General features: G+C 58.1%; 93 protein-coding genes (1 of these 93 running past the window's edge). 41 read left to right on the top strand and 52 right to left on the bottom strand.

What is annotated here, in order from left to right; translation table 11 throughout:
• On the bottom strand, positions 1-49 hold the beginning of the coding sequence (locus AD948_RS14110) for an MFS transporter (protein ID WP_061472451.1). 1,346 nt of this gene lie to the left of the window's left edge; only the first 49 of its 1,395 coding nucleotides appear in the window; it begins with the start codon at positions 47-49; the stop codon falls past the left edge of the window.
• Between the two features lie 111 nt (positions 50-160).
• Here AD948_RS14110 and AD948_RS14105 point away from each other — a divergent pair, with 111 nt between their 5' ends.
• From AD948_RS14105 to AD948_RS14095, 3 genes are all read left to right on the top strand, one after another.
• Positions 161-466 carry a CsbD family protein gene (locus AD948_RS14105; protein ID WP_006558982.1) on the top strand — a complete coding sequence of 102 codons (306 nt, stop codon included), beginning with the start codon at positions 161-163 and terminating at the stop codon, positions 464-466.
• A 110-nt stretch (positions 467-576) separates the two neighbouring features.
• Positions 577-1,221, top strand: a complete 645-nt coding sequence (locus tag AD948_RS14100; protein ID WP_176373059.1) for a ribonuclease HII — start codon at positions 577-579, stop codon at positions 1,219-1,221.
• Positions 1,218-2,351, top strand: coding sequence for a site-specific DNA-methyltransferase (locus tag AD948_RS14095; RefSeq protein WP_006558984.1), 1,134 nt, complete (start codon positions 1,218-1,220; stop codon positions 2,349-2,351). Before AD948_RS14100 ends, AD948_RS14095 begins: the two co-directional genes overlap by 4 nt.
• A 93-nt stretch (positions 2,352-2,444) precedes the next feature.
• Here AD948_RS14095 and AD948_RS14090 read toward each other — a convergent pair whose 3' ends face one another.
• The 5 genes from AD948_RS14090 to AD948_RS14070 form a co-directional block, all read right to left on the bottom strand.
• Positions 2,445-3,050, bottom strand: a complete 606-nt coding sequence (locus tag AD948_RS14090; RefSeq protein ID WP_061472450.1) for a hypothetical protein — start codon at positions 3,048-3,050, stop codon at positions 2,445-2,447.
• A 69-nt stretch (positions 3,051-3,119) separates the two neighbouring features.
• The gene (locus tag AD948_RS14085; protein WP_061472449.1) at positions 3,120-5,312 is read right to left on the bottom strand and encodes a hypothetical protein; all 2,193 of its coding nucleotides are present in this window, start codon (positions 5,310-5,312) and stop codon (positions 3,120-3,122) included.
• A 6-nt stretch (positions 5,313-5,318) separates the two neighbouring features.
• On the bottom strand, positions 5,319-8,264 hold the full coding sequence (locus AD948_RS14080; protein ID WP_061472448.1) for a DUF4159 domain-containing protein: 2,946 nt from the start codon (positions 8,262-8,264) through the stop codon (positions 5,319-5,321).
• The gene (locus AD948_RS14075) at positions 8,261-9,322 is read right to left on the bottom strand and encodes a DUF58 domain-containing protein (protein WP_061472447.1); all 1,062 of its coding nucleotides are present in this window, start codon (positions 9,320-9,322) and stop codon (positions 8,261-8,263) included. Before AD948_RS14075 ends, AD948_RS14080 begins: the two co-directional genes overlap by 4 nt.
• A gap of 4 nt (positions 9,323-9,326) precedes the next feature.
• A complete protein-coding gene (locus tag AD948_RS14070; protein WP_061472446.1) occupies positions 9,327-10,340 on the bottom strand; it encodes an AAA family ATPase in 1,014 nt (337 codons plus the stop codon).
• 188 nt (positions 10,341-10,528) lie between these two features.
• On the opposite strand from AD948_RS14070, the gene AD948_RS14065 reads away from it, so the two are divergent.
• The 5 genes from AD948_RS14065 (at position 10,529) to AD948_RS14045 (ending at position 17,429) form a co-directional block, all read left to right on the top strand.
• Positions 10,529-11,041, top strand: coding sequence for a DUF1285 domain-containing protein (locus AD948_RS14065; RefSeq protein ID WP_227004961.1), 513 nt, complete (start codon positions 10,529-10,531; stop codon positions 11,039-11,041).
• Between the two features lie 20 nt (positions 11,042-11,061).
• Entirely contained in the window at positions 11,062-12,294 is a 1,233-nt protein-coding gene (locus tag AD948_RS14060) for a CCA tRNA nucleotidyltransferase (RefSeq protein ID WP_061472445.1), read from the top strand.
• A 66-nt stretch (positions 12,295-12,360) separates the two neighbouring features.
• Positions 12,361-14,232, top strand: a complete 1,872-nt coding sequence (locus AD948_RS14055; RefSeq protein ID WP_248846046.1) for an ABC transporter ATP-binding protein — start codon at positions 12,361-12,363, stop codon at positions 14,230-14,232.
• A gap of 447 nt (positions 14,233-14,679) precedes the next feature.
• Entirely contained in the window at positions 14,680-15,855 is a 1,176-nt protein-coding gene (locus AD948_RS14050; protein WP_061472444.1) for an HlyD family secretion protein, read from the top strand.
• The gene (locus AD948_RS14045; protein WP_006559285.1) at positions 15,852-17,429 is read left to right on the top strand and encodes a DHA2 family efflux MFS transporter permease subunit; all 1,578 of its coding nucleotides are present in this window, start codon (positions 15,852-15,854) and stop codon (positions 17,427-17,429) included. The genes AD948_RS14050 and AD948_RS14045 overlap by 4 nt, the downstream gene beginning before the upstream one ends.
• 72 nt (positions 17,430-17,501) lie before the next feature.
• On the opposite strand, the gene AD948_RS14040 is transcribed toward AD948_RS14045, so the two are convergent.
• The 9 genes from AD948_RS14040 to carA form a co-directional block, all read right to left on the bottom strand.
• On the bottom strand, positions 17,502-18,011 hold the full coding sequence (locus AD948_RS14040; RefSeq protein ID WP_061472443.1) for an RNA pyrophosphohydrolase: 510 nt from the start codon (positions 18,009-18,011) through the stop codon (positions 17,502-17,504).
• 3 nt (positions 18,012-18,014) lie between these two features.
• Positions 18,015-19,154 (bottom strand): divergent polysaccharide deacetylase family protein, encoded by a 1,140-nt coding sequence (locus AD948_RS14035; RefSeq protein WP_061472442.1) that lies wholly within the window; start codon positions 19,152-19,154, stop codon positions 18,015-18,017.
• A gap of 21 nt (positions 19,155-19,175) precedes the next feature.
• The gene (locus AD948_RS14030) at positions 19,176-20,618 is read right to left on the bottom strand and encodes a S41 family peptidase (protein WP_006559288.1); all 1,443 of its coding nucleotides are present in this window, start codon (positions 20,616-20,618) and stop codon (positions 19,176-19,178) included.
• Positions 20,619-20,785: 167 nt separating this feature from the next.
• Complete coding sequence (locus AD948_RS14025; protein WP_061472441.1) at positions 20,786-22,294, bottom strand: murein hydrolase activator EnvC family protein; 1,509 nt, start codon at positions 22,292-22,294, stop codon at positions 20,786-20,788.
• Positions 22,295-23,833, bottom strand: coding sequence for a 2,3-bisphosphoglycerate-independent phosphoglycerate mutase (gene gpmI, locus AD948_RS14020; RefSeq protein WP_061472440.1), 1,539 nt, complete (start codon positions 23,831-23,833; stop codon positions 22,295-22,297).
• A 381-nt stretch (positions 23,834-24,214) separates the two neighbouring features.
• Positions 24,215-25,411 carry a threonine ammonia-lyase gene (locus AD948_RS14010; protein WP_035377740.1) on the bottom strand — a complete coding sequence of 399 codons (1,197 nt, stop codon included), beginning with the start codon at positions 25,409-25,411 and terminating at the stop codon, positions 24,215-24,217.
• 1 nt (position 25,412) lies between these two features.
• Positions 25,413-25,886: a transcription elongation factor GreA gene (gene greA / locus AD948_RS14005; RefSeq protein ID WP_039903066.1), complete on the bottom strand. Its 474-nt coding sequence runs from the start codon at positions 25,884-25,886 to the stop codon at positions 25,413-25,415.
• A 142-nt stretch (positions 25,887-26,028) separates the two neighbouring features.
• Positions 26,029-29,283, bottom strand: a complete 3,255-nt coding sequence (carB, locus tag AD948_RS14000) for a carbamoyl-phosphate synthase large subunit (RefSeq protein WP_061472438.1) — start codon at positions 29,281-29,283, stop codon at positions 26,029-26,031.
• A gap of 107 nt (positions 29,284-29,390) precedes the next feature.
• Complete coding sequence (gene carA, locus AD948_RS13995) at positions 29,391-30,797, bottom strand: glutamine-hydrolyzing carbamoyl-phosphate synthase small subunit (RefSeq protein WP_006557014.1); 1,407 nt, start codon at positions 30,795-30,797, stop codon at positions 29,391-29,393.
• A 180-nt stretch (positions 30,798-30,977) separates the two neighbouring features.
• Here carA and AD948_RS13990 point away from each other — a divergent pair, with 180 nt between their 5' ends.
• The 8 genes from AD948_RS13990 to AD948_RS13955 all read left to right on the top strand — a co-directional run bounded on the left by AD948_RS13990 (position 30,978) and on the right by AD948_RS13955 (position 38,866).
• Positions 30,978-31,433 carry a GatB/YqeY domain-containing protein gene (locus tag AD948_RS13990; RefSeq protein ID WP_061472437.1) on the top strand — a complete coding sequence of 152 codons (456 nt, stop codon included), beginning with the start codon at positions 30,978-30,980 and terminating at the stop codon, positions 31,431-31,433.
• Positions 31,434-31,495: 62 nt separating this feature from the next.
• Complete coding sequence (dnaG, locus tag AD948_RS13985; RefSeq protein ID WP_058986903.1) at positions 31,496-33,328, top strand: DNA primase; 1,833 nt, start codon at positions 31,496-31,498, stop codon at positions 33,326-33,328.
• A gap of 149 nt (positions 33,329-33,477) precedes the next feature.
• Positions 33,478-35,448, top strand: coding sequence for an RNA polymerase sigma factor RpoD (gene rpoD / locus AD948_RS13980; RefSeq protein ID WP_061472436.1), 1,971 nt, complete (start codon positions 33,478-33,480; stop codon positions 35,446-35,448).
• Positions 35,438-36,022 carry a GNAT family N-acetyltransferase gene (locus AD948_RS13975; RefSeq protein WP_061472435.1) on the top strand — a complete coding sequence of 195 codons (585 nt, stop codon included), beginning with the start codon at positions 35,438-35,440 and terminating at the stop codon, positions 36,020-36,022. The genes rpoD and AD948_RS13975 overlap by 11 nt, the downstream gene beginning before the upstream one ends.
• Positions 36,023-36,178: 156 nt before the next feature.
• Positions 36,179-36,652, top strand: coding sequence for a 30S ribosomal protein S6 (gene rpsF / locus AD948_RS13970; RefSeq protein WP_006557019.1), 474 nt, complete (start codon positions 36,179-36,181; stop codon positions 36,650-36,652).
• A 6-nt stretch (positions 36,653-36,658) separates the two neighbouring features.
• A complete protein-coding gene (rpsR, locus tag AD948_RS13965; protein ID WP_006557020.1) occupies positions 36,659-36,934 on the top strand; it encodes a 30S ribosomal protein S18 in 276 nt (91 codons plus the stop codon).
• 13 nt (positions 36,935-36,947) lie between these two features.
• Complete coding sequence (gene rplI, locus AD948_RS13960; protein ID WP_006557021.1) at positions 36,948-37,544, top strand: 50S ribosomal protein L9; 597 nt, start codon at positions 36,948-36,950, stop codon at positions 37,542-37,544.
• A 107-nt stretch (positions 37,545-37,651) separates the two neighbouring features.
• A complete protein-coding gene (locus AD948_RS13955) occupies positions 37,652-38,866 on the top strand; it encodes an SAM-dependent methyltransferase (RefSeq protein ID WP_058986900.1) in 1,215 nt (404 codons plus the stop codon).
• A 455-nt stretch (positions 38,867-39,321) separates the two neighbouring features.
• On the opposite strand, the gene rsmA is transcribed toward AD948_RS13955, so the two are convergent.
• The 8 genes from rsmA to cysG form a co-directional block, all read right to left on the bottom strand.
• Positions 39,322-40,188 (bottom strand): 16S rRNA (adenine(1518)-N(6)/adenine(1519)-N(6))-dimethyltransferase RsmA, encoded by an 867-nt coding sequence (gene rsmA / locus AD948_RS13950; protein WP_061472434.1) that lies wholly within the window; start codon positions 40,186-40,188, stop codon positions 39,322-39,324.
• Positions 40,160-41,521: a peptidylprolyl isomerase gene (locus AD948_RS13945; RefSeq protein WP_039903107.1), complete on the bottom strand. Its 1,362-nt coding sequence runs from the start codon at positions 41,519-41,521 to the stop codon at positions 40,160-40,162. Before AD948_RS13945 ends, rsmA begins: the two co-directional genes overlap by 29 nt.
• An 80-nt stretch (positions 41,522-41,601) precedes the next feature.
• Positions 41,602-43,929 carry an LPS-assembly protein LptD gene (locus AD948_RS13940; RefSeq protein ID WP_061472458.1) on the bottom strand — a complete coding sequence of 776 codons (2,328 nt, stop codon included), beginning with the start codon at positions 43,927-43,929 and terminating at the stop codon, positions 41,602-41,604.
• A 6-nt stretch (positions 43,930-43,935) separates the two neighbouring features.
• Complete coding sequence (gene lptG, locus AD948_RS13935; RefSeq protein WP_006557026.1) at positions 43,936-45,051, bottom strand: LPS export ABC transporter permease LptG; 1,116 nt, start codon at positions 45,049-45,051, stop codon at positions 43,936-43,938.
• A 17-nt stretch (positions 45,052-45,068) separates the two neighbouring features.
• Entirely contained in the window at positions 45,069-46,217 is a 1,149-nt protein-coding gene (gene lptF / locus AD948_RS13930; RefSeq protein ID WP_006557027.1) for an LPS export ABC transporter permease LptF, read from the bottom strand.
• 198 nt (positions 46,218-46,415) lie between these two features.
• A complete protein-coding gene (locus tag AD948_RS13925; protein WP_061472433.1) occupies positions 46,416-47,243 on the bottom strand; it encodes an aldo/keto reductase in 828 nt (275 codons plus the stop codon).
• A 172-nt stretch (positions 47,244-47,415) separates the two neighbouring features.
• Positions 47,416-49,074 (bottom strand): porin, encoded by a 1,659-nt coding sequence (locus AD948_RS13920; protein ID WP_082782468.1) that lies wholly within the window; start codon positions 49,072-49,074, stop codon positions 47,416-47,418.
• Positions 49,075-49,505: 431 nt separating this feature from the next.
• Positions 49,506-50,903, bottom strand: a complete 1,398-nt coding sequence (gene cysG / locus AD948_RS13915) for a siroheme synthase CysG (protein ID WP_061472432.1) — start codon at positions 50,901-50,903, stop codon at positions 49,506-49,508.
• 246 nt (positions 50,904-51,149) lie between these two features.
• Here cysG and AD948_RS13910 point away from each other — a divergent pair, with 246 nt between their 5' ends.
• Both AD948_RS13910 and AD948_RS13905 read left to right on the top strand, forming a co-directional pair.
• Positions 51,150-52,940: an ABC transporter ATP-binding protein gene (locus tag AD948_RS13910; RefSeq protein WP_061472431.1), complete on the top strand. Its 1,791-nt coding sequence runs from the start codon at positions 51,150-51,152 to the stop codon at positions 52,938-52,940.
• Positions 52,937-53,626, top strand: a complete 690-nt coding sequence (locus tag AD948_RS13905) for a GntR family transcriptional regulator (RefSeq protein ID WP_006557034.1) — start codon at positions 52,937-52,939, stop codon at positions 53,624-53,626. Before AD948_RS13910 ends, AD948_RS13905 begins: the two co-directional genes overlap by 4 nt.
• A 211-nt stretch (positions 53,627-53,837) precedes the next feature.
• Here AD948_RS13905 and minE read toward each other — a convergent pair whose 3' ends face one another.
• From minE to minC, 3 genes are all read right to left on the bottom strand, one after another.
• Positions 53,838-54,158 carry a cell division topological specificity factor MinE gene (minE, locus tag AD948_RS13900; RefSeq protein WP_061472430.1) on the bottom strand — a complete coding sequence of 107 codons (321 nt, stop codon included), beginning with the start codon at positions 54,156-54,158 and terminating at the stop codon, positions 53,838-53,840.
• Positions 54,155-54,970 (bottom strand): septum site-determining protein MinD, encoded by an 816-nt coding sequence (minD, locus tag AD948_RS13895; RefSeq protein ID WP_061472429.1) that lies wholly within the window; start codon positions 54,968-54,970, stop codon positions 54,155-54,157. Before minD ends, minE begins: the two co-directional genes overlap by 4 nt.
• Positions 54,971-55,116: 146 nt before the next feature.
• On the bottom strand, positions 55,117-55,815 hold the full coding sequence (minC, locus tag AD948_RS13890) for a septum site-determining protein MinC (protein WP_061472428.1): 699 nt from the start codon (positions 55,813-55,815) through the stop codon (positions 55,117-55,119).
• Between the two features lie 169 nt (positions 55,816-55,984).
• Here minC and AD948_RS13885 point away from each other — a divergent pair, with 169 nt between their 5' ends.
• Entirely contained in the window at positions 55,985-56,653 is a 669-nt protein-coding gene (locus AD948_RS13885; protein ID WP_006557040.1) for a glutathione S-transferase family protein, read from the top strand.
• Between the two features lie 7 nt (positions 56,654-56,660).
• Positions 56,661-57,878 (top strand): BaiN/RdsA family NAD(P)/FAD-dependent oxidoreductase, encoded by a 1,218-nt coding sequence (locus AD948_RS13880; protein WP_061472456.1) that lies wholly within the window; start codon positions 56,661-56,663, stop codon positions 57,876-57,878.
• A gap of 82 nt (positions 57,879-57,960) precedes the next feature.
• Here AD948_RS13880 and rsmI read toward each other — a convergent pair whose 3' ends face one another.
• Positions 57,961-58,926 carry a 16S rRNA (cytidine(1402)-2'-O)-methyltransferase gene (gene rsmI, locus AD948_RS13875; protein ID WP_061472455.1) on the bottom strand — a complete coding sequence of 322 codons (966 nt, stop codon included), beginning with the start codon at positions 58,924-58,926 and terminating at the stop codon, positions 57,961-57,963.
• Between rsmI and AD948_RS13870 the strand changes: the two genes are divergently transcribed.
• Complete coding sequence (locus tag AD948_RS13870; protein ID WP_039903111.1) at positions 58,920-60,323, top strand: penicillin-binding protein activator; 1,404 nt, start codon at positions 58,920-58,922, stop codon at positions 60,321-60,323. The genes rsmI and AD948_RS13870 overlap by 7 nt on opposite strands.
• Before the next feature lie 101 nt (positions 60,324-60,424).
• Here the strand turns inward: AD948_RS13870 and AD948_RS13865 are convergent, their stop codons facing one another.
• From AD948_RS13865 to AD948_RS13855, 3 genes are all read right to left on the bottom strand, one after another.
• On the bottom strand, positions 60,425-62,044 hold the full coding sequence (locus AD948_RS13865) for a tetratricopeptide repeat protein (protein ID WP_061472427.1): 1,620 nt from the start codon (positions 62,042-62,044) through the stop codon (positions 60,425-60,427).
• Between the two features lie 117 nt (positions 62,045-62,161).
• A complete protein-coding gene (locus tag AD948_RS13860) occupies positions 62,162-62,752 on the bottom strand; it encodes a CarD family transcriptional regulator (protein WP_039903072.1) in 591 nt (196 codons plus the stop codon).
• An 89-nt stretch (positions 62,753-62,841) separates the two neighbouring features.
• Positions 62,842-63,717 (bottom strand): bestrophin family protein, encoded by an 876-nt coding sequence (locus AD948_RS13855; protein WP_039903074.1) that lies wholly within the window; start codon positions 63,715-63,717, stop codon positions 62,842-62,844.
• A 317-nt stretch (positions 63,718-64,034) separates the two neighbouring features.
• Between AD948_RS13855 and fghA the strand changes: the two genes are divergently transcribed.
• Entirely contained in the window at positions 64,035-64,889 is an 855-nt protein-coding gene (fghA, locus tag AD948_RS13850) for an S-formylglutathione hydrolase (protein WP_061472426.1), read from the top strand.
• Between the two features lie 47 nt (positions 64,890-64,936).
• On the opposite strand, the gene AD948_RS13845 is transcribed toward fghA, so the two are convergent.
• From AD948_RS13845 to AD948_RS13835, 3 genes are read right to left on the bottom strand one after another with little or no spacing between them, the layout of a single operon-like run.
• Positions 64,937-65,500 carry a YdcF family protein gene (locus tag AD948_RS13845; RefSeq protein WP_061472425.1) on the bottom strand — a complete coding sequence of 188 codons (564 nt, stop codon included), beginning with the start codon at positions 65,498-65,500 and terminating at the stop codon, positions 64,937-64,939.
• 56 nt (positions 65,501-65,556) lie between these two features.
• Positions 65,557-66,540, bottom strand: a complete 984-nt coding sequence (locus tag AD948_RS13840; RefSeq protein WP_061472424.1) for a cell division protein FtsX — start codon at positions 66,538-66,540, stop codon at positions 65,557-65,559.
• Positions 66,541-66,543: 3 nt separating this feature from the next.
• Positions 66,544-67,215, bottom strand: a complete 672-nt coding sequence (locus tag AD948_RS13835; RefSeq protein ID WP_006557051.1) for a cell division ATP-binding protein FtsE — start codon at positions 67,213-67,215, stop codon at positions 66,544-66,546.
• Positions 67,216-67,489: 274 nt separating this feature from the next.
• On the opposite strand from AD948_RS13835, the gene AD948_RS13830 reads away from it, so the two are divergent.
• Positions 67,490-68,770, top strand: coding sequence for a zinc ribbon domain-containing protein (locus AD948_RS13830; RefSeq protein WP_061472423.1), 1,281 nt, complete (start codon positions 67,490-67,492; stop codon positions 68,768-68,770).
• Between the two features lie 119 nt (positions 68,771-68,889).
• Here AD948_RS13830 and AD948_RS13825 read toward each other — a convergent pair whose 3' ends face one another.
• A complete protein-coding gene (locus AD948_RS13825; RefSeq protein WP_039903077.1) occupies positions 68,890-69,300 on the bottom strand; it encodes a hypothetical protein in 411 nt (136 codons plus the stop codon).
• Between the two features lie 395 nt (positions 69,301-69,695).
• Here AD948_RS13825 and AD948_RS13820 point away from each other — a divergent pair, with 395 nt between their 5' ends.
• The 6 genes from AD948_RS13820 to AD948_RS13795 all read left to right on the top strand — a co-directional run bounded on the left by AD948_RS13820 (position 69,696) and on the right by AD948_RS13795 (position 77,193).
• Positions 69,696-71,486 (top strand): ATP-binding protein, encoded by a 1,791-nt coding sequence (locus AD948_RS13820; protein ID WP_061472422.1) that lies wholly within the window; start codon positions 69,696-69,698, stop codon positions 71,484-71,486.
• Positions 71,470-73,482, top strand: coding sequence for a response regulator (locus AD948_RS13815; RefSeq protein ID WP_058986889.1), 2,013 nt, complete (start codon positions 71,470-71,472; stop codon positions 73,480-73,482). Before AD948_RS13820 ends, AD948_RS13815 begins: the two co-directional genes overlap by 17 nt.
• A 45-nt stretch (positions 73,483-73,527) precedes the next feature.
• On the top strand, positions 73,528-74,133 hold the full coding sequence (hslV, locus tag AD948_RS13810; RefSeq protein ID WP_045542839.1) for an ATP-dependent protease subunit HslV: 606 nt from the start codon (positions 73,528-73,530) through the stop codon (positions 74,131-74,133).
• Complete coding sequence (gene hslU, locus AD948_RS13805; protein ID WP_006557058.1) at positions 74,133-75,446, top strand: ATP-dependent protease ATPase subunit HslU; 1,314 nt, start codon at positions 74,133-74,135, stop codon at positions 75,444-75,446. Before hslV ends, hslU begins: the two co-directional genes overlap by 1 nt.
• Positions 75,446-75,892 carry a SufE family protein gene (locus tag AD948_RS13800; RefSeq protein ID WP_006557059.1) on the top strand — a complete coding sequence of 149 codons (447 nt, stop codon included), beginning with the start codon at positions 75,446-75,448 and terminating at the stop codon, positions 75,890-75,892. The genes hslU and AD948_RS13800 overlap by 1 nt, the downstream gene beginning before the upstream one ends.
• A gap of 188 nt (positions 75,893-76,080) precedes the next feature.
• Positions 76,081-77,193: a hypothetical protein gene (locus AD948_RS13795; protein ID WP_061472421.1), complete on the top strand. Its 1,113-nt coding sequence runs from the start codon at positions 76,081-76,083 to the stop codon at positions 77,191-77,193.
• Between the two features lie 460 nt (positions 77,194-77,653).
• Here AD948_RS13795 and AD948_RS13790 read toward each other — a convergent pair whose 3' ends face one another.
• From AD948_RS13790 to AD948_RS13775, 4 genes are all read right to left on the bottom strand, one after another.
• On the bottom strand, positions 77,654-79,978 hold the full coding sequence (locus tag AD948_RS13790; RefSeq protein WP_061472420.1) for a xanthine dehydrogenase family protein molybdopterin-binding subunit: 2,325 nt from the start codon (positions 79,976-79,978) through the stop codon (positions 77,654-77,656).
• Positions 79,971-80,447: a (2Fe-2S)-binding protein gene (locus tag AD948_RS13785; RefSeq protein WP_006557063.1), complete on the bottom strand. Its 477-nt coding sequence runs from the start codon at positions 80,445-80,447 to the stop codon at positions 79,971-79,973. Before AD948_RS13785 ends, AD948_RS13790 begins: the two co-directional genes overlap by 8 nt.
• Before the next feature lie 20 nt (positions 80,448-80,467).
• Positions 80,468-81,796, bottom strand: a complete 1,329-nt coding sequence (locus tag AD948_RS13780; RefSeq protein ID WP_039903083.1) for a c-type cytochrome — start codon at positions 81,794-81,796, stop codon at positions 80,468-80,470.
• A 381-nt stretch (positions 81,797-82,177) separates the two neighbouring features.
• The gene (locus AD948_RS13775) at positions 82,178-83,653 is read right to left on the bottom strand and encodes a mannitol dehydrogenase family protein (protein WP_061472419.1); all 1,476 of its coding nucleotides are present in this window, start codon (positions 83,651-83,653) and stop codon (positions 82,178-82,180) included.
• 458 nt (positions 83,654-84,111) lie between these two features.
• Between AD948_RS13775 and rpmI the strand changes: the two genes are divergently transcribed.
• The 6 genes from rpmI (at position 84,112) to AD948_RS13740 (ending at position 91,009) form a co-directional block, all read left to right on the top strand.
• Positions 84,112-84,315 carry a 50S ribosomal protein L35 gene (rpmI, locus tag AD948_RS13765; protein ID WP_006557067.1) on the top strand — a complete coding sequence of 68 codons (204 nt, stop codon included), beginning with the start codon at positions 84,112-84,114 and terminating at the stop codon, positions 84,313-84,315.
• Positions 84,316-84,329: 14 nt separating this feature from the next.
• Complete coding sequence (gene rplT, locus AD948_RS13760) at positions 84,330-84,689, top strand: 50S ribosomal protein L20 (RefSeq protein WP_006557068.1); 360 nt, start codon at positions 84,330-84,332, stop codon at positions 84,687-84,689.
• A gap of 206 nt (positions 84,690-84,895) precedes the next feature.
• A complete protein-coding gene (gene pheS, locus AD948_RS13755) occupies positions 84,896-85,966 on the top strand; it encodes a phenylalanine--tRNA ligase subunit alpha (protein ID WP_035382384.1) in 1,071 nt (356 codons plus the stop codon).
• A gap of 3 nt (positions 85,967-85,969) precedes the next feature.
• A complete protein-coding gene (gene pheT, locus AD948_RS13750; protein WP_061472417.1) occupies positions 85,970-88,429 on the top strand; it encodes a phenylalanine--tRNA ligase subunit beta in 2,460 nt (819 codons plus the stop codon).
• 52 nt (positions 88,430-88,481) lie between these two features.
• Positions 88,482-89,537, top strand: coding sequence for a phosphate ABC transporter substrate-binding protein PstS (gene pstS, locus AD948_RS13745; protein ID WP_082782465.1), 1,056 nt, complete (start codon positions 88,482-88,484; stop codon positions 89,535-89,537).
• A 419-nt stretch (positions 89,538-89,956) separates the two neighbouring features.
• Positions 89,957-91,009 (top strand): alpha/beta fold hydrolase, encoded by a 1,053-nt coding sequence (locus AD948_RS13740; protein ID WP_248846044.1) that lies wholly within the window; start codon positions 89,957-89,959, stop codon positions 91,007-91,009.
• A 64-nt stretch (positions 91,010-91,073) separates the two neighbouring features.
• Here the strand turns inward: AD948_RS13740 and AD948_RS13735 are convergent, their stop codons facing one another.
• The 6 genes from AD948_RS13735 to fumC all read right to left on the bottom strand — a co-directional run bounded on the left by AD948_RS13735 (position 91,074) and on the right by fumC (position 97,266).
• Positions 91,074-91,394 (bottom strand): DUF3325 family protein, encoded by a 321-nt coding sequence (locus AD948_RS13735; protein WP_061472414.1) that lies wholly within the window; start codon positions 91,392-91,394, stop codon positions 91,074-91,076.
• Entirely contained in the window at positions 91,394-92,860 is a 1,467-nt protein-coding gene (locus tag AD948_RS13730; RefSeq protein WP_211264491.1) for a PepSY-associated TM helix domain-containing protein, read from the bottom strand. The genes AD948_RS13735 and AD948_RS13730 overlap by 1 nt, the downstream gene beginning before the upstream one ends.
• Positions 92,857-93,171 (bottom strand): hypothetical protein, encoded by a 315-nt coding sequence (locus AD948_RS13725; RefSeq protein WP_156479042.1) that lies wholly within the window; start codon positions 93,169-93,171, stop codon positions 92,857-92,859. The genes AD948_RS13730 and AD948_RS13725 overlap by 4 nt, the downstream gene beginning before the upstream one ends.
• A 497-nt stretch (positions 93,172-93,668) precedes the next feature.
• Positions 93,669-95,438, bottom strand: coding sequence for an ABC transporter substrate-binding protein (locus tag AD948_RS13720; protein ID WP_061472411.1), 1,770 nt, complete (start codon positions 95,436-95,438; stop codon positions 93,669-93,671).
• A complete protein-coding gene (locus tag AD948_RS18225) occupies positions 95,419-95,676 on the bottom strand; it encodes a hypothetical protein (protein WP_156479041.1) in 258 nt (85 codons plus the stop codon). The genes AD948_RS13720 and AD948_RS18225 overlap by 20 nt, the downstream gene beginning before the upstream one ends.
• Positions 95,677-95,817: 141 nt before the next feature.
• Positions 95,818-97,266 carry a class II fumarate hydratase gene (gene fumC, locus AD948_RS13710; RefSeq protein ID WP_061472410.1) on the bottom strand — a complete coding sequence of 483 codons (1,449 nt, stop codon included), beginning with the start codon at positions 97,264-97,266 and terminating at the stop codon, positions 95,818-95,820.
• Between the two features lie 346 nt (positions 97,267-97,612).
• Between fumC and nhaK2 the strand changes: the two genes are divergently transcribed.
• On the top strand, positions 97,613-100,231 hold the full coding sequence (gene nhaK2 / locus AD948_RS13705) for a Na+/H+ antiporter NhaK2 (RefSeq protein ID WP_058986879.1): 2,619 nt from the start codon (positions 97,613-97,615) through the stop codon (positions 100,229-100,231).
• A 92-nt stretch (positions 100,232-100,323) separates the two neighbouring features.
• Here the strand turns inward: nhaK2 and AD948_RS13700 are convergent, their stop codons facing one another.
• Complete coding sequence (locus AD948_RS13700; protein ID WP_058986878.1) at positions 100,324-100,878, bottom strand: HdeD family acid-resistance protein; 555 nt, start codon at positions 100,876-100,878, stop codon at positions 100,324-100,326.
• Positions 100,879-101,240: 362 nt separating this feature from the next.
• Between AD948_RS13700 and rpsD the strand changes: the two genes are divergently transcribed.
• The 3 genes from rpsD to AD948_RS13685 all read left to right on the top strand — a co-directional run bounded on the left by rpsD (position 101,241) and on the right by AD948_RS13685 (position 105,035).
• Positions 101,241-101,858 (top strand): 30S ribosomal protein S4, encoded by a 618-nt coding sequence (rpsD, locus tag AD948_RS13695; RefSeq protein ID WP_039903125.1) that lies wholly within the window; start codon positions 101,241-101,243, stop codon positions 101,856-101,858.
• Positions 101,859-101,960: 102 nt separating this feature from the next.
• On the top strand, positions 101,961-103,508 hold the full coding sequence (locus AD948_RS13690; RefSeq protein ID WP_039903097.1) for a peptide chain release factor 3: 1,548 nt from the start codon (positions 101,961-101,963) through the stop codon (positions 103,506-103,508).
• A gap of 348 nt (positions 103,509-103,856) precedes the next feature.
• On the top strand, positions 103,857-105,035 hold the full coding sequence (locus AD948_RS13685) for a glycosyltransferase family 32 protein (protein ID WP_061472409.1): 1,179 nt from the start codon (positions 103,857-103,859) through the stop codon (positions 105,033-105,035).
• Between the two features lie 105 nt (positions 105,036-105,140).
• Here AD948_RS13685 and AD948_RS13680 read toward each other — a convergent pair whose 3' ends face one another.
• From AD948_RS13680 to AD948_RS13650, 7 genes are all read right to left on the bottom strand, one after another.
• The gene (locus AD948_RS13680; RefSeq protein ID WP_061472408.1) at positions 105,141-105,371 is read right to left on the bottom strand and encodes a hypothetical protein; all 231 of its coding nucleotides are present in this window, start codon (positions 105,369-105,371) and stop codon (positions 105,141-105,143) included.
• Positions 105,372-105,535: 164 nt separating this feature from the next.
• Entirely contained in the window at positions 105,536-106,747 is a 1,212-nt protein-coding gene (locus tag AD948_RS13675) for an MFS transporter (protein WP_061472407.1), read from the bottom strand.
• Positions 106,744-107,397: an NUDIX hydrolase gene (locus AD948_RS13670; protein WP_248846043.1), complete on the bottom strand. Its 654-nt coding sequence runs from the start codon at positions 107,395-107,397 to the stop codon at positions 106,744-106,746. Before AD948_RS13670 ends, AD948_RS13675 begins: the two co-directional genes overlap by 4 nt.
• Positions 107,398-107,585: 188 nt before the next feature.
• A complete protein-coding gene (locus AD948_RS13665) occupies positions 107,586-108,617 on the bottom strand; it encodes an isocitrate/isopropylmalate dehydrogenase family protein (RefSeq protein ID WP_006557089.1) in 1,032 nt (343 codons plus the stop codon).
• A gap of 94 nt (positions 108,618-108,711) precedes the next feature.
• On the bottom strand, positions 108,712-110,496 hold the full coding sequence (locus AD948_RS13660; RefSeq protein WP_061472406.1) for an aminopeptidase P family protein: 1,785 nt from the start codon (positions 110,494-110,496) through the stop codon (positions 108,712-108,714).
• An 84-nt stretch (positions 110,497-110,580) separates the two neighbouring features.
• Positions 110,581-111,492 carry a 50S ribosomal protein L11 methyltransferase gene (locus tag AD948_RS13655; protein ID WP_061472405.1) on the bottom strand — a complete coding sequence of 304 codons (912 nt, stop codon included), beginning with the start codon at positions 111,490-111,492 and terminating at the stop codon, positions 110,581-110,583.
• The gene (locus AD948_RS13650) at positions 111,492-113,723 is read right to left on the bottom strand and encodes an ATP-dependent helicase (protein ID WP_211264490.1); all 2,232 of its coding nucleotides are present in this window, start codon (positions 113,721-113,723) and stop codon (positions 111,492-111,494) included. The genes AD948_RS13655 and AD948_RS13650 overlap by 1 nt, the downstream gene beginning before the upstream one ends.
• A gap of 48 nt (positions 113,724-113,771) precedes the next feature.
• On the opposite strand from AD948_RS13650, the gene AD948_RS13645 reads away from it, so the two are divergent.
• Positions 113,772-114,584 (top strand): JAB domain-containing protein, encoded by an 813-nt coding sequence (locus AD948_RS13645; RefSeq protein WP_061472404.1) that lies wholly within the window; start codon positions 113,772-113,774, stop codon positions 114,582-114,584.
• Positions 114,585-114,625: 41 nt separating this feature from the next.
• The coding region (locus AD948_RS13640; protein ID WP_082782469.1) for a JAB domain-containing protein at positions 114,626-115,343 on the top strand (718 nt) is incomplete at its 3' end.

Genomic DNA, 115,343 nt, shown 5'->3' with positions numbered 1-115,343 from the left:
TGGATGCGACGATAAGGGCGGTGAGATGAACACGACTGACAGACAGCATGCTAGTCAGAGACGAGTTTTTGCGTTCTGATGCAACAGAAGACCGTGGCCCGGATGGCCCCAAAAGAGCTGCCGGGTGGAAGAATGCGGTCAAAAAACAAGGAGAAAGCCTATGGCTGACGATAAACTCAAAACGGTCGCAAACAAGGTTGAAGGCGTTGCCGAAGACGCAAAAGGCCGGATTAAGGATGCGGCTGGCGGCCTGACCGGCGATCTGGGTCTTCAGGCAGAAGGCAAGTTCGATCAGTTCTCCGGCATGGCGCAGCAGGAATTTGCTGACCTGTATGAGGAAGGGGAAGGCGTAGTAGAAAAAGCTGTCACGTTTGTGCGTGATAAGCCTTTGCTTTCATTGGGTATTGTTTCCGTGTTTGGTCTGCTGATCGGCTGGCTGGTGTTCCCGCGCGGCAAGCGTTCCTGAAAATTTCCTGCACCGCGACTCTTGCGCTGAGCGGTGAAAAGTGATTCTCCTTGCCTCACGGAGTCGCAGTTGGTGCGACTCGGTATTTTTTGCCGAGTCGCACCAAATCGATGGAAAGAGGGGCAATGCCGGATTTTACGCGGGAACAGCAGCATGGCGGACGTGTCGCCGGAGTAGATGAAGTGGGCCGTGGCCCACTGGCTGGTCCCGTAGTCGCCGCCGCCGTGGTCTTTGCCGCTGGCGTGCCCGCTGATCTGGCGGCTATTATTGATGATTCCAAAAAACTGAAACCGGTAGTGCGTGAGGCCATTGCGGCCCGCCTGCCTGATGTGCCCGGTATTGAAATCGGGCTTGGCGCAGCCTCGACTGCCGAAATTGATTTCCTGAACATCCATCATGCGGCTCATCTGGCGATGCAGCGTGCCGTGGCCCGGCTGCCGCGCTTGCCTGATCATGTGCTGGTGGATGGTAACAAAACGCCCGATTTTGGATGCAGCACGCAAACAGTGGTGGGGGGCGATCGCCTGAGCCTGTCCATTGCTGCCGCCTCCATTGTGGCCAAGGTTGTGCGGGACCGCATCATGGCCCGCCTGGATACGCGCTGGCCCGCTTATGGGTGGGAGAAAAATGCGGGCTACGGCACTGCAGCTCACCGGCTGGCGCTGACCACAACGGGGATTACCCCGCATCATCGTAGAACCTTCGGCACTGTGCGCCGGCAAATTGAACATTTTTATACGGAGGGCCGGGCATGAGCGGCGCAAAATCAATGAGCATGGAACTGCCTCTGGACCAGATTCTGCGTGGCGAATGTGTTGAAACCATGCGCACGTTGCCCTCCGGCTCTGTTGATTGCGTGTTTGCTGATCCGCCGTACAACCTGCAACTTCGTGGTGAACTGCGCCGCCCCGATGATTCCCTGGTGGATGGTGTGGATGATGATTGGGACAAGTTTTCCGATCTTCAGGAGTATGATCGCTTTACCCGTGCATGGCTGACAGAAGCGCGGCGTGTGCTGCACAAGGATGGCACCATCTGGGTGATCGGTTCCTATCATAACATTTTCCGCATTGGCGCGATTTTGCAGGAACTGGGGTTCTGGATCCTGAATGATATTGTGTGGCGCAAATCCAACCCCATGCCGAATTTTCGGGGGCGTCGTTTTACCAATGCGCATGAAACCCTGATCTGGGCAGCCCGGAGCGAGGATAGCCGGTATCGGTTCAATTATCAGGCCATGAAAGCGCTGAATGATGATGTTCAGATGCGGTCTGACTGGTATCTGCCGCTTTGCACCGGCAATGAACGCCTGCGGAATGAACACGGGCTGAAGCTGCACCCCACGCAGAAGCCGGAAAGCCTGCTGCATCGCGTGCTGCTCGCTTCTACCACGGTTGATGATGTGGTGCTGGACCCCTTCACCGGTACAGGCACGACCCCCGCCATGGCCCGCCGGTTGCGCCGCCGTTTTATCGGCATTGAGCGGCATCCGGATTATGTGGAAGCCGCCATGAGCCGTGTGGCGCGGGAAACGCCGCTGGCTGATGATGCGGTTGTGACCACGCAGGACAAGCGTGAAGCCCCCCGTGTGCCTTTTGGTAGCCTTGTGGAGCGCGGACTTTTGCCCGTTGGTACGGTGCTGTGTGACAAAAAACAGCGTGTGAGCGCTACGGTTTCGCCTGATGGCACGCTGGTCAGTGGTGCCAAACGGGGTTCCATCCACAAGTTGGGCGCACAGTTGACCAATGCGCCGTCCTGCAACGGCTGGACCTTCTGGCATTTTGAACGCAATGGCGAGTTTCTTCCGCTGGATGTCTTGCGTCAGGAAAGTCTTGAACAGGCAAAAACAACGGCATCCATGGCCAAGGCTGCTGCCGCCGGTTGAGCCAGTATCATGGCATGATATGAAAAAAGCCGCCTCAACAGGGCGGCTTTTTTTTATGAACGGACTGCGCGGACTAAAAGGAAAGCAGGGGGCTCAGCCGCCGCTAAATCCAAGAAACCCGACATCCGGCTGCGGTCTGCCACCAGATGTATCGTAACGGCTTTCATGGGGAAGGGTGCCGTGTCGGCCAGCGCTTCCGCCAATGGTCAGATGCCCGCTACCGTTTTCCATTTTCATGCTGCGGGTTTCAGCCGCAACATCCGTGCGCACACGATCATCATTGCCGCGCAGGGAGAGTAGCAGGAAGGTGATGGGGTTGCGGTTCAGATCGATGGACATATCAAGCGGGGTCTGCCCAAGCACATTCTTGCTGTGAAGATCCGCCCCACGATTGATGGATTCCTTGGCTGCGCTGATGCTGCCACGGTTGATGGCATCAAACAGGGCGGCAGTGGGTTCCATATCCGTATTGGAATGTTCGCCATCGTCATCGTCTTCAGCGCCCGCGCCGGGAATGGCTGCAGGAGGAGCCGCGCGTTTTGCGGCCTTGGCGGCTTCAGCCTTCTGCGCGGCTTCTTCCGCAGCAGCCTGCGCTTCCTGCTCGCGGGCGGACTGGGCCCAGCCGGTGGCGGGAAGGGCGAGAGCCAGAAAACTGCTGCAGGCCAGAGCAGCCGGAATAATGCGGAACGAGCGGGTCATGGTCTGTCCATACAGGAAACGTCACTTATAAATTACCACAATGGTGGGAGTGCGGAAAGGAGCTGAGGGTCAGCTTCGTCCTTCCCGCCACCATCCGGCAAACAACAGCAGGAGCGACAGGCTCAGCATGACCCATTCAGGCAGCAGGGGTGTTGCACTTCTACCTGTTACTACATGAGCATTCCGGTGCGGAAACGCAAACCAGTTCTCGCCGTGCAGGGTGCGGCCGTCTGCCAGTTGAAGCTGGGGCACAGCCGGGGCGGAGGCGGTATCCCCCGTCCAGAGCATGCCGCCACCAGTGGCTGAAACCATGTCCTGCAGTTTGCTGGCTGTAGCGCGGAGGTCTGCAAATTCCTGCGGGTCTGGCGGCATGGGGGCGGCAAAGGCCTTATGGGCCCCATCGTCCACCTGCCAGATGCCGGGCTGTTCCGCTGCCATATGTCCGGTGCTGATCCCACTTTGCCCACCATCGGCCTCAGGTGCGCCAGTTTTCCGCGTCTGTGCCGAGGCTGTCGTAGCATCAAGCGTTAACGTGACAGGCGTGCCCGAAGGGGGCGTGACGGTAACGTTATGCCGGGGCTCCGCCGCCGTGCTGCGCCGTGTAACGGTGAGTTCTCCACCGGCAATGCTGGCGTTCAGCTGTTCTTCTTCCAGCTCAGGTTCTTTCATGAGCCAGTGAGAGATACGGCGCAGAAGTTCGGCCTGCGGGCCGCCGCCGCCCTCTCCACGGGACCAAAGCCAGATCTGGTCAGACAACAGCAGCGCAACGCGGCCCTGATCCACATGGTCCAGCACCAGCAGGGGGGCGTTGTCTGGGCCGCTCATCAGGGCCTCGCCATGCGTGGTGTCTGGCTTTAGCGCCCGGTACCATGGCCCCCACTGGCCCGGAATGGTCTGAGCCGCAGAGTCCGCGTTGGTGGGCGGCGCGCCGGGGAGGGCCGCCGTTACCGGGTGCCTGCGGCCTTCTGGCGTCAGATGGGGGCGGAAGCGTTGTTCCACCATGCCATTTTCCAGCGGCACGTGTGCGGGCAGGATGTCACCCACAGGCGTATCCTGAAGGGTGCCGGGGCCGACAAATTCTGGTCCGGCTGTCAGCAACAGGCCGCCACCTTTGCGCACAAAGTTGGCAATGTTGTTCAGATAGGCATGCGGAAGGATGTTCTGGTTTTCAAATCCGTCCAGAATGATGAGGTCAAACTGGTTGATTTTTTCCTGAAACAGTTCCCGCACCGGGAAGGCAATCAGTGCCAGATCAGACAGCGGTGTGCCGTCGTCCTTATCCGGTGGCCGTAAAATGGTGAAGTGAATCAGATCAACCGAGGGATCAGCCTTAAGCAGCCGACGCCAGACGCGTTCACCCTGATTGGGGGTGCCGGAAATCAGGAGCACACGCAGGCGGTCACGGATGCCCGTCATACGGGTAATGGTCTGGTTGTTGATCTGCGAGACCTCACCCGCCAGCGGTGAGACGGCCAGACTGATCAGCATCTGTCCGGGATGGGACACCGGCAGGGAGATATCCTGCGGCGTACCCGTTGTGACGGGTATGGAGAGCGGTTCTTCTCCATTCACGCGCAAGGTGAGTTCCGCCTGAGTGCCCGGTGTGGTTCCGGGGCCTGCATCATCCACCTGCACGCGCAGTTTGGCGGGTTGGCCAACAATACCATATGGCGGAGCTTGCAGAATACGCAGTTGACGGTCTGTTTCCTCGCCTTTGGCCGGGATCAGCACATGCAGGGGCAGGTGGGTTTTTTCTCCATTCTGCCCGGCTGGCGTCAGGCGTTCCGGAATGGATTTGGGAATGTCTGATACCTGTCCATCCGTGAGCATGACAGCGCCCGCAAACTGATCGGGCGGAATATCTGCCGCGGCCTGATCCAGCGCATCAAACAGGCGGGTTCCGTTATGGCCGGAATTCCGCACGGGAACGGTGCGCAGAGTCAGGCCCTGTGTATGAGCCTGTTCCATGGCCTGCGCCGCTTGCCGCGCCAGAGCAGCCCTGTGCCCGATGGACATGGAGGGAGACTGATCCACCAGCAGCAGCGCGGTTTCTGGCAGAACGTGCCAGCTTTCATGCAGACGTTGCGGCCCTGACAGCCAGAGCAGAAGGGAAAGCACCGCCCCCAACCTGAGGATGGCCCCTTTGGTGCGTCTGCTTATGGCATAGGCACAAAGCACGAGCGCAAGTATGCCGATGCCAGCGAGCAGCCAGAGGGGAATGAGGGGAGCAAACCCATAGGATTGCGCAAGATGAGTCAGCATGGGCGTTTATTCTCCCAGCCGTTGCAGCAACATGGGCACATGCACCTGATCTGCCTTGTAATTGCCTGTCAGGGCGTAAATTACGGCGTTGACCCCAAACCGGTAAGCAAGCTGGCGCTGATCCGCACCGTCAGGAATTACGGCGTAGGGGGTGTTGCCTTCCTCATCCACAGCCCAAGCATGCGCCCAGTCCGCAGAGCCGATAATAACCGGGCTCACATCATCATTTTCAGCCTGTCCTTCCCGTGCCACCCAGATGGGTTGTCCGGCATAGCGGCCCGGAAAATCATGCAGCATGTAGAAGGTGTGGGCCAGCAGATGGTGGTCTGTAATGGTGGCCAGTGGAGGGATGGGCAACCCGTTGGTCACCCGCCGCAAGGCGGACCGGGTGCCGGGTGCATCACCTGCAAAGCTGCCTGAATTCTCCCCGTCATTCTGGCTGCTGGCATCCTGCCCCTGTGTGTCAATCAGCAGAATACCGCCATGCGCCATGAAGGTGGTCAGCGCGGCTGTCTGTGCCGGAGTGGTGCGGGCATCGGGCGTGATGGGCCAGTAAAGCAGTGGATAATAGCTGAGATCATCCTGGCCCGGGCGCACGCCATCCGGGTGGCCGAGTTTGGCGGACGTGCGGGCGTTGGTATAGTCCGACAGGCCCTGCAAGCCCTGCCGGGACACAGTATCCACATCGTCATGGCCGGTCAGAACATAAGCCAGACGTGTTTCCAGCGCCGCCCCCGGAACAGAGGACTTTCCTTGATCGCCAGATTGAGGAGACGCAGGCGCGGTCTCAGTAGTCGGGGCCGAGGCCGTTGCGGGCGGAACCGTCTGTTCAGGCTGCGGGGTCTGCTGTGCTTGGGCCAGCGCCGGGTCATGCCGGTCTGCGGCCCAAAGGCTGGCAGGGGATGCCATGGCGAGAAGAAACGCCAGAGAAAGAGCCGTGCTGGTTGGCAGGCGTTTTCTGCCAAAGACAACACCAGCACGCATGAGCAGCACCATCAGGGTATCCAGCAGGAGGAGGAAGACTGCGGCAAGCAGGCAATAGCGGCCCAGAGGTGTATCGGGTCTGCGCCCTGCCGGGGTGGTGAGTGTGCCCACAGGTTGCGCGGGAGAAAGGCTTGCCAAGTGGGTGCCTGCGTTCAGGGCGCGCCGGGCGGCACGGGGGCCATATAGCCCCGGCGGATGGGCAGGTGAGACATCTGTTTCAGCAAAGGCGCTGGCTTTCAGGCCACGCGCAGTCGGCGGTGGCGGGCCCAGAACACCTTCACCATCCAGCGTCATGACAGGGGCCAGCAGGCTGTCATCGGCAGGAATGCTCACACCATTGGCGTGATCTGTCAGCCGCTGCAGCATGGCCACAAACAGGCCGGAGAGCGGCAGGTTTGACCAGTCTGCCGTGCTGCTGATGTGGAACAGCACAATTTCACCTTTACCGAGTGAGGCATGGGTGACCAAAGGCGTGCCGTCCGTCAATCTGGCCCAGCTATGTGCGGCGAGATCAGCCACAGGGCTGGCCAGAACCTGCTGCGAGACGGTGACATCCGCCGGGATATCGAGCCCATGGAAAGGGGAGCTGGCGTCAAACGGTGCCAGCTTCTGCGGGGCTCCCCATGTCATGGTGCCTCCCAGTTGGCGGGAGCCATCAAGCAGGGCTACCGGTAGAAGGTCCTCCGTGGGGTCCGTTGACGTCTGGCCGGAAGGTGGCTGTGCGGTGCCATCGTTATCTGCATCGTCTGTTGGAGTGGGCTGGCCTGCTTCATGGTGCTCGCCTGCCAGAGCAGGGCCAGCAAAACGGACGAGCGTGCCGCCGTTTTTGACCCATTCCGCAATTTTCTGCCGTGTGCTGGGGTCCGCCAGAGTGCCGTCAGGGGCAATAATAACGGAAAGAGGTTGGGTCAGCAGGGCCGCACCGTTGCCTTCATGTAGGTCTGCCGTGGGGGCGAGCGCCCGCCGCAGATAGAACAGCGGCCCGATCAAAGGCGTATCGGCGGCACCTGTGGTCATCAGCCCTACGGGGCGCAGGCGGTCGCCTTCATCAAACAGCAGGGTGCCTGCTGCGCTGGACTGCCCTGCCAGAGCAACCTGATCAATCCGGTTACGCACGGTGTTCGGCAGATCAACGAGCACATCTGCGCTGGCCGCACCGGCCGGAAGCGTAACCGGCACAACAGCCAGTGTCCCGCCATCCTGCGTATGAACACGCACGGTAAAGGCACGGGGTGCAGACGGATCGGGCAGAGCCAGAAGGCGGGCAATGACAGGCCCGTTCCGCGCAGGGGCGGGAGCAAGAACCACTGCAGGCGCATCGGGAAAACGTACTTCCTGCACAGGGCCCTGGGCACGCAATGCCTTGGCGAAGGCCGCATCTCCCGCTGAGGCAACCCCATTGGCCAGATAGACCACATTGCCCACGTCAGCCGGCGGATGGGTTTCCAGCAAATGGGCGACGGCGCCCCGGTCTGTGCCCCATGGAGCAGGACGCAGGCTGTTCAGATCCTGTTGCACGGCGCTGGCCGGGCGAGGGTGAGGAATGTCCTGATCAGCGAGGGCTTCCGGTATGGCGGCTGTGCGGAGCAGCAGGACAGGGCGGCCCGCATGGGCTGCGTCATCCACAAATCCTTGCGCGGTGGCAATGCGTTGCGTCCAGCCGGGTGCGGAAAGCATGTCATCATCCAGCACCAGCAACAGGGGGCCGTGGCCGGAGGTAGGCACATGCTCCCCCGGCATTACAGGGTGCGCCAGCCCGAGAACCAGCAGCGTTACGGCCGCCAGACGCACCAGCAGCAACCATAAAGGCGAGCGGGCAATATCCGTTTCACGCTGCCGCAGGCCGCGCAGAATCTGGATGGGCGGAAAGCTCTGTTTGCGCGGCTTAGGCGGGGTGGCTTTGAGCAGCCACCAGACCAAAGGCAGAGTGACCAGACCGAGAAGAGCAAATGGCGTGAGAAAAATCATGGCCGCGCGCCCTCACGGTGGCCACCGGATCTGCCGCTTATCAGGCCATGCAGCGTCAGCAATGTGGGCAGGGGCGCATCCTGCGTGCAATGTAAAACAAGGTCATGCCCATATGTTGCGGCCTGCGCTGTTAAAGCAGCATTGCGGGCGGTGACAAGGCTCTCGTAGTCCTGCCGTAGTGTTTGCACATGGGGCAGATCAACCGGCGCTTCCTGTTCCAGCCCCTCAAATTCCACACGCCCTTGATAGGGCAATGTGAGCTCTGCCGGATCTGCGATCTGGATCAGGTGTGCCCGTGCAGGCAGGCCCGCCAGATGGCGCAGGCAGGACAACAATGCTTCATCCGGGCACAGAAAATCACTGGCAATGAGAACATGGGCATGGCGTGGCACCAGAGAAACCGGAGGAAGCACGCTGGCTGAGGGTGTGGAGGTGCGCTCCATATGGGCCAGTCCGAGCGCCAGCCGTTCCAGCGGTGTCCCGCTGGCGGGCAACGGGGCCATGCCGGAGGGAGTCAGCAGCTTTACCCGCTCCCCATTGCGCAGCAGCAAGGCGGCCATGGCCAGTTGCAGGAGTACCGCGCGCTCCCGCTTTTCAGGCAGAGAGGATGCAGAGCGCCACTGCATGGAGGGGGAAAGATCACACCACAGCAGGATCGTCTGAGCGGATTCGGCTTCCGTTTCACGCACATAAGCATGGGTGCTGCGGGCGGACTGTCGCCAGTCTATGTGTGTTGTTGGCTCGCCGGGCTGCGCCTGACGATATTGCCAGAACGTGTCTCCCCATCCTGCGCGCCGCTGGCCGTGCTGACCTGCATATAGCGTGGCGGCAATATGGTCTGCTCGGATCACGAGGTCCGGCAGGCGTGCGGCAAGGGAGGACGCCTGATTGGCAACGCCAGAAGCTGCGCCGGAGGGTGCTGCCGCCGTGCGGGTATCGGGCTGGCGGCCGGTAGGGGCCGTGAAGGACGTGGTCTCCCCGCTGCTCAGGTTCTGTCCGGCAGACCGGTTCCGAAACAGGCGCAGCAGGGCGGCGGGTGAAAAGGCAGACTGTGCCAAGGCGTCAGCCCAGCCGGTTGACGAGCCGGGTGATCACATCATCCAGATGCACGCCTTCCGCGCGTGCCGCAAATGTGAGCGCCATACGATGCGCCAGAACCGGACGGGCAAGCGCAATCACATCATCCAGACTGGGGGAGAGGCGGCCATCCAGCAGGGCGCGGGCACGGGTGGCCAGCATCAGGGCCTGTGCAGCGCGTGAGCCTGGGCCCCAGGCAATCTGGCCGCGCAAGGCTTCATCCTGCGTGGTTTCCGGGCGGGCGGAGCGCACCAGCGCCAGAATGGCGTCTACAATTTTTTCACCCACCGGCAGGGTGCGCACAAGAGCCTGCGCCGCAATCAGGCTTTCCGCACTCATAACCTGCTGGGGCGGAGCCTGCTCCGAGCCGGTGGTGGCCAGCAGCATGGCGCGTTCCGACTCTGCATCCGGAAAGGTGAGGGGAATTTGCAGCATGAAGCGGTCAAGCTGGGCTTCTGGCAGGGGGTAGGTGCCTTCCTGCTCCAGCGGGTTCTGGGTTGCCAGCACATGGAAAGGCTGGGGCAGTTTATGCTCTGCTCCGGCCACGGCCACCCGGCGTTCCTGCATGGCCTGCAACAATGCGGACTGTGTGCGCGGACTGGCGCGGTTGATTTCATCAGCCATCAGCAACTGGCAGAAGACCGGGCCCGGGACAAAGCGGAAACTGCGGTGGCCGGAGGCGTCTTCGTCCAGAATTTCGCTGCCGGTAATGTCAGACGGCATCAGGTCCGGGGTGAACTGCACGCGGCGCGCATCAAGCCCCAGCACGGTGCCAAGGGTGGTGACCAGAAGGGTCTTGCCCAGCCCCGGCGCGCCAACCAGCAGGGCGTGGCCCCCGGCCAGTATGGCGGTCAGTGTCTGGTTGATGACCTTCCCCTGCCCAAAAATCACGCGGGCTGTTTCCTGCTGCACGGCCTGCAGGTGGGCGCAAAGGCGGTCGGCCTCACGCACATCAGGTTGGGTCGGGGCGGGCTGGGGCTGTGTGTCTGATGCGGTCATGGGTCCAGTCTGTGCAGATACAGGGCTTACATCAAGCGGGGTATGATCCCTATATCATTCTCCACGCAGTGAAACAGTCATAACAGGATTATCTGTCAGTGCATGATGAAGGCCCACACCCTGACCGCGGATCTCCCTGCCATACCGCAGGACCCGATACGGCGAAAACAGGCGAAGAGCCCAGAAAACTGCCGTTTCTGATCCGTCGGGATGGGGTCTGGTTGTATCGGGGCACCCCTATAGAGCGCAAGCCCATGGTGTGTCTGTTCGGGTCCATGCTGACCAGAGACAAAAAAGGCGGCTATTTGCTCCGTACTCCTTTCGAGACGGGGTATATTGAAGTGGAAGATGTGCCATTTCTGGCGGTAGAGCTGGAATGGAAGGGCTGCGGCCGCATGCAGCGCCTGTGTTTTCGCACCAATGTGGATGAACCGGTCATCGCCAGCCGTGAGCATCCGATTCGCGCCGTATGGGATGTTCCGCCTGATGCCTGCGGTGATGGCGGGTGCCCGCCTTACCTGCTTGTGCGGACCGGTGATGGCATGTTTCCGGTGGAAGCGCGGTTGACGCGATCTGTTTGGTATGAGCTTGCGGCACTGGCCGAGCCGGGCACCTGCAATGGGGTTCCCTGCATGGGGGTATGGAGCTGTGACAGCTTTTTTCCTCTGGCCCGTTTATGTGCAGAGAGCAAAATGGCGTGAAGGGCAGGGCCCCTAAGGAGATGGACGCTGGCAGTGAAGGGCTGACACCTGCCCAGCGGAGCGCGCTTGCGCAGATATGGGCTGTTTTGCCTCAGGCCCGGCTGGTGGGCGGGGTGGTGCGGGACCTGCTGATGGGGCGGTCCGTGGCGGACGTGGATATGGCAACCCCGGAAACGCCCGAACAGGTGCAGGACACGTTGAAAGCCGCTGGCATCAAGGTGGTGCCCACTGGCCTGTCACACGGCACGGTTACAGCGGTGATTGCCTCTGCCCCTTATGAGATCACAACGCTTCGCCGGGATATGGAAACCGATGGGCGTCATGCCGTGGTGTGCTGGACCACGGACTGGCGGGAAGATGCCGCCCGGCGTGATTTTACCATCAACGCCATGTCACGCAGCCGGGATGGTACTCTGCATGATTATTTTGGCGGGCAAGCGGATCTGGCGCAGGGGCTTGTACGGTTTGTGGGGGATGCAGGCACCCGTATAGAGGAAGATGCCCTCCGGATTCTGCGTTTTTTTCGGTTTCAGGGCCGGTATGGCACCGGCGAGCCGGATGCAGAGGCCATGCGGGCCATTACGCAGCGTGTGGGGCTGATAACGCGGCTGTCGGTCGAGCGCGTGTGGTCCGAACTCCAGCGGATTCTGACCGGCCCCAATGCAGCCACACTGGTTGCGATGATGGCACGGGCCGGAGTGCTGTCCGTGATTCTGCCTCAGGGTTTCGCGCTCGGCCGATTTATACATCTTGTTCAGGCAGGGGCACCGGCAGATGCCGTGCTGCGGCTGGCGGCGTTGGCGGAGGGCAGCAAGCTTGATGTGGCGCAACACCTCAAGCTTTCCCGAGCGGATACGGCGTTTCTGCTGGCTGTATCGGAAGGTCCGGTGCCGGAAACAGATGTCACGGATGCGGCTTTGCGGCGTTTTCTGGCAGATGAGCCCGCACGCCCTCTGATCGGGCGGACATGGCTGCGGCAGGCCACGCTTTTGGCTGATGCTGAGGCCGGCCAGACCGCTCAGACAGAAATCGCGCAGCCTGATGCACGGGCTTTTGAAGCCTTGCGTAAACGCCTTGAGGGAATACCGCGCCCCGTTTTTCCGGTGGCGGGGCGGGATATTGTGGCTGCTGGCCATGCACCGGGCCCCGCAGTGGGGCAGGTGCTTGCGCGTGTGCGGAACTGGTGGATGGCGGAAGGGTGCACCGCATCACGAGAGGCCTGTCTGGACCGTCTGCGGCATGGGTTTGAGTGACCCTCAGCAGGGAAAAGACGGCCTCTCTCTTTTACGTGGCGGCAGGAGGCTGGTAGAGGGACGGGCATGACGTCATCTCATCCGGCTTCCGTTCGGCCTGCTCAGGCCCCCATTCCAGCGGCTTCATCCAAGACCACGGCTCCTGTCAGTGTGCAGGAAGCCGGGCAGACGACTGGTGGCAAGAAACCGCGTGGTGGTCTTGTGCCGGATGATACGCGCGTGCTGCTGAAACGCCTGTGGCGGGATCAGGTGCGCAAACATCCGGGCCGGATTGTTGCGGTTATTGGGCTGACGGTGCTGACAGCCGCATTGACGGCTCTCTACCCGCTGGTGATCCAGCGCGCGCTGGATATGTTTTCAGCGCATGATTCCCGCATTCTGTATCAGGTGCCGCTGCTGGTGGTGATGATTACGGTCTCCAAGGCGTTGGCTCAGTATGCGCAGACACTGGCCGCGCAGGGGCTGGTGCTTGTGGTGATTCGCGGCTTGCAGGGTGAGATGTTTGACCATCTGGTGCAGACAGACATCACCCGGATTGAACGTGAACCCCCGGCCAAACTGGCGGCTCGCTTCACCACCGATGCTGTTTCCATCCGTGAAGCCATGATCCGCGCGGTCAATTCGCTGGGGGATGTGGTGACGGTCGTGGGGCTGATTGCGTCCATGTTCTACATGGATTGGGAACTCAGCCTGATTGCGGGCCTGCTGTATCCTATTGCGGCGGTTCCCATTCAGAAATTGGGCAAGCGGGTACGTCGCGCTTCTGGCGGGATGCAGGAGAGAATCGGGGAGACCGCAGCGTTTCTGACCGAAAGCTTTGCGCAGGCCCGCACCGTGCGTGTTTATCGTATGGAGCAGCGGGAACAGGCGCGGGCAGCACTTTCTTTTGATCATCTGTATCAGGCCATGCTGCGTATTACGCGGGGCCGCGCGCGCGTTGATCCGCTGCTGGAGGCTCTGGGTGGGTCTGCGGTCGCCGCCGTTCTGGGGTTTGCAGGGTGGCGTGCCGCCATGGGCGGTGCCACGCTGGGCGACTTCTCCGGTTTTGTGGCGGCCCTTCTGCTGGCAGCCCGACCGTTGCGGGCGCTGGGCGCACTGAATGCGGCCTTGCAGGAAGGCCTGGCGGGCCTTGTGCGCGTATTTGACGTAATTGATGAAAAACCCGCCGTAACGGAACAGCCCAATGCTGTGCCTCTGCCACCGGGCCATGGGGAACTGGTGTTTGAGAATGTGGGGTTTGTGTATCCCGATGGCCGCGTTGGGTTGGACGGGCTGAGCTTCAAGGTAAAGCCCGGGCAGACGGTTGCGTTGGTGGGTCTTTCAGGGGCGGGTAAATCCACAGCGCTCTCGCTTATCCCGCGCCTGCATGATGTGACATCGGGGCGTATTCTGCTGGATGGGGAAGACCTGCGGACTCTGACACTGGATAGCCTGCGGGATGCCATTGCCTATGTGAGTCAGGACCCATTGCTGTTTGATTTTTCCGTGCGCGATAACATTCAGATCGGCAAACCGGGCGCACCGGAGGAAGCCGTAGAGGCAGCGGCGCGCGCGGCAGCGGCGGAACCTTTTATTCTTGCCTTGCCCAATGGATATAAAACGGGTGTGGGGCCGGGTGGGCAGCGTCTTTCCGGTGGTCAACGGCAAAGGGTGGCTCTGGCGCGGGCTCTGCTGCGAGACCCTCGGCTACTGCTGCTGGATGAAGCAACCAGTGCGCTGGATAGCGAGAATGAAGCCGCCGTGCAGGATGCACTGGCCCAGATGCGGCATTCCCGCACCACGATTATTGTAGCGCATCGTCTCTCTACCGTTCGGTCGGCAGATCTTGTGGTTGTCATGAAGGACGGCCGCGCCGTGGAATGTGGCACACATGATGATCTGATTACGCAGGACGGATTGTACGCCCGCCTTGTGCGCACGCAGGGGCTTGAGCGCTAAAAGGCGGTTCCAGCAAGGTATTCAAAGGGCGTGCCCTCGGACGTCTGACAGTGTTGTCTCTTCGCTTTTTAGATTGCCGGACTGCCTTCCGAGGGGGGAGCAGCCCTTTCGGCTATAGAAACGCATGATCCGCTCTCAATGCCCGATTTTAGAAATGGTCTCGAAGGCCGCTCTGCTGATCGTTCTGGAAGTTTAAAATCAGTTTTAAACAGGCTTTGTGGAGCGGGGTCGTCCGTGCTGCATGGCCTTGTGATGTGGCCGGGAAATTCTTTTTCTCTGATGATCCTCTCATCCGGTTTTTTGCTCAAAGGCTCTTCCTCTGCGTGAAGTCCGCTTGATGCTGTCTCATGATCGTGTCACATACTGACCGAACCGATCGGTCAGCCGATGCCCCCTCTGGGTGGAGTGGCTGCTGAATGAGTATGCGTTTGATGGACAGGGAACAGGATGGCCGACGACCATAACGAACAGGCTGAAGCCGCATCTGAAACCGGCGCCAAGCCATCCGAGAAAAAGAAAAGCGCGCGCGGCAAGATTATTCTGACAATCGTGATTGTGGTTCTGGCGATTGCCGCGGGCGTGTACTGGTTTTTGACCCGTAACGAGGTGGAAACTGACGATGCCTTTACCGCTGGCCGTTCCATTTCCGTGGCGCCCCATGTGGCTGGATACGTGACCGAACTGCTGGTGAACGATAACCAGTTTGTCCGCAAAGGCCAGTTGCTGGCCCGGATTGACCCGCGTGACTGGAAAGCCGCACGGGACAAGGCTGCGGCGTCTCTTATCCGGGCGCAGGCCGCCAAGCAGGGGGCGGACATGCTGCATCAGGTGGCCGCGCTGGAATTCCCCGGCAGGTTGATCGAGGCGCAGGGTAACCTTGCCGCCGCCAAGGCTCAGGTGTTCAAGGCGGAAGCTGATTACAAGCGTCAGCGCTCCGTTGAACGGGCAGCAACGTCCCAGCAGGATATTGATTACGCCCGTGCAGCGCTGGATGCAGCCAAGGCGCAGGTTATGGAAGCACAGGGTGCGGTGCAGACCGCCACTCCGGTTCTGCCAAACGTTGAAAACACCAAAATTCAGGTCAGCCAGCAGGAAGGGCAGGTGCGCTACGCTCAGGCCGAACTGGACAGTGCTGACCTGAACCTTGAATGGACGGAAATTCGCGCGCCGCATGATGGCTGGATCTCCCAGCGTAATGTGGAGCAGGGAAATTACGTTTCAGCCGGTCAGCACATTTTCTCCATTGTGGAGCCTGAAGTGTGGGTGGTGGCCAACTACAAGGAAACCCAGATCACCCGCATGCGGCCCGGCCAGAAGGTGGATATCAAGGTGGATGCCTATTCCTCCATCAAGCTGCATGGCCATATTGATTCCCTGCAAAAGGGAACTGGTGCCACGTTCAGTGCCTTCCCGCCTGAAAACGCGACGGGCAACTACGTGAAAATTGTGCAGCGCGTGCCGGTGAAGATCGTGATTGATGAAGGGCTGGACCCTAACCATCAGCTTGCTTTGGGGCTTTCTGTTGTGCCTGTTGTGCATGTGGACACGGCCGGACAGCCGGACGGCGTGCCGCACGATAACGCAGCCACCCGTAAGCCAGAGCATGAGCCCGCCGCACAATGAGCGGACAGGCAGACGCCGCAGCCGCGGGGTGGAAACCCACCCATAATCCATGGACAGTCGCTTTTGTGGTGACAATGGCGGCGTTCATGGAAATTCTGGACACCACCATCGTCAACGTCTCGCTGCCGCACATCGCGGGTAGCCTGTCCAGCACGTATGATGATGCAACGTGGACGCTGACGGCCTATCTTGTTGCCAATGGCATTGTGCTCACCATTTCCGGTTGGTTGGGAAAAGTCTTCGGGCGCAAGCGCTACTTCATGATCTGTATCGTGATGTTCACGGTGTCCTCCTTCCTGTGCGGTATGGCGACCAGTCTGGTGGAACTGATCCTGTTCCGCATGATGCAGGGCTTTTTTGGGGGCGGGCTTCAGCCCAATCAGCAGTCCATTATTCTGGATAGTTTTCCGCCTGAAAAACGGGCGGCTGCGTTTGGCCTGACCGCCATTGCCGCCGTGGTGGGGCCGGTTATCGGCCCGACGCTGGGTGGCTGGATTACGGATAATTTCTCGTGGCGCTGGATTTTCTTTATCAACGTGCCCTTCGGTTTTCTGACAACAGTTGGGGTTGCGACCGTTGTGGAAGATCCTCCCTGGGCACAAAAACGCAAAGCGCCGATTGATATTATCGGTATCAGCCTGATCACCCTGGGGTTCAGTTGCCTTGAAGTGATGGTAGACCGTGGTGAGGATGCTGACTGGTTTGGCTCCAACTTCATTCGTGTCATGGGCGTTCTGGCAGTTGTGGGGCTGGTGGGTGCGGTCTTGTGGCTTTTGCACACAGACCGGCCTGCGGTGGATCTGCGCGTGTTCAAGGATCGCAATTTTGCAGTCGGCACGGCGTTGATGGGGGCCATGGGGGCATTGCTTTATGCCTCCGCCATTATTGTTCCGCAGTTTGCTCAGCAGGTTATGGGATACACCGCCACGCTTTCCGGCCTGATTCTCTCGCCCGGCGGTATTGCTGTGATTGTCCTCATTCCCATTGTAGGCAAGCTCATGACGCTGATGAGCGTGCGTAGTGTGATTGCCCTGGGGTTTGGCTTGATGGGGCTGGCGCTGTTCAGTTCCGCCAATCTGGTTCCCATGCTGGACTTCAAGCATCTGGTGCTGTTCCGCATGAGCCAGACGGCCTGCCTGGCCTTTCTGTTCGTGCCGCTTTCAACTATTGCGTATTCAACCATTCCGGAACGCCTGAATGCGGATGCATCGGCTCTTTTCAGTATGTCCCGAAACGTGTTGGGGTCTCTGGCTATTTCGGGCGCAACAGCCTTGCTGATGGAGCGGAAGCAGGCACATCAGGCCCATATGGTCCAGTGGATGACCCCGTATCATCAGCCCTATAATGATTACTTTGATCAGGCAAAAACCGTGGCACAGGCGCGTGGTGCAACCGAGCATGCGGCAGAAGGCATTGCCCAGCATGTGCAGTATCTGGAATTCAGCCGTCAGGTCGCGATGCTGACCTACAATGAAGTGTTCATGATCCTAGGGATTGGCGCATTCTTGTGCATTCCCTTCTGCTTCCTGTTCACCCCGATCAGGGGCGGAGGCAAACCCGGAGCCGCGCACTAAGTGCTGGTTTGAAAAACCCGTCAGATCAGTCTGGCGGTTTTTTTTATAGACGCACGAGAAGGAGAGGGCGCCTCAAATCGCGTGTGTGAAACACGCGAAGTCCTGCACCAGTTTTTCATAAATAGGCTTTTTGAAGCCCACGTTCCGTTGGGGCAGGGAAGCGAGGTCCACCCACTGGAAGGCATCAAATTCCGGCGGGTTTTGCAGGTTCAGATTGATGTCCTGATCTGTGCCGGTGAAGGCAAGCGCAAACCATTTCTGTGTTTGCCCGCGATACTTGCCGCCCAACGCCTTGCCAATCAGATTTTCAGGCAGATCATAGGCAATCCATTCTGGATGCTCTTTCAGAATGTGCAGTTTGTCTGTGCCAATTTCTTCCTGCACTTCACGTAGCACGGCAGATTGAGGTGTTTCGCCTTCGTCTATGCCGCCCTGCGGGCATTGCCATACGCCTTCTGAAAGGGGACCGCCCACGCCGGGCATATCTGTGCGGCGGGCGATAAAGACTTTTCCGTCTGCACGGAAAATAAGGGCTCCTACATTTGGACGGTAGGGCAGACTATTAGGAGAAAGGACTGTCATGGCTCAGAATCGGGGCTGCTGGGAGTTCTGCTGGTTCCAGTTGGGCGCGGACAGGTGAACATGCATGCCACCATCGGCCTGAGCCGGACCTGTAGAGGGTGCTGGCGTGGTAGAGGACGGTGCCGCAGCCGGTTGGGGCGCAACAAGCATGCTGACAGGCACCAGTGTAATGCCCACATCTTTCAGGTGCGGAATCCACGCACGCAGGCAGGCCAGAGCCACAGGGCGCAAAGGCCCCATCACCCCAATGGCGCGGCCATTCCGGCGCGCCGCCTGCTGAAGTTTCAGCAACTGGATATCAATATTGACGATATCTGTATCGGTATTGATGCTGACATCCGCTGTGCCAATGGCACCCGGCCCCTGCGCGGCTGTTCCCGGCATTGCGTTCAGGTAGAGAAGGCCGCGCTTATCAATATCAGTCAGAATAGGCGTGAAAGCAGGAGAATGAGGGAACGCCCCGCCATTCTGACCGGAAAAGGCGTTGGTTACACCTGCATAGCCCGCAAGGCTTGAAAGCGCCCAGCTATAGTTTTCCATATTTTTAGATGCGGAAAGCCCAGCCCCCAGGGCTCTGGGGCCAGCATTGTTCGCAGCCTTGGCGTCTGCTCCGCCTGCGGCTTTATCGTCCTGAACCGGCAGGGACAACAAGGTTTCATGCTTGTGGGCACGCGCCTGCTGGATAATGTCATCCGCATCAGAGACATAGGGAGAAATGGCGAGAGAAACCGGACCGGGCAGGGAGGTCATGGCTTCCTGCGTCAACGCCTCAGAATCCCCCACGCCGTCAATCAGCAACGCCACCTGCGCGGAGCCTGCGGGCACATCTACCATAGGGGCGGCATATACTTGGCGCGCCATACGCCCATGCTGGCCCCGTTTGGGCAGTGCGTAGCCATTCGGGCCGCTATGGTTTTCAAGCAGGTCTGCCTGCAAGCCGGGAATATCGATTTTGGCTGCCTGCGGCTGCGCAGAGTCTGCTGAGGGCAGATCAATGTCCTGACCGCCAATTTCCGGACGCGGCGGCCCCATGATCTGCAAGGTGATCGCCAGCACGCCAACTGCGGCGGCGGTGCCTCCCCAGAAGCGAACAAAGGCCCGGCCAGAAGGTGGCATCTGCTGCCACAGGGACGTGCTGTGCATGATGGCTGTTCCTGTCACGGATTAATGGTGCGGGGCTTCGTCCTTGGTCACCACTTTTGCAGGCGGCAGTGCGGCTGCCGGATCTGGCGCAGGCAACCCGGCCATAGAGCGCACAACCCGCAATCCCTGCTGAAGCTGGAAATCCGTTTTGGGTTTTGTGTAGTCAAATTCAGGCCAGTTGGCCGGAGGTTCAGCTGGAATATCTTTGGCAATGGCCGGCAGGTCCGTGCGGGGCACGGCTTTGGTCTGGTTGCCGCCCTGATTTTTCAGAATATGTTCAAGATCTGCTTCATGCAGGCTGAAGCCGGGGTCTTCGCGCGTTTCCCGAACGGCAATATCAGGCGTAATGCCCAGCGCCTGAATGGATCGGCCGGAAGGCGTATAGTAGCGCGCCGTGGTCAGGCGGATGGCACCGTTGCCCGGAATGGGCATGATGGACTGCACGGACCCCTTGCCGAAGGATTTTGTGCCCACCAGCACGGCCCGATGATGATCCTGCAATGCGCCGGAGACAATTTCAGACGCCGAGGCTGATCCACCGTTGATCAGCACCACAACGGGCAGACCATCGGTAATATCCGTACCGTGGGCATCCCAGCGCTGGCTGTCCTTGGGGTGGCGGGCGCGGGTGGAGACAATCTCGCCAGACCGGATGAAGCTGGAAGACACATCAATGGCCTGATTCAGCAGGCCGCCAGGGTCATTCCGCAGATCAAGCACCAGCCCGGCCAGCTTGCCGCCTGCCTGCTGCTTCAACTGGTTGTAGGCTTTGAGCAGCCCTTTTTCCGTTTCCTCATTGAACTGGGCAATGCGGATATAGCCGATGCGATCATACAGCGCGGATTTGATCACTTCGATATGAATGATCTCACGCGTCAGCGTCAGGACGATGGGCTTGGGTGTTTTTTCACGCACCAGCGTCAGGGTGATCTTGGTGTTGGGTTTGCCGCGCATTTTCTTCACGGCTTCATCCAGCGGCGTACCATCAACGGGGTGGCCATCCACAGCGATGATATAATCACCTGGCTTGATGCCAGCGCGGAAGCCCGGCGTGCCATCCACAGGCGAGACAACGCGGATATGGCCGTCCTGCTGCTGAAGCTCCAGCCCAAGCCCGCCGAACTCGCCTTTCATCTGCACCATCATGTCTTCGTACTGCTTTTCAGTCATGTACGAACTATGGGGGTCCAGCCCGGTGAGCATGCCGTTCAGGGCGTTGGTGATCAGATCCTTGTCAGAAACAGGTTCAACATAATCTGCACGGACAAGATCAAGCACGGTGCCAAACAGGGTCAGCAGCCGGTAGGTTTCCGCATGGTTGGCGGTAGGGGAGGCATCGGGCGCTTTCTCAGCCAGCGCGGGGGAGGCGAGCATGCCTGCGCCAGAAAGCACTCCTGAGTGGGAGGCCACGGCAAGGCCTGCCAGAAAGGTAGCGCCGAGCATCAGACCTGTGCGGAACTTCATGCGATCTCGTCTCCTGTCGCCGGGCGTGGCCCGTGCGGTCGTATCCTGTACTGTTGTATTGCACATCGTGCGGCCAAACCGGAGCAGTGCCTGCCTCTTGCCACCACTCTGCGGCAACGGAGAGTAGCGGCTTCTGCCGCTCAGGAAAACTGCCTGTCCGCTTTTCCTTACAGGAATGGCGCAGGGTTGACAGCCTTCTGACCATGGCGAAGCTGAATAAACAGGGTGCCGGAGCCCCCCATATGCCCAACGGGTGCGCCTTTTGTGAGGCTTTGCCCGGTTTCAACATCCAGTCCACCCAATCCGGCCATGACAAAACGGTAATGCTGCCCGCAGTTGAGGATGATCATCTGGCCATAAGTTCTGAACGGGCCTGCAAAATCAACGCGCCCCGAACAGGGGGTGCGTACGCTGGCACCCGGCGGGGTGCGGTAGGTCACACCCGTTGCCGGACCAGATTCGGTGGCGGAACCCCATGTTGTCACCAGTGCGCCCGCCACGGGGCGCGTGCCGCCACCCGTTTGCGCACGCTCACTCAGGCCCGGGCCTGCTGATGTCTGAATAGCCTGCATCTTCCGGCGTGCCGCATCGGCCTGCTCCTGCGCACGGCGGCGGGCGGCCTCATCCTTTGCTGCCTGATGGGCGCGCTCGGCTGCGGCAATTTCCTTTTGCAGGGCGGCTTCCGCATTGGCTTGCAGCGCATCCAGACGGGAGACGGCATCCTGAAGGGTGGAGGCCTTTTTTGTGGCATCTTCCAACCGTTGAGAGGCTGCGCGGGCGGCGGCGTTGGCCTGCCGCTGGGCATCACGCGCTTTGAGGGCCTGCTGCTTTACCGTGTCACGCTGCCGGGTCTGAGTCTGTTGCAGGGTGGCAAGCTGGGTAAGGTGGGTTGAGAGTTCGGTATCAAGGGCTGTCAGCTTTTCCTGTCTGGCCCGCATATCCTCGGCCTGATGCTCCAACTCGCGTGAAAGGCCACGCAGAACCAGAAACCCTGTTACGGCTTCACCTTGAGGCACGGGGGCAGCCAGAAGGGTATCTGAGGGGTAAAGGGACAGGCGTTCGGCCAACGGAAGCACGGGGGAGAGCGCTTTTGCATCTTCCTCCAACGCGGCATGCAGGCTGGTCTGTTCTTTCCGGATATCCGCAATACGGGAATCGAGATCAGCAATCTGCTGTTCCGTGGTTTGCAACTGCGTGGTGGCGCTAACGGTCGCGGCGGAAAGCGCGGTGGCTTTGGCGGCACTTTGTACGGCCAGCGCCTGAGCCGCGGCATTCCGTGCGCGGGAGGCTTCCACCGCCGCAGCTTGTGCCGCTTTTTGCCGGTTTATGGCATCCCGTTGGGCCTGCGTGGTTTGCAGTGCCTGCCGCGCCTGCTGCACAGATTGCTCGGCCTGCTGTTCTGCTTTTGTCGTTGGACTACTGCTGCCGGAGGCTTTGGAGTTTCTGGTGTGGCTGCGTGAGGACGCGGTGTGATGGTGGCTGGCAGAGGACTGACTGCTTGCATGCCCAGCGCTATGGCTGCTTTTGGCTGCTCTGGTTTTTTGCGAAGCGGCTAGCGTCGTGCTGGGGGACATTCCAGCCCCTATAGTCAGAAGCACGGCGGCAAGGCCACACACTCCCCCCGCCAGAAGGCGGCGCTGGGCAGAGGGGGGAGAGGGTGGCAGCGTAAAGAGCATTCAGTCCGTTAACAGGGATACGCCGGTCATGTCATCCGGTTTGGGCAGGCCCATCATATCCAGCAGGGTTGGGGCCAGATCTGCCAGCCTGCCATCTTTCAGTTTTCGCTCGCCTACATTGAAGGCCACCAGCGGAACAACATTAAGTGTGTGGGCCGTGTGAGGCACCCCGGTATCCGGGTCTCTCATGGTTTCGCAGTTGCCATGATCCGCTGTAACCAGCAATGCACCATTCTGCTTTTTCAAAGCCTCCAGAATACGGCCTACGCCCGTATCAACCGTCTCAACCGCTTTGATGGCTGCTTTCAGAACCCCCGTATGTCCCACCATGTCCGGATTGGCGAAGTTCAGCACAATCAGATCATACGTGCCGCTTTCAATGGCATGCACGGCTTTATCCGTCAGTTCCGGCGCGGACATTTCGGGCTGGAGATCATAGGTGGCGACTTTGGGGGAAGGGACCATGATACGGTCTTCTCCCTCAAACAGCGTTTCCCGACCGCCATTCAGAAAATAGGTGACATGCGGGTATTTTTCGGTCTCCGCCATGCGCAACTGTTTCCGGCCTGCGCGGGAAACAACTTCACCCAGAATATTGGTGAGTGTTTCCGGCGGGAACAGGATGGAAATACGTTCCACCAACGTATCGCTGTAATGGGTCATACCCAGTACGGCCGCGAAGGAAACCACCTTATGGCGTGCAAAGCCGTCAAAATCAGGCTCCACCAGCGCATCAAGAAGTTGCCGGATACGGTCTGCACGGAAATTGAAGGAGAGAATAGCATCTCCATCCTTCATGCCGGTGTAGCCTTCAAGCACCGTGGGGAGAATGAATTCATCCGTGGTATTGGCCTTGTAGGCGTCTGCAATCACGTCCTGCGTGGTTGCTGCTTTCGGCCCTTCGGCAGTGACAATGGCGTTGTAGGCTTTTTCAACCCGTTCCCAACGCTTGTCGCGGTCCATGGCGTAATACCGGCCGCTCACAGTTGCGAGGGTGACACCTTCGGGTAGCTCAGCCTGCAACTTTTCCAGATACCCCTGAGCGGATTGCGGTGGTGTGTCTCGCCCGTCTGTAAAGACATGAAACGCGACGGGAATGCCCGCTTCCGCCACAATACGGGCGAGTGAAACTGCATGATCCTGATGCGCATGCACCCCACCGGGGGAGACAAGGCCCATCAGATGACAGGTGCCTCCGGTTTTTTTCAGCGTAGCAAGAAAAGCCTGCATCACAGGGCTACGGGCAACAGACCCGTCCCGCAGGGCGGTAAAGATCCGGGGCAGTTCCTGCATGACCACGCGACCGGCCCCGATATTCAGATGCCCGACTTCCGAATTACCCATCTGGCCTTCCGGCAGGCCCACATCCTCGCCGCAGGTGCGCAGAAAGCTGCGTGGCGCATTGGCCCAAAGCGCATCAAAAACGGGCGTGTTGGCAAGCTGGACTGCGTTATCTGAGGAGTCTTCTCTCCAGCCGAACCCATCAAGAATAACCAGCATGACGGGACGTTTGTGCTGCTGCGGCGCGGAGGTGCTCATGGGGGCATGCCTTCTTATGTTTTTGTTGGAAAGATCATGCCACCAAATGCCTTTTTTCACAAAGGGGACAGACGTTTTCTTCCTGGAAAGCGCACGCGGCTTCTTGTAGCGGATTTTCAGGACAACCTGACGCAAGCGATGTTTCAGGCCGAGATGGGGCGTGACAATACCGGTTCAGAGTGCCGTGGAGGGTCTCCGGCGAAAAATTCTGCTCGTGAGGAAATTCTTTTCGTCAGGACAACCTATGTCAGGATACATCCTCAAAAGCAGCGTGCCACACTTTAATGGGGACGCGCCTTATGCGGAGAGTGAGAAGGACGAAAGAAGGGTGTGTTGAGAAAAAGACGGGGAGGCAGCGTGCCTCACCCGTCGGAAAGTGTCTTAGGCGCGGCGCACAATATAGGAGTGGCCGAGCGCTTTGGTAATCAGTGCGGCGTGTTCGGGGTCGCGCGCTTCAATCATGACTTCCAGTTCTGCTGCCTGAACGGAGGGAGCCGCAAACAGGCGCTGGTGAGACACTTCTATTATGTTGCCACCGGCTTCCCCAATGGTCTTGGAAATATCGGCCAGAACGCCAGGACGGTCTGGAATTTCCATGATCAGACGGAGAATGCGCCCATCGCGCAGCATGGCGCGCAGAAGGGTGTTGGCCAGAATACGGCTATCAATGTTGCCGCCAGAAATAGGCAGCGCCACCTTTTTACCCCGGAACACGTCCGGGTAAGTCAGCACCGCCGCCAGTGCCGCAGCACCAGCACCTTCACTGATCTGCTTTGCCCCTTCTGCCAGCAGAGTGATGGCGGTCTCTACCGCACATTCGGGCACGACCAGAACTTTGGAGACCAGCTTGCGGATGACTTCATCCGGCGCTTTGCCAATCTGCAGAACCGCAATGCCTTCTGCAATGGTCGAGCCGCCATTGGGATGGGTCGCAGGGCCGGGGAAGGCTGAGAGGGAATCATACCCTTCCACTTCCACACCAATCAGTTCCATGTCCGGGCGCATGGCGCGCGTGGCGACAGCACACCCGCTGAGCAGACCGCCGCCGCCAATGGGGGCGACCAGCATATCCAGCGGACCGGCATCTTCCAGCAGTTCCAGCGCGCATGTGCCCTGGCCTGCCATAATGGCAGGATCATCATACGGATGGATGAAGGTGCGGCCTTCCCGTGCCTGAAGATCCTGCGCGAACAGCAGGGCTTCTGCAAAGCTTTCGCCTTCCAGAACCACGCGGGCGCCCCAGTTGCGGGTACGCACCACCTTACCGGCAGGCGTGAATTTGGGCATGACGATTACGGCATCAATACCCAGCAGGCTGGCATGGCGTGCCACGCCCTGCGCATGGTTGCCGGCCGAAACGGCAATCACCCCGCGCTGGCGTTCTTCAGGTGTCAGCAGGGCCAGCTTGTTGGCGGCCCCCCGTTCCTTGAAGGAGCCAACGGCCTGAAGGTTTTCAAGCTTCAGGGTAATGTCCGCGCCCGTGGCCTTGGACAGCGCGTGAGAGGAAATCGTGGGCGTGCGGAGAACATTGCCCTTGATTCGCCCCGCCGCTGCGGTGACGTCCTCAAACGAGATCATGTCAGATGAATTTCACGGAAAGGATTTCATACGTCCGGTCACCGCCCGGAGCAGGCACGGAAATGCTGTCTCCTTCATGCTTGCCAATCAGAGCCTTGGCCAGCGGGGAGGAAATGGACAGCAGGTTCTGTTTGATGTCGGCTTCATACACGCCAACAATCTGGTAAGTGGCTTCCTTGTCCGTGTCTTCATCAACCACGGTTACGGTTGCGCCAAACTTCACCTGATCGCCAGAAAGGCTGGTGGGGTCGATCACCTCGGCAGTGGAGACAATTTCTTCCAGCTCAAGGATACGGCCTTCGGTAAAAGACTGCCGTTCACGGGCTGCATGATATTCCGCGTTTTCGGACAGATCCCCATGGCTTCGGGCTTCCGCAATGGCGCGGATAATGGCCGGACGTTCCTCGGACTTGAGCCTGCGGAGTTCGTCTTCAAGACGCTTCAAGCCTTTGCCCGTCATTGGAGTTTTCTGCAAGGCGTATCCCCAAAGTGATTTTGCCAGCACACTGGCTGGCATTAAAGTGACACAGATAAGCGGGCACGCACCGCGCCGCTAAAAAAGCGGGCAGCCACCCGTCCGGAACAGCCGGGCAGGCTGTAACGCCTGCCCGTTCTGATCAGAATGTTCCGCTAAAGTATGACTGAAGTGGCGCAACATCAAGCGGTCCTTCCCGCATTGCCGCAATCGCATGGATTGCAGCGCGGGCTCCGGCCATGGTTGTGTAGTGCGGAATGCCCAACACCAGAGCTGAACGGCGGATGTCAAAACTGTCCGCTACAGACTGTGCGCCCTGTGCCGTGTTGATCACCATCTGCACCTCACCGGATCGAATGGCGTCCACACAATGCGGGCGGCCTTCCAGCACCTTGTTCACCACGGAAACCTCTATCCCGGCATCCCGCAGCTTTTTGGCTGTGCCGCGTGTGGCCAGAATTTTCAGGCCCATCTTGGCAAGCTGGCGGCCCAGTGCAGGCAGGTGTGGCTTGTCGCTTTCCCGCACGGAGAGGAACACCGTGCCTTCAGTCGGCAGGCGCACGCCAGCCCCAAGTTGGGATTTGGCAAAGGCCCGTTCAAAGGACGTATCAAGCCCCATGACTTCACCCGTGGAGCGCATTTCCGGGCCAAGGATGGTGTCCACTTCCGCAAAGCGGTTGAAGGGGAACACGGCTTCCTTCACTGCCACGTGGGGCGTGACGGCACGATCATCCAGATTGAAGGCGGTCAGCTTTTCACCAGCCATCACGCGGGCACCAATCTTGGCGACCGGAACGCCGGTGGCCTTGGCCACAAACGGGACCGTGCGGGAAGCACGAGGATTGACCTCCAGCACGAAGATTTCCTGATCCTTGATGGCGTATTGCACGTTCATCAGGCCCACAATACCCAACTCGCGCGCCATGGCTTCGGTCTGGGCCTTCAGTTCCGTCACAATGGCGGGGGAGAGCGTGTAGGGCGGCAGGGCGCAGGCGCTGTCACCCGAATGGATGCCCGCTTCCTCAATGTGCTCCATAACACCGGCCACATACACTTCCTCGCCATCGGAAATGCAGTCCACATCGGCTTCAATTGCTTCGTTCAGGTAGCGGTCAATCAGCACGGGGCCGGAGGCAATTTCGTGCCCGGCCAGTTGCAGGGCCACACGCATGTAGCGTTGCAGGGAGGCGCGGTCATACACGATTTCCATGGCGCGGCCGCCCAGCACGTAGGACGGGCGAACAACCACGGGGTAGCCAATCCGTTCCGCCACATCTTCCGCTTCCTGCGGGGAGCGGGCAATGCCGTTGGCGGGCTGGCGCAGGCCAAGCGTGTGCAGCATGGTCTGGAAGCGTTCGCGGTCTTCCGCACGGTCAATGGCGTCTGCCGGGGTGCCCAGCAGCGGAATGCCAGCCTTTTCAAGCGCATGAGACAGTTTGAGCGGAGTCTGCCCGCCATACTGCACAATGCAGCCTTTGATTTTGCCTTTCTGCTGTTCACACCGGATGAGGGCGATCACATCTTCCGCCGTCAGGGGCTCGAAATACAGGCGGTCAGACGTATCATAATCGGTGGAGACGGTTTCCGGGTTGCAGTTGACCATAATGGTCTCAAACCCGGCTTCACGCAGCGCATAGGCTGCATGCACACAGCAGTAATCGAACTCGATCCCTTGCCCGATGCGGTTGGGGCCACCGCCCAGAATGATAATCTTTTCACGGTCCGTCGGGTCGGACTCGCACACCCGCGGCGCAAACATGCCTTCATAGGTGGAATACATATATGGCGTGCTGGAAGCGAACTCGCCCGCGCAGGTATCAATGCGTTTGTAAACGGGGGTTACGCCTGCTTCCGTGCGGAGTTCGGCCACTTCGTCTGCCTGCACACCGGAGAGGCGGGCAAGCTGCACATCCGAAAAGCCAAGTGCTTTCAGGCGGCGCAGGCTCTGGGCGTCACGCGGCAGACCATGGTTTTCTACCTGCCGTTCTGCATGAACGATCGTTTCAAGCTGACGCAGGAACCACGGTTCAAAGCGGCAGGCTTCATTGATCTCTTCAACGGACAGGCCAGCACGCAGCGCCTGAGCCGCCATAAGGATGCGTTCCGGGCGCGGCTGGGAAAGGGCAGCGCGGAAGGCATCCACGCCGCCATCGCCGGGTACGTCCACAGGGTCCAGTCCATGCAGGCCGGTTTCCATGGACCGCAGGCCCTTCTGCAAGGCTTCCGGGAAGGAGCGGCCAATGGCCATGGCTTCCCCCACGGATTTCATGGAGGTGGAGAGCAGGGCAGGTGCACCGGGGAATTTTTCAAACGTGAAGCGGGGGATCTTCACCACAACGTAGTCAATGGTCGGCTCGAAGGAGGCCGGGGTGGTTGTGGTGATGTCGTTCTTCAGTTCGTCCAGCGTGTAGCCCACAGCCAGCTTGGCCGCGATCTTGGCGATCGGGAAGCCGGTGGCCTTGGAGGCCAGTGCGGAGGAGCGGGACACACGGGGGTTCATTTCAATCACCACCATGCGGCCATCTGCCGGGTTCACGCCGAACTGCACGTTCGAGCCCCCGGTTTCCACGCCAATGGCGCGCAGGCACGCAAGGGACGCATCACGCATGCGCTGATATTCCTTGTCGGTCAGCGTCAGTGCGGGAGCCACGGTGATGGAGTCACCCGTATGGATGCCCATGGGGTCAATGTTTTCAATAGAGCAGACGATAATGCAGTTGTCCGCCTTATCGCGCACAACTTCCATTTCGTATTCTTTCCAGCCCAGAAGGGATTCTTCAATCAGCACTTCCGTGGTGGGGGAGGCATCCAGACCGGAGGCCACAATCTGCTCAAATTCCTCACGGTTGTAAGCAATGCCGCCGCCAGAACCGCCCATGGTAAAGGAGGGGCGGATAATGGTGGGGAAGCCGATGTTTTTCAGCGCTTCCCGTGCTTCATCCATGGTGTGGGCAATGAAGCTGCGCGGGCTTTCAATGCCAATGGCATCCATGGCTTCACGGAATTTCTGACGGTCTTCCGCGCGGTCGATTACTTCCGCATCGGCGCCAATCAGTTCCACGCCATGTTTTTTCAGGAAGCCGGAGGCATCCAGTGCCATGGCGGTGTTCAGCGCGGTCTGGCCACCCATGGTGGGCAGCACGGCATCCGGTTTTTCCTTCAGGATGATGCGTTCAACACACTCTGGGGTGATGGGCTCCACATAGGTGGCGTCCGCCAGACCGGGGTCGGTCATGATGGTGGCGGGGTTGGAGTTGACCAGAATGACCCGGTAGCCTTCTTCCCGCAGGGCCTTACAGGCCTGTGCGCCGGAATAGTCGAACTCGCAGGCCTGCCCGATCACGATGGGACCAGCGCCAATAATGAGGATGGAGCGAATATCTGTCCGTTTGGGCATGATGCGTTCAGTCCTGACAGGCAGCCCGCAGGGGGCTGAAAAAGCGGGAAAAAGAAGGATGGATGCGGGGCGTTGCCGTGCTGAGGCGCACGGCGGGCCGGGGCAGATCAGTTCTTGCTGGCATGAGCATCAATCAGCGCCACAAAGCGTTCAAACAGGTAATAACTGTCAGACGGGCCGGGGCTGGCTTCCGGGTGATACTGCACGGAGAAGGCGGCATAGCGGTCCGAGGCCAGACCTTCGTTGGAGCCATCGAACAGGCTGACATGCGTGACGTGCGCATCGGCGGGCAGGCTGTCCGCATCCACGGCAAAGCCATGGTTCTGGCTGGTAATTTCCACGCGACCGGTTGAGAGGTCCTTCACCGGCTGGTTTGCCCCACGGTGGCCACGGGCCAGCTTGTAGGTCTTGCCGCCGAGCGCCTGCGCCAGAAGCTGGTGACCAAGGCAGATGCCAAACAGCGGGATACCGGCGTCAAGCACATCCTTGATGGCAGGCACGGCGTAGCTGGCGGTGGCTGCCGGATCACCCGGACCATTGGAGAGGAAAACGCCTTCAGGTTTCAGGTCCAGAATTTCTTTCGCCGTGGTGGTGGCTGGCACAACGGTGACGTCACATCCGGCGGCGACAAGGCAGCGCAGGATGTTGCGCTTGGCACCGTAATCAACGGCTACAACCTTGCGGCGCTTGCCGGATACCGCGCGAGTGCCTGCGGGCCATTCCCACACGCTTTTGTCCCAGGTGTAGGGGGCTTTGCAGGTGACTTCCTTTGCCAGATCCATGCCTTCCAGGCCGGGCCACGCCTTGGTGGCGGCCTGAAGGGCATCCAGATCGAACTTGCCGTTTTCAGGGTAGAACAGGGCGGCGCTCTGCGCACCCTTGTCACGGATTTTCAGGGTGAGGGAGCGTGTATCCACGCCCGCAATGCCGGGCACGTTGCGTTTTTTCAGCCACGCATCAAGGCTGGCTGTGGACCGCCAGTTTGCGGGTTCGGTCACATCTTCCTTGACCACAAGCCCACGGGCGGCCACCTGATCAGCCTCGTCATCTTCCACATTGGTGCCCACATTGCCGATATGCGGGAAGGTGAAGGTAATGATCTGCCCGGCAAAAGAAGGGTCTGTGAGCGTTTCCTGATAACCCGTCATGCCGGTGGAGAAGCAGATTTCCCCGATGCTGGGCTGCTGGGTGAAGGCGCCAAAGCCCTTGCCCCACAAAATGGTTCCATCTGCAAGAACAAGGGCGGCTGTTGCGCCATCCGGGCGGGCATCGGGCATGGATGATCCTGTTGTGCTGCCTCCCGTAGGGGAGGATTTGTCCTGAAGCGTGGGGTCTGCGGGCTGGAGATCAGCCAAAGAAAGGCCGGTGGCCTGTGCAATGACAGGCCAGTGACGGGAGGGGATGGCCTGCGCCTGCCGCCATTTGCGAATGGCTTCCGTGCCAACGCCGGTAAGCCGGGCTGTTGCTTCGGGGCCGCCTAATCGGGCAATTATGGTATCGATTGACATGGGCATGGCTTACGTTGTTCCTCCCGTGGCGTCCCTTCTAGCAGTCCGTGAGAGAGGTGGGAAGAAATTTCCCACATGCCGGATTGGGTTTGGTGGGTGAGTGGGAAATTTCTTCCCACAGGATGACTGTCCGTCACGCGTCCTCAGGGAACCGTGCGCGGCATGATAAAGGAAGTATGAGGGATCATGTCTTTACGTGAACGCCTGATGGCTGATCTGAAAACGGCAATGAAGGCCGGAGAAAGCGCGCGTGTGGCTGCTATCCGCATGATCACCGCCAAACTGAAGGATGTGGAAATTGCTGGCCGCGCCAAAGGGGCGGAAGGCCTGAATGAGGATGAAGCCATTTCCGCCCTGCGCGGCATGGTGAAGTCCCGCACCGAATCCGCCACCATGTATCGCGATGCCGGGCGACCGGAACTGGCCGAGAAGGAAGAAGGTGAAATTGCCGTTATCCGTTCCTATCTGCCTGCCGAGATGGATGATGCCACACTTGAATCTGCCGTGAAGGAGGCTATTGCCGCAACCGGGGCCGCAGCCATGAAAGACATGGGCAAGGTGATGGGGGCGCTGAAAGCCAAATTTGGTGCGGGGCTGGATATGGGCCGCGCTAATGCAGTGGTGAAGGCGCACCTGAGCTAACGGGAGCAGGTAGGGATACGGGGCGCGCAGCGTGACTCAACAGGCAGGGGGGCTGGCATAATATGGCGATCGAGCCGGGCTTTCTGGACGAACTGCGTGCGCGTACCCCTCTGACATCCGTTATCGGGCGGCGGGTCAAACTTGTTCGCTCCGGCAAGAACTGGAAGGGCTGCTGCCCCTTCCATGGTGAAAAAACGCCATCGTTCTATGTGTATGATGATCACTTCCACTGCTTTGGCTGTGGCGTGCATGGAGATGTGATCTCCTTTGTCATGCAGATGGAGGGCAAGAACTTTCCCGAAGCGGTTGAGGAGCTTGCGACCTCGGCCGGGATGGAAGTGCCCAAAGATACCCGCCGTTCTCACGAGGAGGTGGCGCGCAGCCAGTCTCTGGAAGATGTGCTGGCGCAGACGCAGGCGATCTGGTCCAGCGCATTATATGCTCCTGCGGGCAAGGCTGGGCTGGATTATCTGCTGGGGCGCGGCCTGACTCGCCAGACCATTGAGGATTTCGGGCTGGGCTGGGCAGGTGATGGTCGTGGCGGCCTGAGTGCGGCGCTGGCGGCCAAAAACATCACCCCCCAGATGATGGCGGAAGCCGGCCTGATGCGGCTGGATGATGAGGGACGACCAAAGGGCGAACTGTTCTGGGGGCGGGTGACCTTTCCTATCCGGGACAGGAAGGGGCGGCTTGTTTCCTTCGGGGGGCGTATTCTTGGCGATGGTCAGCCCAAATATCTGAATGGGCCGGAAACAGCCCTGTTTTCCAAGCGGCGTCTGCTGTTTGGTCTGGACAAGGCGCGGGCCGCCGTCAGGGCGCCTCATCCCAAAGGCACACCTCCCACTGATCTGATTGTGGTGGAAGGGTATATGGACGTGATCGGCCTCCATCAGGCCGGATTCAGGGGAGCCGTCGCGCCGTTGGGAACCGCCCTGACCCCCGAACAGTTAGAGGTTTTATGGCAGGTCGATCGGGCACCCATCCTGTGTTTTGATGGGGATGCAGCGGGGCGGCGCGCAGCAGCGCGCGCAGCTGAGGTGGCGCTGCCTTTGCTGAAAGCCGATCACACCCTCCGGGTATGTCTGTTGCCAGAGGGGGAAGACCCGGACAGTCTGGTGCGTAGCCGGGGCCAGCAGGTGGTGGGGGAAATGTTCGCCACGGCCGCGCCTCTGGCGGATGTGTTGTTTGATCTTCTTGCCGGGGGTATCAGCAACCCGGGGCCGGAAGAGCGGGCGGCTCTGCGCCACAAATTGGTTGAGGCGGCTGGCCTTATACCGGACAAGGCTCTGGCGTCCGAATACCGTTCGACTCTGCTGGACCGTTTTTTCGAGACGTTCCGGCGCAGGAAGGGGAAGGGTGGAGGCGGGGCATTTACCCCGGCGGCGCGGCCAAGTATCGGTGATGGCAAGCCGGTGGTGCTGGATGCCATGCAGGAACGGCAGCGTATCCTGCTGGCGTTGCTCCTCCGTTATCCGGAAGTTGTGCCGGAGGTGGAAGATGCTCTATGCCGCCTGAGTCTCCCTGATGCCTTCTCCGAGGTGCGGGGACTCCTGCTTGATCTCTCGGCCGAGGGAGCCTTGCCGGAGACAGGCGAGGCTCTTCTTTCTGCCCTTGAGGGGGAAGAGGAAGAAGAGATGGTGCAGCAGGTGTTGAGGGGAGGTCCGCTTCCGCTTTCATTCGAGGAAAAGGACTCTTCTCTGGCTGTGGCGGTGAGAACACAGTGGTGGCATTTTTACGGTTTGCTGAATTTTTCTCAATTCCAGCAGGAGGTTGAGCAGGAAGTGGCCCGCTTCTGGCAGAAGGGCGGAGATTCGGCGGAATGGAAACGATTACAGCCCCGTCTTGAGGCGCTGGCACGTCTCAAACGAGGCGAAATGGAAGAGCATGGGCTCTAGGGCGCAGGAACATTCAGGGAGTGTTCCCCTTGACTTCGGAGGCAGGATATCCCACGTCCTGCCCGCCCTGGAAAACTGAACAGTATGTATGGTGAGCTGGTCGTTCTGCATTCCTGTCAGAATGCAGGCGGGGAGGGAGCAGGTCTGGCATGGCGACAAAAACGGCATCAGGTAACGTAGCGCAGGCAGAGCAGGATGGTGACACCACCCTGCTTGATACGCAGTCTGCCGCGGTCAAGAAACTGATCGCGAAAGGGCGCGAGCACGGGTGCATCACGTTTGATGAACTGAATGCTGTCCTACCGCAGGACAAGATGTCTTCAGAGCAGATTGAAGATATCATGGCCATGCTCTCCGAAATGGGCATTCAGGTGGTGGAAAGCGAGGAAGGCGAAGACGCTGAAACCGCCAAGGCAAATACTGCCGAAGGCGAGGAAGCGGCTGAAGAAGACGCCGAAGAAACGGAAACCCCGACAGGGAACGTCAACGCCGAGAATCTGGGCCGCACGGATGATCCTGTGCGGATGTATCTGCGCGAGATGGGCACCGTTGAGCTGCTCTCCCGCGAAGGCGAAATTGCGATTGCCAAACGGATTGAGGCTGGCCGCGATGAAATGATTGGTGGGCTGTGCGAAAGCCCCCTGACGTTCCGCGCCATCATCTCCTGGCATGAGATGATCCGTAACAATGAAATGCTGCTGCGTGACATTGTGGATCTGGAAGCCATGCAGTCTGGCGGCAACCCGCCCGGCGAAGGTGAGGAAGGTTTCGAGAGCGACGACTCGGAAGAATCTGACGAGGCGGAAGCAGAAACTGAAACGGAAGGCGAAGTGGAAGGTGAGGGCAGCGGTCTTTCCCTGTCTGCGCTGGAAGAAAAACTGAAGCCCGAAATCCTCGCGCATTTCGAAGAAATTGAACCGCTTTACGAAAAACTGCGTCAGTTGCAGGTGCAGCGCATTGAAGCGTTGACCGCAGGTGAAGCTGTGGAAGACCAGTCTGAACTGGTTTATGCCCAGTTGCGCGATGAACTGGTGGGCAAGGTGGAGCAGGTTCATCTGCACAACAACCGGATTGAAGATCTGGTGATGCAGCTGAAAGAGATGTTCCGGAGCCTGAATGTTCTGGAAGGCCGTATGCTGCGTCTGGCAGAAAGCTGCCGCGTCTCCCGTGAGGACTTCCTGCTCAAGTATCGCGGCCGGGAGCTTGATCCCTCATGGATGGATATGGTCTCCGCGCTGCCGGGCAAATCCTGGAAAAACTTTGTCGCCAAGCATAGCGACACCGTGGTGGATCTGCGTAATCAGGTTGCCCAGCTTGCGCAGGATACGGGCCTGCCTATTGGCGAGTTCCGTCGCGTCTATGCAACGGTGGCCCGTGGCGAGCGTGATTCTGCGCGCGCCAAGAAGGAAATGATTGAAGCCAACCTGCGGTTGGTGATCTCCATTGCCAAGAAATACACCAATCGTGGCCTGCAGTTCCTTGACCTGATTCAGGAAGGCAATATCGGCCTGATGAAGGCGGTGGATAAATTTGAATACCGCCGTGGCTACAAGTTCTCCACCTATGCCACATGGTGGATTCGTCAGGCGATCACCCGTTCTATCGCTGATCAGGCGCGCACCATCCGTATTCCGGTGCATATGATCGAAACCATCAACAAGCTGGTGCGGACGTCCCGCCAGATGCTGCATGAGATCGGTCGGGAACCAGCGCCGGAAGAACTGGCTGAAAAGCTGGGTATGCCGCTTGAAAAAGTGCGCAAGGTGCTGAAGATCGCCAAGGAGCCGATCTCTCTTGAAACCCCGATTGGGGATGAAGAAGACAGCCATCTGGGTGACTTCATTGAGGACAAGACGGCTGTTATTCCGCTGGATGCAGCTATTCAGACCAACCTGCGTGAAGCTACAACCCGCGTTCTGGCCTCCCTTACCCCGCGTGAGGAGCGTGTGCTGCGCATGCGCTTCGGGATTGGCATGAACACGGACCACACGCTGGAAGAAGTTGGCCAGCAGTTCAACGTGACGCGTGAACGTATCCGTCAGATTGAAGCCAAGGCCCTGCGTAAACTCAAACACCCGAGCCGTAGCCGCAAGCTGCGTTCCTTCCTGGATGATAACTAAGATCAAAATTACCCCGCTTGAACCCGTAACCCGCATGAAGGTGACCGTCACCTTCATGCAGATGACCAGCCCTCCGCGTGGGGCGCCCCTTTCCCTGCCGGAGGGCTGGTTCATTGAGGACGATGTAAAGCCCACCATTGCAGAATACCGCATGCTTCAGGACCGTGTGGGGCGGGACTATTGCTGGTGGATGCGGCAGGCAGCTTCTGATGCTACCTTGGGCACATTTCTGGCGACGGCTCCTGTGCAGATCGGTCTTTTGCGCCAGGGCGAGGCCGTTCGGGGTTTTTTTGAACTCGATCTGACCAACCCTCTTGATATCAACCTTGCCTATTTCGGCCTGTTTCCTGATGCGGTCGGGCACGGGGTAGGGCGTGCCTTTCTGGATTCCGTCGTGCGGAAGGCCTGGGGGCAAGGGACGCTCACGTTGCGGGTGAATACCTGCACGGCAGACCATCCACGCGCTTTGCCGCTGTATCAACAGGCTGGTTTTGTGATTGTGCGGGCGGTGGAAGAAGTGTGGGATGTGCCGCAACGCCTTGGTCTGACCATTCCGGAAAAATTTCTGGTCTGATTTTCTTGCTATTTTGCGTGGAATGTGGTTAGCACGCCATCTTCCCTGCCGGATGCGTGGCATCGCACCGGCTATACCCGTGCTTTTGTAAAAGGAAGCGCTGCCTGCCGGAATGGTTCGGCGCAGTCGGGTTGACCTTATCCGAAGGGAGACACAATGCCGCTTTATGAAACCGTGCTGATTGCGCGGAATGATATTTCCCAGCAGCAGGTTGATGCCATTGTTGATGGCATCGTCGCTCAGATCGAAACCGACGGTGGTAGCGTTCAGAAGCGCGAATACTGGGGTCTGCGTACTCTGGCTTACCGTATCAAGAAGAACCGCAAAGGCCATTACGTGCTGCTCGGTCTGGATACGAAGTCTGAAACGCTCAAGGAAGTCGAGCGCCAGCTTTCCATCAATGAAGACATTCTGCGTCTGCTGACGCTGCGTGTTGAAGAAATTGACGAAGCACCGTCCCCGATCCTGTCCCGCAAGGGTGATGATCGTGGCGAACGCGGTGGCTTCCGTGGGCCCAAGCCCGCCGGACGCTTTGAAAGCGGCCGTGGCCGTCGTTCTTCCGAAGACCGTGAAGAATACCGCGCCCGTGATGAAAAAGCAGCCGATACGGCTGGCAACGAAGCGGAGTGATGCAGCATGTCTGACACGATGGAAATCAATCCCGCCGCCCGCCGCCCGGCTGTAGGCGCCCGTCGCCCGTTCTACCGTCGCCGCAAGTCCTGCCCGTTCTCCGGCCCGAATGCGCCGAAGATCGACTACAAGGACGTGCGTCTGCTGAGCCGTTTCCTGTCCGAACGTGGCAAGATCGTGCCCAGCCGTATTACGGCCGTTTCCGCAAAGAAGCAGCGTGAGCTGGCACAGGCTATCAAGCGTGCCCGTTTCCTGGCCCTGCTTCCCTACGTGATGAGCTGAGAGGGACGAGATCATGGCTGCTACAGAAGTGATCCTGCTTCAGCGCGTTGAACATCTGGGACAGATGGGCGATGTGGTGAAGGTTCGTCCGGGTTATGCCCGTAATTTCCTGCTGCCGCAGGGCAAGGCCATTCGTGCAAACGAAGCCAACCGTTCACGCTTCGACCGTGAACGCGCCCAGCTTGAAGCACAGAACATCAAACGTCGTGAAGAAGCCGAGCGTCTTTCCGAACGTATGGATGGTCTGGCAGTGATCCTGATCCGTCAGGCTGGTGACAGCGGCAGCCTGTATGGCTCCGTTTCTCCGCGTGATGTGGCTGAAGCTGTTACGGAAGCTGGTTTCACCATCTCCCGTCAGCAGGTTTCCCTGGCTCATCCGATCAAGTCTCTTGGTCTGTATGAAGTGAAGGTTTCCCTGCATCCGGAAGTCACCGTGCCGGTTATCGTCAACGTTGCCCGTTCTGCTGAAGAAGCTGAACGTCAGGCACGTGGCGAAGCGACCAGCGTGGAAGAAGAAGCCGAACTGGCTGGCGATGAAGCCGTTATTGAAGGCGAAATCGTCACTGACGAAGCTGAAGTTGCTGCAGAAGAAAAAGATACGGTTGCTTAATCGTTTTTTTCTTGTTGCTGACAGGAAAGAGGGTCCGGAAGTAATTTCCGGACCCTTTTTTTTGGCTTATGGTGCCCCGAAAATTGGGCATGAAGGAGCCAGCACGGATGAACCGACTTCTTGACCGGATCTTGCGGCATTTTATCTCGTCCGGCCGTCTGCACGTGGCGTGGCCAGATGGGGCGCAGACTGTGTATGAAGGCAGCAAACCAGGGCCGGAAGCCGGTATGGAGCTACTTGATTCGGCCAGTGCAAGGGCTTTGGCGCTCAACCCAGGGCTTGCCTTTGGCGAGGGGTATATGAATGGCGGCATTCGCCCAAAGGGATGCACGCTGTATCAGCTTCTTGATCTGCTGATGCTCAACGCCATGTCTCCCGGCCATCTGCCGGAGCAGATTGCAGCCAGCTTCCGCTATGCCTGCCGTGGCTGGATTCAGTTCAATCCCGTCAAGCGCGCCCGCCAGAATGTTGCCCATCATTACGACCTTGATAGCCGGTTGTATGATCTCTTCCTTGATAAGGATAAGCAGTACTCCTGCGCCTATTTCCGCCGTGGGGACGAGACGCTGGATGAAGCGCAGGAAGCCAAGAAGCGGCATATTGCGTCCAAGCTGCTGCTAAAGCCCGGCATGGAAGTGCTGGATATCGGGTGCGGCTGGGGCGGCATGGGCCTTACGCTGGCGCGGGATTACGGTGCCATTGTCACCGGTATCACGCTTTCCGAGGAGCAGTTGACCATTGCCCGCCAGCGTGCGCGCGATGAAGGGCTGGAAGGGCGCGTGCGCTTTGAGATGCTGGATTACCGTAATCTGCATCGCCGGTTTGACCGTATTGTCTCCGTAGGCATGTTCGAGCACGTAGGCGTGCGTCACTACGGCGAATTTTTTGATATTCTAAAAAACAGCCTTGTGGATGATGGGGTGGCCCTTGTGCATTCCATTGGGCGGAATGACGGGCCGGGCACGACAAACCCCTGGATCAACAAATACATTTTCCCCGGTGGCTATTCTCCCTCTCTCAGCGAGGTTTTTACCGCCGTTGAGAAATCAGGCTTGTGGGTCACGGATTGTGAAATCCTGCGCCTGCATTATGCAAAAACCATTGCCATCTGGCGGGAGCGGTTTGCCGCCAATCGGGCGCGGGCCGTGGCACTGTATGATGAGCGTTTTGCGCGGATGTTTGAATTCTATCTGGATGCGGCGGAACTTTCCTTCCGGGTTCAGGGGCATATGAATTTCCAGCTCCAGATTTCACCGGGCATTGATGCCGTGCCTCTGACACGAGATTACATGGCCGAAGCCGAAGGGCCTGTGTCCCAATAGGGCGACTCTTCTTCTCCTAAAGGCGGATGAGGGATGACTCTTATCCGCCTCATGGCAGTGGTCAGAGGAAAAGCACCTGAGTGGAGACTTTTGAAACAACCTCTGGATATCTAGGTCACGCCTCTCCCGTTCTGCATGATGGACGAATTCCTGTTGATACCGGCTGGTATCAACTGACCAAATATTTTCTGCTTTCGACGAGATGGCCTTCCGCGCCTTGCCTCAATAGGTTTCTGAAATTTTGAGGCGAGGGAATGAGTTTGGCGCGGCAACGCAGGTTCGCCTTGTGTGGGGCAAGGATGCAGACAACCCTGTTTCGCTTCTGAAAGGCTGCTTTCAGGTCCAAGGGCAGTGCCCAGGAACCATTCGTGCCTAAATAGATGAGCCCTGCGGTATAGCAGAGCCCTCTCAATGACTTTTTTCACACCAGCTTTTTGAGATGCAGCAAGGCAGCGTCAGACTTGGCGGGACAGAGCCAGATGCGCTTTGGCGAGGTGATCGAATTCAGCCACGCTCAGCGTTTCAGCCCGACGGGTGCCATCAATGCCTGTTTCGGCCAGAAGTCGTTCCCCTTGCAGGCTTTTTAGGGAACCACGCAGCATTTTTCGGCGCTGTCCGAATGCTGCGGCTGTTACCCGTTCCATCGCCTTGAACATGGCGGGCTCAGGCTGTTGTGGATGGGGAATAATGCTGGCCACGGCAGACCACACGGCTGGCGGCGGGGAAAACGCGCCCGGCGGCAGCTTCATGACAATGGCGCATTGTGCGCACCATTGGGCCAGCACCCCCAGACGACCATAATGCTCGCTGCCCGGAAGGGCGCAGATGCGTTCTGCCACTTCCAACTGGAACATCAGTGTCAGACGTTCCCACGCTGTTCCCTGACGCAGCCAGCCAATAAGTAAAGGGGTCGCAACATTGTAGGGCAGGTTGGCGACAATATGGCGGGGTGCCGGGCACAGGCGTGTCAGATCCTGCTTCAGAGCGTCCGCTTCCACAACGGTGAGCCGATCGGGGAAGTGAGTGGCGAGTTCCGTGATGACCTTTACGGCACGGGTATCAAGTTCCACCGCAGTGACAGACGCCGCAGGCGTGGCCAGCAGAGCGCGGGTCAGGCCACCGGGGCCGGGGCCAACTTCCACCACATGCCGCCCATCCAGCTTGCCAGCCAGAGACGCGATACGGGTCGTGATATCGGGATCAAGCAGAAAATGCTGGCCAAGAGCCTTGCGCGCATCCAGTCCGTGCCGGCTGATAACATCACGCAGGCTCTCAAGGGCAGGGAACAGGGTCTTAAACTCCCCGAGGCTTGCCGTGCACATCCACGATCATGGCGCGACGGTGCAGATCACTATCAAGCTGGCGGGCTGTCTGTTCCACACGTTCGTTCATGAGCTGATCCGCAATTTCACTGGGGGGACGGTCAGCAAAGTTCTTTTCTTTTTTCGAGCAGACCATGATCAGGTCGATCCCGTCTGAGGAAACCAGAGGGCGCGAGAGCTTGTTGAGCGGCATGGACAGCATCAGGTCACGCATCTGCGGGTTCAGGCGTTCAAGCTGAAGCTCACCGGGGTCAGTCGGGCGTTTTTCACCATTCTGCTTGTTGATGGCCTCAACCTCGGCACAGGAAGAAACCGTCTGTGTGTAGTGCATTGCCTTTTGCAGGGTCTGCTGCTGCTGGGGGGTGACCTGCGCGGGGTTTAACTGGGTATCAAACGGCAGGAAGGCCTGCCGGATGGTCGCCACATGGCCGGGCTGATGCCCGATAACACGCTTGCCGTTCACGCTGATGATAACAAAGCCACCGGGAACCGTAATGGGGTTGGAAATGGCCCCCACGCCAACCGGCATCTGCTTGACCATGGCCACCACGGCAGGGTCAAGCTCATCTTCCTGAACCCAGCCCATGGAGCCGCCATCAAGTGCTGTCTGGCTTTCAGAGAACTGTGCAGCCACAATCGGGAAAGGTGCCCCTTTGCGGAGCTCCTGAATAACGGTGTTTGTAAAGGCCAGTTCTTCTTCCGCGTGGCGGGGATCTTCCACCCGGACAAAGATTTCACTCAGATTGTATTCAATCCGCCCGTCTTCCCGTTTCAGCGCTTCTTCACGCTGGGCAATTTCCCGCGCTGAAACACGGCCACGGGCACCCAGTTCCTGCCGCAGTACCTGCACCCAGCCAATCTGCACCCGGATCTGATCAATCAGGGTGGTCAGGGAAACGCCGTCTTCAGCCAGTTTGTCCCGCAATGCGTTTTCGGGCATGCCGTTGCGCCGTTCAATGCCTGCAATGGCGGCAGCGATCTGTTCCGGGGCAACATTGATATGGCGGCTAAGAATTTCCTGTGTGCGCAGGCGTTCATCAATCAACTGACGGATGATCTGGGGCCGGAGGCGATCCATCAGTTCCGCGTTAACGGGCAGGCCGGTGGAGAGCGCGAACAGTTTGCCACGGTTATCAACGTCCCGCTTGGTGAGCGGGATGCCGTTGATAACCCTGATGATCATATCGTCAGGCTCAGGCGCGGCAGGCTGTTTGGCAACAGTTTTCTCTTTTTGGGCCGCATGATGGGACGTAGCGGCCAGGGCCGCCCCACCAAAAGCAGGAACAGTCAGCGCGGCAAGAGAGCACGCCAGAGTAAGAGAGCGCAGACGCATGCGGGACAGTCTTTCAGCTTTCTGCCGGAAAAGGAGCACAGTTTCTGATAGCGGAGAGAGCACGATTTTTGAAGCAGTTCTTATTTCAGGCCGAACGCCCCAAGCGTTTTGAGGCTGACTGTAAACAGATAGGTGGAGTTACGCTGCTGGCCACCGATGGAGGTGTATTGTTTGAGATACATGAAATCAATGCCGAAGCAGTCATTATTGTATCCGATATCTCCACCCAGAGATACAAACTCTTTGCGCGAGAGGCTGCGCCGCGCAAAACCGGACAGATGCCAGTTTTCCCAATCGGTTGAGAAACCGCCGCTCAGCTCACTGGTTTTGACGTAGTAAAGCGCAGGCGGGTTACTGTCCCGATAATTGGTGGCGTAATAGTAGTACGGGGTTACGGGTTCATACACATAGCCACCGCGAATACGGAAATGCGGCACGCCAGCGCTGAACAGCGCATCACCGAAGTTGACCTTGGTGGTGTAGGGGTCAAGCCGCATGCGGGCGTTGAAATCAAAATACTGGTTGGGTGAAACGCGCGCCCGCATCACGAGGTCAGACGCATGGTGGTCCAGCCCGGAATAGGGGATGCGGTCATGCGTGATGTGTTCCTGAAAACTCTCCCCGGCCAGAAGATCCACTTCATGCCCGTCCCATGTCCAGTTGGCATGGATACCCACATTGCCGCGCAGGCCGCCGTCCAGTCGGTCCGTGCCCTGATAGCGGTTGAGCGAGAACAGGGTGGAATCTGTGAATTCATACGCCAGACTGTCTTCGTTCGGGATCAGATCATTGGCGCCAGCGCCCGTGTTGGGGGCGTAAATGCCCTGCACAATGGGTTCAATGATCTGGGAACCGCGACCGTGCTCAAATGTGCGGACAAATGGCCAATTGGTTTTGAGAGCAATGGTCGGCAGAACCTGCCCGCTCGTAAGGGTTTTATGGTTCTGATAATAGTTGGGCTGCTGGTAAAGCTTACGGGCCCGGTAGACCATGGAATCCAGATGCAGGGTAAGCAGGAACTGCTGACCCAGACGGTTACGGAACGGGCGGTCCCAGTTAAGGGCCATCTGGCCGCGGATGTCGGACGTGCCGTTATTACGCTTCACGTTGAAGTCTGTGGTGGACACACCAAAACGCCCACCCCATGCATCGGGCTGGCCGAGGAAGCTGTAGGTATAGCGGGGCAACACGAACGGCAGATCGGTATTGCGGATAACACCCTGGTTCAGGCCCTGATAGAACTGGCCATCCACACGGCTGTAAGACCCTGTGCCAAATCCTTCCAGATAGGCGTTGGAGTTCAGTGTGTCTGACCCATAGCCCTGAATACGGTAATCACGCATGTAATCGGCGGATGTCGCCACATTGACGTTGGCTCCGGCGCGCCAGTATTTGTTGATGGCAAACTGCGCGTTGGCAAACAGATAGCCCTGTACACCGTGACCGCCGCCGCCTTCCACGTCGTGACCGAAATCGTTGGTGTAGGAATCGGCGCGGTGGGTGTCATACGCCAGCCCGCCCTGAATGTTCAGCGACCCAAAATTGAAGCGGTTACGATACTGCGCGCTGATCTGCGGCCCTGTCTTGGTAGAGAACAGGCCCTGCACCGTCATGTCCGACTGATCATCAATGACCCAGTAGTAGGGGATGGTGAAATACGTACCCAGATAGCGGTCATGAGGGGTGATGCCGGGCATGAGGAACCCGCTGTGCCGTTTGGCTGAGGGGTCCGTCATGGAGAAATAGGGCAGGTAGATGACCGGAATGCCCAGAATATCCAGATAGGCATCCCGGAAATCGATTTTCTGGTGTTCCAGATCCTGCGTGGCGTCAAAGGCGCGGAACTGCCAGAACGGCGCGCGCGTTTTGTCTTTTTCGCAGATTTTACAGGCCGTATAGACGGCGCGGCTCATGTCATTGAGCTTGCCGCCCGTGCGGCGCATGCCATTGGCAGCCAGTTTGGCGTTTTCAGGCAGAACGGCGTTGACATGCTGCATGATGCCATCGCGCATGTTGCCGCTGAGTTCAGCATAATGGGCATACAGCACGGAGCCATCCGGCTGCACCGTGGCCACGTTGCCCCGTGCCGCAACAACGCCTGTATCGCGGTCATAGACAATCTTGTCCGCCCGCATCACATGATCGCCCTGCCAGACCTGTACGTTGCCGGTCCAGGTTACGGTGTGCTCGTTATCATCATAGTCCACCTTGTCGGCCTGAAAGGTGGCAGGATCATCAGAGGACGTCGTGCGGCCCGTGTTCAGGTGCATGGGCTGCGGCCGAAACTGGGCGTGCGCTTCCCGTGGCGGTTCAATGACCGCATATGCCGCCACGCTGCCCAGCGCCGTTGCGGCGGCCAGTGCATGCCTGCGGCGTAGCCGCCGCTCGCGGGAAGGCCGATAGGCCACGGTCAATCAGCCATCCTCCAGATGAAGCAACAACGAAATAGCAAGACACAACCCGGCGACTGTGGGTGCCCAGGCCGCGAGTACGGGGGGAAGGGCGCCGGAGTTACCAAACTGCTCTGCAACTTTTGATACTGTGAAAAGCAGAAATCCCGCTGCAACGCCAGACCCGATCATCTGCGCAACGCCACCACGGCGGGTTGGGCGCATGGAAAAACCGGCGGCAACCAGCGCCATGGTACCCGCCAGCATGGGTAACGCCAGCAGGGACTGAAAGTGAATTCTATGACGAATTGAGGAAAAACCTGAGCGGTCCAGCAGCTTGATAAAGCTGGGAAGCGCCCAGATGGAGAGGGTCTCGGGCGAGGAAAAACTTTCCTGCACGCGGCTGACGGTCAGATCCGTCGGCAGATTAAATTGCCCGACAGAACGGAGAATATCGTAAGGTCGCACGGTCTGGGCATTTTGCAGCACCCACGCGCGGTCTCCCAGATAGCCTTCCGGAGATTCGATTCGCAGCATCAGTTTGTCGTTATGGTCGAGCCGGAACACGCTGATCTCACGGATGCGGATAATGTTGTCCTTGCCCAACTGCACGCCGCGGGCATGGAGAATGGCCACGCCGTGAGGGTCATACTCCGCATCTGACTGCCGCAGCCAAAGGGAGCCACTGGACAGGCTGAGTGGGCCGCCCCCGGTGCGGAGATATTGCTGATCCAGCTCTTCCGCCCGGCGATACATGGTGGAGGACACAGGAGAAATAATGCCGGTGGCTGTAGCCCCAATCAGCATGGCGCAGGCCAGCGGACCAGCCAGAAACTGCCAGGCCGAAATGCCCGCCGCCCGGGCCACAATCAGTTCGGAAGAGCGGGTTAACCGCCAGAAGCAGACAATGCCCCCCAGCAGGATGCCAAAGGGCAGGATCTCAATGGCGAAGTAGGGAACGTGGAGGGCCGCAATTTCCGTCACCACATTGGTGGAGACATCCGGCTTTGTTGCCACGCGGCGCAGCAGGTCAATGAAGTCAAAAAGGCACACAATGCCTGTGAGCGAGGCGATCATGGCCAGCACGGAAAAGACGAACTGGCGCGCGATGTAGAGAGAGAGCGTAACGGAAACAACCATGATGGCGCGTTTTTCCCTCAGGCCGAGCGGGTCTGGCTACGGCCAGCCCGGAATTCCGCCCCGAACAGGATAGCCGAACAGACAAGGCCGGGCAGAAGGGCAACAAGGGGGATGAGCGGAATGAGTGCCATATTACGGCTGGCGAGGTTTTGCAGCAGAAGATTGATGGCAAGCAATCCCACCACACTCAGCACCGCAGCCAGAGGACGTTTGATATTGCCGTGGCGGGAAAAGACACCGCGCAGCACGGCAAACAGACCAACCATGGCAAAGGAGAAGCAGGTAAGGGGGGAGGTCAGCCTGCGCCAGCCCTCAACCTTGAATTTCCCTGTATCACGCGCGGAGACTTCCTGCGGGTTGGGGTGGAGCAGTTCGTGCAGGGACATCTCGGCAGCATCGCGGAAGCGGGCGTCTTCCTGATGGGTGGAAGACAGGTCCATGGAATCCTGTTGGAACACCAGCATGTCGAGCCGCCCCGTTTTATGGTCAATCACCTGACGGGAGCCGTCATACAGCACCACGCGCGGCGTGTCGTTGACGATCATCATGGTGCCATGGTTGGCCAGAATGGTGGCGCGACGGTCCGGCTGGCGATCATCCTGCACAACAATGCCGTGCAGCGTGCCATCATGCGTGCGGGACCGGATATAGACCGTCATGACATCCGAAACCTTGGTGAACACGCCTTCCTGCAACATGAAGGCAGCCATCTTGTTGCGGATCTGGAATTCATACTGCCGGAAGGCATGGTAGGAATGGGGGACAATCCACAGATTGAGCAGGAACCCCGCAAAGGTGGCCATGATGGCGCAGGCCAGGCCAGGGCGCGCCAGCGCAAAGGGGGAAAGACCGGCTGCCCGCATAACTGTCAGTTCCCGATCGCCAGCCAGACGTTGGTACACGAACAGGCTGACCACAAACGTGGTGATGGGGAGCACCACAGCCACAAAGGAGGGAATGAGCAGGCTGGTGAGTTCAATGAACACCCGCAGAGACAGCCCGCGGTCCACCACCAGAGAAACAAAACGGAGGGATTGCATGAGCCAGATAAGAGCCGCCAGCCCTCCTGTTGTTGCCAGAAGGGCGACCAGAAGCTGATGAAACACGTAGCGGTCCAGAGTAGGAACGCGGGCCTTCAGCCAGGATGAAAATGAACGGGCGGTCATGTGCCTTATCTACGCCCTCCTGTGGCAAGGGCAACACCCCCTGGCCAGGAAGATGTGCGGGAAAGGAGGGGGTGTAGAGACGAGATGAGGCTTTAACGTGGCGTTAGCCTGTCAAATGGACAAAAAATTATTTTCCTCCGCACGACAGGGCCCCAACGGGAGACTCTGCCGTGGTAGAGGAAAAGACGGTTTCAGAAATCAGAACTCTTCATAAGTGTCAGGATTTCCACCCAGACGATTACCGGTGTTGAGCGTGGCAATCTCGGCCATATCGGTTTCATCCAGAGTGAAATCGAATACTTCCAGATTGGCGCGCATGCGGTCCGGATTGCCTGATTTGGGAATGGGAATGATATCAAGCTGGGTCGCCCAACGCAGCATGATCTGGGCCGGATTGCGGTTATGTTTTTCGGCAATCTGGTCAATGACAGGATTTTTCATCAGGTCTTTGCCCAAGGGGCGCCAGCCTTCAGTCAGAATGTTGTGGCGTGTGTTGAAGGCCACCAGCTCTGTCTGTGGAAAATCGACATGGATTTCAATCTGGTTGACGGCGGGGGTCACGCCGGTTTCCTGAATAAGGCGTTCCAGATGAGCAGGCTGGAAATTGGAAACACCTATGGAGCGGATCTTGCTGTCTTTCTGGGCCGCAATCATGGCTTTCCAGCTTTCCACATACAGATCTTTTGCCGGAAGTGGCCAGTGGATGATGTAGAGATCAACATACTCCATGTTCAGCCGTTGCAGGCTGGCGTCCAGCCCGCGAAGGGCGGCGTCATACCCCTGATCGGCTCCACGGAGCTTTGTCGTCAGGAAAATATCCTTGCGATCGACTTCTGAGGCCTGAATGGCATTGCCAACACCAGTTTCGTTTTCATAGCTCGCTGCCGTGTCAATCAGCCGGTAGCCCGTAAGGAGCGCGGCCTGCACGGCCGTTTCAACTTCCTGATCTTTCATGGGGTAGGTGCCAAAGCCCATGGCAGGAATTTTGTGACCATCGTTCAACGTCAAAAGAGGTGCGGTGGGCATTACGTCTCAAACCTTTCCGAGCGTGCAAAAGCTGCCCGTGCCTCAGAAAATCACGCTCTGGGGCAAGGGCAGCGTCTCTTTTGCCAACGTGTGGGGGAGTGAAACGTTCCAGCCCCCGCCTGACGTGAAAGGGGGCTTGGAACGCTGCTGAAACAGCCTTTCCGGGAAGGGATCAGAACAGCAGGATCACCCCTGCGGAGCCGGAATTGTCGCTGTTGCGGTTGGGGCCGTGGGCTGCGGACTCTGTATGGGCAAATTCCCCAACAAGGTTCAGCCAGTCTGTCAGGCTGTAATAAGCGGCCCCAACTTCAGACTGGTTGCGGCGCACCAGTTCCGTGCTGTTTTCGCCGGGTGCCTGATACAGGTTACTGACACCGTAGCTGCCAACCAGCTTGAATTTCTTGGTGAAGTTATACATGGCCTGCACGTAATAGCCCTCTGATGCACGCTTGCGCCCGTTGGCCGCAATGCCATCAAAGAACAGGCCGGTGGTGCCAAGCCCGCTGCCACGGTAGTAATAGGCCACGCCCTGAAAGCCGTGATAGGTGAATTTGGTGCCAATTTCGCCCGCTTCCGCCATGGCCCCCCGACGTCCGCTACCTTCTTCTGTCAGCAAGGCGCTGGTAAGGGACTGCTGATGCTGAATCAGGAAGCTGGCCCAGATGCGGGTCTGAACGCCGCCAATCTTGAAATCATATGTGCCTTTGCCCTGCACCATGGGGGAGGAATGCTGTGTGGATTCCGCTGAATAGCCACCACCGGCAAAGTTGAATTCATCCAGCGGCTGAAACACACCCACTGAGCCCTGAAAGCCGTGATAGGTGGGGGACACATAGGAAATCTGCGGAATCCAGTCTGCATAGACATAACCCACGCCAATACGGCCCAGTGATGTATTGCCGGGTGCGGCATTGCTGCCAGTGGAGCCCACGCTGAGCAGGGTCGCATCGTTCAGGATGGCGTCGCTGCCAAAAATAGCGAGGTCTCGGCCAACCTTGAATGTGCCCACGTCCTTGTTGCCGAAGGTGACGTAAACCTGTCGCAGATCGATCCCGGCCGTGCCCAGCCCAACTGGGCTACCACCGGTATTGGCGTTGAACGCGCCGTTCTTGGCGTTGTTGATGCCCGGATACATGCCCACCACGGCAGACATATCAATGCCAGACTGCGTGGTGCTCAGTTTCAGGATAAAGCCTGCGGGCAGCAGGCCGTTACGCACAGCCGAAGAGTCAAACCCGCTGGAACCGGTGGAGACACCGCCCGCCACGGCTCTGCCGCCAGCTGGGCTGTTGTACGTGTAGAAACCGTTGATAAACCCGGAGAGATTGATGTCCACCGGGCCAGCCTTGAAAGTCAGCCCCTTGCCGGGCACGTATTTTGCCACGCGCACGATACTGTTGCTGTTGAGCGCATCCTGCGTGGAGAGCATGGCCTGCTGTGCGGAGCGAGCACTGGCTTCCGCACGGTCTGCGGCCTGCTGGGCGCGCAGGCTGGCGTTGTCTTCCGCACCCGGATCAAAGCGGATGCCGTCTTCATACCCTGCCTGAACCGAGTGTGTGACATGCGGCGTAACGTGATGGGCACCGCCAGAGGAGGCTGAGGTATGCACGGCATGGGCCGGACCGCTGCTTCGCTGGGCGGGGGCAGCCGTGTGGCGCAAATGCTTTGAGAGCAGCGTATCGTATTCGTGCTGGGTCAGGCTGCCTTTGGCACGCAAAATATCCAGCAGATCGCTGTAATCATCGGCCAGAGCCGCAGGAGCTTCAAAAAACGGCACGCAGGCGGAGGCAGCAAGTAAAAGAGTGTAAAAAGCGTGCTTCTTCGACGCCATGAATATCCGCTCCTTGGAATGGAACTCTCTCTGTGGAAGAAGCGGGGGGCTTGCGTCAACACCTTCATGACAGGTGTTTTTGGCGCAGGAGAGGGTTGTTTTTTCTGTATATTCAGGAGGATGGCGCTTCCCGTTCGGGTGGGGAGCGCTGCGTTTTCAGAGCGTGCGATGAGCTCTCGGTCGGGTCAATTAGAAGCAGGGCGGAGAACGAAATATTTAAAAACAAGGAGTTGCGAGAGTATTGTTTTGATCAAAAAATGTTATAACAGAACGAGATAATCCTGCTTTTGTTCTGTGGTCTTATCAGTAATGATGAGGTGAGATATGTGCAGATTATGGATTGCCAATCTGAATAAAGTTTGAGGGCGTTCTAAAAACGCCCTTTAGCGATGGTTGCAAAGAGAAACTATCACGAAATTTTTATCTCTCTTTTAGCCCGGAATAACGCGGTGACGCACGACTTCCCCAATAATGACCAGCGTCGGGCTGATCACATTATGGGTGGTTGCAAGGTCAGGCAACGTATCCAGCGTGCCGGTGAAGACACGTTGCTGCGGGGTTGTGCCCCGTTCCACAAGGGCAGCGGGCCAGTCACCCGGCAGGCCGTGCGTTTTCAGTTGAGTGCACAAAAAGGGCAGCATGTTCAGGCCCATGTAGATCACAACCGTCTGGCTACGCAGGGCAATGGTTTCCCACGCCAGTTCAAGTGTTCCGTCCGCGCGGGCGTGGCCGGTAATGAACAGGCAGGCCTGCGCGCAATCACGGTGGGTAAGCGGGATGCCTGCGTAGGCTGCACATCCATTGGCAGCGGAAATGCCCGGCACAATACGGAAGGGAATACCCGCTTCCATAAGGGCTTCCATTTCTTCCCCACCACGCCCGAAAATGAACGGATCTCCGCCCTTCAGGCGCAGAACACGCTCGCCAGCTTTGGCGCGGCGCACCAGTTCGTTATTGATCTCTGTCTGCGGCAAAGTGTGCCGGTTGCGGCGCTTGCCTACAAAAATGCGCTCGGCATCCCGCCTGACATAATTGAGAATCTCTGGGCCGATGAGGTTGTCATACAGCACCGTATCGGCATCCTGCATCAGCCGGAGGGCGGCAAGGGTCAGCAGGTTCGGGTCACCGGGGCCGGCGCCAACCAGCCAGACTTCGCCCTTGAGCGTATGGCCATCAAGAAGGCGCTCCAGTTCCTGCTCGGCGCCAGCCATGTCACCATTGAGGGCAAGGTGGCTGCCGCGTCCGTCCAGAAAGCGCTCCCAGATTTGCCGTCTGTCTGATGAATTGGGGAGTTTGTCGCGCAAGGGCAGGCGCATGGCCTGCATGAAGTCCGCCAGTCTGTGCAGCCCCGCAGGAAGGATTTCTTCAATTTTTGCCCGGAGACGGCGGGCAAGCACAGGGGCCGCGCCCCCTGTTGAGACAGCAACCTGCACCGCGCCGCGGAGGGTAAGGGCAGGCGTAATGAAGCTGGAAACGCCGGGGTCATCCACCGCACAGACTGGCACATTGGCTTGCTGGCACAGAGCTGCCACAGCCCGGTTCAGCCCGGTATCATTGGTGGCGACATACACAAGCCGGCAACCGGGCAGGCGCCCGGCCATATCTGCTGGCGTAACATCCATCTGTATGTGCGTGATCGCGCCGTCTTCAGCCAGAGTCTGAAGTTCCGGGCTGAGGGTGGGGGAGAGGACTTCCATCTTTGCCCCGGTAGGAACAAGGAGCTGTACCTTGTTGGCCGCCACATTCCCGCCGCCGACCACAAGCACGCGCGCGCCCTCCAGATGGAGGACAACAGGGAACCAGCCAGATTTCTGTGAGGGAGGTTGCATAAAATAAGGAGCAAGCAGTCTTCACGCCCGGATGCAAGAGTGCGTTTTCTCCGTAAGCGCACTTTTTTCATTTTTCTGCACGTCTGGAGGGCTCTTGCCATGATAGAGCCCTGATAACAGACAAGAGAAAGCGCCGTGCGGGCCTGAGCGCCGCGAGAGTGGAGGAGCGTGAAGAATGTGCTGCCAGATGCCTTGGGGTGAGAAAACGGTCCCCGTTACCTGTTTGCCGTGCAGGGTCTGAGGCGCATGAAAGAACAGCTTGCCATTATGGTGCCAGACAAGGATCTGCCCCGTTATGCAGGGCATCCTGTCCGGTTTCTGCTGCGGTACATGCGGTGCAGGGGCTTTGCTCATTGCATGGTGTTTGGCGCAGTGGCGGCCGCTATTGGGTGTTCGGTCATGTCCTCCTACGGCATTCGGCATCTGGTGGATATCATGACCAGCATTCCACACGGCGCGCCCACCAAAGCCGCGTGGGGAGCCGTTGGCCTGCTGATTGGCCTGATTGTGGCGGATAACCTTTCATGGCGTGTGGCAGGCTGGTTTGCATCTGGCACTTTTGTGGCGGTTACAGGTGATATCCGGCAGGATCTGTTCCGTTTTCTTACGGGGCATTCTCCCGCCTATTTTGCAGACCGTATGCCGATATCGCTGGCAACCCGTATCGCCACGGCAGGCAATGTCAGCTTTATTATTGAAAACATGCTTGCGTGGAATGTGCTGCCTCCTGCGCTGAATGTGGTGCTGTCCGTTACGCTCATGCTGTCCGTCAGTTGGGTGATGGGGGCTGCTACCGTCATCACAGCCTCTGGTCTGTGTTTTCTCATGTTCCGGCTGGCGGTGCGGGGGCGATCCCTGCACGGGCTGTATGCGGAGGCCGCGGCCGGACTGGAAGGCGAGACGTTGGACGTCATGGGCAACATCGCGCTTGTGCGGGCATTTGGTATGCGTTGGCGGGAACGCCAACGCTTCAACACGCTGGCTCAGCGGGAAATGGGGCAGCGGCTCAAGTCCCTGCGTTACATGGAACGCCTGCGGATGGTTCACGCGGCCCTGACTGCCGTTCTCACAACCGGGTTGCTGATCTGGGCGGTGTTGCTGTGGCAGTGGGGGCAGGCCACTGTGGGACAGGTGGTCATGGTCATTACGCTGGGATTTGCCATTCTGCACGGCACGCGAGACCTTGCCATGTCTTTGGTGGAAACCATCCAGCATAACGCCCGGCTTTCTGAAGTGCTGTCAGCGCTGCTGGTGCCGCATGACATGCCTGATGCTGAAGACGCCACCGAGATGGAAGGGCCCGTGAAAGGCGATGTGGCCTTTCGGGATGTGGATTTTGCTTATCCTGGTGGGACGGCTGTGCTGTCGGATTTCAATCTGCACATCACGGCTGGCAGCCGCGTGGGGCTGGTGGGGCGGTCTGGTTCAGGTAAAAGCACCGTGCTGGCGTTGTTGCAGCGCCTGCGTTTTGTGCAGTCTGGCAAGATCCTGATAGATGGGCAGGATATTCGCGGCCTGACGGATGATGCGTTGCGCGCTTGTCTTTCCATTGTGCCGCAGGATGTGTCGCTGTTGCATCGGTCCGTGTTGGAAAATATTCGGTATGGCCGACCGGATGCGACGGATGAGCAGGTGCGCGCAGCAGCCATGGCGGCGGGATGCGCCGGATTTATCGAGGCCATGCCGGAGGGGTTTCAGACCATTGTGGGGGATCGGGGCGTCAAGCTTTCGGGTGGGCAGCGCCAGCGTATTGCCATCGCGCGCGCCTTTCTGCGCAACGCACCCATCCTTATTCTGGATGAAGCCACCAGCGCACTGGATACGGAAAGCGAAGAGCATGTGCAGAAGGCGCTGGACCGGCTTATGATGGGCCGAACCGTGATTGCCGTGGCACACCGGCTTTCCACCTTGCGGAACTTTGATAGAATTGTCGTGATGCAGGACGGCAGGATTGTGGAAGATGGACCTCCCGCAGTGCTGGAACAGCAGGATGGTCCTTACAGGTATTTTCTGAGCAAGCAGGTAGCGCACGCATGATATTGCAGGATGAAGCTCTTACTCCCCTTACGGAACGGCGGACTGGCCGGGGAGCCCTTGCGGCCTACGCCTATGAGCAGATACGCGAACGGCTTATTCACAGCCAGTATCGTGGGGGGGACCGGCTGGTCCTGCGGCCGCTGGCGGCCTCTCTCAAGCTCAGTCCAACGCCGGTGCGTGAGGCTCTGCTGCGGCTGGTGTCCGAACAGGCGTTGGAACTGGATGAGCGTAATACGGCGCGTGTGCCTGTTATTTCCCGCGCGGTGTTTGTGGAAATCCATGCTCTGCGGGCAGATATTGAAGAGCGACTGGCCCGGAACGTGGCAGAGCGTATTACGCCAGAGCAGATTGCCGCGCTGGAAGAATGCCATAATGACTTCATCCGTGCGTATGAGGCTGGAGACCCGCATGGCACGGCCGTTGCCAACGCGGCTTTCCATAGTGCGGTGGCAGACTTTGCCAGCCTGACGCTGACAGCAGGCTTCATGCACGGGTTATGGACGCGGATCGGACCGATCTATGCGGCGGCCAATGGTCTGCCGGACATTAGCCCAGCGGATAAAAATCACCCGCATCTGCAACTACTGTCGGCCTTTCGTGAGCATGACGTTACAAAAGCAGCGGAAGCCATGCGGCGCGATTTTGCGCAGGCTCAGTCCTGGCTGGAGCCGTTACTGCCGTCATAAGAAGGCAGGCGGGTGTCAAATTCGGTCCGGCATCTATGGCGGAACAAGAGTCCACCCGTTTTCGCGCACTTGATGGCCAACCGGATTGGAAAATCCGTTCTGGCTATTTTTGCTGTGGCAGCAGAGCGGGGCGTTAATTTTTAAGAATGAAAAAGCCAGCAAAGGAGCTCCCTCTGCTGGCTTTTTCATAAACACTCATGCCCGTGTCTGCTCAGGCTGGTTTGGCCTTGGTTTTATCCGGTGCAGGTTTGGCAGGGGCTGCCGGTTTGCCGTCTGTCAGGCCCGGAACTTCCACATCAATTTCCAACGTGGAATATTGCGCACCCCGATCCAGTTTGATCTGAACCTTGTCCTGATCAACGGCAACATGGCGTTTGATGACTTCCATGATTTCGCGGTGCAGTTGGGCCAGCAGATCGTCCTTGCCATCCCCCACGGAAATACGTTCATGCGCCAACAGGATCTGCAAGCGATCCCGCGCAACCGGAGCGGAAGAGCGGCGCTTGAAGATGTTGGAGAGGAAGGAGCTCATGCAACTCTCCTTTTGAACAGCCAGTCAAACAGGCCTTTGCGTTCGGTCGGAATTGTCACTTCCAGTTTTTCACCATTCAGGCGGCGGGCTGCATCCGTGTAGGCACGGGCGGGCGCGCTGTCCGGCTCGGCAATGGTGACGGGTGCCCCTACGTTGGAAGCACGCAGCACGTCCCCGCTTTCCGGAATGATGCCCAGCAGCGGGATGGAGAGAATATCAAGCACGTCATCCGTGCCCAGCATGTCTCCCTTCGCGGCCCGCTGTGGATCATAGCGGGTGATGAGCAGGTGCTTCTCCAGCTTCTCGCCTTTTTTGGCTTTGGCGGTCGTGCTGTCGAGCATACCGATGATGCGGTCACTATCACGCACGGAAGACACTTCCGGGTTTGTGACAATCACCGCCACATCGGCATGATACATGGCCATCTGTGCACCGCGTTCAATTCCTGCCGGGCTATCGCAGATCACCCAGTCAAACTTCTTGCGCAGGTCATCAATAACCTTGGCGACACCTTCTGAGGTGAGGGCATCCTTGTCCCGTGTCTGGGAGGCAGGCAGCAGGGAGAGGTTATCTACCCGCTTATCCTTGATCAGCGCCTGAGCCAGATTGGCATCGCCCTGAATAACGTTGATGAGGTCAAACACCACCCGGCGTTCCGCCCCCATAACCAGATCAAGGTTACGCAGGCCGACGTCAAAATCCACCAGCACAACAGACTGACCTCCCTTGGCCAGTGCGGCGCCCAGGGCTGCGGTTGTGGTGGTTTTACCCACCCCACCTTTACCTGACGTGACGACCAGAACCTTTGACATTCGTCTTATTCCTCTTTCGTCTTAGTCCATTCTTGCCATCAATCAGGGTGTGACGGCCGTGTTGGCGGCAAGATTACAATCTGCGGTCAAAAATGGAATGCAGAATATTCACTCAATCTACATTCTTTTTAAGGAAAATGCCGTAATTATGCCATCGGGTGGAAAGTGAGCGTCTCTCCGGAGAGCACAACCTGCGTGGGTTTTCCGCTCCGTTCAGCGTCCATTTCCTCGGCTGTAGCGTAAAATCCATCAATCGCCACCAGTTCCGCTTCCAGATGGCGGGTGAAAATACGGGCGTCCGCATGGCCCCCAATGCCCGCAATGGCTCGCCCACGCAGTGCGCCATAAACGTGAATGGAGCCACCGGCAGAAACTTCCGCCCCGGAGGCCACGGAGCCGAGAATGATCACATCCCCATTCGGCCAGACAATATGCTGGCCAGAGCGGATGGGCTCTTCAAGCAAAAGTGTGCTGGGGGCAGGTGGGGCGGGAACATCATCTTCCGGAATATCGATGTTGCCGGAAGACCGTCCGCCAATAAAGCTCTCGGGCCAGTTCCACCCGGCAAGGGCAGGCCAGGAGCGGCCTGCTCCCTCAATGCCGATCAGGCGTACGCCCCGCTCTTCCAGCGCCTGTTGCAGATACGCCAGATCCGGGGTCTGGGCGTCCACCAGGCTGAGATCAAGGATGATGGGTTTGCCGGAGAAAAAACCGGCAGAGCGGGCCAGTTGCAGGTCAAGTGCGTGCAGCCAGCCTGCCAGAGGTGCCTCAGGCGTGAGCGTGAGCGCCAGAAAGGATCTGCCGGAAAGACGGATACGGGGAGGGGAGGATGGCGTGCCGGACAAGGGTTGGGGATCTCGCTGGGTAAGGTCAAACGGGATGGCGCAAGGAGTATAGCGGGGAGGCCGATCTGTCGAGCGTATGCCACACAAGCAGGGTGGCCGCGCATATTTGATGATGAAAGATATGATTTATCCTCTGGTGCAGGCGCAGACAATGTCATAAATCTGCGTCATGCGTACCCTTTTTCATCTCCCCATTTCTCCCTATTGCCGCAAGGTCCGTCTTGTGTTGGGCGAAAAACGCCTGCCGTTTGAAGCGATTATTGAACGGGTGTGGGAGGAGCGTCCGGAATTTCTGGCCATGAACCCGGCAGGTCAGGTGCCTGTGCTGGTGGAAGACAATGGCCTGATTGTTCCAGACTCTCACGTGATCTGCGAGTATCTGGAAGAAGCGTATTCCGATACCCCGCTGCTGGGCCGCACGCTGGCTGAGCGGGTTGAAGTGCGCCGCCTTGTGGCGTGGTTTGATGGCTATTTTGCTGAAAAAGTGACCAACCGCTTTATTGGCGAGCGTGTGATGAAGCGCCTGAGCGGTCGGGGCAACCCCGATGGCACGGTGCTGCGTGAAGGTTATGCGGCCATGAAGCCGAACCTGAAATACGTGAACCATCTGGCGGAAAACCGGAACTGGCTAGCCGGGAATTTCCTGTCTCTGGCGGATTTTGCCGCAGCGGCCCATCTATCCAGCCTTGATTTTATTGGGGACATAGACTGGTCCCGTATCCCGGCGGTACGAGACTGGTATGCCCGCATGAAGTCCCGCCCGTGTTTCCGGCCGCTGTTGACGGACCGTGTGGCGGGCATCACGCCGCCCGACTATTACGCCAATCTTGATTTCTGAGCGGCTGGTGACCCTACCTGAACGGCGTGAGGCCACATGGCGCACGCCGGATGTGGTGGTGATTGGCGCTGGCGCAGCCGGGCTGATGGCCGCCTTTACCGCAGCCCGACGTGGCAGCCGGGTTGTGGTGCTGGATCATGCGCCAGAGCCGGGACGGAAGATTCTCATTTCTGGCGGAGGTCGGTGCAATTTTACCAACCGGGATGTCAAACCCGAATCTTTTCTGTCCCAGAACAGGCACTTTGCCCGTTCTGCTCTAAGCCGCTACACCCCAGCGGATTTTCTGGCGCTGCTCGCAACCCATAAAATCCCGTGGCATGAAAAAAAGCTTGGCCAGTTGTTTTGCGACAACTCCGCCAGTGACATTGTCAAAATGCTGCTTGCCGAATGTGATGCGGCAGGCGTGCGCTTGCTGACGGATGTGCGGGTGGCTGACGTCAGCCGTGCCGAGGTATTTCGGGTCAGGACGTCAGCAGGAGAGTTCACGTCTGCTGCGCTTGTTGTGGCAACGGGCGGCCTGTCTATCCCCAAGCTGGGGGCATCCGGGTTTGGGTATGATTTAGCACGGTATTTTGGTCTGCCGGTCATCACGCCAGAACCTGCACTGGTCCCATTGGTATTCGGCGCTGGCACGGAAAGCTGGGTAAAGGAACTGGCCGGGGTTTCCCTACCGGTCAAGGCATCCTGCGGCAAAGTGGCGTTTGAAGAAGCGCTTCTGTTTACCCATCGCGGCTTGTCCGGCCCTGCTTTGTTGCAGATTTCGTCCTACTGGCAGGCGGGGCAGCCCGTGCGGCTTGATCTATTGCCTGGGCAGGACAGTGGCCGCCTGCTGGCGGAGGTCAAGGCCAGCAAAGGCAAAATGCGCGGGCCTGCTGTGTTGAGCCGGTGGTTCCCGCAGCGTTTGGCGCAGGAACTGGCGCGCCAGTTCGCGCCTGATCGCCCAGTGGTGGAGTGGCCAGATAAAACCATTCGCGCTTTGGCCGAGCATATTCATCGGCTGGATATGCACCCAACGGGCACGGAGGGCTTCGCCAAGGCGGAAGTCACGCGCGGCGGAGTGGATACGCGCGCGCTTTCCTCCAAAACCATGGAGGCCCAACAGGTGCCCGGCCTGTATTTTATCGGCGAAGCGGTGGACGTTACCGGCTGGCTGGGCGGCTATAATTTCCAATGGGCATGGGCCAGCGGCCACGCTGCCGGGGAAGCTGTAGCCGCGAACCGCTAAAGGCGGCTTGTTTAGGGGCCGCAGGGGGCCACGGCTGCCTTTGTTGGATGTTCCCTCGCCGATGGGTCTTTCGTTCCCCTTGTTAGGGTTGATTTTGGGCTTTTCGTTCTGCGGCCAGTTCTAGTGCGCGGGCGTAAACCGTGCGGCGGGGCAGGCCTGCGGCGGTGGCAGCAAGGGCGGCTGCGTCTTTGACAGAGTGGGTTTCCAGTAGGGAGCGCAGTGTCGTGTCCAGATCATCCGCGCTGGTTTCTTCGGCCTCGGCGGGGCCAAGCAGGACGGTGATCTCACCCCGTGGCGGTGTTTCGGCATAAAAGGCGGCCAGATCAGCTACCGGCGCGCGCCTGACTTCCTCAAACCGTTTGGTGAGTTCGCGTGCCACGGCACAGGGGCGGGTAGGACCAAAAATCTCGGCCATGTCCGCCAGCGTTTCAGCCAGCCGGTGGGGGGCTTCATGCCAGATAAGGGTGGCGGTCAGCCCGGCGCGCTCGGCGGCATGCAGTTTGGCGAATGCCTCCTTCCGGGCAGCGGAGCGTGGTGGCGGGAAGCCGACAAACATGAACGGGTGCGGGGGCAGGCCGGAGAGCACCAGCGCCGTTAATGCCGCATTGGGGCCGGGAATGACGGTCAGCGGAATATCGGCCTCAATGGCGGCGCGCACCAGCCGGTAACCGGGGTCAGACAGCAAAGGCATGCCGGCGTCGGAAACAAGGGCAATGCGCGTGCCGTTTTGCAAACGCTCTATCAGTGCAGGCACGCGCTGGCGTTCATTATGCTCGTGCAGGGCTTCCGTGCGGGCGGAAATGCTGTTTTCGGAAAGCAGGCGGGCTGTGGTGCGGGTATCCTCACACAACACCAGATCAGCTTCCGCCAGCGCTTGTGCCGCGCGGGGGCTGAAATCTCCCAGATTACCGATGGGCGTTGCCACCAGAGTCAGGCTGAACGCACGCGGGGCATGACTTGAGGCTTTTCCTTCGCTATGGAGGAGACTGTCCCGGTCGCACTGTGCCTCAGACCGGTTGTTTTCGGAGGACGAACTGGATGATGACACGCGCCTATTCTTTCCTGTCTGGAGCACCCACGGGTGGTCTGACGGCAAACCGCGCGGCGCGCAAGGCCGGAATGGCTGTTTTGGGCACAGTGGGGCTTATGCTGGCAGGCTGCGCGGATCAGTCTGGCTCGGCAGGATCGGGCGCGCAGGCTCCAAAAGCAAGCCATAAGGTTGGTGTATTGCTGCCGTTGACCGGCCCTAACGCAGGTCTGGGGCGTGAACTGCTTTCCGGCGCTGCCCTGGCGCTGACTGACACGCCTGCGGCTACAACCGGTTCCACGCCTGCTCCGGCTGAGGGTGCTCCCACCATGGATGTGCACGATACTGCAGGCGCAGGCGGCGCTGCCGCTGCGGCTTCTGCAGCGCTGGCCGCAGGGGATGGCATTCTGCTTGGCCCGCTTACGGCGGGTGATACGGCTGCGGCGGCGCCTGCTGCCCAGAATGCGGGCGTGCCCGTGTTGGCTTTTACCAGTGATGTCTCCCAGGCCCGTGCAGGCGTATGGGTCATGGGCATTACGCCGGAAGATCAGGTGGAGCGGCTTGTCGCACTCGCCCGCAAGGAAGGGCGTCATCGTTTTGCGGCATTGCTGCCGGATAATCCGCTAGGGCACGCGTTGGGGAATGGTCTTGTCACCGCGTGTCAGGATCAGGGGCTGAATGCGCCCGCCATTCTGTATCACACAGGAAGCGTGGACAGCATTACACAGAAAATGCGTCAGCTTTCCTCTTATGACAGCCGTCTTTCCGAGGCACAGGCCGCATCAGGCACCACACCGCCTGCTACCGGTGCCCCTCCCGCAGATGCCGTGGCAGATGCGGAAAAACCTTTGCCATCTGATCTCGCTGCTGCGCTTAAACCGGAAAATGGTGCGGCGACCACGCCAGCGTCATCCGCAACGGCAGGTGCGTTTTCTCCGCCGCCCTTTGATGCCCTGCTGCTGGGTGACACGGGCCTTGGGCTGAAGAACATCATTACCGCCCTGAATGACAGTCAGGTCTCCGCCAGTAATGTGCGCATCATGGGGCCGGGGCTGTGGTCTGCTTTTGCAACAAAGCTGGGTGCCCTGAAAGGCGCGTGGTACGCTGCGCCAGATCCGTCATCACGGCAGAGTTTTGCGAGCCGTTTTCTGGCGCGGAATCACCATATGCCGCGGCCTCTGGCTGATTTGTCGTATGACGCCGCCATGGTGGCCAAAACCGTCTCTCAGGTTGCCCCATCGGGCTACCCCGCAGATGTGCTGACACGGCCGGAAGGGTTTGCTGGGGTGGATGGTCCGTTCACCTTGCAGCCCAATGGACGGACGCGCCGTGCGTTGGGTGTGTTTGAAGTGATTGGCAATGGCAGCGGCGCCAAGCTGATTGCACCTTCCAGCCTGAAAACGGATGTTTCCGGCTAGGGCTTGCGTAAAAGTCAGGCAGAGATTGCTTCTGGCAGAATGAAAAAAGGCGCTTCCTTATCGGGAGCGCCTTTTTCGTTTCCAGCAAGAGGGAGGGAGCGTTACCGCCCAGCTTTCCGCTTCTGTTTAACCATTTGTTCCAAGGTGTGGGTCACTTCCTGCACAACGCCGTCCCACGCGCGGGGAGCTTTTTGACGAATAATGCGCAGTTCCGGATACCACGGGCTGGTTGTCTGATTATGGAGCCACCGCCAGCAATTATCATAGCGGTCCATCATCAGCACGGGTTTGCCGAGCGCACCCGCAAGATGCACGCAGGAGGTATCCACCGACACCACAACATCCAGTGACATGATAAGCGCTGCTGTATCATCCATGCTGTGCAGATCATCTGTCGGATCATACAGAACCATATTTTCCGGCGGGTCCATCATCTGCTCTGCGTAGGGGCCTTTTTGCAGGCTGATAAGGTTGATGCCGCGCACAGAGGCAAGTGGCGCCAAGGTGCTCAGGTTCATGGATCGGCGGCGGTCCACCATGTAGGGGCCCACCAGATTGGGGCGCGGGGCACCGCCCCATACCAGCCCGACATTCAGTTTGCGGTTACGTGGCATAAACCCGGAAAAATATCTCACCTTGTCCGGATCAGCTTTCAGATACGGGACGGCAGCGCCCATAGCATCTTCCGTGGCGGCAAAAACGCGGGGCAGGCTGATGAAGGGGCAATGCCAGTCGTACTCCGGCGTGGAGCCACCAACCTGCACTTCCAACGCTCCGGTTACGCGACGGCACAGATCTCCGAGCGTGTCGGGCACCCACAAGTGAGGAATAGCGCCCCGCCGGGCCAGAGGTTCGATGTAGCGCAGATACATTAATGTATCGCCCAATCCCTCTTCCTGCGTGATGAGAATGCGCTTGTCTCGGATATCCGTGTTCGGCCCCAGAGAAGGCATGAGTTGTTCGGAGGGCAGGCTGGTATGGCCGGGTAGCTTGAAGCGCCATTCATGTTCGGCCCATCCTTGGGCATAACGGCCAGCCTTAAGCAGCGTAATGGAGTGGTTCAGGCGGATTTGCGCATTGGTGGGGCGGTAGGTAATGGCGCGGCGGTAGAAATCCAGAGCCTCTTCCAGTTGCCCCATGCCAGAAAGAACGCACCCGATATTGGACAGCGTTCCTGCATGATCCGGATGTTCTTCCTTTACGGTGTGCAGAACATCCAGCGCTTCTTCCATATTCCCTTTTTCTGCCAGCACCATGGCCAGCAGGTTGGCGGCAAGCGTGTTGTTGGGGCGCAGGGCAACGGCCTCACGCAGAATCTCCAACGCTTCATCAAACTGGCCCATTTGCCCCAGCATGCCACCGAGAGTTTCATGCACGCGGGCATCCTTGGGCGTAAGCTTCAGGGCCTCCCGGCAGACTGGCAGCACATCTTCCCGGCGGTCCAGCGCGACCATGATCTCGCTAAGGTCCTGCAATGGATGCTGGGCCAGCGGGTTCTTGGTGGCGGTTGCGCAGAAAAGCTCCGCCGCCTTCCGGGGTTCGTACGTTCCTGCGTAACACAGGCCAAGAAGGGTCTGCACCTGCGGATCATCCAGCTTGGCGTAAGGGCGCAGAACGGCCAGCATGGGCTCGAAGCGACCGGCTTTTATCTCGCTCAGGGCGCGGCGTAGCGTGGTCTGGTCAGGGTGAGTCTGGGTGGGGGGAGAAGCTTGGCGCGTCATGGTTCTCTTATGTATCGTCCAGATGCGGTGCAGGAAAGCAAAACAGAAGCAGGTATGAAAAAACCCGGCAAAGCGTAACGCCAGCCGGGTTTTTTCAGAATAATGATGGAGGCCCTATCAGGCTGCCTTCATAACTTCTGTCAGGGAGGAGAGAACGTCTGCCGGGTCTTTCTTTTCCAACACGGCAACTTCGGCCACAAAACGTTCCTGCGCGGCTTCAAACAGTTTACGTTCACTAAAGCTGCCGTCCAGGCTGTCCACGTTGCGGCGCAGATCACGCAGTACTTCCGCAATCTGGACCAGATCACCCGAGTTGATTTTTTCCTGATAGGCTACGGCACGGCGTGCCCACATGCCTTTGCTGACATGCGGCTTACCCTTGATGATGGCCATGGCCTTGTCAACAATTTCGCGTGAGACAATCTTGCGCAAACCAGCCTTGCGGGCCTTTGTTAGCGGAATACGCAGGGTCATCTGGTTGCCGGGGAATGAAATCTGGATCACTTCCAGCTTCGTACCCGCAATTTCATCAACGCCAATACGGTCCACACGCCCTACGCCGTGGGCCGCATAGACAATGGCGTCACCTTCCTGGAAGGGGTCGTCGTCCTTGATCTTGGTTTTGGCCTGGGCTGCGGTGGTTGCTGCGGCCGTGCGTGCCATTGCATCTGTCACGCCGCCTTTGGGGGTGGTTCTGAATGTGCTCATGACCAAGGCTTATAGCATAAATTCGTGGCCCTGTCTTCCATAACGGCAGAAGGGCCCCAGTGGGGCCCAGGAGTGTTATCGCGTCGCGTTCAGGATTGGATGCCCTTGATGGTGGGCAGCGGCGGCGGAGACGCAAGGCCGGTAGGCTGCACAGCATCAATTTCAATGGTGCGGGCCATGGTTGCCATAGGCAGGGCATGGGGCGTGCTGGCGAAGGGTTCCTGAAGATCGTTCGCACTTTTGTCCAGCACCAGAAAGAGCATACCCACAAGGGAGGAACCCAGTGGCGTAATCCATTCAAGCGTCTGAACCATGGAGATGGGCAGGATGATGCAGAAAATGTTCACCAGTGCACGTGGCAGGGCGGAAAACTGCATGGGAAGAGGCGTGTTGCGAATACGTTCCAGACCACCCTGTGCATTGGCGAGATCAGACAGAATGCGGTCTATCTGGCCATGCACGGCACCATCAATGCCTTTCTTGGTGACTTCCTCGGTCACGCCCAGCCCCAACTGATAGAGAATGGCGTTGGGCTGATTGCGCCAGCCTTCAATGCCCTTGGCCATGTTGGGTGGCAGCAGACGTTTGACATCGGCTGAAACATCCACATTCCCCAAAGCGCCGCGCAGGGCATGGGGGTAGGCGGCAATGCCGAACATCAGATCAGGCCGGTCTCCTAACAATGTGCCAGCCTGACGGCTAAAAGAGCGGCAGTTGTTGGTAATAGACCCCCACAGGGTACGGGCTTCCCACCACCGGGCGTAAGCACTGTTGCTGCGGAATCCCATGAAAAGGGCAAGGGCCGAACCAATCAGGGATGTGGGAAGGCTTGGAAGTTCCATCCATTCCTGATGGAACACCTGAAACAGGATAACCACGACACAATCCCATGCAGCCATGAGGAGGAAAACCCCCAGGATCTCTTTGCTGATAATCCGCAAGCCGATCCTTTGGTCAACGATCATCCAGATAGTCTCCGTTATGGTTGGTATGGTTCAGGGAAGACACAGTAACTAGGAAGGACGCTTACGGTTTCCTGCCTGATGGCGTGCATTCTGTCCATGTTACAGGTTTGTCATGCGTCCGGCAGCATTCAGGTCCTCGTTACTTTGCGGGCAAGTAAGGACGCGATGTGACCAGATTTTCCGCTCTTCCGCTACTGTGAAAAAGGCTGCAATGGCTCTTCTGTTTGGGGCAGGCGGCGGAACGGTGTTGACGGAACCGCCTGCACCATTGACCATGATGTGACGGTTCAGATGGCGAGCAGAAAGGAAAAAGCAGGGTGCCTAATACAGTAAAGACGCGGTCGGAGCATGTATGCCACGGAGGGCGTGTTGGCTTCTATACGCATCAGTCAGACGTGTTGGGGCTGGAAGCGCGTTTTGCCGTCTTTTTGCCGCCGGGAGCAGATGCCCATAACCCCGTGCCCGTTGTATATGTGCTGGCTGGCCTGACCTGCACGGAAGAGACATTTTTTATCAAGGCGGATGCGCTGGCGGAGGCTGCCCGGTTAGGAATTGCTCTTGTGGCAACGGATACGTCGCCGCGTGGGGCAGGCGTTGAGGGAGAAGACGCCGACTGGGATTTTGGTACAGGTGCCGGGTTCTATCTGGATGCCACGCAGGACCCGTGGCGCAAGCATTACAAAATGGGAAGCTATATTTCTGAGGAACTCCCCCGTCTGGCAGAAGCGCATTTTCCGCTGGATGGTACGCGACGTGGCATTACGGGACATTCCATGGGGGGGCATGGCGCGCTTGTGCATGGGTTGCGCGCTCCCCAGTTCTGGAAATCCGTTTCAGCTTTTGCTCCGATTGTGCATCCCACCGTGGTGCCTTGGGGGGTAAAGGCCTTTACCAACTATCTCGGACCAGATCAGGCGACGTGGCGTGCCTATGATGCGGTATGCCTGTTGGAAGATGGCCATAGCCACCCGTCTCCGTTGCTGGTGGATCAGGGAAAGGCCGATCAGTTTCTGGAGCGTGAACTTCAGCCGTGGCATCTGGCAACCGCCGCGCATAATGCCGGACAGGCGCTCACGCTCCGCGAGTACGAAGGGTATGATCACTCATACTGGTTTGTGCAGAGCTTTGCGGCAGATCATGTACGCCACCACGCGGCCATTCTGAAAGCCTGACAGTAAAGCGATGCTTTGTTGAAAACAGTCAGGCATGGCTGCGCGTTTTATGCTCTGGAAGGGTTGTGCACCATGCCTGCCAGAGCGCCCAGCCATTTCAGATATTCTGTAAGGAGCAGCCGCAGGGTATCGCCCTTGAAGGGATGCTCCAGCGCCGGGGGTTTGACGGGATAGGCATACAGGGTCACGCCCGGCAGGGTGCGGCCCAGTTCCAGCATGGCGCGGCGCATGTGGTAGCCAGCAGTCACCACTGTCAGGGTGTAGATATGATTATCCGCAACCCATGCGGCGGTCTCGGCGGCGTTTTCAATGGTTGAACGCGCCTGATATCCCAAGGTGATACGGTCCTTCAGGCTGGCAGGCATGGGGGGCAGAAGATCGTTGCGTCCCGCCTGCGGGTCCACGCCGGAGATAAGCAGTTTTTCAGCCTGATTTTGTCTGAGCAACCGCAAAGACATGTCTATTCTGCCCTGCCCACCCGTAAGGGCTACAATGCCATCTGTGTGCGGAACAGTCTGGGCGGATTGGAGCGCATCATAAACAAACCAGCCGAACGTCCCCCCCAGACAGATGAACAGCAGTAACCCAAGCCTGACCGCACTGCGGAGCATGCGGCTTGGGCGGGAGCGTCGATAGTGTGCGGGTTGCTGCCGGGCCGGAGTGCTTTTCATGGCATACGGCGGAGCCAGATGCGGACCATGATCTGTGTTGTCATCCAGCCGATAAAGGCGGCAACAAACGGGAGCCCCGCAAGGCCGATCAGCAGATCATGCGGCAACATGTCCGGGAGGGAACGCCAGTCTGGCATGGTCATGCTGGTGGTTTGAAGCGAGGAAACAGCAAACGGAGCTGCCATTCTGAACAGGAAAACAAGCGGCGCGATGGCGAGAAGCGTTCCTAGAATAGCCCCGCCCAGAGCAAGGCCGCCGGTGCGTCCGGCAAAGCGACCGGCAATGTAGCTGTCTGTGGCGCCCAGCCCGTGCAGGATTTCAATAATGTCCCGTCGGGTGGAAAGGCCCGTGCGGGTTGCAAGCCCCGTAATCATGGCGGCAATACCTCCTACGGTGGCAAGCGCCAGTGCCGCGCAGGCCAGCAGACTATCCGCCAGCGCACGGAGCCGCGTGCTCCACTCGGCATTATGCTCAACAAATGTGCCGGGCACCTGTGTGTTGAGGGTCTGTTCCAGATCAGCCGGAGGTTCTGCCCCTTTGGGGAGACGCACTTCGATAACGGCAGGAAGAGGGAGCGCGCTGTTGCTGGCGTCCCCCAGCCATGGTGTGAGCAGATGCGCCAGTTCTTCCTTGCTCAGCCTGTGAACCTGTGTCCCCGGCGGGAGGTCTGAAAGGCGCGCAAGGACGGCATCGGCGCGTGTTTGCGCGGAGGTGGACGTAACGGAGGACGACCCGGCGGCTGTTTTCTGGGGCGAGGTTGCCGTGGCGGGAGCCGGTTGATCCGGGGCAGAAACCTGAATGGTGAGCAACTGTGCCGCCCCTCCGGCCCAGCGGGCGGACAGCGCGCGGGCGCCAGTGGCACCGGTGAGGGTGAGAGCAGCGAGAAAACTCATCATGGCCACAAGAATGAACAGGCTTCTGTCCGGCAACGCTTCAGAAAGGGAGAGGCCATCCTTGCGGCCGGAAAACGGGAGCGCCATGGGTCAGTCTCCCTCACGCACAAGTCGGCCACGTTCCAGATAGAGCGAAGGCTGGGGCAGGCGGCGGATCAGCGCCTCATTGTGGGTGGCGACAATTACCGTTGTGCCCATGCTGCTAAGCTCGCCAAACAGGTCCAGCAGTTTGTGCGCCTGAGTTTCTTCCAATGCATTGGTTGGCTCATCTGCCAGAACCAGACCGGGGCGGTGAACAATGGCGCGGGCAATGGCCGTTCGCTGCTGCTCTCCGCCCGAGAGGCGGGAAGCCCGTACGTTCACACGCTCTCCCAAACCGACCCATTTCAGGATGGCATGCACTTCATCCGTGATCTCATCTTCCGGGCGGTGTTGAAGGCGGAGGGGCAGGGCGACATTATCCGCCACGGATAAATCCGGCATCAGTCTGTAATTTTGATGCACCATGCCGATTCGCTGGCGCAGGCGCATCAATGTGGCCCGTGGGGCATCCGCCGTGACGCTCTTGTTCAGGATATCCATGCTGCCATCGGTAGGCAGGCTTTCCACATGCAGCAGGCTGAGCAGGCTGGTCTTTCCGGCGCCAGACGGGCCAAGCAGCCAGCGAAAGCCGCCCTGTGGCACCGAAAAGGACAGGCCGGAGAGAACCGGAGTGCCATTTTTGCGTTCCCGCCGCCATGAAACGTTTTGCAGACGGATCATGAGAGAAAGACGTGTTGGGCGCTGCGGCGCGGCGTGATCTGGGCGACGTGATGCATGGTCTGATAGTAGCGGAGAGCAGCCTGCACTGTCGATGATAAGCCGCAAAGGGAGTGGCCCAGACTGTTTTAACGGCGATTGTGCAAAATCCCCTCTGGCATGGTGGGCTGCCTCTTGTATTAAAGAGGGTGCTTGAAAAGCTGCTTTTCAGGCGGATGCGTTCGGTATCGGCTGAACAACGCGTGCCATGACAGCTACGGCAGGACAGAGAATACTGATGAGAATAGTTTGCCCCTCATGTGGCGTTGCCTATCAGGTGCCTGCGGCTCTCCTGGCCAAGCGGCACACGCTGAAATGCTCTGCCTGCGGGGTAAAATGGCGCGTGGAGCTTCCGGTGGAAGAAGCAGCGCCCCCACCAGCACCTTCCGTTGAGCAGAACGCTGTTACCGCACGTGCGCCAGCCCCCCCGCCGGAGGGTGGCCTCACACCGCCGAAGCCGGACGTGCCCGCTCCTGAGGCTGCTCCCCCAGTATCCTCACCTCAGCCCGTGCCAGAGTCTGAGGCAGTTCCTTCCGCACCAACAGAGGCAGCGGTCACGGAAGCACCAGCACCGTCTTCTGCGGAAGCCTTTGAAAAACTTTTTGGAACGCCAGCCTCGTCGGGGGCTGCTCCCTCCCAGCCAGCGGAACCTGTTGAGCGGGAAGAGGCTGGAGCCGAAGAGCCCGAACCCGCAGAACAGCATTTCGCGAGCCAAACCGAGGCTGATGAGTCTGTAAAACAGGGTGAAGATGCCTCACTTGCCCACCCGCCCGAGCCGGAGAAGAGTGAGCCCGCCCTTCAGGACGGTGCCGCGTCTCCAGTTGAGGCGCAGGTGGAAGAAAAGGAGGAGCCGTCAGCACAGCCGGTTTCTTCTGTTGCCTCGCCTTGGCCTGCTCCAGCGTGGGGGAAACCCCAGACTGAGAAAAAAGTGTTCGTTGAGGAAAAACCGGAAGCAAAGAAACCCGATGTTCCTTTGCCCGCGGAGGAGCAGGTTTCTCAGTCTCTGCCGGAAGCTCCCCAGTCTGAGGCTATCAGACCAGAAACGTCTGAAAGCGTAGAGCAGGTTGCTCCTGTCGCGTCGCCTGCGCCGGAAGCTCCATCAGGTCCGGTTTCCTCGGAAACTGCTGCCAATGAAGAAATCGCCGGAGGGGAAGCTGCTGGTGAGCGGGTTGTTGAAGAGCAGACGACCGCAGAGCCGCAGGTCGAAACAGCTACCGCGCAGACGCAGCCAGAACAGACTGTGCGCGAACCTGAAAGCGCCACCCAGCAGCATACTCACAAGCTCCAGGCAGGTATGTCTTCCGCTTATCAGCAGGTTCTGGCAACCGGAGCCGGGCTGGCCGAGCGCGTAGGCACTAAGGGCAACCTGCGAGACATGATGACGCAGGATATATTCTGGCGCCGGGCGTGGATTGGCAGCTTTATTCTGGCAATTGTGGTCTTGGTGGCAGGTTGGCACTGGTGGGGTGCTATTGTGCACGCGTGGCCTGCAGCAGGCCGGCTACACCAGCCCGGTTAAGCCAAACTTCAAAATGCCGAACAGGGGGCTGGTGAGCAGGCTGACGCCAGACCCCGCTGGCCGATTTTCGGCGGCCAGCCTTTACTGCTGGATATGGGATTAACCAGCAGGAGAAAGGGTTAAATGCTTTTACCGGCCAGCGTGGCGAGTGTGGCGCCAGCGGCGGCAAGGCCCATCAGCAGGATACCATCCCAAATCAGACCACTAGCCGTCAGATCATGCCCGGCGACAACAATATGCTGCGGAATGGCGGCCGCAACGTTGGTAATGGCGTCTTTTGCCTGCGGATCGGCGGCCACGGCTGCGTGAGAAAGCGCACCCACCAGTGCAGGCAGAACTTTCCAGAGCACTCCCGCAATCAGAAGCAGGGGAGCAAAAAGCTCGGCCAATTGCTGGATGAAATAGAACGCGAAATAGCAGACAGACCAGATGCCGGTGCGCACCAGCCGGAATGCCAGAGGAGAGCCATCCGCAGCGCGGGAGGAAAACGCCAGAGGACGAGCGTAATTGGCGTTAGGGGGTTGATCCATGGTCTGTATCGTTCCTTCGGGCCTAGTAAAGCGTGCTTCTGCATCAACCTGAACCCGCAGGCGCGCAGATGTGATGGCGCGAACTATACACCACCCTGCGTTCTGGTCACACCGCTGCGGCAATAAAGACAGTGGAGCGTGTTTTTCCTGCTACGCCGTTGTGTGGGAGGGCGTGATACCCGGCGTGCCCAAAGGATGGTAACGCATTCGCGAGCAGACGGACCTGCGCGCAATTTGTTAAGGGAAAACAGGACCATGGCAACATCTGTCGTAACGGAAGATAACCATATCGATCGGGATATAACCATCAGCAACAGCAGGCGGCGCGCGCAGGACGCACGCTGAAATAAACCAAAGGAGATTTTCTGGCTGAGTGAGCCTGAAGCGGAGCAGGAATGAATTTTTTGTCGTGTACAATCTGGCTTGTTGGGGTGGGGGGCGCTGAATGTGACCACCTCGTAGCCCAGTTCAGCCAGCGTGGCTTCAAGGTTCAGGTGTTTCCCGATGGGAAAGCGGCTTTTGGCGCGTTTGACGGGTCTCTGCCAGACATGCTGGTGGTTGCGGCTTCCTTGTCGGATATGTCTGCCAGCCAGCTTTGCCAGCGTTTGCGCCTTAATTCCGTAACGCGGGGTATTCCCGTTGTCGTGCTGACACAGGCTGCGGATGCCGTGGTGGAGCATGAAGTTCTGGGGCGGGGAGCTGATGCGTGCTTCCCCCTGAAGGGCGATCCTGCGTTTCTGATGTTCCGCATCTGCGCGCTGCTGCGGGATTACGACGAGGAGACGCCTACACGGGATAATGCCGTTTTCCGTCAACCATCCGTGGCGGTGGTGACGGCTCCGGGAGGCGCATTATGGTCCTGGCGCGGCGGGGGGCAAGGTGGCGTTCCTTTGCTGGTGGAACTGCTTCAGCAGGACGGCGAATCCGTAAAACTGATTGATGATCCGGATCGGCTGGATTTTTCGGCTTACCCTGTGGGCTCGCACCCATCTGACTGTGTGGTGGTTGATCTGGGGTGCCCGCTTTTTGATGGGCTGGCGTTGGCCCGTACACTTGTGGCCATGCGGCGGCGGAACCGGCAATGCATTCGGGTGCTTGGGATGGCGGAGCGGGGGCAGGTTTCCAGCCATCTGGCGGTCATTGCTTTCGGGGCGGGGATTGATGATCTGGTGGATGCCGATATTTCGCCTGATCTGCTGATGGCACGGATTGGCAGCCTTGTGCGCCGCAAGATCCTGCAAGATGAAATGCGCAGGGAAGAAGCGCATATTGAAAGCGCGCGCGCCCGTATGGCGCTGGCCGATGCCCTCAGGCGGGTGAATGCTGATCTTGCCGCAGCCAACAGGAAATTGATCGAGGCACAGGCAAAACTGGTGCAATCGGCCAAAATGGCATCGCTGGGGGAATTGGCAGCAGGGATCGCGCATGAATTCAACAATCCGCTTGCTTTTGTTCTGGCGCATGAAGGCACGGTAAACCGCAGCATTACACGCGCCATGCAGGCCGTGCGGGAAGGAGACATGCAGGCGGCGGAGAGCGCACTGGCCAAAAGTCAGGAACGGCTGGCGTCTTCCTTTGTCGGGCTATCCCGCATGCGCGATCTGGTGGCCAGCCTCAGGCGGTTTTCAAGATTGGAGGAAGGGGAATTCACCCGGCTTGATGTGCCAGAGGCACTGGCCATGGTGTTGATGCTGCTTGCCCCTAAACTCGGGCAGGAGATCCGCGTTGTCTGCCATCTGGATGCGCCGCCAGAACTGTTCTGTCAGGCGGCACTGGTTAATCAGGTGGTCATGAATATTGTGAGTAATGCAGCAGACGCCATTTTGGAAAAGCGTCGTGAAAACAAGGAGGCTTCTCCTCACGTGGCTGAAGAAGACAGCATTGAGATCAGTTCCTGTCTTGAGCCACGCAACGGAGAGGAAGAGGGGCAGGATTACGTGATCCGTATCAGTGATACCGGGCCGGGCGTGCCGGAAAATTTGCAGGAACGGATATTTGAACCTTTTTTTACAACAAAACCTGTAGGCTCAGGGACCGGGCTTGGACTGGCCACCGCTTATGGCGTTGTGCAGGCTCATGGTGGGAGTATTGTTGTGACGAACGCGCAGGAAAAAGGTGGTGCCTGCTTCACATTGCGGGTGCCCTACAGGGCTGTGGAGGAGAGGCGGAGTGATTACGCTGCCTGAACCAGACCGGAAAGCCGTTGTTCTGGTTGTAGATGACGAGCTTGAAATTCTTGTCGCGCTGGCTGATCTGCTGGAGGATACGTACGACGTTCTTTCAGCATCGTCGGGAGAGCAGGGACTAGCTCTGCTTCAGCAGAACCCGGATGTTGCGGTCATTATTTCTGATCAGCGCATGCCTCACATGACGGGTGACGCCTTTCTGGCGCGCGCCCGCATGGTTTCGTCGGCAGGCGCTATCCTGCTGACGGGATATGCTGATATCTCGGCTGTGGAGGCTGCTCTCAATCAGGGCAAGATCTCGTTTTTCGCTTACAAGCCGTGGGATGATGAAACGCTGCTGTCCATGGTGGCGCAGGCGGCTGGACGGTATGAGCTTGAAAAGGAACTGGCGTGCGAGCAACGGCTGTTGCGCGGGCTTCTGGACAATCTGCCGTTCGGGTTGGCGTTCAAGGATGAGAAAGGGCGCTTTATCCGGCTGAACCAGCAGATGGCGGCGCAGTTTGGTCGTCCGGCTGAAGCCTGCATCGGGCAGAAGGAAGAGACCCTGATTGACGCCGAACGTCTGCAAAGTCTCAAAGAGGCTGAGGCAGCGCTGGCGTCTGGCGCACGCGATCAGCAGGTTCTCAGGCTCACCAGCCCGGACGGGCAGGCCCGCTGGCATGATCTCACCCGTATGAAACTGGGTGGCGCACCGGATGACGCCGGGCAACCGCGAAAAGATGAGCTGGCTGATTATTCCATCCTGATAGATCGGGATGTGACAGATCTGCTCAATCTGGAGCAGCGGCTGCGGCAGGCCCAGAAAATGCAGGCCATTGGAACGCTTGCCGGAGGTGTTGCGCATGATTTCAACAATCTGCTCACCGCCATTATGGGATCGCTTGAACTGGTGATGGATCTTGAGCCACCCAAGGAGCCTGGGGTGGCGCGGTTGTTCCATAATGCAATAGAGGCCGCACGGCGCGGCGGCGCGCTGACGCAGAAACTGCTTGATTTCAGCCGTCCGCGTCATTTGTCCTGCCAGCAGGTGGAGGTGGGGCAGATCTTGCGAGATCTGCAAAGTTTCATGGTGCGTGGGCAGGTGCCTGATGACCTACAAACCGCCCTGGGCGCAAACAGTGAGGAAGCCGCCAGCCGAATTGGCTCCGTGCAGTTTGATATCCCGGATGAAGCTCTTCCGCCGGTCTGGACAGATGCAGTGCAGCTTGAACTGGCCATTTTCAATCTGTGCATCAACGCGCAGGATGCGCAGCCTGATGGTGGCACTATCAGCGTCTCCGTGCGCAAGGCTGCGCGTCTGCTCGGGCGGAGCACCACAGCCGCCGCTGGCGGTGCGTGGGTGGTGGTGCAGGTGATGGACCGCGGTGTGGGCATGACAGAGGAAATGCAGGCCCGTATTTTTGATCCGTTTTTCACCACCAAGGATATTGGGAAAGGAACAGGCCTCGGTCTTTCCATGATTTACGGCTTCATCAACCATTGCGGGGGTGAAGTCCGTGTGGAAAGCGTGCCGGGAGGGGGGACGTCCATAGAACTCTGGCTGCCAGCCATGGCGACGGATGTGAACGCGGAAGACTCGTCTTCTTCTGTCGTGACCCCACTGCCAGCACAGCAGGAACGGGCCGCTACGCTGCCGCCCGTAGGGGACGGGCGCCTCATTCTTGTGGTGGATGACGAGACAGGGGTGCGGAGTGTCACATCCGGCTTCCTGCGTCGGGCTGGCTATGAGGTTCTGGAGGCATCAAGCGGGGCGGAAGCTCTGGCCATGGTCGAGGGCAGGCCGGAAATCTCGCTGGTGGTGATGGACGTGATGATGCCGGGCATGAATGGCGATGAAGCCGCACGGCGCATTCATGTTCTGCGGCCGGATCTACGGGTTCTGTTTGTCACGGGGTATACGGATCTGGGGCTTCTGCCTGCCGGTGTAACGGTGTTGCACAAGCCTTACACGCGGGATGCGCTGCTGGGGGACGTGCGGGCAATGCTGGCAGCGTAAACTCCCCTCTTGTGCTGACGGAAGGAAAGCCTATTTCTTTCTACCATGTATAGCGATCACACAGCCTCCTCCCCGCATGATCCCGTCGGATGGCACGGGACCACTATCCTCTGTGTTCGGCGTGGCCCGGACGTTGCCATGGCAGGTGACGGTCAGGTGACACTGGGTCAGACCGTCATCAAGGGCAATGCGCGCAAGGTGCGCCGCATTGGCCCGTCCGGGTCCATTCTGGCAGGTTTTGCCGGAGCCACGGCGGATGCCTTCACCCTGCTTGAACGGCTTGAAGCCAAGCTTGAACGCTACCCCAACCAGCTTGAGCGGGCCTGTGTGGAACTGGCCAAGGATTGGCGGACAGACCGTTATCTGCGCCGGCTGGAAGCCATGATGGCCGTGGCGGATGCTGAACATTCCTACACCCTGACCGGGAACGGTGATGTGTTGGAGCCGGAAGATGGCATTATCGCTATTGGGTCCGGCGGGAATTACGCCCTTTCTGCTGCCCGTGCGTTGTTGACCGTAGACGGGCTGGATGCGGAGGAAATAGTGCGCCGCTCCATGAAAATTGCCGGGGACATCTGCGTTTACACCAATCATTCCGTCAGGGTGGAAACGCTTTCTGCCAGCTCGGCAACCGGGAAGGGAGAAGCGTGATGGAAGCACCAACCTTTTCCCCCAGAGAAATTGTCTCGGAACTTGATCGGTTTATCGTAGGGCAGGGTGACGCCAAGCGGGCCGTGGCCATTGCCATGCGTAACCGCTGGCGGCGTGCGCAGCTGGGTGAAGGACTGCGCGAGGAAGTTGTGCCCAAGAACATCCTGATGATTGGCCCGACCGGGTGCGGTAAAACCGAGATTGCCCGCAGGCTGGCCAAACTGGCGCAGGCTCCCTTCCTGAAAGTGGAAGCCACCAAGTTTACGGAAGTGGGTTATGTGGGCCGCGATGTGGATAGCATTGTGCGTGATCTGGTGGAGGCCTCCATCACCATGCTGCGCGATGTCAGGCGGCGTGATGTGAAGGTGAAGGCCGAGCAGGCGGCGGAAGACCGGCTGGTGGACGCTCTGGTGGGACAGAGTGCTGCGGCTGAGACCAAAAACAAGTTTCGTACCATGCTGCGCAATGGCGACCTTGAAGACAAAGAGGTTGATATTGCCGTGGTTGAAGCGCCGCCGCAGGGTGGGGGCGAAATGCCCGGCGTGATGCCCGGAAATGTCATCAATTTTGGCGAGATGATGAAAGGCTTCATGAACCGCACACCCCAGCAGCGTCGCCTGAAGGTTGCCGCCGCGCGTGAGTATCTGGAGCGGGAAGAAGCAGACAAGCTGCTGGATAATGAAGCCCTGACGCGTGAAGCCGTAGCCCATGCGCAGGATAACGGCATTGTCTTTATTGATGAGATCGACAAGGTATGCGCCCGCGCGGCAGAAGGCGGCGCACGCGGGGGCGATGTCTCACGTGAAGGCGTGCAGCGTGATCTGCTGCCGCTGATTGAAGGCACAACGGTTTCCACCAAATACGGGCCGGTGAAGACAGACCACATTCTGTTCATTGCCTCCGGTGCGTTCCATCTGGCCAAACCATCTGATCTGCTGCCGGAATTGCAGGGGCGTTTGCCCATTCGTGTGGAATTGCAGCCGCTCACCCGTGAGGATCTTCGGTCTATCCTGACCGACCCCGAACACTCTCTGCTCAAGCAATATACCGCTCTGATGGGAACGGAGGGCGTGACGCTTTCCTTCTCTGATGGAGCCGTGGATGCTCTGGCTGAACTGGCGGCGGATATTAACGAACGGGTGGAAAATATAGGCGCTCGTCGTCTGGCCACGGTTCTGGAAAAACTGCTGGAAGAAATCTCCTTCACGGCTTCTGACCGGAAGGGGGAAACCATTGTGGTGGAAGCCTCGCTTGTGAATGACAAGGTTGCACCGCTGGCCCGCAAGGGTGATCTCAGCCGGTTTATTCTGTAATGGAGGCGCCGTTCGTTCTCCCTGCGGAAGAGACCGCAGCCGAAGCCATTGACGCCATTCGTGATGAGCTGGAACTGTTTGATGACTGGATGGAGCGCTATCAGTACATCATAGAAATGGGGCGTAAATTGCCCCCATTTCCCAAGGATTGGTGTGATGATGCCCATCGGGTGCCGGGATGCCAGAGCCAGGTCTGGCTGGAGGCTAAGGAGGAAGACGGCATTCTGTATTTTGCCGGTCTTTCTGATGCCGCCATTGTCTGCGGTTTGGTGGCGCTGTTGCTGCGTGTCTATTCCGGACGCAGCCCTGAGGAAATCCTGAACACCGACCCCCAGTTTTTGCGGGATCTGGGATTGGTTCAGGCTCTGTCCACCAATCGTGGGAACGGGGTGGAAGCCATGGCGCGCGCAATCCGGTCTGCGGCGGCTCCTCAGAAAATATCTTAAATCAGCATAGGTCTTCTTCCTGCGTCTGACAGGGGCGGGCAGAAGACATTTTGGGCCTCTTTCCTGTATCTGGGCAGGAAAGAGCTTGTGGCATTGTGTCCGGGGTGCAAATTGTATCTAATGTGTAACGGACGGGGAGGCATTCTGACTGCTTTCTGCCGAAATAATGTGTGCAGGCTTATGCTGTCATGAATGTCGCGTTTCTTTATATTGCTGAACCCTACCAATGTTATCATGGTGCATCGCTGGCCTTGGCCCTGGGGGCGTATGCGGGCGTTCATGTTGTTAATTACTACAACTTTCCGGAAACTCGGGAGCATCTGAAACGGATTGGCCGTGTGATGGGCGCGCCAGAACCGGATATGAAATTTCTGGAGCGTTCCTTCCCCATAAAAATGCATGAGGCCGCAAAGCGTCTGGATCGCGTCAAACTGATGCTGCTGCGGCAAAATGCGGAAGAACTGAACCAGTATGATGCGATTGTTGCCACGGAATACACGGCAGGCTTTTTACGCAAGCTGGGCGTAACCCGGCCCAAACTGATTCTTGTGCTCCATGGGGCAGGGGACCGTCTGGTGGATGATGAAGCCCTGATGCGGGAATTTGACTTCACGTTGTTGCCTGGCCCGAAAGTTGAACAGTACAGTCTTCAGAAGAATCTGGTGCGACCGGGCCACTATGCCACGGTCGGACTACCGCGCATGGATGTCTGTGCGGCAATGCAGCAGGACACACCGGAGGGACTGTTTTCAAATCCCAGACCATTTGTGCTCTATAATGCCCATTGCAAGCGGAAGCTTTCCTCGCTGCCACGCTTCATGCCTGCCTTGTTCAAGGGGTTTAAGGGGCAGTCACGTTATAATCTGGTTGTGGCGCCGCATATCAAGACCTTTCATAAAAGCCTTGGTATGAAAACCCGTTTCATGAAGCGGTATAATGCCCCGACCATTCATGTTGATACGCAATCCGACCGCCTGATTGACATGACCTATACCGCCCACGCGGATATCTATGTGGGGGATGTCAGCAGTCAGGTTTACGAATTTCTGGTGAAGCCCCGCCCCTGCGTGTTTTTGAACACAACCGGTGTTGAGTGGCGGAACAATCCGCATTTTCTGCACTGGAATCTGGGCGAAGTGGTTGATCGACCCGAAGAGGTAATGCCTGCCATCATGCGGGCGCAAGAGGTTCATTCCCGTTATCGTCCCTTACAGGAAAAGCTTGTGAAGGACTCTCTGGGAGATCCGGTTCTGGGGGCATCAAAGCGAGGGGCAGCGGCCATCATACGCTTTATGAAATAGACGCAGCTTAATCTCTGAATATGCTGTGTCGTTCTGTTCTTGTGCCTGGATGTTTCAGGGTATTGTTTTTCTAAAAATATAAGAATTCTTTAGACGTTTTCTGGAGTTCAGATGAACAGCTTCCGGTAGCCGCCTCTATGCCGAAGAAGAGGTGGCTAGGAAAAGGCATTAAGCAACTTGGCGGGATCTAGAGCCTAGTTTTAAATTTGCCAGTATGTGGGAACATCAGGATCTTATGGCCGGAAACTACTGCGAAGAGTGGGTTCTTAGAACCAGTCACTTCAGTTCTCTGGTCAGCTTTCTTGGCTTTTCTAAAAAATTTTGAGTGGTGCGCTTACTTTTTCTTTCTGGCTTCTGATACGCATCCTTGTCACTTCATGGATAAGAAATAAAAAAGCCGGCAACCTGTTTTCAGGTGCCGGCTTTTTTGTAAGCCTGTTCCGTTCTTTGGAGGCGGGATTTAGGCGGATTTTTTCTCTGAGAGGCCTTTCAGCACATCCGCAGGACGAATGGGCTGATGGCGCAGCCGCACGCCCACGGCATTGAAGACGCCATTGGCAATGGCCGCCCCAATGGTGGTGACCCCCGGTTCCCCAAGACCCATGGGTTTTTCAGTGCTTTCCACAAACTCGATGTCGATTTCGGGTGCATCTGAAATACGCAGGGGCGTGTAGGTGTTCAGGTTCCGGTCCCGCACATTGCCGTTCACAATTTCCGTGTTTTCAAACAGCGCCATGCTCAGGCCCCACAACGCGCCGCCTTCGGTCTGGGCTGCCGCACCGTCCGGGTCCACAATGGTGCCTGCATCCAGCACTAGCCAGATTTTCTGGCAGGTAACGACGCCTGTTTTACGGTCCACATGCACCTGCACGGCACCAGCCGTCCAGGTTGGCATATTGCGTTCCTGCCCGAAGGTTGTGGCAATGCCGATGGCTGTATCAGCGGGCAACTGCACTTTGCCGTAGCCACATTTTTCCACCAGCCGCTTCAGTACGTTGGCCTGACGCGTTGCACCGCCCACGGAATTGGGCGCGCTGCCAACGTTGCGACCTTTGGCTGTCAGCAGGGAAAGGCGGAACGCCACAGGGTCCTTGCCGAGTTCGTGTGCCAGTTCATCCAGAAAGGCTTCATGCGCCCAAGGCGTCCAGCCGGAACTGACCGACCGCAGCCAGCCCGGACGGAAGGTGGCGTCAGCCAGATCATTATCCAGCGCCCGCACCCGCATGGGGCCAACATCATACCAATGGTCAGCACCTGCAATGGCGAACTGATCGTAAGGTTTGCCGTCGGCTCCTTTTTCCATGAAGGCCGCAGCCATCACGCCTGTGGGCCAGCCAGCGGAAGCATGGTGCTCCCACCCTTTGGGGCTTTTCTGGTCATCCAACGCCACGCGTACCGTCTGAATGGACGGGGAGCGGAAGGAGTCAAATAGCATGTCGTCCGAACGGGTCAGGATCAGTTTGACCGGCTTGCCACCCAGCGCCTTGGAGATGAGCGCTGCGGGTACAGCGTAGTCTCCGTTCAGGCGGCGGCCAAAGCCCCCACCCAGCAGATAGCTGCGCATGATCACCTGAGATTCCGGCACCTGCAAGGCTTTGGCAATAACCGGCAGGAACAGGGACTGCCACTGGTTGCCGCAATGGATTTCCCATTTGCCGTCCTGCAGGCGTGCCAGCGCATTCATGGGTTCAAGCTGGTAATGCAGCACGGAGGCACAGGTATATGTGCGTTCAAAAACCTGCTTGGCGGATGAGAAGGCTTCATCCACCCCGGAATCATTGAACACGCAGGACCCACCGGTTTTCTCGGCAATCTGTTTGCGGCCGTGTTCAATAATGTCCTTTTCAGACACATTGGCGGTCTTGCCCGGTGTCCAGGTGACTTTCAGCGCATCCGTCGCGCGGATGGCCGCCGGGTAGGAGGACGCCAGAACGGCAACCCAGCCGGGCACAGTATCCGACGGGTCTTCCAGAACGATGTAGCGGATATAGCCTTTGATCTTCTTGGCTTCGCTGTCATCTACAGAGACAACCTTGGAGCCATAGCGGGTTGGCGGCAGTTTGGGGCGCGCATACACCATGCCGTCCAGCTTGGCATCAATCCCGTAGATGGCGGTGCCGTCGGTCTTGGCCGGAATATCCAGCGCCTTGACGTCCTTGCCGATCAGGCGACGTTCGGAGGCCGGTTTCAGCGGCAGCTTGGCCATTTCATCAGGCGTATAGGTGCGCGTGGGGTGCGCGCGGCTGACAATATCGCCATAGGAAATGGATTTGCTGCCTGCAATCACGCGGCCATTGCGGGCGATACAACTGGCGGGCGAAACACCCATCAGCTTGGCGCCTTCTTCCACCATGACCGTACGGGCTGCCGCACCAGCCTGACGGAAGACATCCCATGTCATCCACACGGACCAGGACCCACCTGTGACCATCAGCCCCCATTTGGGGTCTGTATCCACCTGCGTGATCTTGACCTTGTCCCAGTCGGCTTCCATTTCGTCCGCGATGATCCGGGCGAGGGCGGTGCCGGTGTGCTGGCCCATTTCCGCACGGATGACGTTGACGTTCACCACGCCATCCGGTGCGATGGAGCACCAGATGGTCGGTTCAAAAGCGCCATCACCGGGGAGCCCGGCAGAAGCAGGGAAAGTCTGTGCGGCCTTGGCTTCCCGCGCGAACCCGAACAGAAAAGCGGAGCCAGCAGCCGTCAGCAAAAAGCCTCGGCGGGTTGGTCCACGTCCTGCTGCGCGATCCTGCTGTGCCGCAATGCGTTCAAGTTTACCCATTTGATGCAGTCTCCTCACGCATGGCGGCAGCGGCTTTCTTGATAGCCTTGCGAATACGGATGTACGTCATGCAGCGGCACAGGCTACCGCCCATAACGCCATCAATCTGTTCATCCGTGGGGTCCGGATAATCCTTCAGCAGGCTTGCCGCCTGCATGATCTGGCCGGACTGGCAGTAACCGCACTGAGGCACCTGAATGTCACGCCATGCTTCCTGCACGGGATGTTTGCCTTCCGGGTGCAGGCCTTCAATGGTGGTTACTTCAGCACCTTCAATTGAGCTGACAGGGGTGATGCAGGAGCGCGTGGCGCGCCCGCCCACATGCACCGTGCACGCACCGCACTGGCCTACACCGCACCCGAACTTGGTGCCGGTCTGGTCCAGTTCGTCCCGCAGTGCCCACAGAAGGGGGGTATCATCTGGCACATCGACGGATACGTCACGGCCATTGAGTTTGAACTTAATCATGTCTGGCTCCGTGTGCCGTCTCAGTGAGAAGAATTGACAGGAATGGTCTTGACGGTCTCGCGCACTTCAGCGGCTTTCTTCTCAAGGTCTGTCCACGGCGGCAGGGTGGTGCGTGTGCGGCGCAGATAGGCTGCAATACGCGCCATGTCGGCATCGGACAGGGCATTGTAGAAACTGGGCATGGCAATGCCGGACTGGCCTTCTTCAGCCGTAAGGCCGCGCAGCATCACCTGGAAGAGGTTTGTCGGCTCGTCCAGCCACAGGGCGTTGTTGAGCGCCAGATCCGGGCGACCAAGCACAGGGGAAGGGGCCGCATTGTAATGGCAGGCCGCGCAGGCGCCCTGATACAGTTTGGCGTCCGGGTCCACATTCGGGCCGATCAGATCAATCTTGGATTGCTCCATGGCACGGGCAAGGGCGGCCTTGTCATGCTTCTCGCGTTCCGCAGCGTGATCCACATCCGCATAATAATGGGCAATGGCGTGCACATCATATTCCGGAACCTGAGACAGGAAGCGGTGCGGTACAGGAGACATGGGGCCACCGGCAGGACCGTGCAGCGGGGCCACGCCAAAGCGCAGATACTGATACAGTTCGTCTTCGGTCCAGGTGGTGGGGGTGGGGTTCTTGTCGTTCAGCGGAGGGGCAATCCATCCATCCACAACCGCGCCATCATACATGGAGCCCTTCTTTTCGGCCCCCATGAAGTTACGGGGTGTATGGCACGCGCCACAGTGGGCATTGCCTTCCGCCAGATAGGCCCCACGGTTCCACAAGGCATCATGGCTTGGGTCAGGCTTGTATATGCCGGGGGTGAAGAACAGCAGTTTCCAGGCTGCCTGACCAATGCGTAGGCTGAGGGGGAAAGGCAGTTCATTCGGACGCCGCGCCATATGTACGGCCGGGCGGGTCATGAGATAGGCGTACAGATCAGAAATGTCCTGATCCGTCATTTTGGTGAAGTGATCATACGGGAAAGCCGGGATCAGATGCACACCCTTGCGGGAGACGCCCAGACGCATGGCGCGACGAAGTGCTTCTTCTGACCAGCGGCCAATCCCCATTTCCGGGTCCGGCGTGATGTTGGAGGAATAGATGGCCCCGAACGGGGTTTCCATCTTGTAGTCACCCGCCAGTTCCGGGCCACCGCCCATGTCTGTGCGGGTGTGACATTCCGCGCAATAACCTTCAGCCGCAACAATGCGGCCGCGTTCAATCTGCTCCGCCGAGAAGCTGCTCGCCGCCGGTGGATCAATTGTGGCGATAGGCGGGTACCACGCATAATACAGGAAGCCGAGTCCACCCAGGACACCGGCTCCAACCACTCCGGCTAAGAGACGTTTGATCACTCTACCCCCAATCCAGTAAAGACAGCGCCCGCCATACGCAGAAAGACCGCCACAGCAGTCTTCCCTCCCTGACGTTGGCAGGCGGCAGTCTAAAGGCCCGTTATTTCTTAAAGATAAGGCTTATCTTGAATTGAGTAGCAAATAAACGCATAGGTTCGGCTCTCGCGCGCCAAAAAATGAATAAGATTTATTTGGATCACGAGAATGTTAGAAGAAACCGCTGATTTTCGCAGTATCTATATTTTAACGTATATAGACAAGGCCAATTTTGCATGAAAGCCATGCAGTCAAGGCTTGTGACATTACGCCGTTTTATTGTGTTGGGGACCGGGAGATGCTTCTCCTGAAAAGCGCTGGAGCCTTTCAGGAGAAGGGGTTTTGTTATGACAAGCCCAGATTTTTCAGGGTGTGGCGCACGCCGTGCTCACGCATGCTGGTGCGCAGAGCCACCACATCTTTTGTAAAGGCGGGGTAAGCATCCAGCCCCCATCCGGCAAAGACCGGCATCCGCAGGCCTGCGGCCAGATCACTCTCCAGCGCCAGAGCCTTTGCCGCATCAGGCAGTCCGGGTTCAGACAGCCTGTAGGATTTGTGGCTTTCCGTCTCGCCGCGCAGATATTCCAGGAAGCACGCGACGCCAAATGCCAGACGGCGGTGATCCTTGTTGGCCCCCAACACACCTTTTACTGTGTCTGTCAGGAAGACAGGCAGTTTGGATGCACTGTCTGATGCAATACGAAGAAGCTGGTCACCCACAGCCGGGTTGCGGAAGCGGTGCAGCACCTGATGGGCATAGCCTTCAAGCGAAACACCTTTGGGGGGCGTGATGAAGGGGGAGGCATCCTGTGCCAGAAACTGCTCCAGAAGTGTGACCAGAGAGGTATCACCCATTGCATCTGGCACGGTCTGATAGTCCATCAGCAGGCCGGGCAGGGCCAGCATGGAGTGAGAGGCATTGAGCATGCGCAGCTTGACCTGCTCATACGGCCCGACATCGTTGGTGAATTCTACCCCCACGGCTTCCAGTTCCGGACGGCCTGCGCAGAAATTGTCTTCCACAACCCACTGGGTGAAATCTTCCGCAAACAGAGGCATCTTGTCCGCAACGCCGCTGAGTTCGTCCAGTCGGGTAACATCTGCTGATGAAACGGATGGGGTGATGCGGTCCACCATGGTGGAGGGGAAGGTCACGTTTTCCGCAATCCATTCTCCCAGAGCAGCATCACGGGCTTTGGCGTAGGAGCAGAAGGCTGTGCGGGCAACCACACCGTTATCCCGCAGATTATCGCATGTGAGAACGGTGAAGGGGCCAACCCCGCTATCCCGGCGCAGGCGCAGGGCTTCTGTCACCAGCCCGAAGGCGGTTTCTGGCACATCCCGTTTCAGATCAGCGGCAATGGCTGGATCATCAAGCATGAAACGGCCATCGGCATCTACATAATAGCCGCCTTCTGTAATGGTCAGGCTGACAATCTTAATAGCAGGGTCAGCCAGCCGACGAATGGCCCCGGCCCGGTCTTTTGCTGCCTGCACATACTCGGTAATGGCGCCAAGCGCGCGCGTGGTATGGCCGCCATCCGTTGCAAATTCGGTAAGGGTATAAAGGCCGTTCTGTTCGGCCATAATGGCTGCGCGGCGGGTTTCACGCTCATTATCGCGTAGCCCTATGCCTACAATCGCCCAATCCTGCTGGCCGGGACGAGCCAGAACCCGATCAACATACATCGCCTGATGAGCCCGGTGAAAATTGCCAACAGCCAGATGTGCAATGCCGGGTGTGGTCTTCTGACGGTCATAAGCAGGGGTGAGAACCTGCGGCGGAAGCTGTTTGAGCGTGGCGTTGGAAAGGGGAGTCATGAAAGTGGCGTACCTCATAATGTTGTTCACGCCCAATGGGACATGAAAGGTGAAAAGAAGCGCGCAGCAAAATACTGTTTTGCGCTTCCGTGCACATGGGTCAGGCCGTGCGCGAAGGAGAAAGCGCGGAAGAAAGCACAGGGTTGCCCGGCAGGATGGCCTGCGGGGGCCATGATGAAAAGGAGAGCCCGCAGCAGGTGCCTTATGCCATGAAGGCATGGCATGCCCCCAGTGGTAGGAGGCCGGCTGATAGCGCTTTACAGGCGCGTGTGGCCTGACTGTGAATTGAGCATAACATACTCTGACTGAAAAATCCTGCGCGGAGATGACTTGAAAATGTAAGGGGCTTCCGTTAAGGGAGGCCCTTCGCACACGCGTCCGGGCTTGTGGGGCATGCCCGGCCGTGTTCTGTCGTTCTTATGGGGCGACGCGTTTTTCGAGCTTTCAGGAGTAAAGAAATGCCCAAGATGAAGACCAAATCGTCGGTCAAGAAGCGGTTCAAGATCACCGCAACCGGCAAGGTGCTCTCTGGTCCGTGCGGCAAGCGTCACGGCATGATCAAGCGCCCGCAGAAAATGAAGCGCACCAACCGCGGCGCACAGGTGATGACACCGCAGGACGGTCGTACCGTCAAGCAGTGGGCACCCTACGGGCTGGTTTGAGGAGTATCTGAGAAATGGCACGTGTAAAACGCGGTGTAACCACGCACGCCCGTCACAAGAAGGTTCTTGAACTTTCCAAGGGCTTCCGTGGTCGGTCTTCCACAAACTACCGTATTGCTCTGGAACGGCTCGAAAAGTCTCTCCAGTACGCATACCGTGACCGCCGGAACAAGAAGCGCGAATTCCGCGCTCTGTGGATCCAGCGTATCAATGCCGCCGTGCGTGAGCATGGCCTGACCTACAGCCGTTTCATCAACGGTCTGGACAAGGCTGGCATTGAAATAGACCGTAAGGTTCTGGCCGCCATCGCTTTTGATGACGCCGCAACCTTCGCTGAAATCGTGAAGAAAGCTCAGGCCGCTCTGGCTGCCTGAAATTTCGGCCGATAAAGTGTTAGAAAAGGCCGTCCAGTCTGGGCGGCCTTTTTTATTGCCAGTGATGGTTTGAACAGCGGTTGAGGTAGGGTGGCTGCACGCTGGTTGCCCCGGCTTTTGGCTGGTTTTCTGTGGGGAGGGGTTTTCTCCGCGCCGCAGAGAGAGTATCCGCCCTGTAGCGTATTTTTTCCCTCGTGCGAGGTTTCATGAGCGACGATCTTGAGATTCTGCGGCAGGATGTCCTGTCCGAACTGGCTGAGGCCGCAGACCTGCGGGCATGGGATGCCATTCGTGTCGGCACTCTTGGTAAATCAGGCCGCCTGACAACCTTGTTAAAAGCCTTGGGGAAAATGGCCCCGGATGAGCGCAAGGCGCGCGGCGTGGCGTTGAACCGCCTGCGGGATGAACTGACCCGCGCTGTTGAAGATCGCGGCAAGGCGCTGGAAGCTGCGGAGCTTGAAGCGCGTCTGGTGGCTGAACGTGTGGATGTGTCTCTACCGCCGCCGCCGGTGCAGCAGGGCTTCATTCACCCGATTGCGCGTGCGGTGGAAGAAATGACCGCCATTTTCGGGGCAATGGGTTTCAGCGTTGCGGAAGGTCCGGATATTGAAACGGACTGGCACAATTTCTCCGCACTCAACACGCCTGATCACCATCCGGCCCGCACGGATCATGATACCTTTTATCTGCCACCCGCGCCGGGGCTGGATGTCACCCGCGTTCTGCGGACCCAGACCTCTGGCGTGCAGATCCGCACCATGCTGGCGCAGAAGCCGCCTATCCGCGTGATCTGCCCGGGGCGCACTTATCGCGCAGACCATGACGCCACACATTCCCCCATGTTCCATCAGTGTGAGGGGCTTGTAGTGGGCAAAGGCATTACGCTGGGGCACCTCAAGGGCTGCCTGATCGAATTCCTGCGCGTGTTTTTTGACAAGCCGGATCTGCCTGTGCGTTTCCGTTCCTCTTATTTCCCGTTCACCGAACCTTCCATGGAAGTGGATATCGGGTGGTCCCGCCGTACAGGTGAGATTGGCGGAGGAGATGACTGGCTTGAAGTGCTTGGCTCCGGCATGGTGCATGCCCGTGTTCTGGCCAATTGCGGGCTGGACCCGCGTGAGTGGCAGGGCTTTGCCTTTGGTATGGGCATTGAACGGCTGACCATGTTGAAGAACGGCATTCCGGACCTGCGTTCGTTCTATGAAAGTGATATCCGCTGGCTGCGCCATTACGGGTCCGACCCGCTTGCGCCCGCGCTGCTGCACGAGGGGGTGTAAGCCATGAAATTCACGCTATCCTGGCTGTATGACCATCTTGAAACGTCCGCCACACTGGCTGAAATCTGCGCCAAACTGAACCAGATTGGCCTTGAGGTTGAAGGTGTTGAAAACCGTGGCGCGGCCATAGAACCGTTTCTGACCGCCCGTATTCTTGAGGCCACCCAGCATCCCAATGCAGACCGTCTTCAGGTTTGCCGTGTGGATGCTGGTCCGGGTTTGCAGGATGTGCAGGTGGTGTGCGGCGCGCCGAATGCACGTGCTGGTCTGGCTGTTATTTTCGCGCCACCGGGCACGTATGTGCCGGGGCTGGATATCACCATCAAAGCCGGTAAGATCCGTGGCGAAGCCAGCGGCGGCATGCTTTGCTCTCTGCGTGAACTGGGGCTGGGTGAAGAAAGCAACGGCATTGCCGAACTGCCTGACGATACGCTGCCCGGCCAGTCCTATGCTGATTTTGCCGGGCTGGATGATGTGGTGATTGAAATTGCCATCACGCCCAACCGGGGCGATGCCCTGAGTGTGCGGGGTATTGCACGGGACCTGGCCGCAGCAGGTTTGGGCACCTTGCGCCCCTGGCTGGCAGATACGGTGGATGGCACGTTTGACTCCCCCGTTGTGTGGGAGAACAGCTACCCGGAAGCCTGCCCATGGGTTCTCGGGCGCACCATCCGGGGTGTGAAAAACGGGCCAAGCCCTGAATGGCTGCGGCGTAAGCTGGAAAGTATTGGTCTGCGGCCCATTTCCGCGTTGGTCGATATCACCAACTATTTCTGCTTTGATCTGGGCCGTCCGCTGCACGTGTTTGACGTGAACAAGCTTGCAGGTGGCCGCCTGACGATGTGCCACGGTGAAGGTGAAACGTTCCGGGCGCTGGATGGGCAGGATTACACCGTTACGCCAGATGATTGCGTGATTGCAGACGCGAATGGCGTGCAGTCTCTGGCCGGGATCATGGGCGGCGAGGCCTCAGGCGCGGATGAAAGCACGACCGATGTGTTTGTGGAATGTGCGCTGTTCGACCCGGTGCGTATTGCGCTGAGCGCGCGCCGGGTAGGGGTCTCTTCTGATTCCAGCTACCGGTTTGAGCGTGGGGTCGATCAGGCGCTTCCCGTTGCCGCGCTGGAAGCCGCTACCCGTCTGATTATTGACGTGTGTGGTGGTGAAGCCAGCGAGGTTGTTTCTGCTGGTGACCAACCTGCGTGGCAGCGTGACGCGACGCTGCGTTTTGAACGTGTCAAAACGCTTGGTGGGCTGGATGTGCCGCCGCAGGAGAGTGTGACCTTGCTGGAAAAGCTGGGTTTTGAGGTGCAGGAGCAGACGGACGCGGCCGTGCGGGTTAGCGTGCCATCCTGGCGGAATGATATTGCCCAGAAGTCCGTTCTGGCTCAGGGCGCGGATATTGCTGCCGATGTTGCGGCCAAGGCAGCTGAAGGCGTTGACCAGATTGAAGCGGAAAGTGATCTGGTTGAAGAAATTCTGCGTCTGAAAGGGCTGGATAGTGTGCCAGCCGTTCCGTTGCCGCCGGTAAGTGTGGTGCCGGGCGTGGCGTTGACAGCCAAACAGACGCGGGCAGCACGTGCGCGGCGCATTCTGGCTGCGCGTGGTCTGGTGGAAACCGTTGGGTTCTCGTTTGTCTCGCACGAAGAAGCGTTGCGGTTTGGCGGTGCGCCAGACAGCCTGCGTCTGCTGAACCCCATTGCGTCTGATCTGGACCAGATGCGGCCCACGCCGTTGGTTAATCTGGTTGCAAGCGCGCAGCGGAACAGCGCACGTGGTTGGGCGGATATCGGGCTGTTTGAAGTCGGCCCAGCTTTTTCTGAAAAAGCTCAGACGCTAGTGGCGGCTGGTGTGCGCACAGGCCATACGGCCCGTTATCCGGGGCAGGAAAGCAGTGCGGTTTCCCTATGGGCGGCCAAGGCCGATGCGCTGGAACTGCTGACGCAGCTTGGCGTAAGTGCGGATGCTTTGACAACGACGGCCGATGCACCATCCTGGTATCATCCGGGGCGCTCTGGTGTGCTGCGTCAGGGGCCAAAGAACGTGCTGGCCTATTTTGGTGAATTGCATCCATCTTTGCTTCAGGCAGAAGGCATTGATGTGCCTGTTGTCGGGTTCGAGGTGCTGATGGATGCGGTGCCCGAACCCAAGCGCCGTAAGAAATCTGCTCCGTCCCTGTCTGCCTTCCAGCCTGTAAGGCGTGACTTTGCGTTTGTTGTCGGGCGTGATGTGCCTGCCGAGGCTCTGCTGCGGGCTGTGCGTGGGGCGGATCGGAACCTGGTGGCGGGCGTCAGCCTGTTTGACGTGTATGAAGGCCCGCATGTGCCCGAAGGCCATCGGTCCATTGGTATTGAAGTCACGTTGCAGCCAGTGGACAAAAGCCTGACGGATGCGGAACTGGAAGCTGTGTCCGAGCGGATTGTGGCGGCCGTTACCAAAGCCACAGGTGCTGTGCTGCGTTAAAGGGCGTGGAGGCATACAGGCCTCCAAAAACCATACAGGCAGGGAGAGAGGGATGAGAATGCGGTGTGCAGGGGCTTTTGGCCGTAATGTCCGGCGTGTTGCTCCCCTTTCGGTGCTGGTTGGAGCCTTGTGGCTGGCCGGTCTGCCTCAGTGCATGGCCGCGGAGCGTATTACCGGGGCAGGCTCCAGTTTTGCTGCGCCTTTGTATGAGGCGTGGTCTTCTGTCTCGGAAGCCAAAACCGGCGTGCGGGTCAATTACCAGACCATCGGTTCAGGCGCGGGCCAAAATCAGGTATTGGCTGGCACGGTGGATTTTGGAGCCTCCGACGCGCCTATGGCGCCGGAGCGCTTGGAAAAAGGCAAGCTGCTACAGTTTCCCACCGCTATTGGCGGCATTGTGGTGATTGTGAATGTGCCCAGTGTGCCAGATGGTGGCCTGAAATTAACCGGCACCATTCTGGCTGGTTTGTATGACGGTACCATCACAGTCTGGAATGACCCTCGTATTGTGGCGCTGAACCCGGACCTGAAATTACCGGATCTACCGGTGGCGCCTCTGCACCGTGCTGATGGTTCAGGCACCACATATGTTTTCACAGATTATCTGAGCCGCGTGGCCCCCCAATGGAAGGAAACCATAGGGCAGGGAACGTCCGTTGCGTGGCCTATGGGCGCAGGCGCGCGCGGAAATGACGGGATAGCCTCTTACGTGCGCAATACTCGCGGCAGCGTGGGCTATGTGGAATACGCCTATGCGGAACGAAACCACCTGCCAACGGTGCAGTTGCAAAACCGCGCAGGGGAATTTGTTACGCCTTCTGCCGAGAGTTTTGCTAAGGCTGCGGATTCCGCTGAATGGGCGGATGAAACGCTGACAGCGTCCTTGTGTGATACGGATGGACAGGGCGCGTGGCCGATTGTCACCACCACCTATGCGCTGGTTCCCCGCGCCATACTGGCAAAGCCGCGCGGAGTGGCTGTCAGCCGGTTTTTCTCATGGGGATTGACGGAAGGCGAGGCGGAAAGCCGCAAGCTGGATTATGTGCCGGTTCCCGTACGTATCAGAGATGTGGTGCTGCATCGGCTAGGCAATAATTCGCCCCCCTGAACTGGTAAGGCGAGAGGGCTCTCCGATTGAAACTGGCAGGATTATCCATGGGGCCTTGGTGGTAGGGGTTTTTGCTTACCATCAGGTCTCTGGTCTGTTGGTTGCCCGTTACCGCTCCATCCAAAGCCTTTGAACTCTCAAGGGTTTGAAAGAACCTCAGGTCAGATCTTCTTATTTAATAATATCAATGAGTTCTGATGACTTTCTGAGGTTAAAAGGCGGGTTTTCCACATCTGCGTGTCAGAAGCCGGGAGACCTTCACCGCTAAGCGTGTGGGGGGCGAGGCGCTACTGGAGAATAGGTAGCGCACAAAAGGGTGGCAAAGGAAATACGTCAGCCATTGTGTGTTCGTGCTATAACAAGGTCGCGTGTGAAGAATCCTTTCCTGTCGGATGGCATGGAATGAGGGAGCGATCAGAATGAAAAAAAAGAAAAATCGTTATGCACCACTATTACGGGCGGTGAGCGTGATGGGGCTTGGGATTTGTCTCAGCACCACCCCAGCGGCCTTAGGCGCACGGGCCTGGGCTGAGGCGGTGCAGTATGGCCCGGAACTTGAAGGGTTCGCATATCCTTATCCTGTTGCGCAGTACACTTTTTCTTCTCAGCAACAGTCACTGCACATGGCCTATATGGACGTGCATCCGCAAAACCCTAACGGACGCACAGCAGTTTTGCTGCATGGCAAAAACTTTTGTGCCGCGACATGGCAGCAGACAATAGTGCAACTGGTGCAGGCAGGGTTCCGCGTTGTTGCCCCTGATCAGATTGGTTTTTGCAAATCAAGCAAGCCGCAACAGTATCAGTTCAGTTTTCAGCAACTGGCGCGTAATACGCATGATCTGCTCAGCAGCATAGGCGTTTCAAACCCCGTTCTGATTGGCCATTCCACAGGAGGAATGCTCGCGGTGCGGTACGCTCTGATGTATCCGGAGCAAACAGCACAGCTTGTACTGGTGGACCCAATAGGGTTGGAAGACTGGAAAGCCAAGGGTGTGCCATCCCTGAGCGTGGACCAATGGTATGCGCGTGAACTGGCGACAACTGAAGACACGATCCGCACTTATGAAACCCAGACTTACTATGCCGGGGAATGGCGGCCGGAGTATGAAAAATGGGTGCAGATGCTGGCGGGCATGTATCGGGGGGCTGGCAAGCAGGCCGTGGCCTGGAATTCAGCGTTGTTGTATGACATGATCTATACGCAGCCCGTGGTCTATGAGTTTGGAAAAATTGCAGTTCCTACCACGTTGATGATCGGGGCAAAGGATAATACCGCTATCGGGAAAGCCGCAGCGCCGCCAGATGTTCAGAAACAGTTGGGGCATTATCCAGAACTGGGGAAAGCTGCTGCCAAAGCTATTCCCCATGCACATCTCATCATGTTTTCAGAACTGGGGCATTCTCCCCAGATTCAGGACCCAACCGCATTCCATGAAGCGTTGTTGAAAACACTGGCACCGGCACGATAAGGCTGGATTTGAAAAATGCCGACCGCCTCATTCCCATGGTTTTGTAAATTATGAGAGCGAGGCGTCAGCGTTTGTGATCTGTGCGTGTTATTTTGCGGGCGGGCGATGGCGTTTTTTTCCAGTGCATCCACGCGGTGCAGCAGAGTGCGATCAGAACGGCATAGACGCCGAGCAGACCGGTAAGAGCCAGCAGCATCCTTGCTGCATGTGCGGCAAGGCAGCACAGTAAAAAAGAAGTTGCCAACAGGAAAAATCCCGCTGTGCGTAAGAATGATTGATGGCGGGGCAATAAAGGCGGCGTAAAGAGTGTGGTGGCTTGGCGCGGAGTAGCAAAAGCTAACAGGCACACAGCCGCCAGCGCCAGACTGGCAATGGGCAGCAGCATCAGGATTTCTCCTTTGCCGCGCAAGCCATGCGCCATGTGGCGTAAGAAAACAGGCAGGTCAGAGAAAGTGCTGTCACGCCAACGCCAATTTGAAATGGGGTTACAGGTAGCCCGTTGAGAAGGGCCACGCCGAGGCACGCCAGAGCAGCCGTGCCCAGCAGGTCTCGCCACGCCACTGTGGCAGGACGTAAGGCGGCATATAGAAGCAGAATGGCCCATACGCAGAACACGATCTGAACTTCAATCTGGGCGCGTGTGGCCAGAGAAGGCGGCAATAGGCGGTTGGCAAGGAAAAAGCAGGCAAATGCGGTAGGAATGCCTGCTATCATGCCAACATTGACGCGCTCAACCAGCCTGAACCCGAAGCCCCGGTGACGCTGGCAACGCTTTCTGGTCCATAAATGCAGGCCGGTGGCAATAACACCAGCAAGACCCAGACCCGATAGAAAATAGAGCCAACGTGTGAAAACCGGCGCGAAATGGGCCACATGCAACCCGTAAAGGAAACGGTAAAACCCCATGATGGGCCGGGCTTCTTTGTGTTCAGCCAGGAGCGTGCCCGTCGTTCCATCATAACTGAGGGTATGGGTTTCCACCCCCACGCCAGAGGCACTGGGGGCTGCAATAGCCTGAATGACGGAAGCTGCATCTGATGGGTTGCTGATGGTCAGGCGTATCAGACGGTTGGGGGCAAAACGGTGGTTTATGTCAGCCAGAACCGGGCCGATGGGGGCCAGTGTTCCTGCTTTGCCGGAAGCTGGCCGTTCTATACCAGCGGGGTTGAAATCATGCTCCAGTGCGGAGAAGTCCTGATGGTAAAGCGTGGTCAGCCCCCACGGCATCAGCATGTTGGCAAGTGTCAGTGCGCCGGTGAAGGCAATCATCAGGTGAAATGGCAGGGCGGCCACGCCCAGCAGATTATGAGCATCCAGCCAGCTTCTCTGCCCTTTGTTGGGGCGGAATGTGAAAAAATCCAGGAAAATACGCTTATGAGCGATAATGCCGGTCAGCAGAATGAGGACAAGCGCCATGGCGGCGACAGCCGCGATCAGCCTGCCCCATGGATAAGGAAGCTGTAGTTCAAAGTGGAAACGGTAGAAAAAATCTCCTCCGCGTGTGTCACGTAATGGGGAGGGGCTGCCGGTTTGTGGATCGAGAGCATGATCCTGATAGGCATCTCCCTCCAGCCACAAGGCTTGAACATAAGGCGCACGAGCGTTTGCCGCTTCAAGATACCATGTTGGGGATTTGGCAGCATGGACGGAAAGCCATTGTATGGCCGTCTGTGTCGCCATATCCGGATTGACGGTGCTCTGAGTTCTGAGTTCAGGCCGCATCCATGTGTTGATTTCAGGACGAAAAACACTGAGTGTTCCCGCCAGTGTCATGGCCAGCAGCAGCCAGCCCATGGTCAGCCCGGACCATGTGTGCAGCCATGCCATACAGGCCCGAAAAGTGGGTTTCATGGCCGCCACCCAGCAAGAATGGCAACAGCCCCCACCATAAGACAGAAGGCAACAGTGGCTCCCCATGCGTGGACGGCGGTGCGGGTGCTGAAGCACAGTATCATCATGACAGGCCAGCAGATGAGCGCGAGCAACGTGGACAGGATAGCAGCCTCAGACCGGGACAGGGGCAGGGCAGAGGCGGCTGCAATGGCCAGCAGGGCTGAAGACGCATAACCACCGCCCACCCCGGCGATAACGCGGGCCGTAATGGCAAGAATTGCGTGTTTACGAAGGGCGAAAGACGAGATCATGGGAAAAGAAACAGTCACGCAGGACAGTGGAGAGCCTTAGAGGAAAGAGAAAAAACGGATGGGAGACGTATCAAGTCCCGCCTGCTCTGGGGCACCATGTTTGTTTTGCGACTTATTTGCAATATTTGCGTGAGGTAAAATCAGATTTCTCGCTGCTTTGTAAGATTAAGCGCAAAGGTCACCCGTGCGGCGGGATGAAAGATCGAGATAATCCAGAGAATTTGTCTTTCTGATGATCCTTATGCAGAAAGGATTTTTTTGAAACAACAAAAATGCTGTCCAGCCTCATCCCGTACTCGTCCCAATGTTGTCCGGAAGTCTATCCACAGATTCTGTGGATAACGGCAAGAGAGGGGTTTTTAGGGGGTGTCAGTCTCTCCGTTGGTCCTCAGAGGAGAATATTTTTGTGGGACGGGGAAGAGGGACCAACAAGGTGTCCCCGTGTCATCCCGTGATTATCCCAATTTTCATCCACAGATTCTGTGGATAAACCCGAAAAGCAGCGCTTTGTGAGCTTACTGGACCCACACCTGTGAGAAAAAGAGCTGGTTTACCGTCGTGTAGAAAAAATTACCCAGCCGTGGGGAAGTCAGCAGAACAGTGTCTTTCTCAATCAGCGGCGCAATGGGGGCTTGTTCCATCACCAGTTTATCGGCTTCACGCCACAGGGCTTCACTCTGCTGCGGGGTGAGGGAGACGTCTGTCTTGGCGCGGTCCATCAACGCCTGAATGCGTTTGTCACAGAAGCCGGGAATATTGATGGAACTGTCTGAATTGGGGTGGAAATTCTCGCACCCCAGCAGATCATCCAGAAAATTGGATGGAGAAGGATAGTCGGCAGACCAGTCTTTAAGGGCAATCTGCACCTTGTTGGACGTATTCTGCATGTAATTAAACGCCACGGAACTGCTGAGCGGACGCAGTGAGGCTTGATAGCCCAGGCTTTGCAGCATGTCCCGTACCCAGGTGCCCATGGCCATGTCCACACTGGTGTTGGCCGTGATCAGGGTCAATTTCTGCCCGGCGGTGCCACTTTCGCGCACAAGCTGGCGCGCTTTTTCCAGATCAGGGGCGCTCCAGCTTGGAGCGGGTGCGGCGGGAGAGGCGCCTTTGGTGTAGAAACAGAAATCTGTCGCACCCGGCAGGGAAGACGGCAGCATGCCACACAGGGGACGGGCGATGCCGGGGCCGCCATAGAAAATGACCATGGCCTTGCGGTTCAGGGCATAATTCACGGCCTGCCGGGCCTTCTGAACATTGAAGGGTGGCAGATTGACGTTCATGGGCAGAAAATACATGGCTGCATGCGGCATGACATGCGTTTGCGCCGTGTAGCGGCTGCCTAGCTCGCCCAGCCTGTCCATGGGAATGCTTCCCTCCATCCAGTCATACTGGCCGTTTTCTACCGCTGTGACAGCAGATTCGTCCGGAATGCCAAAGCTGTAGGTTATGGTGTCCGGATAGCCTTCGGGCTGGGCTTCCGCGCTCCATTCCCTGAATGCGGGATTACGGTTCAGAACAAGGGATTTGTTGGGATCATACGACGCAATGGCATACGGCCCCGTGCTGGGGATGGGCGTATTGCCGATGTCATGATCAGGCGTATCCGCTGGCATAATGACAGCGTGCGTGAAAGCCAGCTTCTGAAGGAATTCAGTATCAGGTGAGGACAGGTGGAAGGTAATGGTCCGGTGTGCCGGGTCTTCCACCACGCCGCCGCTGAGTGTGCAGGTGGCGGGTTCCTTCAGGCACAGATCAGCCCCCACGATAGCAGAATAGAATGACCCTGCGGTAGGAGAGCCTACCCGGAAGATACGGCGCATGGAGGCGACGACATCCGCAGTCGTCACAGTCCGGCCATTGGAAAAATGGATATCGGGGCGGAGGGTGAACACATAGGTCCGGCCACCGTCCTGCGGGGCAGGCAGGGTCTCCGCCAGATCCGCCACAACCGTATTGCCGTCTGGGCCGGGCACTTTTTTGAAAGTGGTCAGTCCGTCATACACGACAGCAAACAGGTTGATGTATTTGCCGGAGTAATTGATGTGCGGATCAAGCGTTCCGCCCGACGCTGCGGCGACCAACCGTAAGGTGCCCCCTCGATGCGCCGCGAGAAGGGAAGGGGATATTAGTTGCCCTTCTTCTCTCGGTTGGGGTGTCTGGGCGTGAAGGCTACCTGCCGTGAGCAGACCGAGCGCGCACCCTCCGGCCAGAAACAGGCGTTTGAACCGTGCTTCATGTCGTGGCCCGCAGCCTTTACGGCCCCTATGGGCCTTTAGGGGCATTGGTATCCACAGCAGGCGGTGCGTCCTGATCCGGCACCATGAGGTGAGAGAAATTTTTGTACACACCGCTGAGCACGTAAATGCCCAGAACAAGAGTGACAACAATAATTCCGAGCCTTACCAGTTTGCCTGGCATGATATCTCCTGCCCCTTTACCGGTAGGAAGGAGAGGAAGATGCAGGCGGACGGTACCAGCGTGGGGTGCCTTCTCCATGGTGGGAGCGGGGATGATAGACATGCTTCGGATGAGAATCCGCGCACGCGCTCAGCCCCAGCACGCTGACAAGCATCAGACCCTGAAAAGCCAGAAGGCGACATGTAAAACGTTTCATGCGTCAACCATACCGGTATTCTTCTCAGGGGAAAAGATGCCTGATGTTCAGGCCCCAGCCGTGCCTTTACCCACCATATCCAGCGGGTTTACCAGCCGGTCAAATGTGGCGCTGTCCAGATAGCCGGATTTTAAGGCCGCGTCTTTCAGGCTGAGATCATGTTCAATGGCGATATGGGCAATTTCAGCAGATTTGTCATACCCGATCTCCGGGCTGAGAGCCGTGACCAGCATGACGGACCCGTTGACATACTGGGCCAGTTTTGGCCGGTTGATCTCCGTCCCTTCAACCGAGAAGACCCGGAAATTGTGACAGCCATCGGCCAGAATACGGATGCTGTGCAGGCAGTTGGCCAGAATGACCGGGCGCATCACGTTCAGATCAAGCTGACCCTGACTGGCGGCTACGGCCACGGTATTGTCATTGCCCAGCACCTGTGTGGCAATCATGACCATGGCCTCACACTGGGTCGGGTTGACCTTGCCGGGCATGATGGAGGAGCCGGGCTCGTTTTCCGGCAGGCTCAGTTCACCCAGTCCGCACCGGGGGCCAGAGGCCAGCCATCGCATGTCATTGGCAATTTTCAGCAGGGGCACCGCCAACCCGCGTAACCCGGCGGAGGCGCGGACCATGGCGTCCAGCCCGCTCAGGGCGGCAAACTTGTTGGGGGCGGTGACAAAGGGGCGGCCAGTAAGCCCCGCAATCTTGCGGGCAATGGCTTTGCTGAATCCCGGAGGCGCATTCAGCCCTGTGCCGACGGCCGTGCCGCCTGCCGCCAGTTCAAACAGGGCTTCCCGCGCGTGGCGCAGGTTTTTCAGGGCGTCTTCCAGAAGGCTGGCCCAGCCCGACCATTCCTGCCCTACGGTAAGGGGTACAGCATCCTGCAAATGGGTGCGGCCGATCTTGACCACATCCATCCATTCATCCGCCTTGCTGTGAATGGTTTCAATCAGCTTTTCAACGCTGGGTATCAGCCGGTCTTCTATTTCCAGCAGCGTGACCACATGCATGGCGGTGGGGAAGGAGTCATTGCTCGACTGCCCCATATTCACGTCATCATTGGGGTGAACGGGTTTTTTAGACCCTATTTCCCCACCCGCAAGCTGAATGGCGCGGTTGGCGATAACCTCGTTCACGTTCATGTTGGTCTGGGTGCCGGAGCCGGTCTGCCATACAAACAGCGGAAAATGGTCATCCAGTTTGCCAGCCGTGACTTCATCCGCCACGCGGGCGATGAGGTCCGCTTTCCATTGCGGCATACGGCCATCGGCTGCGTTTACCAGTGCTGCCGCTTTTTTGACAACGCCGTAAGCATGATAGAGGGGCAGCGGCATGCGGTCCGTGCCGATTGAGAAATGGATCAGACTGCGCTGTGTCTGCGCGCCCCAGTATTTATTGGCCGGGACTTCAATTTCTCCCATGGAATCCCGCTCCCTCCGGGTGCCTTCGGCCTGAATACCGATGGGACAGGATGTGATCGTGGGTGCTGAAGTCATTGTTCTGGTTTCCCCTTGCTGTTCTGGCCCAGACCCCGGAGGGCGTGCCGCGCCCTTAGCAATATGGGGCGCTTAACGTGCGCCGCAGGGTGAAGACTCTGAGAAGACAGGTCACAAGTAAGAGACCATTTCGCTTCCGCTGCGTTAGGGATGAAGGCAGCTATGAGGTGATAAGGTTTTTGTCTGGTTTGCGAAATATCATGAACGGGTGTGGTCTGACCGATCGGTCACGTGTTAGAAGCAAAAACAAAATAGACGGGAGCCTCCGCCATTTTGGTGCCTTATCAGCACGATATGGGAGGCTGCTGAGAATAAGATCGATTCTGGACGGAGAGGCTAAAAGAGCATGGCGGTAACGGGTCTGGCTGCGGTACTGCTCGCCATTGGGCTTCTTCTTGTTATTGTAAGCGCGGTACAGCCCATAGCGCGCAGGCTTGAACTTTCAGAAACAGTGCTGCTGGCTATTGTCGGCATCATTATCGGCAGTCTGGCGGATTTTGCGCTACGCAATTCGCATCTGGCGGCGCTGAACGGTCTGGCGGAAATGCTGCTGGACTTCCCTATAAACAGTGAAGCCTTCCTGCTTATCTTCCTGCCTGCCTTGGTGTTTCAGGGCGCATTGGCCATTGATGTCCGGCGGTTGGCGCATGAAACAGCAACCGTGCTGCTACTGGCCGTTGTGGCGGTTGTGGTTTCCACGGCCACCATTGGCTTTGCATTGCTGCCTTTTGCCCAGATGCCGCTGGTGGTCTGCCTGCTGCTTGGCTCCATTGTGGCGACAACCGATCCCTCCGCCGTGGCTGGTATTTTCCGTGACATCGGGGCCGCTACCCGCCTGACCCGGCTGGTGGAGGGGGAAGCGCTTCTGAACGATGCCGCCGCCATTTCCATCTTCTCCATCCTGCTGCCATCGGTCACGCTGCACCACGCCATTCACCCCGGCGAGGCCGTGATTTCCTTCGTGATTTCCTTTGTGGGCGCGCTGATTGTGGGGGTGGTTTTCGGCCAGTTGACCCTCATGATGATCACGGCACTGGGCGGCTCCCCGGCGGCGGAAATTACGCTTACGGTGGCGCTGCCTTATGTGGCCTATATCGTTTCTGATGAATTTCTGGGGGTATCTGGCGTGGTGGCCACGGCCGCTGCCGGGCTGACGCTTTCCGTCTATGGGCCATCTACCTTCCGGCCGCAGACATGGTTGTTCCTGAACCAGTTGTGGCAGCAGCTTGTGTTCTGGGCTGGCTCTCTGGTGTTCGTTCTGGCTTCCATGCTGGTGCCCCATCTGCTGGTGGGCATGACCCGGTGGGATTGTGTGCTCATCCTGATTGCCAGCGTGGCCGGTCTGGCCGCGCGTGGGGCCGTGGTGTTCGGGCTGTTGCCTTTTCTGGCCATGACCAAACTTTCCCCGCCAGTACCCACACCGTTCAAGGTCACCATGGTATGGGGTGGCCTGCGCGGCGCCATCACGCTGGCGCTGGCGCTGGCTGTGACGGAGAACGAACGGGTTTCTACCCCGGTGGCGCATTTTATCGGGATTATCGCCACAGGGTTTGTGCTCATCACGCTTCTGCTCAATGGCACCACTTTGCGGTCTCTGGTGCTGTTCCTGAAGCTGGACAAGCTTTCACCTATTGATGAAGCCATGCGGCATCAGGTGCTCAGTATTGGTCTGGATAAGGTAAAGGAACGGGCGGAGAAAATGGGGGATGAACTTGGGTTCTCCACCGATGCCACACGTCCGGTTTTGCAACAGATTGATCGGCGGGCGGATGAAGAGCAGGCCGCCAATGAGTTTGATACGGCGCTGGGTGATACGCAGCGTGTGAACCTGGCGCTGATTACCATTGCCAGCCAGGAACGCTCGCTTCTGCTGGATCTGTTCCGCATTCAGGGGCTTTCCCGCCGGGTGATGGAAACCCTGCTACGGAGTGCTGAAGCGGCCATTGATGGCGCGCGGCTTGAAGGGCGGTTGGGTTATGTTCGCGCCTTGCGGCGGCGGCTCAGCCCTTCACTGCGCTTCAAGACCGCGCAATGGATCCACAACCATCTGCGGATTGATCGGCCTCTTATGCTATGCATGGCCGAGCGGTTTGAAATGCTGATGGTGGCGCATTTCGTGTCCATCTCGCTTACTCGTTTCATGAGGGAGCGGCTGGAGCCAACCCTTGGGCCGCGTATTGGCGAGATTGTGGCCGAGGTATTGCAGCGCCAGCGCAAACTGCTGAACGAGGCGTTGGAAACGCTGCGGCTGCATTATCACGGCTATTCAGAAGCGCTGGAAAACCGGATTTTCCGTCAGATTGTTCTGCGGCTGGAAGGGGAGGAGTATGATTCTCTTCTTTCTGAATCGCTTATCAGTGATGAACTGAACCGCGAGTTGATGAAGGAACTGGAACGCCGCCGCAGCCGCCTGGACAAGCCTTTGAGTTTTGACCTCAAAAGCGGCATTGAAAGCCGTCTGAAGCATGCCGCTGTGTTCCGCGGGCTGCCGGGGGCCGAGTTGCATGATCTGGCCACCACCACATCCCTTCGGTTTGTGGCCCCGCAGGAGATGATCTGTCGGCGCGGGCGGCGTATCCGGAATGTCTATTTCATTAGCGCGGGTCTGGCTGAGGCTCATATTGCCGAGCGGGATATCCTGTATGGAGCGGGCGACCTGATAGGCGCTCTGGGCGCTTACAAGAATGAGCGTTGTCCGGCGAGTATCCGTGCGGTGCAGTTCGGGCACTTCATGGTGATCAGCGCGTCCCGCTTCCGTCGTCTGGTGGAAGAATATCCGGTTGTTCTTGAGAATATTGAGAAGCTGCGGCGCAAACGCGAAGACGGTGACCGGGCCATCAAGCTGGTGCCGGGTGACAAGGGGGGCGGTGAAGGGGCGGAACAGCCCGGCATGGCCGCTCAGGCGCTTTTGAGCATGGACCGTAACCGGCTGCCACCTCCCGCGGCTTCCGCAGAGAAGGAATGACTGTAGGAAAGATTCTGGCGGTTGTATGAAGATAAAAAAGGGGGCGTCCGCCACATGGTCGGACGCCCCCTTTTCTGTTTTCCTGCGGACTGTCAGAACCCGCTGGAGGGAGGAAACTGGTTGCTTTCACTCTGGCGCAGTGCCAGCCCGATCTGCACCCAGCCAATACCGCTGGCAATCAGTTCGACAGCAATGAAGGTGCCAATCAGCCACAGCCCGGACCACGGCAGCGTAAAGTAGAGGCTCAGGCCGACCAGCAGGCTGATTACGCCGCCAAACAGGACAATGCCCCAGCCCGGCAGGCCGCGTGACTGGATAGCCAGAATGCAGCGCATGATGCCCACCACAATAAAACAGGCGGCTGCAAACAGTGTGATCATACCGGCACCCGTTACCGGTTCTTCAATAATCATCACCCCGGCGATGATGTAGAGTACCCCCGCCAGAAGGGAGAACAGGAACCCGCCCCAGTCCCGCACGGCAAAGGCGTGGATCATCTGCATGGTGCCGGCAATAATCAGCAGCACGCCGATGAAGATGGTGCTGGCAAGTGTTACGGAGACCGCATCAATGGCAGCAATAAAGCCCAGAATAATCAGGGCGGCGCCGAGCGCTACAAAGAGCCCCCATTTTTTGGCGAATGGCATGGCAGAATATCCTTTTCTGACCGTTTAATAAGACCACGATACGCCAATTGCGAAAGGACTGATACAAATACCGCAGGCCCTTGGTTCGGGGCGTGCTGTCTTAAACCAATTCTGGGGAACAGAAGGCGGCAGTAGGGGACTTTTCGCGCGGAAAAGATTGACACAAAGCCAGTCTTTCCGTAATGGCTGCCCCCATTGCCGGGAATGTGGACAGGACGGCTGACAGATGGACTATGCTCCCATCTGGCGGTGATACGGACTGCGCCCGCTCTGATCCGTGGGGGACAGAGACTACCGGCGCAATGGCAGGCAGGGTGGCGCAGGCTGGCCTGTTTTGCAGTAGTGGAAGAGAAGAGCGCAGAATGAGCAAGCGCCTCGAGAGCAAGTACAAGATTAACCGTCGCCTTGGTGTCAACCTGTGGGGCCGTGCAAAGTCTCCGGTTAACCGTCGTGAATATGGCCCCGGCCAGCATGGTCAGCGCCGTAAAGGCAAGCCTTCTGACTATTCTGTGCAGCTTATGGCCAAGCAGAAGCTGAAGGGCTACTACGGTAACATCAGCGAAAAGCAGTTCCGTCGGTATTATCAGGAAGCCGTGCGCCGCAAGGGTGATACGTCTGAAAACCTGATCAACCTGCTTGAGCGTCGTCTGGATGCGGTTATCTACCGCATGAAGTTCGCCATCACGCCGTTTGCTGCGCGTCAGTTCATCAACCATGGCCACGTGCTGGTGAATGGCCGCAAGATGAACATCCCGTCCTATCTGGTTAAAGATGGCGACGTGATTGAAATCCGCGAAAAGTCCAAGCAGCTTGCTATCGTTCTGGATGCGACGCAGACCAACGAACGCGATGTTCCGGAATACATGGAAGTTGATCACCGCCAGATGAAGGGCACCTTCATCCGTGGTCCGAAGTTCTCTGACGTGCCGTATCCGGTGCAGATGGAACCGAACCTGGTGGTGGAATACTACTCCCGTTAATCGGCGCTTCGGCCCGATCTGTGCAGCGCCGGGTGGAGGGCAACCTCCTTACCCGGCGTTTGCCGTTTTAGTCCCTTGTCTTTTCCAGCCGGATTGTTCCCCATGTCTGATGCGCCCGTTACCGAACTGAGCACGGAAATTGCCCGTCGCCGCACTTTTGCAATCATCTCGCATCCGGACGCCGGTAAAACCACGTTGACGGAACGGATTCTGCGCGCTGGTGGGGCCATTCAGCTTGCAGGAAACGTACGTGCCAAGGGTGAGCGTCGCCGGACACGCTCGGACTGGATGAGCATTGAGCGTGACCGTGGAATTTCCGTCGTCAGTTCAGTGATGACGTTTGAATATGGCGGATGCATCTTCAACCTGCTTGATACCCCGGGACATGAAGACTTCTCCGAAGATACGTACCGCACTCTGACGGCAGTGGATTCCGCCGTCATGGTGATTGACGCGGCCAAAGGCATTGAGGACCGGACGCGCAAGCTGTTTGAAATCTGCCGCCTGCGCGACATCCCGATTGTCACCTTCATCAACAAGATGGACCGTGAAGCGCAGGACCCGTTTGAACTTCTCGATGAAGTGGCATCTTCTCTGGCGCTGGATACCTCGCCAGCCACATGGCCGGTAGGGCGTGCAGCGAAGTTCGTGGGCACGTATGATCTGCTCACCAAGAAACTGCATACTCAGGAAGAGCTTCCGCAGTCTGACCCGCGTATGATTCAGCTGGCAGAAGAACTGGAATTGGCGGAGGCAGCCCTGCCACAGTTTGATCGGGAAGCGTTTGATGCTGGGCATCTGACCCCCGTGTTCTTCGGTAGCGCCATGAAGGAAATTGGCGTGACAGACCTGCTGGATGCCTTGGTATCCTTTGGGCCATCTCCCCGAAATCAGGTGGCTGAAACCCGCACAGTCAAAGCGGATGAACCAGCCATGACGGCTCTGGTCTTCAAAATTCAGGCAAATATGGACCCGAACCATCGGGACCGTATTGCTTTCGCGCGGATCTGTTCAGGTAAGCTTACGCGCGGCATGCGGTTGCTGCATACGCGCACAGGCAAGAATTTTGCCGTGCATACGCCACAGTTCTTTTTCGCACGTGACCGGCAACTGGCGGAGGAAGCCTTTGCAGGTGATGTTGTGGGGATTCCCAACCATGGTACCTTGCGTATTGGGGACACACTGACGGAAAGCGAAAACCTCAGCTTTACTGGTGTGCCGCATTTTGCGCCGGAAATCCTGCGTCGTGTGCGGCTGGATGATGCCATGAAAGCCAAAAAACTGAAGCAGGCGCTCACCCAGCTTGCTGAAGAAGGGGTGGTGCAGCTTTTCCGCCCGCAGGATGGAGCGCAACCGATTGTCGGGGTTGTGGGTACCCTCCAGCTTGATGTGCTTCAGGCACGGCTGAAGGCGGAATATGGTGTGGCGATCGGTTTTGATGCCACCCCGTTTTCTTTGGCGCGCTGGATTACCGGGCCTCGTGATAAAATTGAGACCTTCGCCCAAATCAACCGAAGCGCCATGGCTGATGATCTGGATGATGACCCTGTGTTCCTGGCCACCTCGGCTTTCATGATGCGCCGTACCCAGGAACAGAACCCGGATATCACCTTTCACGACATTAAGCAGATCGGGATTGAAATTAAATAGGACCAATAGGGTAGAAGGGCTTGCCTCTGATTGTGCTCACCCAATCAGAGGTTCTTTCTACCTGACATCTCGAGCGTTTCTTCAGGTCGACGAGAGCAAAATGTTCTTCGCACTGAGGGATCTTTTCTAGTCGGAAGCTGGGTTACACCAAGATGTTGCATAGCGAGACCGGTATAGTCTCAAAATATGCTTGCTGTTGTTTCCCTTCTCGTTTTGATGGGAGGACTAAATGTTTGCTGTGCTTTTTATTCAGTCTATTTAGTCTCGTCAGGGTTATGATCGCTACTTTGAAAATTAGGAATTCTGGATTAAGTATAGTCCTAACAATGCGAGGTTAGGCAGTTTTTTATGACTGAAAAAACATTAGACGCGCTGGTGGCAGAAAATACACTGGATATTTATCCTCCCGAGCCAATGCCCTTTGAAATTGAGTGCATTGAGCGCGACCATCAGGCCATGGAGTATTTTGGCCATCATGGCGGAACGGTGCTGGAGCATGCTTTCACCGTTGCCAATATTCTTCATCGTAACCAAAAACCATTTGAAGCAGCCTGTATTTACGGACTGGCGTTTCGTATTCGTGCTACAAACAGGGACCAATACCCGCTTCCGCAGTCTTTGATGCAAGTGCGCTTATTGTGTCTTCTCAAAGCAGGCAAACCTTTGCCTGAACATGATTTGCAAACGCTCGCTGGGCAGTGTCGTCCATACGCTAATTACATTGAAGGGATTGCATCTGCTTGGCGCGGTGGAGACAATAAGGATGCTCTGGTTCATATCGGAAATGCATTTGAAGAATTTCTCAGTGGCGAAGAAATTGACTGGCTTTATCTTGAAATAGCTAGGAAAATTCAACCAAGCCTCTTCAATAGCGACAAAGGGGACAGAGAAACTGGGAAAACTATCCCGAGAAAACTCTTTATGTATTGGGATAAAGAGCCACCAGAAGAAATTACTGAAAATATCTATTTTCATCAGGGTATTCCTGATCTGGAAATTGAGGTTTTTAATCAGGAAAAAGCGGCTTCTTGGCTGTATGAATATTATGGCATTGAAGCGCGCGAATTTTTCCTTGGCATGCGTCATCCTGCGGAAGCCGCTGACTTCCTGCGGGTGCATGTGACCAATCTACTTGGCGGTTGGTGGCTGGATGCTGATGCCCGTATCCGCGATGAAGCAGCTCTACAGTTCATGTTGGATCAGAAAGATGATGTTGTTCTGTTTCTGACGCAGAATTTCGTCACCCATAATGATTTTTACGGCACAGTCGCCAAAAGCAGTATTATGGAAGAGTGCCTGCGTATTCTGTATAATAACTGCTATAAGCATAAACATCTTTATATTGCTTATAAAACAGGACCAGGCATCTTTAATCGTGCGCTTTCTCGCACGGCTTTCCGTGCTCTGCAGGGTATTCCCAATGAGGAACGGGTCAAACTCTATGATCAGTCCAAATTTGAGGAAGTTATTCAGCAGATTGATGCTCCTTACAAAGCTCGTCTGCCTCTCTGGCAGGCTATGGGCTAAAGCGAAGAGGAGGTCTCGGCGGATTGTGGTGTGCTTTGAGAAAAGAATTGAAACTCTGGGAAAAAGCACAGCATTCTCTTCTATTTGAGAACGATCTGCGTTGTTTCATGTTGGTGGATTCTGCGTGAAGTTGTTTCCGTGGCTATTGGTTTTTGGATAAATTTGCTGCGGAATCTGCGAATAGAACCAAAAAGAGGGTTTTAAAAGCCCTCTTTTTGTTTTGTGAATTTGCCCCAATTTTTTGATAATATTGTTAGCTGAATCAAGTGGTTTGAGATTTTCGAAATTTCTTGGGCGTTTTTCTTCTAACCGTCCGGCAAGCGAAAGCCGTGTCATCTAGCGGATATATAAGCCGCTTGAAAAGTCACTAAGCAGTCGTGACAAGAGTGTGTGTCTTAGAAAGAGAGTTCAAAAAACTCTCTTTTTTTGGGTTAGATCAGAATTACAACTCATTGATATTGCTACTAACAGAAAAGCTCAGATAGGGCTTTTCCGAATTCTCAGGTGCGTTTTTCCGTCAGGCAGACAAGGAAGGCGAGGGCAGGTAGAGCGGCTCCTAATGTTGAAGCCCATATCCAGCCGCCGTGGGCATATGCCCAGACTCCCAAAGCTGAGCCAGCGGCTCCGCCCAGAAAAAAGATGGCCATATATAGGCCGTTAAGGCGCGCGCGGTGTTCCGGCGCAAGCACGTACAAGGCACGCTGCCCCAATACCAGATTTGCGGTGACACCAAAATCAATCGCCACACCGGCAATGCAGAGCGCCAGAACAAACAGGCCGGGTTGGTGAAACAGCCAGGTTGAGAGAAAGGCAAGGGACGCTATTCCCATAGCGGCGAGGCTTGCGGGCCAGGTCCAGCCTTTGTCCGCAATGCGTCCTGCAATGGGGGCAGCAATGGCTCCTGCTACACCAACAAATGCGAAAAGCGCTATTTTCCCTTGGGAAAACAGATAGGGCGTCCCGGCGAGAAGAAGGGGGGTAACGGTCCAGAACAGGCTGAACGCTCCGAACATGCAGGCGTGGTAAAAGGCCCGTCTTTGCAGTACCGGGGTATGAGTGAGCAAATGCACCATGGAGAGCAGGAGATCACGATAACTGCTCTGCGTTATGGGGATGCGCTGTGGCAAGACACGCTGGAGCACAATGGACAGAGCCAGCATGACACCAGCGGATAGCAGGAAAATGGTCTGCCAGGAAAAAAACTGAGCAACAAAGCTGGAAACGGGGCGTGCCAGCATGATGCCCATCATGAGGCCGCTCATGACATTACCTACCACGCGCCCCCGGATTGCCTCTGGTGCAAGATGGGCGGCAAATGGTACCAGAATCTGCACGGCGACGGAGAGCAGCCCGACCAGTCCTATTGCGAGTAGAAACGGAACAGGGTGGCTGGAAAAAGGAAGAACCAGCAGCGCCAGCATGACAAGCCGCGTCATCCAGACAATGAGGCTACGATTTTCCAGCAGGTCAGCCAGCGGGACAATCAGCAACAGGCCAAGGCAGTAGCCCATCTGTGTCATGGTCACGATCAGGCCTGCCTGACTTGCGGACATATCCAGCGCGGCGCTGATCGGCCCAGCCAGCGGCTGCGCGTAATAAAGATTGGCCACAATCAACCCGCACGCAGCGGCAATCACCATAACCAGATGAGGCGTCAGCCCTTCCTGTTCCGGATGCTCTGAAGAAACAGGGGAAGAAGTGGGCTTGTTCATGGAGAGACGGCTTCCAGCAGAGCACGGGAAGTGGGGAGGAGGTCTGGGCGTTGCAGCCAGCTTGCAATCTCCTTTTTAGGAACAAGAGCAAGCTGGTCATATTCCTGATTGGCACAGCTTTGCCAGCGTTCCTCCACTTCTTTGAAAGGTAAGGAGGTGTGAAGGGAAAGGCCGATATCCAGAATACGGGTGCCCGGATGGCGGCAGATCAGTTGTGGAGCCTCTACGGTAAGGTCATGCGCTGTTAGCCCAAGTTCTTCTTCTGCTTCGGCCAGGATTTGCTCTGGGAGAGAGACATCTGCGCGTTCTCCACGTTTTTCAATGCTGCCTGCCGGGGGGCTTTGCCAGAAATTTCCCTGATAGAGGGAGGAAGGGTGCCGTCGGCCCAGAACGTACCCATCGGGTGTTTCAAGAAGACCGATCACGGCCAACGATTGCAGGCGCAGATGAGGAAAAAGAGCGGGGTTTTTCATCTGGGCAAAAACTCGCCGGTATTCTGTCCAGTGTCCGGATATGGTGGTGGCGGTAACGCGGTCAGCCGTGAAGACGCAGCCATTGAACAAGGCGGGCGTTTTCTGGCGAGCCTGCGCCCAGAGGTTGGTTATCTCCGTTTCGAGTGCGTGCGAAAGCGAAGGCGTGGACGAAGACACGCAAATGGTACAGGCAGGGGAAAGCCGGAGGAGCGGCCACTGAACGGAAAAGCTGGGTATCATGTCGGGCATGATACGCAATCTGATCGAAAATTTGTAAAAAGAGTGAAATTTAAAAGTAAAATTACAGATGGCCAAGAAAAGGGAGGCGGGCAGAAAAGCCTGCCTCCCGTTCTGTCAGCCTGAAATCAGACGAGCTGCTGTTTCAGGGCCGCGGTCAGATCCTTGGTTGTGGCGTCGCCACCCAGATCCTTCGTGCGCAGACCTCCATCCGTGATGACTTTCTTGATGGCGAGATCAATACGGTCAGCCAGATCCTGACGGCCGATGTGCTGAAGCATCATGACGGCAGCCAGCAGCAGGGCCAGCGGGTTGGCAATGCCTTTGCCGGCAATGTCCGGTGCAGAACCGTGAACGGCTTCAAACACGGCGGCTTTTTCACCAATGTTTGCGCCCGGAGCCATGCCCAGACCGCCAACAAGACCGGCCGTGAGGTCAGACAGGATGTCACCAAACAGGTTGGTGGTGACAATCACGTCAAACTGCCACGGGTTGATGACAAGCTGCATGGCGCAGGCGTCAACAATCCGTTCGTTGAAGGCAACGCGACCTTTGTATTCTTCAGCAACCTTACGGCCTTCTTCAAGGAACAGGCCGGTCAGCAGCTTCAGAATGTTGGCTTTGTGAACAATGGTTACGGTCTTGCGGTTGTTCTTGACCGCATATTCGAACGCAAACTTCACAATGCGGCGGCATTCCGCACGGGAATTGAAGCCGGAGCTCAGTGCAATGCCCTTGGGGTCTTCACCCACCGGGATGTAGTGCTCCATGGCGGCATAGTAGCCTTCAAGGTTCTCACGGAAGAGAACCAGGTCGATCTTGTCGAACCGGCCGCCGGGAACAATGGTCTTGGTCGGGCGCAGGTTGGCGAACAGGCCGAACTCCTGACGCAGTGTGACGTTGATGGACTTGAAGCCGCCACCAACCGGAGTGGTCAGCGGGCCTTTCAGTGCCAGGCCTGTGCGGCGAATGCTCTCAATGGTCTGTTTTGGCAGCGGATCATTGACCGCATCCACCCCGGCCATACCGGCCAGTTGACGGTCCCATTCAAACGGGGCCCCAACCGTATCAAGGATTTCGATCACCGATTCCACAATTTCGGGACCGATACCGTCGCCGGCGATAAGAGTAGCGGGGATGGTTTTGCTGTCTGTCGTCATTCTAGAAGCTCCCTTCACTTCGCAGCTTTTCTGCGCCTGTTCGGCTGGTGACGCGATTCCCAATTGCGTGACCAGTCGCAACTTCGCCTCTGCCTCACGCCCTGTTGAGGGGCGCGCAGGCCGTTTCAAGCCATTTTCTGGCGTCTTCAGGCAGATGTGGGCCAATCAGGGCCAAGATTTGCGCATGGTAGGCATCAAGTAAGGCCATATCTTCCGCCCCGAGAATCCCCGGATCAATCAGGCGACGGTCGAATGGCGCCAGTGTCAGCGTTTCAAACCCCAGAGTAGGGCGTGCGCCATCCTGTGTGGGGACGGAATGCACCAGAACCAGTGTTTCCAGCCGAATACCGTAAGCGCCGGGCTCGTAATAACCCGGCTCGTTGGAGAGGATCATGCCAGCCTGAAGGGCAATGGGGTTCGGAACCTTGGAAATACGGGCAGGCCCTTCATGCACGGAGAGGAAGCTGCCCACGCCATGGCCTGTGCCGTGGTCATAATCCAGCCCGGCCTGCCAGAGGTCGAATCGTGCCAGCGTATCCAGCGCATTGCCGGTTGTGCCAACCGGGAAACGGGCGCGACCGAGGCGCAGATTGCCCTTCAGCACACGGGTGAAGGTTTCTTTCAGTGGGGCTGGGGGAGTATCCGGGCCAGTCCACACCGTGCGGGTGACATCGGTTGTGCCTTCAGGATACTGGCCGCCACTATCGATCAGATAGACCTCGTTGGCGTTCAGCGTGCGATCCGTTTCCGGCGTGACGCGGTAATGAATAATGGCTCCATTTGGGCCCGCCCCTGAAATGGCCGGGAAGGATTCACCCCGGTAGTCTGCCCCTTCGGCCCGGAACGCATCCAGCTTGGCGGCGGCTTTCAGTTCTGTGGTGCCCTGACCATCCGTATCCAGCCAGTGCAGGAAACGACACAGGGCGATGCCATCTTTCAGGTGCGCCTTGCGTGTGCCTTCCTGCTCCACGGTATTCTTGCACGCTTTGGGCAGCAGGCATGGGTCAGAACTTTCCTGCACGATTGCGCCGTGCCGGGTAAGGGTTTCTGCAAACCACACGGCGTTGGTAGCGGGATCAACGGCAACAGTCTGGCCAGCAAGAGTAGCGAGAACTGCTTCCATTTTTGCCGGGTCATGCACTCGCACATCGGGGCCAAGCCATTCCCGTACATCTGCCGGGAGTTTGCTGGCCTGCAGGAATAGATCAACCGTGGCGTCCGCATGAAGAAGGGCGAATGCCAGAACGACAGGTGTGCAGGGAATATCCGAGCCACGAATATTAAGAAGCCACGCGATGGATGCGGAATCGCTCAACACGGCCGCAGTCAGACCGGTCTGCGCCAGAGACTGACCAAGACGGACCCGTTTACTGTGCGAGTCTTCGCCAGCATAGGCCAGTGGATGAACAACAGCGGGAGCCGCAGGAAAGGCAGGGCGATCCGACCAGAGGCGGTCGATCAGATTGCCGTCTGTCGGCACCAAAGAGAAGGACTTGGCGGCTTTCTGGAAAGGCCGCAGTTCCGCACTGCTCATGATGCGCGGATCATACCCGATGCGGCTACCGGCCGCTGCATGTTTGGTCAACCACACAGAAGGCGGTGTTTGAATGATATGCTGCCGCTCCCAACAGCTTTTATCCACCTGCTGATCCATCTGGGTGATGTAACGGCCATCAGAGAACACCGCAGCAGTTTCTGGCAACACGACTGCCGCGCCCGCACTGCCGGAAAAATTGGTCAGCCATTCCAGCCGTTCTGCGCAGGCTGGCGTGTATTCCCCCAGAAATTCATCACTATGCGGAATAATCAGCCCATCCAGACCGTTCTGTTTGAGCAGATTACGCAAGGCGCTCAGGCGAGAGGCGGAAGAAGAGGGCATAAGGAACCTCGCAGGGAAGAATGTGGCGGCCGATAGAGAAAGGCCCATGCGGTGGAAGAGCGCACAGGCCGGGAAGGGAGTGTATCAGGCGGAAGCACCATAGGGACGACGCAGCACCAGCGTGGCCCAATCCCCTTCAAGGAAAGTGTGTTCCAGCACCAGCCCCTGCCTGCGGTGTGCGGCCAGAACCATGCGGATCTGGGTACGGAGCAGTCCTGCCAGAATGACCGTGCCGCCGGGAGCCAGATTCTGGGCAAGATCCTTGGCCATCAGGCACAGGGGGCGGGCCAGAATGTTGGCGAAGACCAGATCATACGGCGCATTATGCCGGATTTCCGGTGTTTTCCAGCCATTGCCCAGACGGCATATGAGCGAGCGGCTCAAGCCATTGCGTTTGGCATTCTCGGCAGAAACCCGCACGGACCATGGTTCGATATCCACGGCCAGAACCTTCTGATTCAACAGGGCGGCGGCAGCCATGGCCAGAATGCCGGAGCCACAGCCCAGATCAAGAATGCGCCGGGGTTTGCGGTAAGCAATGCGTTCTAGAGCCCGCAGGCACCCCCGGGTAGAGCCATGTTCGCCAGACCCGAAGGCCACGCCGGCATCCAATGTCAGCACAATACGGGTGGGGCTGGGGGTGTCTGGCAGATGGGTGCCGCGAACAACAAAATGCTGGCCTACTTCCTGTTCGGGGAAGGATTCATAGGTACGCGCCAGCCAGCCCTCGGCTTCTGTCGGAACACGGTTGAGGTCCGCGCTTACGCTGCTGGTCAGTTCTGCCAGGGTCAGGGCAAGGGCGAGGTCATCATCCCGGTGGCCAACGTCTTTCACACCTTCTACGCGCCACATCGTACCTTCCGGGTTGGCTTCAAAAATACCAACCGTGGTGCATACGCTGCCAATGGCGTTTTCATAGGCCTCAACAGCCGCTTCAGGAACAGTGACCGTAACCGTTTCAAGTGCGGTAGCGTGTCTGCGGGGAGGAGCGGCCATTAAAGTTTCTCTATGAAGGAGGACAGAAGACGCTTGGTGTCGCCACTTTCAAAGACGACCTCAAGGTGGTGCCGGTCTGCACCGATAATGATACCCACGCCAAACCGGGGGTGGCGCACATGGTCACCAAGCTGGAAGGTGGGGGCTGTTTCCGCCAGAAGCGGGTCCTGCCGCCGACGGCTGGTGAGGGGCATGCCGCCTTCAAAAACCGAATCAGACAGGTTCAGGCCACGGCGCTGGGTCGCGCCCTCGTTTTGGCGGGCCACATGCTCTTCGGGCAGTTCATCCAGAAAGCGGCTGGGCATGGAAGGCTGCCAGTTGGCGTAAATGCGGCGGCTGCCAGCATGATAGATCAGGGCGTGTTTGCGGGCACGGGTAATGCCCACATAGGCAAGACGCCGTTCTTCCTCCAGCCCTTTCAGGCCGCCTTCATCCAGCGTGCGCTGGGAGGGAAAAACGCCTTCTTCCCAGCCGGGCAGGAAGACAATGTCAAATTCCAGCCCCTTGGCCCCATGCAGGGTCATGAGCGAGAGCTTGGCATCGCCTGCGTTTTCATCGTGCTCCATCACCAGCGCGACGTGTTCCAGAAACTCGGCAAGCGTGCCGAAATCGGCCAGAGCGCGTACCAGTTCTTTCAGGTTTTCCAGCCGCCCCGGAGCCTCTGGCGAGCGGTCATTCCGCCACATATCCAGATAGCCGCTTTCTTCAAGCAGATGCTCCACGGCCACTACATGCCCTTCACGCGCCAGAATGTCCCGCGTGGTGGACAGCACGTCCAGCAGTTTGCGGACTTGATCCGCCATTTTACCTTTTACGCCGCCTTCAGTCAGAAGGGCCTGCGTTCCAGCTGACAGCGGTACTTCTCTGGCACGGGCGGCGGCGTGGAATTTCTGCAAAGCGGCAGGGCCAACGCCACGTTTGGGCGTGTTAATGATCCGTTCAAACGCCAGATCATCCGCTGGTTGATGCACGGCGCGCATATAGGCCAAAGCATCCCGGATTTCCGCGCGTTCATAAAAGCGGAGGCCACCGACAATGCGATAGGGCAGGCCAATCTGCACCAACCGTTCTTCAAAAGCGCGCGTCTGGAAACCAGCGCGTACCAGAATGGCCATTTCTGCCAGTGAGTGGCCTTGAGCCTTGAATTTTTCTGCTGCGTCACACACAGCACGGGCTTCTGCATCAGAATCCCACACCCCGGTGACAGTAACTTTCTCGCCGCGGGCGTCTTCCTTGCCGGAGCGGAGGGTCTTGCCCAGCCGTTCACCATTATGGGCAATCAGGCCGGCCGCGGCCCCCAGAATATGCTGCGTGGAGCGATAATTGCGTTCCAACCGTACAATCTGCGCGCCGGGGAAGTCTTTTTCAAAGCGGAGAATGTTTTCAACTTCCGCACCGCGCCAGGAATAGATGGACTGGTCATCATCCCCCACGCAGCAGATGTTGGAGGGCGCGCCGGAACGTTTGGCGAGCAAGCGCAGCCAGAGGTACTGAACGGTATTGGTATCTTGATATTCATCCACCAGAATATAGCGGAACAGGCGGTGATACTGGTCCAGCACATCAGGCCGTGTGCGCAGAATTTCCGTGACATGCAACATCAGATCGCCAAAGTCACAGGCGTTCAGCTGGCGCAGGCGGGTCTGATACGCGGCATAGATGGCGCGGGCGTGACCGTCCGCAAAATCCGAATCTTCGGTGTCGGTCACGCGTTCGGGCGTAAGGCCCCGGTCTTTCCAGCGCTGGATCACGCCTAACAGGCCCGGTGCCGGCCAGCGTTTGATATCAATGCGCCACGGCTCCATCACCTGTTTGAGCAGGCGTAACTGATCATCCGTATCCAGAATTGTGAAGCTGTGTGTCAGGCCCACATATTCCGCATGGCGGCGCAGCATGCGGGCACACAGGGCATGGAACGTGCCCAGCCATAGGCCTTCCGCGGGTTCGCCCAGAATAAACCCGATCCGTTCGCGCATTTCACGTGCGGCCTTGTTGGTGAAGGTCACGGCCAGAATCTGCCATGGCTTGGCGCGGCCTGTCAGCAGAATATGGGCAAAGCGGGTGGTAAGTACCCGCGTTTTTCCCGTTCCCGCACCAGCCAGAACCAGCAGGGGGCCATCGGTTGTTTCAATCGCCGTGCGTTGTTCCGGGTTCAGGCGCGCCAGATAGGACTCGCCTTCACCAGAGGACGATGAAAAAAGCGGTGAGGAGGGGTGTTCGGATGTAGTCACCTGGCTCTTATATAGTCTTGCACGCCTCAGGCCAATCGGAGTGACAGAATGGACGGCCCGTTTGCGGGAGAAAAAGCAGGAACGCCCTGTGAAAAAGCGGCCGGGGCTGCGGATGGTCCTGCATTTGCCAGCACAGGCCCCAAAGGCCACCGGCAGCGCATGCGCCAACGTGTGTTGAAAAGGGGGGCGGACTCACTCGCTGATTATGAAATACTGGAAATGCTGCTGTTTCCCGGCGTGCCACGGCGGGATACCAAACCGCAGGCCAAGGCGTTGATTAATCATTTCGGGTCTCTGGCTGCTGTGCTGGAGGCTCCGGCAGAGAGTCTGAAAAAACAGGGTGTTGGGCCACTTTCCACAAGGCTGCTGACACTTATGCCTGCCGTGGCGGACAGCATGGCCAAGCCTGAAGAGCAGGTACGCGTTGTTCTGGGCAGTTGGGATGCACTGCTGCAATATTGTGATGTGCATTACGCCAGACTGCCTGCAGGCCAGATGCGGGTCTTGTTTCTGGATAGCCGGAATCAGCTTCTGGCCGATGAACAGGTGCCAGATGAGGCTGAGACGTCTGCTTCTCAGCCTGCTGCAAGCAAGGCACAGACTGCCAAGGCGATGGAAGAGGCATTACGGTCTGCTGTTGCGTTTCTTCTGCAGCGAGCTCTCGCAGTGAACGCCTCTGCCGTGATTACCATAAGATTGACGCCAGTAACGCTGGAGCCCGATCGTCAGATGGCGGCGGATACACCGTTTGTGCAGATGTTGCTGAAAGAGGCCCCGCTGTTTTCTGTGGATGTGCACGATCATCTGGTTCTGAAAAAAGGGGAATGGCGCAGCTTCCGGCTGGTAGGGCAGGAGTGGTGAAGAAGACGCCCGCTTTCAGGAAAACAGGAAGCACAAAGTCTGTGACCCCTAAGGGCAAAGGCTTTGCCGATATGGGTCAGGCGTTGCACGGCATGAAGCCCGTGGAACTACCCTTTCTTACGCGCCTTATGGGGTATGAGCCTGATGGTGACACACCAGATGCTCCAGCCCCTGATGACAAGGAGATTCTGGCGCGTCTGATTGCGGCTGTCGCGTCGCGCTCTATCAACCCGGATGATCTTGCCGCGGCACTCCTGCAGCGTTTTGGATCGTTGGCGGCAACCATCCGTGCGTCCTTACCGGACATGGAGGAGGCCACAGGCGGGAACAGTCTTTTACAGGTTTATTTCCTACTGGCGCATGAAGCGGGTATCAGGCTGCAACGTGCCCGGCTTATGCGCAACAACGTGCTGGCGGATAAAGATCAGCTTTACGCCTACCTGCGGGCTATGCTGGCGCAGGAACTGGTGGAGCAGGTGCGGGTTCTGTTTCTGGACGCGCACCGCTGCCTTCTGGCTGATGAAATGCAGGGACGCGGTACGGTGGACCATACACCGGTCTATCCCCGGGAAGTTGTACGCAGGGCGTTGGAGTTAAAAGCGGTGGGTCTGATTCTGGTGCATAATCACCCCAGCGGTGATCCTTCGCCTTCGCAGGAAGATATCGCCATGACGCATCGCATTGCCCAGGCCGCCAGTCTTATGGGCATAACCGTCTTGGACCATGTGATTGTTGGCGGCTCACGTCTGGTCAGTTTGA

It is taken from the genome of Acetobacter senegalensis, assembly GCF_001580995.1.
Lineage (GTDB): Bacteria > Pseudomonadota > Alphaproteobacteria > Acetobacterales > Acetobacteraceae > Acetobacter > Acetobacter senegalensis.
Note: the sequence above shows the minus strand (reverse complement) of the source record. Positions and strands in the feature narration are given on the sequence as shown.

Excerpts from the sequence above, each read along its gene's own strand:
- AD948_RS13860 (WP_039903072.1), bottom strand. The coding sequence starts at position 62,752 with ATGAGCACATTCAGAACCACCCCCAAAGGCGGCGTGACAGATGCAATG.
- gpmI (WP_061472440.1), bottom strand. The coding sequence starts at position 23,833 with ATGAGCACCTCCGCGCCGCAGCAGCACAAACGTCCCGTCATGCTGGTT.
- AD948_RS13700 (WP_058986878.1), bottom strand. The coding sequence starts at position 100,878 with ATGCCATTCGCCAAAAAATGGGGGCTCTTTGTAGCGCTCGGCGCCGCC.
- AD948_RS14100 (WP_176373059.1), top strand. The coding sequence starts at position 577 with ATGGAAAGAGGGGCAATGCCGGATTTTACGCGGGAACAGCAGCATGGC.
- AD948_RS13675 (WP_061472407.1), bottom strand. The coding sequence starts at position 106,747 with ATGAACAAGCCCACTTCTTCCCCTGTTTCTTCAGAGCATCCGGAACAG.
- AD948_RS13690 (WP_039903097.1), top strand. The coding sequence starts at position 101,961 with ATGTCTGATGCGCCCGTTACCGAACTGAGCACGGAAATTGCCCGTCGC.
- minE (WP_061472430.1), bottom strand. The coding sequence starts at position 54,158 with ATGAGCTCCTTCCTCTCCAACATCTTCAAGCGCCGCTCTTCCGCTCCG.
- AD948_RS13785 (WP_006557063.1), bottom strand. The coding sequence starts at position 80,447 with ATGATTAAGTTCAAACTCAATGGCCGTGACGTATCCGTCGATGTGCCA.
- minD (WP_061472429.1), bottom strand. The coding sequence starts at position 54,970 with ATGTCAAAGGTTCTGGTCGTCACGTCAGGTAAAGGTGGGGTGGGTAAA.
- lptG (WP_006557026.1), bottom strand. The coding sequence starts at position 45,051 with ATGGTTGTTTCCGTTACGCTCTCTCTCTACATCGCGCGCCAGTTCGTC.
- AD948_RS13945 (WP_039903107.1), bottom strand. The coding sequence starts at position 41,521 with ATGCGTCTGCGCTCTCTTACTCTGGCGTGCTCTCTTGCCGCGCTGACT.
- AD948_RS14045 (WP_006559285.1), top strand. The coding sequence starts at position 15,852 with ATGAGCGGACAGGCAGACGCCGCAGCCGCGGGGTGGAAACCCACCCAT.
- AD948_RS13825 (WP_039903077.1), bottom strand. The coding sequence starts at position 69,300 with ATGGATCAACCCCCTAACGCCAATTACGCTCGTCCTCTGGCGTTTTCC.
- AD948_RS13855 (WP_039903074.1), bottom strand. The coding sequence starts at position 63,717 with ATGATCGTTGACCAAAGGATCGGCTTGCGGATTATCAGCAAAGAGATC.
- AD948_RS13795 (WP_061472421.1), top strand. The coding sequence starts at position 76,081 with ATGAATGTCGCGTTTCTTTATATTGCTGAACCCTACCAATGTTATCAT.
- AD948_RS14060 (WP_061472445.1), top strand. The coding sequence starts at position 11,062 with ATGGACGCTGGCAGTGAAGGGCTGACACCTGCCCAGCGGAGCGCGCTT.
- dnaG (WP_058986903.1), top strand. The coding sequence starts at position 31,496 with ATGGCGATCGAGCCGGGCTTTCTGGACGAACTGCGTGCGCGTACCCCT.
- rpsF (WP_006557019.1), top strand. The coding sequence starts at position 36,179 with ATGCCGCTTTATGAAACCGTGCTGATTGCGCGGAATGATATTTCCCAG.
- fumC (WP_061472410.1), bottom strand. The coding sequence starts at position 97,266 with ATGACTTCAGCACCCACGATCACATCCTGTCCCATCGGTATTCAGGCC.
- AD948_RS13885 (WP_006557040.1), top strand. The coding sequence starts at position 55,985 with ATGCGTACCCTTTTTCATCTCCCCATTTCTCCCTATTGCCGCAAGGTC.
- AD948_RS13660 (WP_061472406.1), bottom strand. The coding sequence starts at position 110,496 with ATGCCCTCTTCTTCCGCCTCTCGCCTGAGCGCCTTGCGTAATCTGCTC.
- AD948_RS13775 (WP_061472419.1), bottom strand. The coding sequence starts at position 83,653 with ATGACTCCCCTTTCCAACGCCACGCTCAAACAGCTTCCGCCGCAGGTT.
- AD948_RS13645 (WP_061472404.1), top strand. The coding sequence starts at position 113,772 with ATGGACGGCCCGTTTGCGGGAGAAAAAGCAGGAACGCCCTGTGAAAAA.
- AD948_RS13820 (WP_061472422.1), top strand. The coding sequence starts at position 69,696 with ATGAATTTTTTGTCGTGTACAATCTGGCTTGTTGGGGTGGGGGGCGCT.
- rsmA (WP_061472434.1), bottom strand. The coding sequence starts at position 40,188 with ATGTGCACGGCAAGCCTCGGGGAGTTTAAGACCCTGTTCCCTGCCCTT.
- AD948_RS13975 (WP_061472435.1), top strand. The coding sequence starts at position 35,438 with ATGATAACTAAGATCAAAATTACCCCGCTTGAACCCGTAACCCGCATG.
- AD948_RS13730 (WP_211264491.1), bottom strand. The coding sequence starts at position 92,860 with ATGAAACCCACTTTTCGGGCCTGTATGGCATGGCTGCACACATGGTCC.
- AD948_RS14030 (WP_006559288.1), bottom strand. The coding sequence starts at position 20,618 with ATGAAGTTCCGCACAGGTCTGATGCTCGGCGCTACCTTTCTGGCAGGC.
- AD948_RS14035 (WP_061472442.1), bottom strand. The coding sequence starts at position 19,154 with ATGCACAGCACGTCCCTGTGGCAGCAGATGCCACCTTCTGGCCGGGCC.
- AD948_RS14025 (WP_061472441.1), bottom strand. The coding sequence starts at position 22,294 with ATGCTCTTTACGCTGCCACCCTCTCCCCCCTCTGCCCAGCGCCGCCTT.
- AD948_RS13910 (WP_061472431.1), top strand. The coding sequence starts at position 51,150 with ATGAAAGAACAGCTTGCCATTATGGTGCCAGACAAGGATCTGCCCCGT.
- AD948_RS13920 (WP_082782468.1), bottom strand. The coding sequence starts at position 49,074 with ATGGCGTCGAAGAAGCACGCTTTTTACACTCTTTTACTTGCTGCCTCC.
- AD948_RS13720 (WP_061472411.1), bottom strand. The coding sequence starts at position 95,438 with ATGCCCCTAAAGGCCCATAGGGGCCGTAAAGGCTGCGGGCCACGACAT.
- AD948_RS13830 (WP_061472423.1), top strand. The coding sequence starts at position 67,490 with ATGAGAATAGTTTGCCCCTCATGTGGCGTTGCCTATCAGGTGCCTGCG.
- rpmI (WP_006557067.1), top strand. The coding sequence starts at position 84,112 with ATGCCCAAGATGAAGACCAAATCGTCGGTCAAGAAGCGGTTCAAGATC.
- AD948_RS14095 (WP_006558984.1), top strand. The coding sequence starts at position 1,218 with ATGAGCGGCGCAAAATCAATGAGCATGGAACTGCCTCTGGACCAGATT.
- AD948_RS13990 (WP_061472437.1), top strand. The coding sequence starts at position 30,978 with ATGTCTTTACGTGAACGCCTGATGGCTGATCTGAAAACGGCAATGAAG.
- AD948_RS13870 (WP_039903111.1), top strand. The coding sequence starts at position 58,920 with ATGACACGCGCCTATTCTTTCCTGTCTGGAGCACCCACGGGTGGTCTG.
- AD948_RS13740 (WP_248846044.1), top strand. The coding sequence starts at position 89,957 with ATGAAAAAAAAGAAAAATCGTTATGCACCACTATTACGGGCGGTGAGC.
- carB (WP_061472438.1), bottom strand. The coding sequence starts at position 29,283 with ATGCCCAAACGGACAGATATTCGCTCCATCCTCATTATTGGCGCTGGT.
- AD948_RS13925 (WP_061472433.1), bottom strand. The coding sequence starts at position 47,243 with ATGCCCACCGCACCTCTTTTGACGTTGAACGATGGTCACAAAATTCCT.
- AD948_RS14050 (WP_061472444.1), top strand. The coding sequence starts at position 14,680 with ATGGCCGACGACCATAACGAACAGGCTGAAGCCGCATCTGAAACCGGC.
- AD948_RS13800 (WP_006557059.1), top strand. The coding sequence starts at position 75,446 with ATGGAGGCGCCGTTCGTTCTCCCTGCGGAAGAGACCGCAGCCGAAGCC.
- pheS (WP_035382384.1), top strand. The coding sequence starts at position 84,896 with ATGAGCGACGATCTTGAGATTCTGCGGCAGGATGTCCTGTCCGAACTG.
- rpsD (WP_039903125.1), top strand. The coding sequence starts at position 101,241 with ATGAGCAAGCGCCTCGAGAGCAAGTACAAGATTAACCGTCGCCTTGGT.
- AD948_RS14085 (WP_061472449.1), bottom strand. The coding sequence starts at position 5,312 with ATGCTGACTCATCTTGCGCAATCCTATGGGTTTGCTCCCCTCATTCCC.
- AD948_RS14105 (WP_006558982.1), top strand. The coding sequence starts at position 161 with ATGGCTGACGATAAACTCAAAACGGTCGCAAACAAGGTTGAAGGCGTT.
- pheT (WP_061472417.1), top strand. The coding sequence starts at position 85,970 with ATGAAATTCACGCTATCCTGGCTGTATGACCATCTTGAAACGTCCGCC.
- hslU (WP_006557058.1), top strand. The coding sequence starts at position 74,133 with ATGGAAGCACCAACCTTTTCCCCCAGAGAAATTGTCTCGGAACTTGAT.
- AD948_RS13685 (WP_061472409.1), top strand. The coding sequence starts at position 103,857 with ATGACTGAAAAAACATTAGACGCGCTGGTGGCAGAAAATACACTGGAT.
- cysG (WP_061472432.1), bottom strand. The coding sequence starts at position 50,903 with ATGCAACCTCCCTCACAGAAATCTGGCTGGTTCCCTGTTGTCCTCCAT.
- AD948_RS13665 (WP_006557089.1), bottom strand. The coding sequence starts at position 108,617 with ATGACGACAGACAGCAAAACCATCCCCGCTACTCTTATCGCCGGCGAC.
- AD948_RS18225 (WP_156479041.1), bottom strand. The coding sequence starts at position 95,676 with ATGTCTATCATCCCCGCTCCCACCATGGAGAAGGCACCCCACGCTGGT.
- carA (WP_006557014.1), bottom strand. The coding sequence starts at position 30,797 with ATGCCCATGTCAATCGATACCATAATTGCCCGATTAGGCGGCCCCGAA.
- AD948_RS14040 (WP_061472443.1), bottom strand. The coding sequence starts at position 18,011 with ATGACAGTCCTTTCTCCTAATAGTCTGCCCTACCGTCCAAATGTAGGA.
- AD948_RS13845 (WP_061472425.1), bottom strand. The coding sequence starts at position 65,500 with ATGCTCCGCAGTGCGGTCAGGCTTGGGTTACTGCTGTTCATCTGTCTG.
- AD948_RS14010 (WP_035377740.1), bottom strand. The coding sequence starts at position 25,411 with ATGATCTCGTTTGAGGACGTCACCGCAGCGGCGGGGCGAATCAAGGGC.
- rplI (WP_006557021.1), top strand. The coding sequence starts at position 36,948 with ATGGCTGCTACAGAAGTGATCCTGCTTCAGCGCGTTGAACATCTGGGA.
- AD948_RS13655 (WP_061472405.1), bottom strand. The coding sequence starts at position 111,492 with ATGGCCGCTCCTCCCCGCAGACACGCTACCGCACTTGAAACGGTTACG.
- AD948_RS13835 (WP_006557051.1), bottom strand. The coding sequence starts at position 67,215 with ATGATCCGTCTGCAAAACGTTTCATGGCGGCGGGAACGCAAAAATGGC.
- AD948_RS14070 (WP_061472446.1), bottom strand. The coding sequence starts at position 10,340 with ATGACCGCATCAGACACACAGCCCCAGCCCGCCCCGACCCAACCTGAT.
- AD948_RS13905 (WP_006557034.1), top strand. The coding sequence starts at position 52,937 with ATGATATTGCAGGATGAAGCTCTTACTCCCCTTACGGAACGGCGGACT.
- rpsR (WP_006557020.1), top strand. The coding sequence starts at position 36,659 with ATGTCTGACACGATGGAAATCAATCCCGCCGCCCGCCGCCCGGCTGTA.
- rplT (WP_006557068.1), top strand. The coding sequence starts at position 84,330 with ATGGCACGTGTAAAACGCGGTGTAACCACGCACGCCCGTCACAAGAAG.
- AD948_RS13735 (WP_061472414.1), bottom strand. The coding sequence starts at position 91,394 with ATGCTGCTGCCCATTGCCAGTCTGGCGCTGGCGGCTGTGTGCCTGTTA.
- nhaK2 (WP_058986879.1), top strand. The coding sequence starts at position 97,613 with ATGGCGGTAACGGGTCTGGCTGCGGTACTGCTCGCCATTGGGCTTCTT.
- AD948_RS13840 (WP_061472424.1), bottom strand. The coding sequence starts at position 66,540 with ATGGCGCTCCCGTTTTCCGGCCGCAAGGATGGCCTCTCCCTTTCTGAA.
- AD948_RS13865 (WP_061472427.1), bottom strand. The coding sequence starts at position 62,044 with ATGACGCGCCAAGCTTCTCCCCCCACCCAGACTCACCCTGACCAGACC.
- lptF (WP_006557027.1), bottom strand. The coding sequence starts at position 46,217 with ATGACCGCCCGTTCATTTTCATCCTGGCTGAAGGCCCGCGTTCCTACT.
- AD948_RS13955 (WP_058986900.1), top strand. The coding sequence starts at position 37,652 with ATGAACCGACTTCTTGACCGGATCTTGCGGCATTTTATCTCGTCCGGC.
- AD948_RS14055 (WP_248846046.1), top strand. The coding sequence starts at position 12,361 with ATGACGTCATCTCATCCGGCTTCCGTTCGGCCTGCTCAGGCCCCCATT.
- rpoD (WP_061472436.1), top strand. The coding sequence starts at position 33,478 with ATGGCGACAAAAACGGCATCAGGTAACGTAGCGCAGGCAGAGCAGGAT.
- AD948_RS13790 (WP_061472420.1), bottom strand. The coding sequence starts at position 79,978 with ATGGGTAAACTTGAACGCATTGCGGCACAGCAGGATCGCGCAGCAGGA.
- AD948_RS14090 (WP_061472450.1), bottom strand. The coding sequence starts at position 3,050 with ATGACCCGCTCGTTCCGCATTATTCCGGCTGCTCTGGCCTGCAGCAGT.
- pstS (WP_082782465.1), top strand. The coding sequence starts at position 88,482 with ATGAGAATGCGGTGTGCAGGGGCTTTTGGCCGTAATGTCCGGCGTGTT.
- AD948_RS14080 (WP_061472448.1), bottom strand. The coding sequence starts at position 8,264 with ATGATTTTTCTCACGCCATTTGCTCTTCTCGGTCTGGTCACTCTGCCT.
- hslV (WP_045542839.1), top strand. The coding sequence starts at position 73,528 with ATGTATAGCGATCACACAGCCTCCTCCCCGCATGATCCCGTCGGATGG.
- AD948_RS13680 (WP_061472408.1), bottom strand. The coding sequence starts at position 105,371 with ATGACACGGCTTTCGCTTGCCGGACGGTTAGAAGAAAAACGCCCAAGA.